Source organism: Streptomyces sp. NPDC042002 (assembly GCF_055588305.1).
Genome location: NZ_JBVJCT010000001.1, coordinates 188369 through 303711, shown reverse-complemented (window position 1 = coordinate 303711; position 115343 = coordinate 188369). Strand labels below are relative to the sequence as shown.

Below are 115343 nucleotides of genomic sequence, written 5' to 3'. Positions count from 1 at the left end.
CTTGATGGTCACGGCGGGCTGGTTGATGCCGAGCACACACGCCGACTCGCACGGGGCGGGGCACAGCCGGCCCGTGAACTCCGGGAAGTTGTTCGTGGCGTGCAGCCGCTCGGAGGCGGCCTGCCAGTCCTCGCGGTACGCGTAGTCGTTCCACTCGGGGATCAGGTTGCCCAGCGGACAGCCGTTGTGGCAGAACGGGATGCCGCAGTCCATGCAGCGCGAGGCCTGCTTGGAGATGATCGGGAGCAGCGAGCCCGGAACGTAGACCTCGTTCCAGTCCTTGAGACGCACGTCCACGGGACGGGACTTGGCGACCTCACGGCCGTGGTTCAGAAAGCCCTTGGGATCAGCCATTGGTCGCCGCCTCCATCATCTTCTCGGTGATCTCGGACTCGGGGAGTCCGGCTCGCTCGGCGGCGTCCTTGGCGGCGAGCACTGCCTTGTAGGCACTGGGAATGATCTTGCTGAAGCGGTCCACGGCGGCGGGCCACTCGGCGAGCAGCTTCTCGGCGACCGTCGAGGCGGTCTCCTCCGCGTGCCGGCGCACGACGTCGTGCAGCCACTGCTTGTCGGTGTCGTCGAGTTCCTCGACGGCTCCCGCGTTGCCGACGTTCACGTTGTCGGGGTCGAGGTCGATCACGTACGCGACACCGCCGGACATGCCGGCCGCGAAGTTGCGGCCCGTCTCGCCGAGGACGACCGCGCGGCCGCCGGTCATGTACTCGCAGCCGTGGTCGCCCACGCCCTCGGAGACCACCGTCGCGCCGGAGTTGCGGACGCAGAAGCGCTCGCCGGTGCGGCCGCGCAGGAAGAGCTCGCCGCCCGTCGCGCCGTACGCGATGGTGTTGCCCGCGATGGTCGAGTACTCGGCGAGGTGGTCGGCGCCCCGGTCGGGACGGACGATCACCCGGCCGCCGGAGAGGCCCTTGCCGACGTAGTCGTTGGCGTCGCCCTCCAGGCGCAGCGTGATGCCGCGGGGCAGGAAGGCGCCGAAGGACTGGCCGGCGGAGCCCGTGAAGGTGATGTCGATGGTGTCGTCGGGCAGGCCCGCGCCGCCGAACTTCTTCGTCACCTCGTGGCCGAGCATGGTGCCGACCGTGCGGTTGATGTTGCGGATCGCGACCTGGGCGCGGACCGGCTGGGCGTCGGTCGCGGAGTCCGCGGCGAGCGCGTCGGCGGCGAGCTTGATCAGCTCGTTGTCGAGCGCCTTCTCCAGGCCGTGGTCCTGCTCGATGACCTGGTGCAGGGAGGCGCCCTCGGGCAGTTCGGGCACGTAGAAGAGCGGGGACAGGTCCAGTCCCTGCGCCTTCCAGTGGGTGATGGCGCGCTCCACGTCGAGGTTCTCGGCGTGGCCGACGGCCTCTTCGATGGTGCGGAAGCCGAGCTCGGCGAGGATCTCGCGGACCTCTTCGGCGATGAACTTGAAGAAGTTCACGATGTACTCGGCCTTGCCGGCGAACCGCTCGCGCAGCACCGGGTTCTGGGTGGCGATGCCGACCGGGCAGGTGTCGAGGTGGCAGACGCGCATCATGACGCAGCCGGAGACGACGAGCGGCGCGGTCGCGAAACCGAACTCCTCGGCGCCGAGCAGCGCGGCGATGACGACGTCGCGGCCGGTCTTGAGCTGGCCGTCGGTCTGGACGACGATGCGGTCGCGCAGGCCGTTGAGCAGCAGGGTCTGCTGGGTCTCGGCGAGGCCGAGCTCCCAGGGGCCGCCCGCGTGCTTGAGGGAGGTCAGCGGGGAGGCGCCCGTTCCGCCGTCGTGGCCGGAGATGAGGACGACGTCCGCGTGGGCCTTGGAGACACCGGCGGCGACCGTGCCGACACCGACCTCGGAGACCAGCTTCACGTGGATGCGGGCCTTCGGGTTGGCGTTCTTGAGGTCGTGGATCAGCTGAGCCAGGTCCTCGATGGAGTAGATGTCGTGGTGCGGCGGCGGGGAGATGAGACCGACGCCGGGGGTGGAGTGGCGGGTCTTGGCGACCCACGGGTAGACCTTGTGGCCGGGCAGCTGGCCGCCCTCGCCGGGCTTGGCGCCCTGCGCCATCTTGATCTGGATGTCGTCGGCGTTGACGAGGTACTCGGACGTGACGCCGAAGCGGCCGGAGGCGACCTGCTTGATCGACGAGCGGCGGGCCGGGTCGTACAGCCGGTCCGCGTCCTCGCCGCCCTCACCGGTGTTGGACTTGCCGCCCAGCTGGTTCATGGCGATGGCGAGGGTCTCGTGCGCCTCCTTGGAGATGGAGCCGTACGACATGGCGCCGGTCGAGAAGCGCTTGACGATCTCGGAGACGGGCTCGACCTCGTCGAGGGAGATCGGGGTGCGGTCCGAGGTGAAGCCGAACAGGCCGCGCAGCGTCATCAGTCGCTCGGACTGCTCGTTCACGCGGCCCGTGTACTTCTTGAAGATCTCGTAGCTGCCGGAGCGCGTCGAGTGCTGGAGGCGGAAGACCGTCTCCGGGTCGAACAGGTGGGGCTCGCCCTCGCGGCGCCACTGGTACTCGCCGCCTATGTCCAGGGCGCGGTGCGCGGGCGCGATGCCGGAGGCCGGGTAGGCCTTGGCGTGCCGGGCGGCGACCTCCTTGGCGACGACGTCGAGGCCGGCGCCGCCGATCTTGCTGGCCGTGCCGTTGAAGTACTTCTCGACGAAGGCCTTCTCCAGGCCGACGGCCTCGAAGACCTGGGCGCCGCGGTAGGAGGCGACGGTCGAGATGCCCATCTTGGACATGACCTTCAGGACGCCCTTGCCGAGGGCGTAGATCAGGTTGCGGATGGCCTGCTCGGGCTCGATGCCCTGGAGGAAGGTGCCGGCGCGGACCAGGTCCTCGACGGACTCCATGGCCAGGTAGGGGTTGACCGCCGCGGCGCCGAAGCCGATGAGCAGGGCGACGTGGTGGACCTCGCGGACGTCTCCGGCCTCGACCAGCAGGCCCACCTGGGTGCGCTGCTTGGTGCGGATGAGGTGGTGGTGGACGGCCGCGGTGAGCAGCAGCGAGGGGATCGGCGCGTGCTCGGCGTCGGAGTGGCGGTCCGACAGGACGATCAGGCGGGCGCCGTTCTCGATGGCGGCGTCGGCCTCGGCGCAGATCTCCTCGATGCGGGCGGCGAGGCGCTCGCCGCCGCCGGAGACCCGGTACAGGCCGGACAGCGTCGCGGCCTTCATGCCGGGCATGTCGCCGTCGGCGTTGATGTGGATGAGCTTGGCCAGCTCGTCGTTGTCGATCACCGGGAAGGGCAGGGTGACGCTGCGACAGGAGGCGGCCGTCGGCTCCAGCAGGTTGCCCTGCGGGCCCAGCGAGGAGCGCAGGGAGGTGACCAGCTCTTCGCGGATCGCGTCCAGCGGCGGGTTGGTGACCTGCGCGAACAGCTGGGTGAAGTAGTCGAAGAGCAGACGCGGGCGCTGCGAGAGCGCGGCGATCGGCGAGTCGGTGCCCATCGAACCGATCGGTTCGGCGGCGGCCTTGGCCATCGGCGCGACGATGATCCGCAGCTCCTCCTCCGTGTAGCCGAAGGTCTGCTGGCGGCGGGTGACCGAGGCGTGGGTGTGCACGATGTGCTCGCGCTCGGGGAGGTCGGAGAGTTCGATCTCGCCGGCTTCCAGCCACTCGGCGTAGGGCTTCTCGGCGGCGAGACCGGCCTTGATCTCGTCGTCCTCGATGATGCGGTGCTCGACGGTGTCGACGAGGAACATCTTGCCGGGCTGGAGGCGGCCCTTGCGGACGACCTTGGCGGGGTCGATGTCGAGGACGCCGACCTCGGAGCCGAGGACGACGAGGCCCTCGTCGGTGACCCAGTAGCGGCCGGGGCGCAGACCGTTGCGGTCGAGGACCGCGCCGACCTGGCTGCCGTCGGTGAAGGTGACGCAGGCCGGGCCGTCCCAGGGCTCCATCATCGTGGAGTGGAACTGGTAGAAGGCGCGCCGGGCCGGGTCCATGGAGTCGTGGTTCTCCCACGCCTCCGGGATCATCATCAGCACGGAGTGCGGGAGCGAGCGGCCGCCGAGGTGCAGGAGTTCGAGCACCTCGTCGAAGGAGGCCGAGTCGGAGGCGTCCGGCGTGCAGACGGGGAAGATCCGCTGCAGCTTGTCGTTGTCCCCGAACAGGTCCGAGACGAGCTGGGACTCGCGGGCGACCATCCAGTTGCGGTTGCCCTTGACCGTGTTGATCTCGCCGTTGTGCGCGACGAAGCGGTACGGGTGGGCGAGCGGCCAGCTCGGGAACGTGTTGGTGGAGAACCGGGAGTGCACGAGCGCGATCGCGGAGGCGAAGCGGCGGTCGGACAGGTCCGGGAAGAAGGGTTCGAGCTGGCCGGTGGTCAGCATGCCCTTGTAGACGATGGTCCGCGCGGACAGCGAGGGGAAGTAGACGCCGGCCTCGCGCTCGGCGCGCTTGCGCAGCACGAACGCGGTGCGGTCGAGGTCGATGCCCTGGCTTTCGCCGTCGCTGACGAAGATCTGGTGGAAGGCCGGCATCGTCGAGCGGGCGGTGGCGCCGAGGAGTTCGGGGGCGACCGGGACCTCGCGCCAGCCGAGGACGGTGAGGCCCTCTTCGGCGGCGATCGTCTCGATGCGTGAGACGGCGTCGGCCGTGCCGTCCTCGGGGAGGAAGGCGATGCCCACCGCGTACGCGCCGGCTGCGGGGAGTTCGAATCCGGTCACCTCGCGGAAGAAGGCGTCCGGGACCTGGGAGAGGATGCCCGCGCCGTCACCCGAGTCGGGCTCGGAGCCGGTGGCACCGCGGTGTTCCAGGTTGCGCAGAACGGTGAGCGCCTGCTCGACCAGCGCGTGGCTCGCCTCGCCGGTGAGGGTGGCCACGAAGCCGACGCCACAGGCGTCGTGCTCGTTGCGGGGGTCGTACATACCCTGCGCAGCAGGGCGAGCATCCATGAAGGACCACTTCTGGTCGTTCGTGGAGTGCTGGGACGGCTGGCGCGGCGTACGCATCGGCTCTCCCGTCGTCGTCGGGGCGGGGGGTCCCTCCCATGCCTTGAGGCTCAGGGGGGAGACAGCTGCCGAGGGACGACGTTGGCCCTCTGTTGGTGCAAAATTTCGTGCAGGTTACATGATGGAGCGATTCTCGGGAACCGGATACCGCGTTCCAACATGCGGACACCACGGGGTCGCGGCGGGGTACCGCGCTCGGCGGTGGAAGGTACGGGAACCCAAGAGAGACCTGAGCAGGACCTGAGCGGGACCTAAGCGGACAGATCAATGACCGTCGGCCCGGTTCGCGGCAGAGATCGTGATCCGCCGCGAGAAGTGCGGAGCAGGCGTCATTGCCTGCGGCGCTTACGGCTCATGCCCAGTGGTTAAGGAATCGAAACCGCCGGGTAACGACTACTTATGCAGTCCCTTGCATAGGTGATCGAGGCATCATCCTACGGCCGCACCGAACAGACTGCCCAGGGCGTACGTCACACCCGCCGCGGCAGCGCCGAGAGCGAGCTGCCGGAGCCCGCTGAACCACCAGGACCGCGCGGTGACCTTGGCCACGACGGCACCGCACGCGAAGAGTCCGAGGGTCGCGAGAACCAGCGCCGGCCACAGCGCGGTCGCGCCCAGCAGAAACGGCAGTACGGGGAGCAGCGCGCCGAGTGCGAACGAGCCGAAGCTGGACACGGCGGCGACGGCCGGGGAGGGCAGGTCACCGGGGTCTATGCCGAGCTCCTCGCGCGCGTGGATCTCCAAGGCCTGCTCGGGATCGCGGGAGAGCTGCCGGGCGACCTCCCGGGCCAGCTCGGGCTCGACGCCACGGGCCTCGTACAGCGCGGCCAGCTCGCGCTCCTCGTCCATGGGGTGCTTGCGCAGCTCGCGGCGCTCGACATCGAGTTCCGCCTCGACGAGCTCACGCTGCGAGGCGACGGAGGTGTACTCGCCGGCGGCCATCGAGAAGGCGCCGGCCGCGAGGCCCGCGAGTCCGGTGATGACGATCGTCTGCTGGGAGACGGCCCCGCCGGCGACGCCGGTCATCAGGGCGAGGTTGGAGACCAGGCCGTCCATCGCGCCGAACACGGCGGGGCGCAGCCATCCGCCGTTCACGTCGCGGTGGGTGTGGTTGTCGCGGTGCGCCGCGTGCAGCGTCGCCTCGGTCTCGATGATCGCCATGCGGGTCCCCCGGAGTGCGTGATTGGACTGTTTCCACTTTTTGACAACTCCGAAAGTACGCCTCCACATTCCCCGCCGCCAGCAAGGAAAGGCTGCGCTAACCTGCGCTTTTGCCGTTCGATGCTCATCCGTGGCATGTCATGCACATATGTCGACCGGGTGACAGTGGGGCCCGTAAGGCTCCTGTCAACCGCCAAGGTGGGACAGATCCGCAAAGGGTTCCGCGTGCCGCATTCCGCGCACCTGCGGGGGCCCTGAGAGGAGAGGCACGTATGGCTTCCATCGCCTGCATTCCCTCGGCCCCGGCATCCGGGAACGCCGCCGGTCTCCGTGACCGGGCCCGCGGCGCACTGCTCGGACTCGCCGTCGGGGACGCGCTGGGCGCACCCGCCGAGAACATGAAGCCGTCGGAGATCCGCGCCAGATGGGGCCGGATCACCGGATACGTCGCCGAGCATCCGGCAGGGACGGACGACACCGAGTACGCGATCTTCTCGGGGCTGCTGCTGGCCAGGCACGGCTCGGCGCTGACGGTGGCCCACGTCGAATCGGCCTGGCACGAGTGGATCGCGGACCGCGACGAGGGGCCGTTCCGCGGGGCCGGATTCAGTGAGCGCGGAACACTGGAGAACCTCCGCAGGGGGCTCGCGGCGCCCATCACCGCCCAGCACCGGCACGCCTGGAGCGACGGTCTCGCCATGCGCGCGGCGCCCTTCGGCGTCTTCGCGGCCGGCCGGCCCGCCGAGGCGGCCCGGCTCGTGGCGATCGACGGCTCGGTGAGCCACGAGGGTGAGGGCATCTACGGCGGCCAGGCGGTCGCGGCGGGGGTCGCCGCCGCGATGGCGGGCGCTCCCACCATCGCGGTCGTGGCCTCCGCGCTGGCCGTCGTCCCGGACGACTCGTGGACGGCCCGCTCGCTGCGCCGCGCGGTCGCGGTGGCCCACCGCGGCGAACGGGCGGTGCGGTCCGCGGTGGTGATCGGCGGCTACCCGTGGACCGACCTGGCACCCGAGGCCGTGGCCCTCGCCTTCGGGGCGTACGCGGCGGCGGACGGCGAGTTCACGGAGTCGGTGCTCACCGCGGTGAACATGGGCCGCGACGCCGACACGACGGCCGCGGTGGCCGGAGCGCTGGCGGGCGCGACCCGGGGCATGTCCTCGATCCCCGCCGAGTGGGCGGCGGCCATCGGACCGGCCCTCGGCAGCTGCCTCCCCTCGATGGAGGGCCACCACATCCTGGACGTGGCGGAACTCCTGACCCCGGAGAACGGGGAGAAGTGGGGCGCCGGGGGGCGCGTACCACCCACCCCGGAGTCGTACGCGGTTCCGGCCCCGGACGCGTACGTCCTCTCCGCCCCGGACGCCTGCCCGGCACCCTCCGCCGACACCGAGGCCCACCGATGAGCCCCGGCCTGGCCGGCGACGAGCCCGGCGAACGCACCGGCGAGGGCGCCGCCTCGGCGACACCCCCGGAACCCCCCGCACCCGGCCCGGAAAGCGGGCCGAGCGCCCCCGGCCCGGCGGCCGAGCCGCTTTCCGCCGGGCCGGTGGCGCCGCCGGAAGCCCTCGCCAAGGCGGCACAGCCCGGAACGCCACCCGAGGCGGCACAACCGGAGCAGCCGGGTGCACCCGGCCCGGCGGCCGAGCCGCGGTCGCTGCCCGACCCGGTGGAGGCCGGCAGACCGACCCGAAGCACCCTCGCGACGCGCCCCCCGACACCGGTCGGCCCGGCGGCACCTGCCGAGGGCGCCCGGAAACCGGGGACTGCGACACCCTCGACAGCGGCGGAACCAGCGGCACTCGCCGAAGGCACGTGGCCGACGGCACTCGCCGAAGGCGCACGGCCTGCGCCCGCCGGGCACCCGGACCTGGTGGCGCTCGCCGAAGGCACACGACCGGTGGTGCTCGCCGGGCACCCGGATCTGGTGGTGGTCGACCGGGCCGCGGAGCCCCTGCTGCTCGCGGAGGGGGCCCAGGAGCTGGGGATCTCCCCGGTGGAGGGGCTCGCGGCGGCGGGCCCGCGCCGTATCGAGGGGCTGCTTCTCGGGCTGGCCGCGGGGGATGCCGCGGGATGGCCCGCCGCACGGCACCGGGCCGCGCGGATGCCCGAGTGGACCCGGCGGCTGACCCGCGAGCTCGACACCTTCGCGGAGCGGAACGCCACGACCACGCTGCCCGTACCGATCGCGCTGAACCAGCCACCGGAACCGTTGCGGCTCGGCCCCTCGGACGACGCCGAGTGGGCGGCGTTCGCGGCGGAGGCCGTACTGCGGGCCGGGGAGACCACGGCGCTCGGCGACCTGAGCCTGGACCGCAGGATGCGCGCGTCCATCGACCTGTCCTGGAACGCCGTCGCCAGCGAGGTCGCCGCCGCGGCGGACCGCGCCCCCGAGGTCGAGTCCGCCCTGCTCCCGCTGCGCGCCCGGATCTCGGTGCGCGCCGGACTCGGCAACCTCGCCACCGGCCTGCGCCCGCCCGCCACCGGCCACGACAACCCCCACTACTTCGACGACGCGGCCTGCGTACGGGCCTGCGTCCTCGCCGTGGCGCACCCGGGCGACCCCCGGCTCGCCGCGGAACTCGCCGAGTTCGACGCCCGCTACACCCAGGACGGCGACGGGGTGCACGGCGCCCGCGCGATGGCCGCGGCGGTGGCGCTCGCCCTCGCCGGGCACGGCGTCGACACCTGCGTGGAGGCGGCCCTCGCCGAACTGCCCGCCGCGACGGAGATCGGCCGCAACGCCCGGCACGCCATCGCGCTGGCCCGGGGCAGCGAGAGCGCCTTCGCCCTGGTCCCCCTCCTGGAACACCAGATCGTCGACCACGTGTACAGCTACGGCATCGCGGCCGCCGAGACCGTCCCCGTCGCCCTCGCCCTGGCGCTGGCCGCGCGCGGCCGGATCGCCGAGGCCGTGCCCGCCGCCGCCTGTCTGTCCCGGGTCGCCGACTCTGCCCCCGCCCTGGCCGGCGCGCTCACCGGGGCGCTCGGCGGCGACGCCGCGATCCCCGCCTCGTGGCGCGACGCCTGCCGCACCCTGTCCGGCTGCGCGCTGCCCCGGCTGACCGGGACGGATCTCATCGGGCTCGCCGAACTCCTGGAGGCGACAGGACTCGCCGACCCGCTCGATTCCCCGGAACTGGCCGCCCCAGAGGGATGATTCGGGCATGACGCCCAAAAGAGAAGGAACGGGAACCCTCGACGAACGGATCACCGGAACCCTCGTCGGAGCCGCCGTCGGCGACGCCCTCGGCGGCCCCGTCGAGGGGTATTCCCCCGAGCAGATCACCGAACGCCACGGCGGTCGCGTGCACGGCGTCGTCGGCCCCTGGAACGGCGACGACTGGCCCACCGCCCGCCCCATCGCCCCGTACCACAAGGGCGACGGACACGTCACCGACGACACCCTGATGACCCATGCGCTGGTACGGGTGTACGCCACCGTCCGCGACCACCTCGACGCCTACGCCGTCGCCGAGCACCTGGTCCCCGACCTGATGACCACCCCCCGCTGGATTCCGGAACTGGAGGCCGAGGCCCTCCCCCTCCAGCGGATCTTCCTCGCCGAGAAGTGGCTGGTCGCCCGCCTCCACTACGGCCATGTGGACCCCCGGGAGGCCGGCGCCGGCAACATCGTCAACTGCGGTGCCGCGATGTACATGGCCCCGGTCGGCCTGGTCAACGCGGCGAACCCGGCGGGCGCGTACGCCGAGGCGCTCGACATCGCGGGCGCCCACCAGTCCTCGTACGGCCGCGAGGCAGCGGGCGTCTTCGCGGCGGCGGTGGCGGCGGCCTGCTCACCCGGCGCGACCCCCGACTCGGTCGTCGCCGCGTGTCTGTCGCTGGCCAAGGACGGCACCCGCGCCGCCGTCGAGGCGGTCTGCGAAGTCGCCGCGCGGCACACGGACTTCGAGTCGGCGCTCGACCCGCTGCGCCGGGCGGTGGCCCCGTACGACACGGTCGGACCCGACTACCGCTCCCCCTCTCTCTGCGCCCGCCGTCCCTCCCGGCTCCACTCCATCGAGGAACTCCCCGTCGCGCTCGGCATGTTGCTGGTGTCGGGCGGCGACTTCCGGCACGCGGTCCTCGGTTCGGTCAACTACGGCCGCGACTGCGACTCCATCGCCACCATGGCGGGCGCTCTCGCGGGCGCGCTGGGCGGCGAGGTCCCGCACGACTGGGCCAAGACGGTGGCCGAGTCCAGCCGCCTCGACCTGGACGCCCCGGCGCGTACGCTCGCCGAGGTGACCCGGGAGATCTTCGGCCGTGACGTCCAGCGCCGCCGGGCCCACGAGGCGGCGTACGCCGCGCTGGCGGGAACACCGTGCTCCGACTGACCTGGGTCCAGCCCGAGGACCTCCTCGGCCACGAACTCCACCAGGCCGTCCAGGACGGCCGCGAGCCGGCCCGCGTCGCCGCCCGCTGGCACGCGGCGGGCGGCCGGCCCGCCCCGCTGCGCGCGGGCGCCTCGGCGACCCCGGCCTCGCCGTCCCTGCGCCGCCTCGCGGCCGAACTCCTCGACGAACTCGCCGCCCTGCCAGGCAGGTTGGCGGACGACGAACCGACGGATCTGGCACTGATCAAGGCCCAGTGCCCCGCCTGGCCGCCCCCGCGGTACGCACCCGTACCCGCTCCCGACCGGACCCGCCTGGAAGCGGCGTGGCTCGGCCGGGCCGTGGGCTGCCTGCTGGGCAAACCCGTGGAGAAGCTCCCCCTCGACGCGATCCGGGCGCTGGCCAGAGCCTCCGGCAACTGGCCCCTGCGCACCTGGTTCACCGCGCGGGGCGTACCCCCGGAGCTCCTGGAAGCCCACCCGTGGAACCGGCGCTCCGCCGCCACCTCCCTGGCCGAGAACATCGACGGCATGCCGGAGGACGACGACCTCAACTACCCGCTTCTGAACCTGCTGTTGCTCCAAAGGTACGGCCGGGACTTCACGACCGCGGACGTGGCCAGGCTCTGGCTGGACGAACTCCCCGCCGGCCGCACCTTCACCGCGGAGCGCGTCGCGTACCGCAACCTCCTCAGCGGCATCGAACCGCCGGACACCGCCCGCCGTCACAACCCGTTCCGCGAGTGGATCGGCGCCCTGATCCGCGCGGACGTGCACGGCTGGACCAACCCGGGCGACCCGGCGCGGGCCGCGGAACAGGCGTACCGCGACGCCGCCCTCACCCACACGGCCAACGGCGTCTACGCGGCCATGTTCACGGCCGCCGCCATCGCCGAGGCGGCCACCGCGAGACGTGACGTCCACGATTGTCTGCGCGCCGGACTGAGAGTCGTCCCGCCCGGTTCCCGGCTGGCCCGAGCGGTCCGCCACGCCGTCCGGCTCGCCCGTACGACACCGGACTTCGACACGGTCGTCGACGAACTGCACGCCACCCACCGCGACTGTCACTGGGTGCACGCCGTGCCCAACACCGCGCTGATCGCCGCCGCCCTCACCCACGCCGACGGCGACTTCGGCGGCTCCATCTGCCGGGCGGTGTCCGGCGGTCTGGACACCGACTCGAACGGGGCGACGGCCGGAAGCATCGCCGGCCTGCTCACGGGCGACCCCGCCAAGCTGCCCGACCGCTGGACGGCCCCCCTCAAGAACCGGCTCGCCACCTCCGTCGCCGACTTCAACGGCATCGGCTTCGACGCCCTCGCCCACCTCACACAACGGGAGACCGTTCGCCCATGACGCATATCGCCGTGCTCGGCAGCACGAACATGGACCTCGTCGCGTATGTCGCCAAAGCCCCGCAGCGCGGAGAGACCGTGACGGGACGGGAGTTCCGTACGGTCCCCGGCGGCAAGGGCGCGAACCAGGCGGTGGCCGCCGCGCACGCGGGCGCCGACGTCTCCCTGGTCGGCGCGGTGGGCGCCGACTCCTTCGGCAGCCAACTCCGTTCCACGCTGGAGCACTTCGGCGTGAACACCGACCATCTGCGCACCACCGAGGGCCCGTCGGGCACCGCGCACATCGTGGTGGACGACGAGGGCGGCAACGCGATCGTCGTCATCCCCGGCGCCAACGGCACCGTCACCTCGCTCGCCCCCGGCGACGAGGGCCTCATCGCCAGCGCCGACGCGCTTCTCCTCCAGCTCGAAATCCCCTTGGAGGCCGTGCTCGCCGGAGCTGAGGCCGCGCGCCGGCACGGCGTCCGGACGATCCTGACCCCGGCCCCCGCACAGTTCCTTTCGCCCCAACTGCTCGCCACCATCGACCTGTTGGTGCCCAACCAGCACGAGGCCGCCGCGCTCACCGGCTTCACCGACCCGCGCGGAGCCGCCGCCGCGCTGCTCGAACAGGTCCCCGAGGTCGTCGTCACGCTCGGCGCCGAGGGCAGTCTGTACGCGGCCCGGGGCGCCGACCCCATCACGGTGCCCGCGCCGAAGGTGACCGCCGTCGACTCCACCGGCGCGGGCGACACCTTCGTCGGCACCCTCGCGGTGGCGCTCGCCGAGGGCCGGGAGATGTCGGAGGCCATGGTGTGGGCGTCGGCGGCGGCCGCGATGTCGGTACAGAAGCCCGGAGCGTCGTCCTCGATGCCGTACCGCTCCGAGATCGACGCCCAGGCCGGCGCATGAGCGGCCACACCGGGAGCGGCTCCCTCAGCGGCGTGCGCGTCCTCGACCTCGCGACCCTGTTCGCGGGGCCGCTCGCCGCCACCCTGCTCGGCGACTTCGGCGCGGAGGTCGTCAAGGTCGAGCACCCGGCCCAGCCCGACCCGTCCCGGGGACACGGCCCCTCGAAGGACGGTATCGGCCTGTGGTGGAAGCTCCTCGGCCGCAACAAGCGCACGATCACCCTCGACCTGTCGAAGCGGGGCGGCCGAGAGACCCTGCTCCGGCTCGCCGCCGACGCCGACGTGATCATCGAGAACTTCCGCCCGGGCACCCTGGAGAAGTGGGACCTCGGCTGGGAGGAACTGTCCGCGGCCAACCCCCGCCTGGTCCTCGCCCGGGTCACCGCCTTCGGCCAGTTCGGCCCGTACGCGCACCGCCCCGGCTTCGGCACGCTCGCGGAGGCGATGAGCGGCTTCGCGGCGATCACCGGCGAGGCGGGCGCGCCGCCGACCCTCCCGCCGTTCGGCCTGGCCGACTCGATCGCGGGACTGGCGACGGCGTACGCCGTGCTGACCGCGCTGGCCGCGCGCGATCGCACCGGCGAGGGCCAGGTGATCGACATGGCGATCATCGAGCCGATCCTGACCGTCCTCGGCCCGCAGCCGATCTGGTACGACCAACTGGGCCATGTCCAGCCCCGCACCGGCAACCGCTCGGCGAACAACGCCCCCCGCAACACCTATCGCACGGCGGACGGTTCCTGGGTCGCGGTCTCGACGTCGGCGCAGTCGATCGCCGAGCGGGTGATGCGGCTGGTGGGCCGCCCGGACGTGATCGACGAGCCGTGGTTCGCGACCGGCGCGGACCGGGCACTGCACGCCGACGTCCTGGACGGGGCGGTCGGCGCGTGGATCGCCGAACGCACCCGGGACGAGGTCCTCGCCGCCTTCGAGAAGGCGGAGGCGGCGATCGCCCCCGTCCAGGACGTCCGGGACGTCATGACCGACCCGCAGTACCAGGCCCTGGACACGGTCACCACCGTCGACGACCCCGAACTGGGCCCGCTGCGCATGCAGAACGTCCTCTTCCGGCTCTCCGCCACACCCGGCGCGATCCACTGGGCGGGCCGCCCGCACGGCGCGGACACCGACGCCGTCCTCACCGAACTCGGCCTGACGGGACCCGAGATCGAGGCGCTGAGAGCGGAGGGCGCGCTGTGAACGCGGACCTCCTTCCCCTCACCTGGCTGTACGCGCCGGGTGACCGTCCCGAGGTGGTGGCCAAGGCCCTGCGCTCCGGCGCGGACGTCGTCCTCGTCGACCTGGAGGACGCGGTCGCCCCGCACCGCAAGGAGTACGCGCGCTCCGCAACCGCCGACCTGCTCGCCGAAGCGCCGCCCGTCCCGGTGCACGTCCGGGTCAACGCCCTCGACGGCCCGTTCGCCGACACCGATCTGAAGACGCTCTCGTCGCTCCCGGGCCTGTCCGGTCTGCGGCTGCCGAAGGTGACCTCGCGCTCCGACGTCGTACGGGCGGCGGAGAGCGCGACCCCCGCGGAGGGCGACGCGATCCCGCTCTACGCCCTGCTGGAGACGGCTCTGGGCGTGGAGCAGGCCTTCTCCATCGCCTCGTCCCATCGCGCGCTGCGCGGTATCGCGCTCGGTGAGAGTGATCTACGGGCCGATCTCGGCGTCCGCGACGAAGCGGGCCTCGACTGGTCCCGGGCCCGTCTGATCGTGGCCGCCCGGGCGGCCGGGCTGCCGCCGCCGGTCCAGTCGGTCTACCCCGACATCCGCGACGTGGAGGGCCTGGCCTCGTCCTGCGCGCACGGCCGCGCCCTCGGCTTCCTCGGGCGCGCGGCGATCCACCCCCGCCAGCTCCCCATCATCGAGCGGGCCTACCTCCCCACCCCGGCCGAGGTCGACTCCGCCGAGGCCGTCATCCGGGCGGCCGCCTCCGATGCGGGCGCCCAGGCCCTGCCGGACGGCCGTTTCGTCGACGCGGCGGTGGTCACGGGCGCCCGCCGCACCCTCGCCCTCGCCCAGCGCCTGGCCTGAGACGACACGACCCAGGACGGCACGACCCGGGACAACACGGCCTGAGACGGGCACGGCCTGAGACGACACGAAGGGGGCGCCGCGTCCTGGACGCGGCGCCCCCTTCTGCGTACGAAGGAACTCAGCTCTTCTTGGCCGACCCGGCCTCGTCCCGCGACACGGACTCCGCGTCGGGCTCCGTCCCGGATTCCGTCTCGGACGCGGGCCCGGCTGACTTGTCGGACCCGGCAGGCTCGGCGGACTCGGTTACGGCCGGCTTGTCGAGGCCGACGGAGTCGTCGCCGGTCCCGGCATCGGTCCCGACCTCACCCTCGCCGTCGCTCTCGTCCCCGCCCTTGTCGTCGGCCTTGTCCTCGGCGGTGTCCTCGTCCTTGCCGGAAGCGGTCGCGTCGTCCTCGGCCGGCGTGTCCTCGTCGGCGTGGGGCTCCACGATCTCCTCACGCCCCGGACGCAGCCGGGCCGAGAGCACGAAATAGAGCACCGCGAGGAGGAAGACCACCAGCGCGGTCCAGTCGTTGAGACGCAGGCCCAGGATGTGGTGGGCGTCGTCGACACGCATGTACTCGATCCAGCCCCGGCCGACGCAGTAGGCGGCGACGTACAGGGCGAAGGCGCGTCCGTGACCGAGCTTGAAACGGCGGTCGGCCCAGATGACCAGGAATCCGACGCCGACGCACCACAGGGACTCGTACAGGAACGTCGGGTGGTAGTAACCGGGGACCCGCCCGTCCGTGGAGGACGTGATGTGCAGCGCCCACGGAACCTTCGTGGCCCTGCCGTACAGCTCCTGGTTGAACCAGTTGCCCCAGCGCCCGATCGCCTGCGCGAAGGCGATGCCCGGCGCGAGGGCGTCGGCCCAGGCGGGCAGCGGGATACCCCGGCGGCGGCACCCGATCCAGGCGCCCAGCCCACCGAGGGCGATGGCGCCCCAGATGCCGAGCCCGCCCTGCCAGACCTTGAAGGCGTCCACCCAGTCACGGCCCTCGCTGAAATACAGCTCGTAGTCCGTGATCACGTGGTAGAGCCGACCGCCGACGAGGCCGAAGGGCACGGCCCAGACCGCGATGTCGGCCACTGTGCCGGCCCGCCCTCCCCGGGCGATCCAGCGCTTGTTGCCGAGCCAGACGGCTACGAAGACGCCGATGATGATGCAGAACGCGTAGCCGCGCAGCGGAATGGGGCCGAGGTGCAGCACACCGTGCGACGGGCTGGGAATGTAGGCAAGTTCCATGGCAAGGTCGACGCTACCGTGCCGGACGCCACCGGCGGCGGGCAGCCCCGCAACGGGTCCATAACGTGCGGCGCCCCCGGCCTCTGGAGAGGCGGGGGCGCCGGAGCGTGCGGGCGCGGCGGGCCGCAGCGCGCGGGCGGCTCAGCCCTTGTTCGCCGCCTCCACCATCTGCTTGAGCTTGGCGGGCGTCATCGACTGGTCCGCGGAGATGATCTTGCCGCCGAGGAGCACGGTCGGGGTGCCCGAGAAGCCGTTGCTCTGGAACGCGGCGTGCGATTTGTGGACCCAGCTGTCGTGCGTGCCCTTGTTGACGCAGGCGCGGAAGGCCGGGGTGTCCAGGCCGCCGACCTTTCCGGCGAGCTCGATGAGCTTGTTGTTGTCGGCGAAGGCGTCGTCCGTCTCCTCGGGCTGGTTCTCGTACAGGACGTCGTGGTAGTCGCGGAACTTTCCGGCGTCCTGGGCGCACGCGGCGGCGTTGGCGGCCCGGAGGGAGCCGCTGCCTCGCGTGTTCCCGTCGATCAGCGTGACGAGGTGGTACTCGACCTTCATCTGTCCGGAGTCGGTCAGCTCGTGGATCGTCGGGCGGTAGGCCGCCTCGAAGGCCTGGCAGGCCGGGCAGCGGAAGTCCTCCCACACCGTGAGGGTCGACTTGGCGCTGTCCTTGCCGACGGGGATCGCGAGACTGTCCTTGCCGGTGGCGCCCGAGGGCGACACGACCGGGCCCGAGGCGCCGCTCTTCTTGTCCTTGCCTGCGTTGGCGGCCACCACACCGATCACGGCGGCCAGACCGAGGACGCAGACCACCGACGCCCCCACGATCAGCGCGCGCCGGCGCTTCTCCCCGGCCTTCTGCTTCTCTCGCTCGACCGCCAGCCGCTCGCGGGCGTTGCGCTTTCCGTCACGGTTCTTCTCGCTCACATCCGGCAGAACGAACCGGGGAGGCACAGCGCGCCTCCCCGGTCCAAGGTCCACTCGTTCGAGTGAGCGGATTGTCCGTTACGCACGGATCCGCACAGTGGCGTCCACGCACGGATCCGTGTGGCGGCGTGCGTGCACATATGTGCGGATCCGCGCGCCACCGTCCGGGCGGATCCGCACGGTGACGTCACGCCTTTCCGCGCACGCCCTTCGCGAGGTCGGCCGCGAGCGCCCGTACGGCGTCGAGCCCGGCCGCCTCGTCCGGCGCGTCCAGCATCCGCTTGACGAACGCCGAGCCGACGATCACGCCGTCGGCGAAGCCGGCCACCTCGGCGGCCTGCGCGGCACTGGAGACCCCGAGGCCGACGCAGACGGGCAGCTCGGTGGTGGCCTTGGTGCGCGCCACCAGGTCCTGGGCCTGGTTCCCGACCGACTCCCGGGTTCCGGTGACCCCCATCAGCGAGGCCGCGTACACGAAGCCGCTGCCGGCCGCCGTGATCTCGGCGAGCCGGGCGTCCTTGCTGCTGGGCGCGACGACGAAGACGGTCGCGAGACCGTGCTTCTCCGCGTGCTCCCTCCACAGCGCCGACTCCTGCACGGGCAGGTCGGGCAGGATGCAGCCCGCGCCGCCCGCCTCGGCGAGCTCGGCGGTGAAGCGCTCCACGCCGTAACGGTCGATGGGGTTCCAGTACGTCATCACGAGGACCGGCCTGCCGGTGGCCGCGAAGGCCTCCCGGACGGTCCGCATGACATCCGCGATCTTGACGCCGCCGCGCAGGGCGATGTCGTCGGCGGTCTGGATGACGGGGCCGTCGAGGACCGGGTCGCTGTGCGGCAGCCCGACCTCGACGATGTCGGCGCCGCCCTCGAAGACGGCCTTGACGGCGGCGATGCCGCCGTCGACGGTCGGGAACCCGGCCGGCAGGTAGGCGATGAGGGCGGACCTGCCCTCGGCCTTCGCGGCGCCGAGGGTGTCGCTCAACAGCTGGATGTTGCCGCTCACTTGGCGTCCCCCTCGATCTCGGCGTTCTCGCTGTCGGCGTCCGCGGCGACGACGGCGTCGACGCCGTTGTCGTAGAGGCCGAAGTAGCGGGCGGCCGTGTCCATGTCCTTGTCGCCGCGCCCGGACAGGTTGACGACGATCAGCCCGTCCTTGCCCAGCTCCTTGCCGACCTCCAGGGCCCCGGCCAGCGCGTGGGCGCTCTCGATCGCCGGGATGATGCCCTCGGTGCGGGAGAGCAGCCGCAGGGCCTGCATCGCCGCGTCGTCGGTGACCGCGCGGTACTCGGCGCGGCCGCTGTCCTTGAGGTAGGAGTGCTCGGGGCCGATGCCGGGGTAGTCGAGTCCGGCCGAGATCGAGTAGGGCTCGGTGATCTGGCCCTCCTCGTCCTGGAGGACGTACGACCGTGATCCGTGCAGGATGCCGGGCTCGCCCGCGGTCAGGGTCGCCGCGTGCTCGCCGGTCTCCAGGCCGTGCCCGCCGGGCTCGCAGCCGATCAGGCGTACGCCGGTGTCGGGGATGAAGGCGTGGAAGAGGCCGATGGCGTTCGAGCCGCCGCCGACGCAGGCGACGGCGGCGTCGGGCAGCCGGCCGGCGCGCTCCAGGATCTGCCGCCGGGCCTCCACACCGATGACCCGGTGGAAGTCGCGGACCATGGCGGGGAAGGGGTGCGGGCCCGCGACGGTCCCGAAGAGGTAGTGGGTGTGGTCGACGTTGGCGACCCAGTCGCGGAACGCCTCGTTGATGGCGTCCTTGAGGGTGCGGGAGCCGGACTTCACGGCGATGACCTCGGCGCCGAGCATGCGCATCCGGGCCACGTTCAGGGCCTGGCGCTGGGTGTCGACCTCGCCCATGTAGATGGTGCATTCGAGGCCGAAGAGCGCGCACGCGGTGGCGGTGGCGACGCCGTGCTGGCCGGCGCCGGTCTCCGCGATGACCCGGGTCTTGCCCATGCGCCGGGTGAGCAGGGCCTGGCCGAGCACGTTGTTGATCTTGTGCGAGCCGGTGTGGTTGAGGTCCTCGCGCTTGAGGAAGATCCGTGCGCCACCGGCGTGTTCGGCGAAGCGCGGCACCTCGGTGAGGGAGCTCGGGCGTCCGGTGTAGTGGACGAGCAGGTCGTCGAGCTCGCGGGCGAACTCGGGGTCCGCCTTCGCCTTGTCGTACTCGACGGCGACCTCGTCCACGGCGGCGACCAGCGCCTCGGGGATGAACTTGCCGCCGAACGCGCCGAAGTAGCCTTCGGCGCTGGGGACTTGACCTTCGGGGTCGGGAATGAAGAACTCGCTGGGCATGCGGATACCTCGCAGGGGCGACAGCCCCGGTTACGGGATCGGACAGGGGTCACGGAAGCCGGACGCACCCGCGCTCCGCCGTCACCGACAGGTCTGTCGGTGACACCGCCCACCCTGCCGCCGGTCCACCCGCGCCGACGCGACGGACGCGCCGTCGCGAGGGACCGGGGTGTGCCGGACTCGGCTGGGTCCGTCTACGGGGTGGATCCAGCTCGTTCCCCGCACGGGTGGAACCGGCTCGGTCCCCACTTGGGTGGAACCGCTCGGTCCACGCGTGCGGTGGACTCGGACCGATCCACACGTGGTGGACTCAGCTCCACGCGTGCGGTGGACTCGGCTCGGTCCACACGTGGTGGACTCAGCTCCACGCGTGCGGTGGACTCGGCTCGGTCCACCGGCGAGGGGACCAGGCCTGGGAGGGCGTGAGCGCGCGTACGCGCTCGGGCCATCGCATGCCGTTGACCTGACCCGGCTCGTCGCCGATGACGTAACGGACCCGGCGCCCGTGCACACGGCGTGCGGGCGCCCGGCAGCCGCGCGGCCGGCAGCCGCGGGCGAGCCAGGCGTAGGGGTCACGGGCCGCCGAGGGGACCGGGAGCGCGGCGGCGGACGGCACACAGGGGCGTCCGGCGTGCGGGTCCCCGGGAAGGGAGGGGTGCGCGACCGGCGGCAGCGGGGTCCCGCCGTCCGCCCCCGGCACGGGCGATCCGGCCCGCGACCGCGAGACCGCGCCACCCGGAGCCGGTACGACCGGACCCCGTACGGCCGGATGCGGTACGACCGGAGGCTGTACGGCCGACCCCGCGCGCGCCGGTACGCCGTCGGGGCGGTGGCCCGGACGGGGTACGGCGGGGGCGAGGGTCGGGGCGGACACCGGCAGGTCAGTCCCGTCCGTGCCGCAGGGCCGGGTGGGCACCCGCGGCGACCAGGTCGGAGACGGCGGTCTTCGGGTCACGGCCGGTGACCAGGGACTCGCCGACCAGGACAGCGTCGGCGCCCGCGTTGGCGTACGCGATGAGGTCGTGCGGGCCGCGGACACCGGACTCGGCGATCTTGACGAGGTTGTCCGGGATCTCGGGGGCGACCCGCTCGAAGGTCGTACGGTCGACCTTCAGCGTCTTCAGGTCGCGCGCGTTGACACCGATGATCTTCGCGCCGGCGTCCACCGCGCGCTCGACCTCGTCCTCGTCGTGCACCTCGACCAGCGGCGTGAGCCCGATGGACTCGGCACGCTCGATGAGGGACTCCAGGGCGGGCTGGTCGAGCGCCGCGACGATGAGCAGCGCCAGGTCGGCGCCGTACGCGCGGGCCTCCCAGAGCTGGTACGACGTGACGATGAAGTCCTTGCGCAGCACCGGGATGTCCACGCGGGCGCGGACGGCCTCCAGGTCGGCGAGCGAACCGCCGAAGCGGCGCTGTTCGGTGAGGACGGAGATGACGGCCGCGCCGCCCGCCTCGTAGTCGGCGGCCAGGGCCGCCGGGTCGGCGATCGCGGCGAGCGCGCCCTTGGACGGGCTGGACCGCTTGACCTCGCAGATGACCTTGACGCCGTCACCGCGCAGGGCGGCGACACCGTCCTTGGCCGCCGGAGCCTTCGCCGCGCGCTCCTTGAGCTCGTCGAGGCTGACGCGCGCCTGCCGCTCCGCGAGGTCGGCACGGACTCCGTCGATGATCTCGTCGAGCACACTCACGCGAGCGGCCCCCTTCCCTGCGGTGAACGGTTGAAGCGGTCTGGCAGCCGACCCGGGTTCACCGTCCCTGACGGAAAAGTCGGGTCACTGCGATGGTATCCGGAGGAAGGCGTAGCCCTCGCATCCGGTTGACGCCGGTCCCATTACCTGGACATTTGTCATTTGATCAAGGGTGCAGCCAGCTGCCGGACGGCAGGTTCCGGACAACGGTGAAGACCAGCGCCAACGCGCCCAGGCTCCACAGGTGGACCGGTCCGAGATCGAGCCGCACGGGTCGTCCGCGCGCCGCACGGATCACCCAGACGGCCCACAGCACCACGAAGGCCAGGTAGCCGCCGACGGCGAGCGCGTTGTCCGTGAGGGCGGCGGCGAGGTCCCCGTGCACGAAGGCGTGCGCGCTGCGCAGACCGCCGCAGCCGGGGCAGTACACGCCCGTGAGGCGGAACAGCGGGCAGACGGGGTAGTGGCCGGGCTGATTGGGGTCGACGGCCCCGACGTACGCGAAGGCCCCGACGACGGCCGCGAGCGTTCCGGCGGGAACGGCGAGCCGCCGCACCAGGTCGCCGGCGCCCGGCCCGGTCCGCGTCACCCTCTGGATTTCGGCGTTCACGTGACGCATTCTGCCTCGCGCGCGGGGCGGGCGCTCGCCCGCGTACGCGGAAGGCGGCCCGGGCGGGTGTGCCGGGGCCGCCTTCCGTGTACGCCTCGGTGGGTCAGGCGTCGAAGCCTCGGTGGGTCAGGCGTCGGCGCCCACGGTCGAACGCGCCGTGGTCGCGGGGTGCGCCTCGGAGGTCTTCGGCTGGCCGAGACCCATGCTCCGCATGACCATGCCCACGACACCGCCGAGGACGACGACGACCATGCCGGCCCAGAAGCCCAGCGGTTCGGCCATCACCATGAAGGCACCCGCGATGCAGAAACCGATGAAGACGATGATGACACCGGTCCAGGCGGCCGGGGTGTGACCGTGGCTGCTGCCCGCCATGACTTGCTCCTCGTTGCTGTATGCGTGTGTGAGTCGGACGCTCACCGTCCATTGTCCCGTACGCGCGGGCCCGCCGTGAGCGGGGGGTGGCCCCTCGCGCGTCGGTTCGCCCGGGTCAGGACGCAGGACCCGGGCCTCAGGACCTCGTGGGCGCCGGGGCCTAGGTCCCGGCCGGGTCGGGACCGGTGGGGTCCTCGCCGCGGTCGAGAGCCTTCCAGAGGTCCTCGGGGCGGTCCGGGTCGACCGGCTTGGCCTTGCGGGGCCGGGGCCTGCCGTCCCGCTCGTAGCGGCCGGACATGCCGGGCCACAGCCGTCCGTAGCGCAGGGCGAGCAGACCGGCGAGCAGGATGAGCGCGCCGCCCGCCGCGGCCACGTACGGCCAGAGGGTGTGGCCGATCCCGGCCGCGGTGGCGGCGGTGTTGCCGGAGGCGGCGGCGGCCCGCTCGTCGAGGGCGGAGCTGTCGCTCGCGCCGAGGACGGCGGCGACGATCGTGCCCGCGCCGGAGAGCGCGAGCAGCGCGGAGACCAGGAGTCGGCCGGAGCGGCGGACGGCGAAGACGGCGACGAGCGCGGCGAGGCCGACTATCGCGAGCGCCGCGGGCACACCCGTGACGTCGCTGCCCTTGACGGTCAGCGGGAAGGCGCCGCCGGCCACGGTCGCGGTCCCCTGCGCCCAGCTCTGCCGGGTGGACAGCAGGGCCACGGCCGCGCCGAGCGCGCCGCTCAGCAGGGTCACAGCGAGGCTGCGGCGGCCGGACCGGGCGGGTCCCGCGGCTTCGGATCGGGGGTGAGGTACAGCAGTCACAGACCCCACTATCGCCTGAACCCCGGGCGAACCCGCATCCGGGGTTACGTGAGCCTCGTCCTATTGGCTGCGTTTCGCCCTCGGCCGTACGGCCCCGGGCGCGCTCGGAGCACGGTCGGGCGGTACGACAACTGCCCACCCAACTGCCCACCGCCCGACGGCCCGAGCCGGTTCGCTGCCGGGCCGCGCCAGCCGGGCCGCGCCAGGCGATTCGCCGCTCGGCCGCCCGCGCCGACCCGGCGCGGGCGCACCCGGGCCGGGCCCGCTCCTCGCGTTACCGCCCGAGCCTGTTCGCCGTGTGCACGGCGCGCAGGACCGCCGCCGCCTTGTTCCGGCACTCGTCGTCCTCCAAAGCCGGGACCGAGTCGGCGACGATGCCGGCGCCGGCCTGGACGTACGCCGTGCCGTCGCGCAGCAGGGCCGTACGGATGGCGATGGCGGTGTCGGAGTCGCCGGCGAAGTCGAGGTAGCCGACGCAGCCGCCGTACAACCCGCGCCGGGACGGCTCCAGTTCGTCGATGATCTGCATCGCGCGCGGCTTGGGCGCGCCGGAGAGGGTGCCGGCGGGGAAGCAGGCGGTGAGCACGTCGAAGGCCGTACGGCCCGCGGCGACCCGGCCGGTCACCGTGGAGACGATGTGCATCACGTGCGAGTACCGCTCGATGGACATGAAGTCGACGACCTCGACGGAGCCGGGCTCGCAGACCCGTCCGAGGTCGTTGCGCCCGAGGTCGACGAGCATCAGGTGCTCGGCGCGCTCCTTGGGGTCGGCGATCAGCTCGTCGGCGAGGGCCTGGTCGTCCTGGACGGTCGCGCCGCGCGGCCGGGTGCCCGCGATGGGGTGCACCATCGCCTGCCCGCCCTCGACCTTGACCAGGGCCTCCGGGGAGGAGCCGACCACGTCGAAGCCGTCGAAGCGGAACAGGTACATGTACGGCGACGGGTTGGTCGCCCGCAGGACCCGGTAGACGTCCAACGCGCTGGCCGTGCACGGCGTTTCGAAGCGCTGCGAGGGGACGACCTGGAAGGCCTCGCCGGCCCGGATGCGCTCCTTGATGTCCTCGACGGCGTCCTGGAAGTCGGGGCCGCCCCAGAGCGCGGTGTACTCGGGGAGTTCGGAGGGCGGGAGCGCGGCGGGCGGCTGGGACACCGCGCGCGAGAGGTCGGCCTCCATGGCGTCCAGGCGGGCGACGGCGTCCGCGTACGCCTCGTCGACGCCGGTGTCGAGGTCGTTGTGGTTGATCGCGTTGGCGATCAGCTGGACCGAGCCGTCCCAGTGGTCCAGGACGGCCAGGTCGCTGGTGAGCAGCATGGTCAGCTCGGGCAGCTTCAGGTCGTCCCGCTCGCCGGGTCCGATCTTCTCCAGGCGGCGCACGATGTCGTAGCCCAGATAGCCGACCATGCCGCCGGTGAACGGGGGCAGTCCCTCGCCCTGCGGGGTGTGCAGCGCCTCGATGGTGGCGCGCAGGGCGGCGAGCGGATCACCGTCCACGGGGACGCCGACGGGCGGGGTGCCCAGCCAGTACGCCTGCCCGTCGCGCTCGGTGAGGGTGGCGGCGGAGCGGACGCCCACGAACGAGTAGCGGGACCAGGAAAGGGAGGTGCGGCCGTTCTCCGCGGATTCGAGCAGGAACGTGCCGGGGCGCTCGGCGGCCAGCTTGCGGTAGAGCGCGACCGGCGTGTCGCCGTCCGCGAGCAGTTTGCGGCTGACGGGGATGACACGGCGGTCGCCGGCCAGCTTGCGGAACGTCTCGAGGTCCATGGCGGCTGACCTTACTGATTCCCGGCCGGTGCACCGGAATCGGCGCCCTCGGGCCGGCCGTCCGCGTCCTTGAGCAGCACGTCGTCGTCGAAGCAGGTGCGGTCCCCGGTGTGGCAGGCGGCGCCCACCTGGTCGACCCGCACCAGGACGGTGTCGGCGTCGCAGTCCAGGGCAACGGACTTGACGTGCTGGAAGTGGCCGGAGGTGTCGCCCTTGACCCAGTACTCCTGGCGGCTGCGCGACCAGTAGGTGCAGCGGCCCGTGGTGAGGGTGCGGTGCAGTGCCTCGTCGTCCATCCAGCCGAGCATCAGCACCTCACCGGTGTCGTACTGCTGGGCGATGGCGGGGACGAGTCCGTCGGCACCGCGCTTGAGGCGGGCGGCGATCCCGGGGTCCAGGCTGCTGGGGGGAGGCGTGCTGGTCATGGGCGCCATTGTGCCGCGCCGGACCGTCGTACCCGGCCGTTGTCCACAGGCCGGACCGCGTAGTTGTCCACAGGCTGGACGGGACGGGATCCGGCGCGCTCTCCACTGGGCGGAGCGGCTGCCCGGTCGTAGGCTGGCTGGCATGTCGACCCATGCGAAGCGCGAACGGCTCCTCCTCGCAGATCTGTTGGAAGCCGCGGGCCCGGACGCCCCGACCCTGTGCGAGGGCTGGAGCAGCCGGGACCTCGCCGCGCACGTGGTGGTGCGTGAGCGCCGCCCCGACGCCGCCGGCGGTCTCGTGGTCAAGCAGCTCGCGCCCCGCCTGGAGCGGGTGATGGCGGAGTTCGCCGAGAAGCCGTACGAGGAGCTGATCCAGCTGGTCCGTACGGGGCCGCCGCGCTTCTCGCCGTTCTCCCTGAAGCAGCTCGACGAGGCGTCGAACGTGGTCGAGTTCTATGTCCACGCCGAGGACGTGCGGCGCGCTCAGCCGGACTGGACGCCGCGCGAGCTGGACGCGGTGTTCCAGGAGGCCCTGTGGTCGCGGCTGGAGCGCACGGCGCGGCTGATGGGGCGCGGCGCCCCGACGGGGGTTGTCCTGCGCCGGCCGAACGGCCAGACGGCGGTGCTGAAGAAGGGCACGCCGGTGGTGACGGTGACCGGCGAGCCCTCGGAGCTGCTGCTGTTCGCGATCGGCCGGCAGAGCGTGGCGGACGTCGAGCTGGACGGCGACAAGGACGCGATCACCAAGCTCCACGAGGCGAAGCAACTGGGCATCTAGGCCGCTGGCCACCGGCCACCGGCCTCCCCATCCGGCACCGGTCACGAGCCCCTTCGGCCCCACCCCCGGGCCGGTTCCGCCGCCACCGGTCGCCGACGCCTTCGCCAACGCCAGGCTCCGAGGTCCTTTCGGCTACGGCCGGGTCGCCAGGTCCGATCCGACGGCCACCGGCCGCGAGGCCCCTTCAGCTACCAGCGCGCCGCCAGGACCGCTCCACCGCCGCCAGGCCGCAAGGGCCATTGCCGCCACCGGTCGACAGGACCGTTGGGCCGCGACCGGGCCCCCAGGGCCGTTCGGTCGCGGCTGGGCCGCAAGATCTGGTCTGCGGCCACCGGGTCGCAAGGTGCGATCCGCGGCCTCCGGTCAGCGGGGCAGTTCGGCGCGCCGCAGGTCTCGTACGCACAGGGTGAGGACCCCGCCGAGGCCGCACACCGCGGCGCTGGTGACGAAGACCGGCCCGGTGCCCCACCAGCCGATCGCGGCGGCGGTCAGCGGCATGCTGAGCGGTGCGAGACCCAGGCTGACGATGCCGGCGACGGCGGTGACCCGGCCCAGGTAGGCGGGGTCGGACTGGGTCTGGAGCAGCGCGCCGCACAGGGCGCCGCTGAGCCCGGCGAGCAGTCCGACGACGAGGGCGACGCCGACGGCCCCGGCGATGCTCGGCACGAAGGCGAGCGAGCCGATGGCCACGGAGCCGCCGAGGATGGCCAGTGCGGCGACGTTCCCCGCGCGCGGGAGCCGTCCGCGCAGGGTCAGCAGCAGTGCGGCGGCTCCCGCGCCGACGCCGAACGCGGCGATCACAGAGCCCATCCCGGACGCGCCCCAGCCGCGCCGGTCGGCGAGCAGGGCCAGTCCCACGTTCAGCGGTCCCACGAAGCCGAGGTCGCCGAGGGCGATGGCGACGATGAGCGGCGCGAGGACGCGGTGGCCGCGGATGTAGCGCAGACCGTCACCGAGGTCGCGCCAGGCGGTGCGTTCCGCCGGGTCCGCCGTGTCGTCCGAGGGCAGTTCCCGCATGCGTACGGAGATCAGCAGCGGTACCGACAGGGCGATGAGCGCGCCCGCCAGCGCGAACGCGGACGCCGAGCCGCCGAGGGCCACGGCGAGGCCGCCGAGCGGGGCGCCCAGCACATTGGCGAAGCGGATCGCGAGACCCCGCATGCCCTGTACCCGGGCGAGCTGGTCCCGGCCGGTGACCCGGGCGGGAAGGGCGCCCACGGCGGGCATGAACACGGCGTCGACGATGCCGAAGACGACGGCGAGCAGGGCCAGCAGCCACAGCCCGGGACTGGTCGCGAAGAGCAGCGCGGCGACCGTCAGCACGGCCGCGCAGCGCACCGCGTCGCTGCCGATGACGACCTTCCTCGGCCCGAACCGGTCGGCGACCACTCCCCCGCCGAGCATCAGCAGCGCCCGCGGCACGGCGCTGACGGCCATCACGAGCCCGGCCTCGGAGGGCGTACCGGCCTGGACGGCGGCCCAGGACAGCGCGACGTAGAAGACGTTGTCGCCGATCATCGACGAGGTGTAGGCGCCGAGCCAGCGCAGGACGTTGCCGTCGCGGTGGGCGGGCCTGCCGGGGGCTTGCGTGGAAGCCTCGGCGGGGGCCTGTCCGGGGGTCGGTATGACGGTCGCGGTCACGGGATCGAGTCCTCTCGGGTCGGGCGCGCTCTGGAGATCAGACACGGAACGGGAATCCGTGGAGGTGCAGGGCGACGTTCTCGCGCCCTTCGGTGTCACCGGCCGCTTCGTCCGCGCGGCCCTTCTCGTCGTACTTCCGGATGACGGTGAGCAACTCGGCCTGCAATTCGCCCAGTTGGGTCGCGGTCAGCCGCAAGGTCGCCTCCATGTCGGCGGACGCGTCGTTCCACTCCGTCGACCAGGTGGCCCGTTCGTCGAGGTAGCGCCGGTAGAGGTCACTGCGCTGGTCGTGGTAGAGCCTGGTGAAGGCGAGATGGGCGGCCTCCTTCTCCGGCGCGTCCCGGAAGTCGACGCCCCGGACGCTGACGCCGTCCGAGGCCGGCTGCCACCAGCGCTCGCGGCCGTCTCCGCTGCGCGGCTCGGCCTCCTCGATCAGCCCGTGCTCGGCGAGCTTGCGCAGGTGGTAGCTGACGAGCGAGGGCGCCTCGTCGACCTGCTCGCCCAGCTGGGAAGCGGTGGCCGCACCGGCGACGTTCAGAGCGCGGTACAGCCGCATCCGCAGCGGATGCCCAAGGGCCTTGAGCGTGCCCACATCCGCGATCCGGCGGTTCTCCTTGCTTGCCATGACCCGACCCTAGATGCGAAAGAAAAGTTGCGCAACTAAAATTGCGCAACTTTTCTTTCGCATCTTTCGCGTCCGCGCCGTCCGCCGGGTCAGGGGTCGAGCAGCGTGTGGGCGGCCAGGGCCAGGGACAGTTCCACGACGTCCGCGGGGCGGGTCAGGGAGCGGCCGGTGAGCTGCTCGCAGCGGCGCAGCCGGTTCAGGACCGTGTTGCGGTGGCAGTAGAGGCGGCCCGCGGCCCGCTGGGCGGAACCGTCACAGGCGAGCCAGGCCGTCAGCGTGTCCAGCATGACGTCCCGGTCGGACAGGTCCAGCCGCAGCAGCGGCCCGAGAACCCGCTCGGAGAGTGCCGCGCCGAGGACCGGCGCGGAGACGACGAGCGCGGCGGGCAGATGCTCCTCCAGTACGACGGTTCCGCCGGAGCGCGGGCAGGCCCGCAGCGCCGTGTCGGCCAGACGACGGGCGTCACCGATCGCCGCGAGACCGTCCACCACCGGGCTTACCCCGACCCTGGCCACCGGCGGGGCGGTCAGCCGGCGGGCGATCTCCCCGGCGTCCACGTCGAGCCCGTGCGCCCTGGGGCGCTCCCCGCCGCGGCCACCCGCGCTGCCCGGACCGTCCTCGGCCGCCGAGGCGGGCGCCGGCTCGGGGCATCCGTCGTGGAGGCCGCTCCCGTGGCCGTGACCGGGCTCGTCCCCGTCGCAGGGGTGGTCGCCGAGCAGGACGATGCCGTAACTGCCCTCGCCGTCCCGGTCACGGTCGCGGTACCAGAGGACCCGCAGGCCGGAGAGGCTCACCTGGCCCCGTACGTCCGCGAACGCCCGGCCGACGGGCGGACGGGCCAGAACCACCGCGTACCGGCCCTGTTCGGGGAGCCCGAGGGCGGCGGCGGTGGCCGGCAGATCGGTGATCCGGGCGGTGCCGTCGAGCAGCGCGGCCGTCATCAGCCGCAGCCGGTTCTCCCGGCGCCACATCAGCTCGCGCTCGGTCTGGCGGTAGGCGTCGGCGACGACGGCGCAGTGGTCGTCGACGAAGTTCCAGACGTCGGCGGCCACATGCACGAGCAGCCGGGCGTCGGCGGGGTGGCGGCGGGTCGTCTCGTCGACGAGCTCCTGCCAGATCATGCCGCCGCCCAGCCGGAAGGCGCGCAGCAGGGCGTCCAGCGGGAGACCCCGTTCGGCGCGGGCCCGCCCGATGGCCCAGGAGCAGCGGTGGGCGGCCTCGCGCAGTTCTCCGGGCCGGATCAGGGATCCGACGTTCAGCCGCAACGAGCGCCGCACCTCGTCGCGCACGCTCTCCGCGTCGGCCTCCATGGCCGTGCGGTACGCGGGTTCACGCTCCTTCAGGAGGTCCATCAGGCGTTCGGTGAGTTCGGGCAGCCCCGCCATCAGCGCCCGGGCGGCCCGGTGCAGTACCGCGAGTGCCTCCGCGTCGACGGCCGGGCGGGCGGCCGGTACCGGGGGCCGCGGTCCGGGCTGGGACCGGACGTGGGCGGGTACGAGGTGCTGCATCGCTGTCCTCCACCGGAGTCGGCTCGGTCCGGGCCGCCCGGTGGGCCGACGCGCGGCACACGGGTGCTCGGACCTCCTGATCCCGCAGGATGACATACCGCCCGGTCGGTACCTAGGGGTGTGCGGCGGTCTTCTCGGCCCGGCCCACCAAACGGGAGAGCTCGACGCGGGAGCGGACCCCGAGGGTGGCGAAGACATTGCGCAGGTGGTGGTCCACGGTGCGGGGGCTCACGGACAGGCGCAGCGCCACTTCGCGGTTGGTGGCTCCTTCCGCGACGCAGCGGGCGATCCGCAGCTGCTGGGGCGTCAGAAGCGTGAGCGGACCGGCCGGTTCACCCGTTCCGGCGTCGCCGGTCGCGCGCAGTTCGGCCCTCGCCTGTGCGGCCCAGCCGAGCGCCCCGCCCCGCTCGAAGGACACCAGCGCGTCCCGCAGGCGGCCACGGGCCTCACCCGGTCTGCGCCGGCGTCGCAGCCAGGCCCCGTAGAGGAGTTGGGTGCGCCCGCGTTCGAAGTCCCCGGCCGCCTCCTCGTGTCGGGCGAGCGCGGTGGTGAACAGCGCCTCGCATTCCTCGGGGCCGCTCAACAGCGCACGGCAGCGGGCCAGTTGGGCGGGAGCCTGGGGATCGGCGCCCTGTGCGGCCCAGTGGGCGAACTCGGCCAGCGCGGACCGGGCGGCCTCCGTCTGTCCGGTGCGGGCCGCCGCTTCGACGAAGCAGGGGACGGCGAGCATCCGTACCGCGAAGTGACCGCGGCGGGGGCCGGCGCCGACCAGGGGGCCGAGCCGGGCGGCGGCCTCGGGGAGCCGGCCCCTGGCCAGGTCGGCACGGGCCCGCGCCCACTGGGACAGCGTGGCCGCCTGCGCCAGACCGTGGGACGCGGCGACGCGCTCGGCGGCGGCCGCGTGTTCCGCGACCTCCTCCGAAGAGCCCTCGACCGACGCCACGAGCGCGAGGATCGCGTGGTGGTGTGCCGCCAGGTTGTCCTGCCCTGTGCCGAGGGCCGTGCGCAGGCCGTCCTCGGCGTGGGCACGGGCGCGGGCGTGGCGGCCGGCCCGCAGTTCACCGTAGGCCAGCCGCTCCAGCGCCTGGGCGACCAGGATGTACGGGCCCCGGGCTCTGGCGACGGCGAGCGCACGGGAGTTGGCGCGACAGGCGGCGGTGAGGTCACCGACGACGAGGGCGGCGCCCCCCGCCCTCAGCAGGGCCTCCGGGCCGTCGAGGACCCCGGCCGCCCCCGCCGCGGCCACCACCTCCCGCAACGGCTGCCGTCCGGTGTCCACGCGGCCGTGCATCACGGCGGCCATCCCCGCCCGGTACGCAGCGAGCCGCCGGTCGGATTCCCGCTGGGCCGGGGTGTGTTCGGGCCGCGCCGGGATGTCGTCAGGCCTCGTCGAAACGTGCTCCGGCCGCGCCGGAGTGTCGTCCAGGGCTTCCACGCACGCCGCCGCGTCGCCCATCGCCCAGGACGCCTCGACGGCGGCGAGCCGGGCGGCCAGGGCGCGGTGCGCGTCGGTGGGGGCCAGCAACTCGGCGGCCAGCAGCAGGGCTTCGCGGGCGTCGGCGACCGGGCCGTCCTGGAGCGCGAGCTGCCCGCCCACGAGTTGGGCCGCACCCCGCACGGCGCCGTGCGGCCCCTCGCACTCGGCCTGCGCGAGCAACTCCCGTGCGCGGTGCGGCAGTCCCGCCAGCCGGGCCTGATCGGCGGCGTTGACCAGGCGGACGGCGCGCAGCCCCGTGCCGGCGGCGAGTCCGGCCGACCGCGCCCAGGCCGCCGAGCGCTCCGCGTGCGTCGGTCCGCCGTCCGGCAGCGCCGCCGCGGCGGCGAGCGCGTCGCCGAGGCCGGGTGCGGGAGCGGTTGCCGCCGCGGCCCGGTGGAAGAGAACGGGCAGCGCGTCCGGGCCTCCGGTGTGGGCATCGGCCAGCAGACGGTGGGCCGCGCGCCGACGGGCGGGCGGCACGGTCGCGTAGACGGCGCGGGCCACGCTCGGATCGGACGGGCGGATGCGGCCTCCGGCGAGTTGCAGGAGTCCGGCGGCCTCGGCGGCGTCGAGGGCGACCGCGTCGAGTCCGCCCGCCCCGGCCGCCCTGAGAATCAGCGCGGCATCCGCCCCGGCGGCCCTCGCGTCCCGCTCCCGCTCGGCCGCCACCAGCAGCAGCAGTCCCGCCGGAGCCCCGCACAAGGCAGCCGAACCCGAGCACACGACGCCATCCACGCCGGGCGGCGCACCAGGCTCAGCCCCTTCCCCGGCCGCGAACACCGGGACGCCGGTCGGGCCGGTCGGGCCGGTCGGGCGGGTGGGGTCGGGCGCGCCGATCGCGCCGGTCATGCCGGCCACGTTGGCCAGGTCGGTCACGCCGGTCTCATCGGTAACGCCGGTCTCATCGGTCGTGCGGATCGCGCCGGTTGCACCGGTAGCGCCGGGCCGGTCGGTCACGCCGGTCACGCCGGTCACGCCGGTCACGCCGGTCACGCCGGGGTCGTATACCGCGGGTGGGTCGGCCCGTACGGCGGTCGTACGGACGCGGCCGGACCGGGGCTCCGAACAGTCCGGCCGCTCAGGCCGCCGGCGCCGGTTCCCGTCGCTGCGAACAGCGGCGCGAACGGCGGCGCGGAGGACTGTCGCCGGGCCCGGCGCGGTGGGCGGCGGTGCGGTGGAACCCGGCACGGGGAGCGGTTCCGGCTCGTGTCCGGGGGCGAGCGGCCGACCGGGGCCGCGGCTCTGGCCCGGGTCGTTCGACGCACCTCGGGCGAGCGGCGGTAACGAGTTCCGGGCCGCCGTCCGGAGGGGACTTCGCGCAGTCGCGTTTCCAGTCACGACCGTCACGTTACTTCCGCGTAAACGAAGGCGGAAGTCCCTCGTTCACTTGTCCCCGCGAGCCCGGAAACCCCATCTGACCTGGGCGGACAAGGCCCTCCCTGGGATGACGACTGGGCGCGCTCCCAGGCCCGGCGGGCAAGGCTTGTGCGCCCGCACAAGGACCGCCGGGCGGAGCGCAGGACACACGCGCGGGTGACGGCCACCGGAAACGGCGGCCGTCGCCTGCGCACGGGTCGGACCGCACGGGTCGGACCGTGCGGGGTGGGTCAGGAGGTGTGCGGGCAGTTGCCCTGGTAGGCGACGATGGTCGAAGAGGGCTGCGGCAGCGGGCAGAGGAACTGCTCGTAGCGGGTGTCGTTGTCGATGAACCGCTTCAGCCACGAGATGCTGTACTTGGCGATCGTCGTGTTCGGGCTGTTGGGCGTGAAGTGGGTGGCGCCCCTGAGCTCCAGGTACGCCTTGTCGAGCGTGCTCGGCAGACTCGCGTAGAAGGGCTCGGAGTGCGTGGCCACCGGCGCGATGGTGTCACCGTCGGCGCCCACGATCAGGGTCGGCGTCTTGATCTCCGGCCAGGTGGTGTCCAGGTTCCAGCCGGTGAGCGGGATCGCCGCCTGGAGCGAGGGGCGGCTCTTCGCGGCCTCCAGCGTGCCGCCACCGCCCATCGAGTGGCCCATGACACCGAGCCGGCTGCTGTCGATCCTGGTCCGCACGGAACTGCTCTGGGTCAGGTAGTCGAGCGCGGCCAGCAACTGCTTTCCCCGGCTGGCGGGTTGGTCGAGAGTGGTGAGGGTGTCGATGGTGAACACCACGAAGCCCTGGGAGGCGAGCCGGGGACCGAGCCAGGCGATGGACGACTGGTAGGCGGTGTACCCGGGTGCGATGGCGACCGCGCCGAAGGTGCCGTCGCTGGTCGAGGTCGGGTAGTAGACGGTGCCGCCGCCGAAGCCGCTCACGGACAGCGCGGAGACGGTGGTCTGGGAGACGGCGTAGGAACCGGTGACCGCCTCGATGCTCGCGTTCGTGGGCGCGGGGCCGCGCTCGTACGGGTTCGTGGCGGCCCGCGCCGAGACGGCCGGTGCTCCGATGGCCTGTGCCCCGGTGGCCTGCGCGGCGACGAGGCCGCCCGCGGCCAGGAGCACGGCGAGTCCGGCCCGCACCAGACGGCTCGTGAGCCGGTGCGGGCGGCGGCGGGACGGGTCGGGGCCGACGGGTGCGGCGGGGAGTGCGCGGTTCGGGTGCTGCACGGTGGGTGCATCCTCTCGGTGAGGGAGGACGGACCCGCGCCGCGGTCGAAGCGCCGCCCTGGCATGGGGTGTTGAAGGCGCGCGCCGCGAAACGGCGGGGGTCCGTCTCGGTGGTTGCGGTGGCAACTGTCCGCCCCGGACCCGGCCCGTACATCGGCGGAATCACCGGTCTTGGCCCACCGCGCCCCTGTCGCCCCCGCACGAACCGCGCGTCAGCGACCCAACGGCGGACGCCTCTTCCCGCAGACACCGCTCCCCGCGGAACACGCCTTCCCACGAAACACAGAACACGGCCCGCACGCGACAGCGGGGGCTGCCGGGGTGCGGGCCGTGACGGTGATACGGGTGTTGCGGAATCGTCAGCGGACGGGGTGCCCCGCCCCTCGCAGGGTCTCCTTGACCTCGCCGATCCGCAGGTCACCGAAGTGGAAGACGGACGCGGCCAGCACCGCGTCGGCGCCCGCCTCGATGGCCGGCGGAAAGTGGTCGAGCCGGCCGGCACCGCCGCTGGCGATCAGCGGAACGCTGACGTGCTTGCGTACGGCCTCGATCATCTCGAGGTCGTAGCCGTCCTTCGTGCCGTCCGCGTCCATCGAGTTGAGCAGGATCTCGCCCGCGCCCAGCGCGGCGGCCCGGTGGGCCCACTCGACGGCGTCGATGCCGGTGCCCTTGCGGCCGCCGTGGGTGGTCACCTCGAAGGACCCGTTCCCGGTCCTGCGCGCGTCCACCGACAGCACGAGCACCTGCCGCCCGAACCGCTCCGCGATCTCCCGGATGAGGTCGGGCCGGGCGATGGCGGCCGTGTTGACGCCGACCTTGTCGGCGCCCGCCCGCAGCAGCCTGTCGACGTCCTCGGCGGTGCGGACACCGCCGCCGACCGTCAGCGGGATGAAGACCTGCTCGGCCGTGCGACGCACCACGTCGTACGTGGTCTCACGGTTGCCCGAGGAGGCGGTGATGTCGAGGAACGTGAGCTCGTCGGCGCCCTCGGCGTCGTACACCTTGGCCATCTCGACGGGGTCGCCCGCGTCGCGCAGGTTCTGGAAGTTGACGCCCTTGACCACCCGGCCGTTGTCCACGTCCAGGCAGGGAATCACTCGGACCGCCAGGGTCATGACCGCGCTTCTCCCTGCTCTGTGAGGTCCTCGCCGGACTGTTCCGTGCGGTCCTCGCCCGACAACTCTGTACGGTCCTCGCCCGACGGCTCTGTACGGTCCTCGCCCGCGCGGAACGCCTCCACCTCGACCTCGACCACCAGACGCGAGTCCACCAGACCCGCGACGATGATCATGGATGCGGCGGGGCGGACCGCGTCGAACAGCAGCTTGTGGGCGCGGCCGACGGCCTCCACGTCCCGGGCGTGGGTGATGTACATGCGCGTACGGACGACGTCGTCGCGGCCGAGGCCGAGCTGCCCCAGCGCCGCGAACGCGGCGTTGAAGGAGTTGAGCGCCTGCTCGTACGGGTCACCTTCGGCGATCTGGCCGTCGATCACGGAGGTGCAGCCGGACACCAGGACCAGACCGTTGGGCAGCTCCACCGCGCGGGAGTACCCGAAGGTGTCCTCCCAGGGCGCGCCGGTCGCAACGCGGCGGACGGCGCTCACCGGGCTACCGCCTCCAGGGCCTCTTCGAGGGTGAACGCCTTCGCGTACAGGGCCTTGCCGACGATGGAGCCCTCGACGCCGAGCGGCACGAGTTCGGCGATGGCGCGCAGGTCGTCCAGCGACGACACCCCGCCGGAGGCGACCACCGGACGGTCGGTCGCCGCGCACACCGTGCGCAGCAGCTCCAGGTTCGGGCCCTGGAGCGTGCCGTCCTTGGCGATGTCCGTCACCACATAGCGGGCGCAGCCCTCGGAGTTGAGGCGCTCCAGCGTCTCGTAGAGGTCGCCGCCGTCGCGGGTCCAGCCGCGGCCGCGCAGGGTCGTGCCGCGGACGTCGAGGCCGACCGCGATCTTGTCGCCGTGCTCGGCGATGACCTTGGCGACCCACTCGGGGGTCTCCAGGGCGGCGGTGCCGAGGTTGACGCGGGTGCAGCCGGTCGCGAGGGCGGCCGCCAGGGAGGCGTCGTCGCGGATGCCGCCGGACAGCTCGACCTTGATGTCCATCGCCTTGGTGACCTCGGAGATCAGGTCCCGGTTGTCGCCGGTGCCGAACGCGGCGTCCAGGTCGACGAGGTGCAGCCACTCGGCGCCCGCGCTCTGCCAGGCCAGGGCGGCCTCCAGGGGGGAGCCGTAGGAGGTCTCGGTCCCGGACTCGCCGTGCACGAGACGGACGGCCTGGCCGTCGCGGACGTCGACGGCGGGGAGGAGTTCGAGCTTGCTCACAGTGTTCCGATCCAGTTGGTGAGGAGCTGGGCTCCGGCGTCGCCGGACTTCTCGGGGTGGAACTGGGTGGCCCACAGAGCGCCGTTCTCGACGGCCGCCACGAAGGGCTTGCCGTGCGTGGACCAGGTCACCACGGGGGCGCGCAGCAAGGGGTTGCCGACTTCGAGGGACCAGTCGTGGACGGCGTAGGAGTGGACGAAGTAGAAGCGCGCGTCGGTGTCGAGGCCCGCGAAGGCCTGCGAGCCGGCCGGGGTCTCTACCGTGTTCCAGCCCATGTGCGGCACGATGTCGGCCCGCAGCGGCCCCACCGTGCCCGGCCACTCGTCGAGGCCCTCGGTCTCCACGCCGTGCTCGATGCCGCGCGAGAAGAGGATCTGCATGCCGACGCAGATGCCCATGACGGGACGGCCACCGGACAGCCGGCGGCCGATGATCCAGTCGCCGCGGGCTTCCCTGAGGCCCTGCATGCAGGCGGCGAAGGCGCCGACCCCGGGCACCAGCAGCCCGTCCGCGTTCATCGCGGTGTCGAAGTCGCGCGTTATCTCGACCTCGGCGCCCGCGCGGGCGAGGGCGCGCTCGGCCGACCGTACGTTTCCGAAGCCGTAGTCGAAGACGACGACCTTTTTGGGTGCGCTCAACTCCACACCTCCAGCCTCATGACGCCCGCGACAAGACACATCGCGGCGCCTATCGAGAGCAGCACGACCAGGCTCTTCGGCATGTCCTGCTTGACGAAGGAGTAGATCCCTCCGAGGAGGAAGAGTCCGACGACGATGAGAATGCTGGAAAGGCCTGTCACAGTGCGCCCTTAGTGGAGGGGAGGATTCCGGCGGCGCGCGGGTCGCGCTCGGAGGCGTACCGCAGAGCACGGGCCAGCGCCTTGAACTGGCACTCCACGATGTGGTGCGCGTTGCGTCCGTAGGGCACGTGCACGTGCAGTGCGATCTGGGCTTGGGCGACGAAGGACTCCAGGATGTGCCGGGTCATCGTCGTGTCGTACTCGCCGATCATCGGCGCCATCTTCTCGGGCTCGGTGTGCACGAGGTAGGGGCGGCCGGACAGGTCGACGGTCACCTGGGCGAGCGACTCGTCCAGCGGGACGGTGCAGTTGCCGAAGCGGTAGATCCCCACCTTGTCGCCGAGTGCCTGCTTGAAGGCGGCGCCCAGCGCGAGGGCGGTGTCCTCGATGGTGTGGTGCGAGTCGATGTGCAGATCGCCCTCGGTCTTCACGGTCAGGTCGAACAGACCGTGCCGGCCGAGCTGGTCGAGCATGTGGTCGTAGAAGCCGACGCCGGTGGCCACGTCGACCTTGCCGGAGCCGTCGAGATCGATCTCGACGAGGACCGACGTCTCCTTCGTCACCCGCTCCACGCGTCCTACGCGGTTCATGCGCTCTGCTCCTTCGGGGGTGCGGGGGTGTCCCCCGCAGAGCCCAGTAGTTCACGTACCGCGTCGAGGAACGCGTCGTTTTCCTTCGGGGTTCCGGCGGAGACCCGCAGCCACCCCGGTACGCCGTTGTCCCGGACCAGGACGCCCTGGTCGAGGATCTTCCGCCAGGCGGTGTGGGCGTCGGCGAACCGCCCGAACTGCACGAAGTTCGCGTCCGACTCGGTCACCTCGCAGCCCATCGCGCGCAGTTCGGTGACGAGCCGGTCCCGCTCGGCCTTGAGCTGCTCCACGTATCCGAGCAGGGTGTCGGTGTGTTCCAGGGCGGCCAGCGCGGTCGCCTGGGTGATGGCCGACAGGTGGTAGGGCAGTCGTACGAGCTGGACGGCGTCGACCACCGCCGGGTGGGCGGCGAGATAGCCGAGGCGCAGTCCCGCCGCGCCGAAGGCCTTCGACATCGTCCGGGAGACGACGAGATTCGGCCGTCCTTCGAGCAGCGGCAGCAGCGAGTCGCCGTGGCTGAACTCGATGTACGCCTCGTCGATCACGACCATCGACGGCTTCGCCGCCTGCGCGGCCTCGTAGAGCGCGAGGACCGTCTCGGGCGGGACCGCGTTGCCCGTGGGGTTGTTGGGGGTGGTGATGAAAACGACGTCCGGCCGGTTCTCGGCGATGGCCCGCTCGGCAGCGGCGGGGTCGATGGTGAAGTCCTCGCCCCGGGGGCCCGAGATCCAGGCCGTGCCCGTGCCGCGCGCGATGAGCGCGTGCATCGAGTACGACGGCTCGAAGCCGATCGCCGTGCGGCCGGGTCCGCCGAAGGTCTGGAGCAGTTGCTGGATGACCTCGTTGGAGCCGTTGGCGGCCCAGACGTTCTCGACGGTGACCGGGTGCTTGCCGGTCTTCGTCAGATAGGCGGCCAGCTCGGTGCGCAGCTCCACCGCGTCCCGGTCGGGGTAGCGGTTGAGTCCGCGGGCGGCCTCGCGGACCCGCTCGGCGATCCGCTCGACGAGCGGTTCGGGCAGCGGGTAGGGGTTCTCGTTGGTGTTCAGGCGTACGGGGACGTCGAGTTGGGGTGCGCCGTAGGGGGTCTTGCCGCGCAGTTCGTCCCGTACGGGGAGATCGTCGATGCCGGTCACTTGCCCTCGGGTACCTTCCAGCCGAACCTCGCCTTGACCGCCGCGCCGTGCGCGGGCAGGTCCTCCGCCTCCGCGAGCGTCACCACGTGGTGCGCCACGTCCGCGAGCGCGTCCTTCGTGTAGTCGACGATGTGGATGCCGCGCAGGAAGGACTGGACGGACAGGCCCGATGAGTGGCAGGCGCAGCCGCCGGTGGGCAGCACGTGGTTGGAGCCCGCCGCGTAGTCGCCGAGCGAGACCGGGGCCCAGGGGCCGACGAAGACCGCTCCGGCGTTCCTGACCCGGTCGGCGACCGCGGCCGCGTCGGCGGTCTGGATCTCCAGGTGCTCGGCGCCGTACGCGTCGACGACCCGCAGGCCCTCGTCGATGCCGTCGACGAGGACGATCGCGGACTGTCTGCCGTTCAGGGCCGGGACGATCCGGTCGTCGATGTGCTTGGTGGCCGCGACCTGCGGCTCCAGCTCCTTCTCCACGGCGTCCGCGAGGGCCGGCGAGTCGGTGACCAGGACGGCGGCGGCGAGGGGGTCGTGCTCGGCCTGGCTGATCAGGTCGGCGGCGACGTGCGCCGGGTCGGCGGTGTCGTCGGCGAGGACCGCGATCTCGGTCGGGCCGGCCTCGGCGTCGATACCGATCCGGCCGGTGAAGTAGCGCTTGGCGGCGGCGACCCAGATGTTGCCCGGACCCGTGACCATGGGGGCCGAGGCGCAGGACTCGGTGCCGTACGCGAACATCGCGACGGCCTGGGCGCCTCCGGCCGCGTACACCTCGTCGATGCCGAGCAGCGCGCAGGCGGCGAGGATCGTGGGGTGCGGAAGGCCGCCGAACTCCTTCTGCGGCGGGGACGCCAGCGCCATGGAGGGGACGCCGGCCTCCTGCGCCGGGACGGCGTTCATGATCACCGACGACGGGTACACCGACCGGCCGCCGGGCGCGTACAGCCCCACCCGCTCGACCGGCACCCACTTCTCGGTGACCGAACCGCCGGGCACGACCTGGGTGGTGTGCGTCGTCCGGCGCTGTTCACGGTGGACGAGCCGGGCGCGGCGGATGGACTCCTCCAGGGCCGCGCGCACGGCGGGGTCGAGCTGCTCCAGGGCGTCGGCGATGGCCTGGGCCGGAACGCGGACGGACTCCAGCCGTACTCCGTCGAACTTCTCCGCGTAGTCGATCAGCGCCGCGTCGCCCCGATGATGCACGGCCTCGCAGATCGGTCGCACCTTCTCCAGGGCGGCCGAGACGTCGAAGTCGGCTCGGGGCAGCAGGTCGCGCAGGGCGGGGCCTTCAGGGAGGGCATCGCCGCGCAGATCGATTCGGGCCATCCGGAAATGTTGCAGCACGGGCTCAATTCTCTCAGACGGCGACAAGGCGTCGGACGCCCGTATCAATGGCTGATACAAGCCACCTTCGGTTCACGGGAAGATCCTCGTCACCAGTAGCGTTCGGGCGGTCACTGAGCGGGCATTGCACGAAGGTACGAAACCCGTGAGTAGCTGGGGAGGAAGGGACGTGCCGTGACTGAGGGTGCCGGCCTGCGCACCGGGGACCTGCCGGACGAACTGACCGCCACCGAGGCCGGGATGTGGCAGGCCTTCCGCAACGGCAGCGTGTACGACCTGCGCAGCGGGGACACGACCGTCGACGATCCGCACGGCGGCCATCCCTGGGGACCCGAGCGCAGTGTCCGGGCCCGGATAGTGGCCTGGCTGCTGCTCGACGGGCCGCCCGCCCTCCAGGGCCGGGTCGCCTCGCTGAAGCTGACCGGCGTACGGATCACCGATGTGCTCGACCTCGCGGGCGGCACGGTGGTGCCGTACGTGGAGCTGAAGGGCTGCCGGTTCGAGAAGGAGGTCCTGCTGCCGGAGTCGCGGTTCACGACCGTGCGGCTGGTGAACTGCGCGGTGCCGCGTCTGGAGGCGGCCCGGCTGCACACCGAGGGCGATCTGCATCTGCCGCGCTGCCACTTCCACAACGGGGTACGGCTGACCGACGCGCACATCGGCACGGATCTGCTGCTCAACCAGGCCGTGGTCTACCGGGACCGGCGCGGGCGTTCGATCACCGGCGACGGCATGACCGTCGGGCAGGATCTCCAGGCCGAGATGCTGGAGTCGCACGGCGAGCTGAGTCTGCGCGGCGCCACCGTCGGCGTGTCGCTGAGCCTGCGCGGCAGCAGGCTGAACAACCCGTACACCCGGCTCGCCCTCAACGCCCCCCAGCTGACCGTCAACCGCACGCTGTACATGACCCCCGCCGGCCTCGGTAATCCGCTGATGACCAGCGGCACCACTCCGGCGCGCGGCACGCTGGTGCAGCGGTTCGAGTGCCAGGGCGGCATCCGCCTGGACGACGGGCGGTTCGGTGACGCGATCGACTTCGACCGGGCCCGCTTCACCTTCGACGACGACCAGGAGCTGTCGCTGCTCCGGGTCCAGACGCCCGAGCTGCGCTTCCTCGGCGAGCGGCCCGAGCGCGGCAAGGTCGTGCTGTCCGGCGCGCGGATCGTCAACCTGGTCGACCGGGCGTCCAGTTGGCCGGGACCCGGCAGCCTGCACATGGGCGGCTTCACGTACGAGAACCTGGTTCCGCAGGGCGCCTTCCCGCTGACCCGGCGGCTGGAGTGGGTGGCGGCGGCGACCGCCGAGTACGCCCCGGAGCCGTACGAGCGTCTCGCCGCCGTGCTGCGCGACTCCGGTGAGGACGAGGACGCCCGCGAGGTACTGCTCGAAAAGCAGCGCCGCCGCCGCGAGACCCTGCCGCTGGCCGCCAAGCTGTGGGGCTACGCGCAGGACTGGACGGTCGCCTACGGGTACCGGCCGGGCCGGGCGGCCCTGTGGATGGCGGTGCTGTGGGCGACGACATCGGTCGCCTTCGCGCACGCCGGCCATCAGTCGGTCAACGGCGACGGGCACCCCCCGTGGAACGCCTCGCTCTACGCCCTGGACCTGCTGCTGCCGGTCATCGACCTGGGCCAGGTCAGCTTCTGGCAGCTGCGCGGCGGCTGGCAGTGGCTGGCGGCGGCGGTGGTCCTCCTCGGCTGGATCCTGGCGACGACGGTGGCCGCGGGGGCCACCCGGCTGCTGCGCCGCGGCTGACGCGGGGACCCGGCGGACGCCGGTACGAGAGCGCCTTCACGGGGACACGGAGGCGCCGGACGCCAGGGCAAGGGCGTCGTTGCGGGCGACTCCCCGGCTGCGGCGTCGGCGCCGCAGCCGGGGAGTCGCCAGGACCGTCGAGTCGTCCCGCGTCCGGCCCCTCGCACAGTCGCCGTCGTCGCACACCGGATGCACACGACCCTTTTACTCGTCCTTGACCGCATACCGCACAACCAATCGGCATTTACGAAAGCGTCACCGCAAACCTCTGGCACAGCTCCGACCTGCGGTTTTCAATGGTCGACACCATGGCACTGCTGCGCGCACTCCTCCGTACGGCCCGGATGGCACGGAACACCTCACGCCTCGCCGCCGGACTGCCGGCCGACGAGGAGGTGCTGCTCGACGCCCCCGACCACCGGCTGGGCCCCGCGCTCATAGCGGCGGCCAGGGGCGAGTACCTGCCCGCGGCCGAGCTGCTGGCCACCACCCGCGAGTCCGCCGAGTGGGAGAACCGCGACCGGTACGCCACGCGTCTCGCCGCCTTCGCGCGCTCCCGCGACGAATGGCTGAGGGAGTGGCAGGCCGCCGATCCGCACGACCCGGACGCCCTCCTCGTCAGGGCCGAACTGGCGGTCCGGCGCGGCTGGGAGTCGCCCGCACGGGTGGAACTGCTGCGCGAGGTCGGCCCGCTGATCATGTCCGCCGCCGAGGGCGATCCGCGCGACCCGGTGCCGTGGCGGATCGCGCTCGACCACGCCCGCGGCACCAACGTCGGGCACACCGAGTTCGAGCAGCTGTGGACGGAGGCCGTCCGGCGCTCCCCGCACCACTACGGCTGCCATGTGGCCGCTCTCCAGTACCTCTCGGCCGCCTGGTACGGCTCGCACAGCGAGTGCTTCGACTTCGCCGAGCCGGCCGCTCAGGACGCGCTGCCTGGCTCCCTGGTCCAGGCGCTGCCGGTGCGCGCGGCCTTCGCCTATCTGACCGAGGGCGGCGGTCCCGAGGTGCCGCGCGAGCGCCTGGACGCCGCCGCCGACTTCGCGATCTCGGTCTCCGCGACCTACGCGGCCGCCGATCCGTGGCCCGCCGAGGTGCGCAACCTGCTGACGTACGTCCTGGTCCGGCTGGAGCGCTGGCAGGACGCCCTGGAGCAGCTGCGTCTCATCGGCCCGTACGTGACCTCGTTCCCCTGGGACCGGGTCTCCGAGGACCCGCTCGCCCGGTTCCTGGAGCTGCGCGACGGTGTCCGTCTGGAGGTCGCCTCGGGGCTTCCGCTGCGCGATCCCGTGCCCGTTCGGCATCCATGGAGTGGGCACGGCGGACGCGTCCCCTCCGTCGACCATTAGGCTTTCGCGTCGTGACCACCGTCCGGCTCCCGCTCTTCCCCCTGAACTCGGTGTTGTTCCCCGGGCTCGTGCTTCCTCTCAACGTGTTCGAGGAGCGTTATCGCGCCATGATGCGCGATCTGCTCAAGACGCCCGAGGACGAACCCCGCCGATTCGCCGTCGTCGCCATCCGCGACGGCCATGAGGTCTCGCCCAGCGCGCCCGGTATGCCGGACGGGACCGCCGTGCCCGAGCGCGGGGCCGCCGCCGGCTTCGGCGACGATCCGCTCAAGGCCTTCCACGAGGTGGGCTGCATCGCGGACGCGGCGACCGTCCACGAGCGGGCCGACGGCAGCTTCGAGGTGCTGGCGACCGGCACCACTCGCGTGCGGCTGCTGTCCGTGGACGCCTCCGGGGCGTTCCTGACGGCCGAGCTGGAGGAACTCCCCGAGGACGCGGGGGACGAGGCCGGGGCGCTCGCCGAGGGCGTTCTGCGCGCCTTCCGCCAGTACCAGAAGCGGCTGGCCGGAGCGCGGGAGCGCTCGCTGTCGACCGGCGCGGACCTGCCGGACGAACCGGCGGTCGTCTCCTACCTCGTCGCGGCCGCCGTGATGCTGGACGTCCCGGCCAGACAGCGGCTGTTGCAGGCCTCCGACACGGCGTCCCGACTGCGCGAGGAGCTGAAGGTGCTGCGCGCGGAGACGGCCATCATCCGTAATCTGCCCTCGTTGCCCGCGTCGGACCTGACGCGCGGCCCGACGAGCCTGAACTGACGCTTGCGAGAAGGTCGATGGCCAAGAAGGCGAAGAAGCAGCAGTCCGGCGGCACCCCGGCGACGGTGGCGCTGACGGAGGCGGGCGTCCCGTACACCGTCCACGCCTATGAGCACGACCCGTCCCACCCCTCCTACGGCGACGAGGCGGCCGAGGCGATGGGCGTCTCGCCGGAGAGGGTCTTCAAGACCCTGGTGGCGGACGTGGACGGCGCGCTCGTGGTCGCGGTCGTCCCGGTGGCGGGTTCCCTGGACCTGAAGGCCCTCGCCACGGCGGTGGGCGGCAAACGGGCGGCGATGGCCGACCCGGCGGCCGCCGAGCGCACGACGGGGTACGTCCGCGGGGGCATCTCGCCGCTCGGCCAGCGCAGGAAGCTGCGCACCGTGCTGGACGCCTCGGCCTCCGGCCACGCCACGATCTGCGTCTCGGCGGGCCGCCGCGGCCTGGAGGTCGAACTCTCCCCCACCGACCTCGCGAAGCTCACAGAAGCGGTGTCCGCGCCCGTGGGGCGCGCGTAACCCCTCGCCGCCGGCACTCGCCGAACGTGCGTGACCCGATGCCGGTTCGCCGCCCTTGCGGGTGGCGGACGGGCTCCCCGCCCGGCGTCGACGTGGGCGGCGTCGGTCGGGCGTGCGTACCCCCTCTACGCCGGCACCCGTTCCGGCGCACGGGACCCCTCGACGCCCGCCCCCGTCGGGCGGGCGCAACCGGCCGGCGCCCGCGCGGTCCCGGCGGACGGGGCTCGGGGACTCCTCGACGCCCGCGTCCGCCGTGGCGCGTATGGGCCCTCGACGGATGTCCCGCCCTCGGTTAAGCACGAGTGGCATGTCGAAGAAAACGCGGAAACGCAAGTGGCGCGTCAAGAAGGGCCGCTCGAACCACGGCCGCCGTCCGGCCTGACCCTCGTTCCACACCGAAGGGCCGGCCCGGCAGCCTCTCGTGAGGTGCCCGGCCGGCCCTGTCCCGCCTCGTCCGATCAAGCGGCCCCGGCTAAGCGGCGGGAGGTCCCGGCGGCGTGGCCGGGTAGGGGTTCTGGTCGTACGGGTCGGGATCCCGGGGGCCGAACAGGGCCATGAGGCCGAGGTGGACCACCATCGCGCTCAGGGGCCACGCCAGCAGCGCGCCCTTGGCGCCGAGCTTCAGCGGAGCGGAGAACGTGACGCCCTTGCCCACGGCCTTGGCGTGCGCGACCACGTTCTGCGGGGGTCCGAGCCAGACCCCGATCCGCCAGGCGAGGAGCGATCCGAGCAGGCCTCCGACGGCGAGCGCGATCACCAGGGGCACACCGCCGCGCCGTCGTACGAGGAACACGACCAGAGCGCTCAGGGCTCCGAAGCCCAGCGCGAGGAGAGTGAAGGTTCCGTCGACACCGATGGCCTGCTCCCCCTCGGTGTCCTTGAGGTACACCGCGGTGGCGTCCGCGATCAGTGGCACATGAGGCGTCAGCCAGGACCAGAGCACCCCGAGCAGAGCTCCCGCGAGCGCGACCGCGATCGTGATCACGGCGGCCTCCCGCAGTTCGGTCTTCATCCCGGGCCCGTCCTGTCCGTAGGAGGCCTCGTACGCGGCCGGATACACGGGGTAACCCGCGGGGCCGGGAGCGTGCGGAGCCTGCCAGGCAGGGTGCGGTTGCTGCCGGTCCTGCGGGGACTGTTCGTGCGGCGGCGGAGGCGGAGTCAGCGGAGCGGTCACCCTGCCATCGTGCCAGGCCCCGCTGTCGGCCGCGTCACCGGACGGCCGCCCGGCGGTAGGCCCAGGCCGCGAGGGCCAGCGAGGCCACCCCGACGCCCGCGCAGACGGCCAGATCGCCGAGGACGACGGCCCAGTCGGGATGCGCCCCGAACGTGCGCGCGAACGCCTCGACACCATAGGTCGAGGGCAGCAGATCGCGGGCGTACTGCACCGGGGCCGGCATCCGGTCGGCCGGGAGCACGCCCAGCAGCAGGGCCGCGGACATGCCCAGCTGGCCGAGCAGGGTGGCGAGCTCGGGCCGCGGGGCGAGCAGCCCGAACGCGGCCCCGAGCCCGGCCAGCGCGGCGCCCGCGAGCGGGACGACCGCGGCGAGCACCCACAGGTGGGCCAGCGGCAGCCCGAAGAGCAGGCACCCGAAGACGGCGGTGACGGCGGTGCCGGGCACCGTGAAGGACGCGTACGCGCCCGCGGCGCCGAGCACCACGGCCGCCGGCGGCACCGGCAGCGTCGCGTAGTGGTCGAGCCCGCCGCTCGCCCGCAGCTGCCCGAAGTACTGCGCGAGCAGGTTGAGGGCGACGAAGGCGACGACCAGGACGGTCGACCCGGCCACCACGGCGCGCGCCTCGGCGCCATCGTCCACCACCCCGCGCATCATGATCATGATGCCGACGGACTGGAAGGTGGCCACGAACAGCAGCGGGATCCGCGCGACGCGGGCCCGGGAGAGCTGCGCCCGGTACACGGCGGCCAGCGACGGCCACAGCCGCGCACGCGGCCCCAGCTCCGCGGCGGCACCGGCGTCCTCGGCCAGCGGCAGCGCGCTGCCCGGCAGGACTCCAGCGGGTACGGCACTCACGTCGAACTGCTCCCCTTCACTCCGGCAGCCGTCCTGTTCCCCACACGTACGACGCCCCTCTCCCGTACGGATTCCACATCCCGGACGCTCACGCCTTCACCAGTCCCTGGGTCGCGTGGCCCCCGAGCGCCAGGTACACATCCTCCAGGCTCGGCGTGGCCAGCGTGAAGTCGTCGAGGGCGGCGAAGGCGGCCCCGCCGGTGACCGTGGCCACGGCCGCGCGGGCCTCCTCGGGCGCGAGCCGCAGTGTCCAGCGGCGGCCCGACTCGACGGCGCGGTCCCGCAGCGCGGCGACCTCGGGGACGTGCAGCGGGGCGCTCTCGCGCCAGACGAGTTCGACCCGCACCTCGCCCGCGACCCGTTCCTTGAGCCCGGCCGGGGTGTCGCAGGCGATGACCCGGCCCTCGTCGAGGACGGCGACCCGGTCGAGGACCGTCTCGGCCTCGATGACGTTGTGGGTGACGAGCAGGACCGTGGCGCCGTGCTCCGCGCGGCGCCGGTCGACGGCGGCCCAGACGGCGCGCCGGGCGACGGGGTCCATGCCGGTGGTGGGTTCGTCGAGGACGAGCAGCGGGCGCCGCCCGACGAGCGCGGCGGCGAAGCAGGCGAGCCTGCGCTGCCCGCCGGAGAGTTTCTTCAGGGGGCGGGAGGCGAGCGGGGCGAGGCCCAGTTCGTCGAGGACGGCGTCCCGCTCGGCCCGGGCCGCGCGCAGGTCGAGCCCGCGCAGCCGCCCGGTCGTCTCGGCGGCGAGGGACACGGTCAGCTCGTCCAGGGCGGTGGACTCCTGCCCGAGGTAGGCGAGGATCCGGGCCGCCCGCTCGGGATGGCGCACGATGTCGTGCCCGAGGATCTCGACGCTGCCGCTGTCGGGGCGCATCAGCCCGGTGAGCTGGCGTACGAGGGTGGACTTGCCGGCGCCGTTCGGTCCGAGCAGCCCGAAGATCTCGCCCCGGCGGATGTCCAGACGTACCCCGTCGGTGGCCCTGACCTCGGGTGCCGCCGGGGTGCCACGACGGCCGCGGACCGCCGGATAGGTCTTGGTGAGACCTCGCACGGCGCACACGACATCGCCCCTGTGTCCCATTCGGACTGCCTGTGCCGTGCGCGTACTCACGAAGGACGAGAGTACGTGGTCCGCTGCCCTGTTACGCGATCGGGGCGGCGGCGGACTCCGGGCGAAGGCCTCCGCGGGCCTTCGCCGACGGCTTCGGATCACTCTCCGACGGGCGCGTGCTCCGTCGCGGTGCGCACATCGATCTCCCGCCAGAATCCGGCCCGGATCGCATAGCGGTCGTGCTCGTCGATCTGGTCGTCCTTGTGCGCGAGCAGGCCGAAGCGGGCCGCGTAGCGCAGCAGCTCGCCGTCCACCCGGTGCGGAACCCTCGGGTACATCGCCGACAGCTTCTGCAGATGGCTCGGGTCGGTGAGGCGCCCCATCCAGCGGCGCGCGAAGACCTGGCCGACCTCGTAGGGGTCACCGCCGACGGTGGTGATGTCCTCCTCGCGGTCCGCCCAGCGTTGCTCCGCGGAGGTGAGCTGGGCGAGCGTGGGCAGCGCGGCGGCCTCGGGGGGCTCCGTGGCGCCGCCGGGCCGGTCGACCCAGCCCTTGTCCGAGGACCAGCGCAGTGTCGCGTTCACGGGGTGCTGGGCCGCCTGCGTGCCCGGTCCGCGGAGTGCGGCCAGGTCCTTGGGGGTGGGGACCCCCTTGGGGGCGGGCACCCGCTCCTGGCCGCCGTTCTGCGATTCGGCCGCCTGGTGGTGTTCGGCCTCCTGGACGGAGCGCTCGGCCGCCGCCGCGAGCGCCGACTCGGGCAGCGGCGCGGAGAGGATGGCGGCGATCTCGGGACGCGGCACCGGCGGCGGGGCGCAGATCCCGCCGAAGTCCTTGGCACGGACCGCCTTGGTGATCCAGGCGCGGTCGAGCACCCGGCGCTCGTCGGCCTCGGCCACCAGGTCCTCGGACTGGTTGTAGTCACCGTCCGCGGCCTGCACGGCCCACAGGTGTACGGCGACGCCGTGCTCCTTGGCGGCCATCATGCCCGGCAGCAGATCCCCGTCGCCGGTCACGAGGACCACGTCGGAGCAGGCACGGTTGCGCGCCAGCTCGGTCAGCTCGGCGTGCATGGCGGCGTCCACGCCCTTCTGCGCCCACCGCCCGTCGCTGCGGGTCAGCGCGCCCAGGCGCACCGTCACGCGGGGCATCACGCGCAGCCTGCGGTGCTCGGGCTGCGGTACGCGGTCGGGGGCGCCGTCGAACCAGTAGATGCGCAGCAGGGGCCGCTCCGTGTCGGACTCGGCGCGCTCGCGCAGGCCCTGGATGAGGGCGGTGTGGTCGACGGTGATCCGGGACCGCGAGGGCTCCCCGGCGAGGAGACTGGCGGCGGCCCCCAGCAGATACCCGGCGTCCACCAGGACGATGCAGCGGTCCACGCGATCCACCCTCTTTCCGGGAGGTTTGCTTCGGGCTTCCTTGGAGTCTGCCCGACCGCGCGGAGGTTAACGGCCGGAACTCGATCTTCGGCGTGGCGGATCGGAGGAACACCTACCGACAGGTCTTGTTACGCACGGTAATTCTACGAAATGCGCCACTTGCCAGCCTATGTGAATCTGGTCGCGGCCCTGGCCCCTAGATCCCCCTCAGGAGGCAGATCACCATGGCCAAGAACAAGAATCGCAAGCAGGGCGGCCAGCAGGACCGCTCCTCGCAGGCCGAGCGTGCGCAGGAGCAGGCACAGCGGTCTTCGGCGCAGGCACAGCAGTCGCCGATGTCGCAGGCCCAGGGCAGCCCCGCTGATGTTGCCCGTAAGCATCAGAAGCGCTTCGGCCACAACTGAGGCCGCCGCGCGGGCTGTTGAGGCCCAGGCACGCACCGAGGGGCGCATCCGGTACCGGATGCGCCCCTCGGTGCGTGTACATCTCGCCGTACGGCCTCCGCCCGGCCGTGCGGTCGTCAGCCGGCCAGGCAGGACGGGCCGAGCAGCACCTTCAGGTCGCCGAAGAGCGCCGGGTCCGGCTTCACCCGGTGCCGGTCGAGCCGCAGCACCGTGGTCTTGCTCGGGCCCTGGAGCCTGATGCGGACCTCGCTCTCGCCCTTGTGGTGGCTGAGGATCTCGCCGAGGCGGCTGACCATGGGCGGAGTCACCTTCAGCGCCGGGATGGTGAGGATCACGGGCGCGTTGGTGCCCGCGTTCGACAGGTCGGGGACCTGGAGTTCCATCGCGACCAGCCGCGGCACGTCCTCGCGCTTGTCGAGGCGCCCCTTGACGAAGACGACCGCGTCCTCGACGAGCTGGGTCGACACCAGCTGGTACGTCGCCGGGAAGAACATGCACTCGATGGAGCCCGCGAGGTCCTCCACGGTGGCGATCGCCCAGGCGTTGCCCTGCTTGGTCATCTTGCGCTGAAGGCCCGAGATGATGCCGCCGATGGTCACGACCGCGCCGTCCGCGTGCTCGCCTCCGGTCAGCTGGGAGATGCCCGCGTCCGCCTTGTCGGACAGGACGTGCTCCAGGCCGAAGAGCGGGTGGTCGGAGACGTACAGGCCGAGCATCTCCCGCTCCTGGGCGAGCAGATAGACCTTGTCCCACTCGTCGGTGGTGAACTCCACGTCGAGTCCGAAGCCGGGCTCGCTGGTGTCCTCGTCGCCCATGCCGCCGAAGAGGTCGAACTGGCCCTCGGCCTCCTTGCGCTTGACCGCCACCACGTTGTCGATCATCGGCTCGAACTGCGCGGTGAGGCCCTTGCGGGTGTGCCCCATCGTGTCGAACGCGCCCGCCTTGATCAGTGATTCCGTGGTGCGCTTGTTGCAGGCGACCGCCTCGACCTTGTCGAGGTAGTCGGGGAAGGAGGCGTACTTCCCCTTGGCCTTGCGGCTGCGGATGATCGACTCCACCACGTTCGTGCCGACGTTGCGGACGGCCGACAGGCCGAAGAGGATCACGTCGTCGCCCTGGGCGGCGAAGTTCTGCTCGGACTCGTTCACGTTGGGCGGCAGCACCTTGATGCCCATGCGCCGGCACTCGTTGAGGTAGACGGCCGACTTGTCCTTGTCGTCCTTGACCGAGGTGAGCAGCGCGGCCATGTACTCGGCCGGGTAGTTCGCCTTCAGGTAGCCGGTCCAGTACGAGACCAGTCCGTACGCGGCGGAGTGGGCCTTGTTGAAGGCGTAGCCGGCGAAGGGGACCAGCACGTCCCACAGGCCCTGGATCGCCTCGTCGCTGTAGTTGTTCTTGCGGGCGCCCTCCTGGAAGAGGACGAAGTTCTTCGCCAGCTCGTCGGGCTTCTTCTTGCCCATCACGCGGCGCAGGATGTCGGCCTCGCCGAGCGAGTACCCGGCGATGATCTGGGCGGCCTTCTGGACCTGCTCCTGGTAGACGATCAGGCCGTAGGTGACGGCCAGGACCTCTTCGAGCGGCTTCTCCAGCTCCGGGTGGATCGGGGTGATCTCCTGGCGCTTGTTCTTGCGCTCCGCGTAGTTGATGTGCGAGTTCATGCCCATCGGGCCCGGCCGGTACAGGGCCGAGACGGCGGAGATGTCCTCGAAGTTGTCGGGCTGCATCTGGCGGAGCAGCGAGCGCATCGGGCCGCCGTCGAACTGGAAGACGCCGAGGGTGTCACCGCGGCAGAGCAGTTCGAAGGTCTTGGGGTCGTCCAGCGGGAGGGCGAGCATCTCCAGGTCGACGCCCTTGTTGGCCTTCACCATCTTGATGGCGTCGTCCATGATCGTGAGGTTGCGCAGGCCGAGGAAGTCCATCTTCAGCAGACCCAGCGACTCGCACTGGGGGTAGTCCCACTGGGTGATGGTCACGCCGTCGGTGTGCCGCACCCAGACGGGGGCGTGGTCGACGATGGGCTCGCTGGACATGATCACGCCGGCGGCGTGCACGCCCATCTGCCGGACCAGGCCCTCGACGCCCTTGGCGGTGTCGATGACCTTCTTCACGTCCGGCTCGTTCTCGTACATCCCGCGGATCTCGCCGGCCTCGCTGTAGCGGGGGTGCGAGGGGTCGGTGATGCCGTTCAGGTCGATGCCCTTGCCGAGGACGTCGGCGGGCATCGCCTTGGTGAGCCGGTCTCCCATCGCGTACGGGTAGCCCAGCACGCGCGCGGAGTCCTTGATGGCGTTCTTCGCCTTGATCTTGCCGTACGTGCCGATCATGGCGACCTTGTCGGCGCCGTACTTCTCGGTCACGTACCTGATCACCTCGACGCGCCGACGCTCGTCGAAGTCGATGTCGACGTCGGGCATGGAGACACGCTCGGGGTTCAGGAACCGCTCGAAGATCAGGCCGTGCGGGATCGGGTCGAGGTCGGTGATGCCCATGGCGTACGCGACGATCGAGCCGGCCGCGGAACCACGGCCGGGGCCCACCGCGATGCCCTGCTTCTTGGCCCACATGATGAAGTCGGCGACGACGAGGAAGTACCCCGGGAACCCCATCTGGATGATGACGTCCATCTCGTACTCGGCCTGCTTCTGCCGGTCGTCGGGGACGCCGCCGGGGAAGCGGCGCTCCATGCCGAGGCGCACCTCCTCCTGGAACCAGGTGACCTCGGTGAAGCCGTCCGGGATGTCGAACTTCGGCATGAGGTTCTTCGCCTCGAACATGCCGGTGGTGTCGATCTGCTCGGCCACCAGGAGGGTGTTGGCGCAGCCCTCCTGCCAGGCGTCCGAGGAGTCGACGGCGTACATCTCGTCGGTCGACTTCAGGTAGTAGCCGGTGCCGTCGAAGCGGAAGCGGTCCGGGTCGGAGAGGTTCTTGCCGGTCTGGATGCACAGCAGGGCGTCGTGGGCGGTCGCCTCGTGCGCGTACGTGTAGTGCGAGTCGTTCGTCACCAGGGGCGGGATGCCGAGCTTCTTGCCGATCTCCAGGAGCCCGTCGCGGACCCGTCGCTCGATCTCGATGCCGTGGTCCATCAGCTCCAGGAAGTAGCGGTCCTTGCCGAAGATGTCCTGGTACTCGGCGGCCGACTTCAGGGCCTCGTCGAACTGGCCGAGGCGCAGCCTGGTCTGGAGCTCGCCCGAGGGGCAGCCGGTGGAGGCGATGAGCCCCTCCGACCACTGGGAGATCGTCTCCTTGTCCATCCGGGGCCACTTCTGGAGCCAGCCCTCGGCGTAGGCGTCCGAGGAGAGCTTGAAGAGGTTGTGCAGGCCCGTCCGGTTCGACGCCCAGATCGTCTTGTGCGTGTAACCACCCGAACCGGACACGTCGTCGCGCTTCTGGTGCGGCTGACCCCACTTGATCTTGCGCTTGTTGCGCCGGGACTCCGGGGCGACGTACGCCTCGATGCCGATGATCGGGGTGACACCCGCCTTCTTCGCCGTGTGGAAGAAGTCATAGGCCCCGTGGAGGTTGCCGTGGTCGCTCATCGCGATATGGGTCATGCCCATCTCGTTGCACGCGTCGAACATGTCCTTGAGCCGCGCGGCACCGTCCAGCAGCGAGTACTGGGTGTGGACGTGCAGGTGCGTGAACGGCGGCTTCGACACGGTTTCGGCCTCCAGGAGGAACCATTGGTGACAGGCTGCGGACAGTCTGGGGGGTCAGCGTCGAAGTCTATGACGCGGGACTGACACTCGGCGGAGGATCATCCGTACCTTCATGCGGGGGCGCGGGATCCGGGTGGTCGTTCGCCGCCGGAACCCGGGCACTCCCGCGTATCTTCGTCCGTTGGAAGTGGACGGATGCTTTGCCCCAGGGGCGGCGTGTCCGTCCCGTCATGTCACGCACCACCTGCACCAGGAGGCACCCAGCGATGTCGGTCCCGCAGCTCAGCGCCGAGCAACGCGGCGAGCAGATCCTCGCCGTCTTCGACACCGCCTTCGGCGAGCTCCTGGCCGCCGACCCGGCCGCGTTCCGTGTGAAGTTCCGCAAGATGGCGGCCTCCGCGTTCGCGTTCTACCGCGGGACCGCGGCGCTCTTCTACCACGACCTCGAACAGGACCGGCGGGGCGGCCCGTACCTGGACGAGCGCACCTCGCGCGTGTGGATCCACGGCGACCTGCACGCCGAGAACTTCGGCACGTACATGGACGCCCAGGGCCGTCTGATCTTCAACGTGAACGACTTCGACGAAGCCTATGTGGGCCCCTTCACCTGGGACCTCAAGCGCTTCGCCGCCTCCGTGGCCCTGATCGGCTACGCGAAGGCGCTCAGCGACGAGCAGATCACCGAGCTGGTGCGGGTGTACGCGGCCGCCTACCGCGAGCGCATCCACGCGCTGGCCACCGGCGCCAAGAGCGACGAGGTGCCGCCCTTCACGCTGGACACCGCCGACGGTCCGCTCCTGGACGCGCTGCGCGACGCCCGCTCGCTGACCCGCTTCGGGCTGCTCGACTCGATGACCGAGATCCGCGACTTCGAGCGCCGCTTCGCGCCGGGCGGCGGTTCCATCGAGCTGGACGCCGCCACCCGCTACAAGGTCCTCGCGGCCTTCGACGGCTATCTGGAGACGCTCCCGGAGTCCTCGCTGACCCGTCCGGACTCGTACCGGGTGAAGGACGTCGTGGGCCGCCGGGGCATCGGCATCGGCTCGGCCGGGCTGCCGTCGTACAACATCCTCCTGGAGGGCAACAGCGACGCCCTGGAGAACGATGTGGTGATCTACATCAAGCAGGCCCAGACCCCGGCCGTCTCCCGGCACATCACGGACTCCGCGATCCGCGGCTACTTCCAGCACGAGGGCCACCGCACGGTGATCTCGCAGCGCGCCCTGCAGGCGCACGCCGACCCGTGGCTCGGCTGGACCGAGCTGGACGGCTCGGGCCAGCTGGTCGCCGAGGTCTCGCCGTACGCGGTGGACCTGGACTGGGGCGACATCGACGACCCCGAGGAGATCGCCTCGGTCGTCGCGGACCTCGGCCGGTCCACCGCCACGATGCACGCGGCGGCGGACGACGAGAGCGGCCACTCGGAGCTGGTGCCGTTCTCCACGGAGCGGGCCATCGACGCGGCCATCGCGGCCGACGAGGACGGCTTCGCCGACCTCCTGGTGGACTTCGCGCACAGCTACGGCACCCGCGCGCGCGGCGACCACCAGATCTTCGTGGACCTGTTCCGCAACGGACGGATCCCGGGACTGTAGGGCGCACGGCCGGCCGCGGGGCCGCACGCCGACGCGAGGCGACCGGCCGCCTCGCAACGCTCCCGTAACGCACAGGGACCCTTTAGGGGGTGCTTACGGGAGCGCGTGGGAGACTCACCTCCGCTATGGACATATCCGGGACCCAGCTCAGAGCCGTACGCGCGGCCGTGTTCACGGCCGTCGTCGTGACGCTCTCCGTCGCGTCGCACGTGCTGCTGTCCCAGGTGCCCCTGCCGCTCACCACCGTGGCCGCGATCACCGCCGCCGTCTTCACCCTGTCCTTCGCGCTGGCGGGCCGCGAGCGCGGCTTCGGCCGGATCGCCGCCCTGCTCGTCCCGCTGGAACTGGCCGCCGACACCGTGTTCACCACGGGCCAGCACGTCTGTTACGGCAGAGTGGGCGGCCCGGTCGCGGGCCCGCTGCGCTCGGTCGGCTTCGACGTGCTGTGCGGCGGCGGCAGCGTGGGCACCCCGTTGTCCCGGGTGACCGGGGGCGCCCCCGACCGCGCCGCCGCCCTGCTCGCGCACGCCGACCCGGCGGCCGCCTGGCTGCTGCTCGGCGCCCATGTCACCGTCGGCCTGCTCACGGCCGCCTCGCTGCGCCGCGGCGAGCGCGCCCTGGACCAGCTGCTGCGCGCGGTGGCCGCCTCGACCTTCCGGCCGCTGCTGCTCGCGGTCGCCGCGGTGACCGTGCGGCTCGCCCCGGTCCGTCCGCTGCCGCGCACCGCGCGCCGGTCGACCGCGGCCCGTACCCGCCTGTTCGTGCACTCCCTGGGACGACGCGGACCGCCCCGCCCGGCCGTTCTCGTCTGAGCGACGGCTCCTGAGCCACGCCCTCCGAGCGACCACCCCGGGCCACGGTTCACCCGCCACCGCTTCCGTGCGACGGCGTCTGAACGAACGTTCCCGAGTACAGCCCTGAGCACCAGCAGCCCCCCTTACGTATTCCGCGTACCACGTGTGCGCGTCCCCGATGGAGATCACCACTATGAGCAAGCGGAACAGCCAGGCGTCGAAGACGGCGGCGCGCGAGAAGCTGCGCGTCGAGCGCGAGCGCCAGGCCAAGCGCGACAAGATCAAGCGCCAGGCGATCGTGGCCGGTTCCCTGGTCGCGGTCCTCGCGATAGCGGGCGGCATCGGCTACGCGGTCGTGCAGAACAACAAGCCGTCCCAGTGGGAGGCCGTCGCGAGCGACAAGGTGGTCGCCCCGGCCAACACCACCGGCAAGGACGGCACGACCGTCGTCTTCGGCAAGAGCACCGCGAAGAAGACCCTCAAGCTGTACGAGGACCCGCGCTGCCCGGTCTGCGCCCAGTTCGAGCAGACCGTCGGCACGACCGTCAAGAAGGACCTCGACGACGGCAAGTTCAAGATCCAGTACATCGGTGGCACGTTCCTCGACGGTGACTCCGACAAGAGCGGGAAGATCCAGATCGGTTCCCGCGGCGAGGGCTCGAAGAACGCGATGAGCGCCATGGGTGCCGCGCTGAACGTGAGCCAGGAAGCCTTCCTGGAGTACAAGAGCGCGCTCTACTCGGCGAAGTACCACCCCGACGAGACGACCGACAAGTTCAAGAGCGACGACTACCTGATCAAGGTGGCGAACACGGTCGACGCGCTCAAGAACAACACCGCGTTCCAGACCGCCGTCAAGAACGGCACGTACGACGCCTGGGCGCTGGCCATGTCCGAGACGTGGAACACCAACAAGGACGGCGTCACCGGCACCCCGAGCCTCGTGATGAACGGCAAGCAGCTCACCGCCGCGAACGGCAGCGTGCCCATGACGGTCGCCGACTTCACCACGGCGATCGACGCTGCCCTCAAGGCCTGACCGGCGCGGCCGTCGAGGCCGGCCGGGCGCCGCGGCGCGCCCCGAACCGTCCGGCGCGACGGGCCGGCCGGCCCGAGCGGCCTGTGTGGGCGGAGTGACCTGAGAGGCGAAAAGCCGAAGAGCGGGCGAACTTTTCCAGTTCGCCCGCTCTTGGCCTGTACCGCTCGGTAACCTCGTCGCCCGTGACCAGTCGACAGAGATCATCCGACTTCGCGGAAGCCCTCAACTCCCGCGCCCCGCGCCGCCGTACGGTCGTCAAGGCCGCGGCCGCCACCGCCGTGCTCGCCGCCCCGCTCGCGGCCGCTCTGCCCGCCCGCGCCGCCGAGGCGCCCGCCTTCCTGCACGGCGTCGCCTCCGGCGACCCGCTGCCCGACGGCATCCTGCTGTGGACCCGGGTGACGCCCGGCTCCCAGGCGATACCGGGCTCCGGACTCGGCCCGGACACCGAGGTGAGCTGGACCGTCGCCAGGGACAAGGCCTTCACCACGATCGTCTCCAAGGGTTCCACCATCGCGACGGCCGCCTCCGACCACACCGTCAAGGCGGACATCCGCGGTCTGCAGCCGGCCACCGACTACTGGTTCCGCTTCTCCGCCGGCGGCACCGACTCGCCCGTCGCCCGCACCCGTACCACCCCGGCCGCCGACGCCTCCGTGGCCGGCCTGCGCTTCGGCGTGGTCTCCTGCGCCAACTGGGAGGCCGGCTACTTCTCGGCGTACCGTCACCTCGCGGCCCGGGGCGACCTGGACGCCTGGCTGCACCTCGGCGACTACATCTACGAGTACAAGTCCGGCGAGTACGGGACCCGCGGCACGGTCGTACGGCCGCACTCCCCCGCGGGCGAGATCCTCACCCTCGCCGACTACCGCACCCGGCACGGCCGTTACAAGACCGACCCGGACCTTCAGGCCCTGCACCACAAGGCGCCGGTCGTCGCGATCTGGGACGACCACGAGTTCGCGGACAACTCCTGGTCGGGCGGCGCGGTCAACCACACCGAGGGCGCCGAGGGCGCCTGGACGGACCGTCAGGCCGCCGCGAAGCAGGCCTACTTCGAGTGGATGCCGGTCCGCCCGGCCATCGCCGGCACCACCTACCGCAGGCTGCGCTTCGGCAAGCTCGCCGACCTCGCGCTGCTCGACCTTCGCTCCTTCAGGTCGCAGCAGGCGTCCACGGCCAGCGGCTCGGTCGACGACCCGGACCGTACGATCACCGGCCGCGCCCAGCTCGACTGGCTGAAGTCCGGACTGAAGTCCTCGGACACCACCTGGCGTCTGGTCGGCAACTCGGTGATGATCTCGCCGTTCGCGGTGGGCGCCCTCTCCGCCGACCTGCTCAAACCGCTCGCCAAGCTGCTCGGTCTCCCGCAGGAGGGCATCGCCCTCAACACCGACCAGTGGGACGGCTACACCGACGACCGCCGCGAACTGCTGGCGCACCTGCGCTCCAACGCGATCCGCAACACGGTCTTCCTGACCGGTGACATCCACATGGCCTGGGCCAACGACGTGCCGGTGGACGCCGGTACGTACCCGCTGTCCCCCTCCGCCGCCACGGAGTTCGTGGTCACCTCGATCACCTCCGACAACCTCGACGACCTCGCCAAGGTCCCCGAGGGCGTCGTCTCGGCCATCGCCTCCCCGGTCATCCGCGCGGCCAACCGTCATGTCCACTGGGTCGACACCGACCGTCACGGCTACGGCGTCCTGGACATCACCGCCGACCGCGCGCAGATGGACTACTACGTGCTCTCGGACCGCACGGACCCCGGCGCGACCTCGTCCTGGGCCCGTTCGTACCGCACGCGCAGCGGCACACAGACGGTGGAGCGCGCGTACGACCCGGTCTGATCCGCCAGAGGTCCGGAGCCCGGTCTGTCCGTCGGCTGACCGAACGGCCGCCGAGGACTGCGTCTACAGACTGTCGAGGAAGCCGAGCGCCGCCTTCCAGGTGGCCTCGGCCGCCTCGGCGTCGTAGTCGGGCAGATCGGGGTCGGTGTACAGGTGCCCGGCGCCCGCGTAGCGGTAGATCTCCACGTCGGCTCCGGTTCTCCGCATCTGGAGATACCAGGCGCTCAGCCAGTCGTCCGTCTCGAACTGGTCGGGCTCGGCGACATGCAGCTGCACCGGCAGGTCGTCCACCGACGCGCTCTCGGCGATGTCCGACGTACCGTGCAGCAGGAGCAGCCCGCGGGCCTTCTCGTCGCCGAGCGCCAGGGTCTGGCCGATGGAGGCGCCGAGGGAGAAGCCCGCGTACACCAGGCCGCGCTCGGAGTAGGGGGCGGCGGCCAGGACCGCCCGCTTGAGCAGCTCGTCCTTGCCGATCTCGTCACTGAAGGCCATGCCCTCCTCGACGGTCTCGAACGTGCGCCCCTCGAAGAGGTCGGGCGTCCACACCTCGTGTCCCGCGGCGCGCAGCCGGTCCGCCGCCGCGCGCACCGCCGGCCGGGGACCGTAGGTCGAGTGAAAGAGCATGATGTTCATGGACCCCATGGTGCCAGCCGGCACTGACAGCACCCGGCGGCCGTGCCCCGGTGCCGAGTGGTGGAGGTCACTCGTGCCGGGTGGTGGGGGTACCCGTGCCGGGCTCGCTGGGATACCCCGTTCCGCCCGGAGAACACATGTTCATGATGCCCGTGGCCGGTTACGTTCCCAGGCATGGAGAACGTACTGCGCCCGGTGATCGTCGTCGGCGGCTCGGTCGTGCTCACGCTGCTCATCGGGTGGTCCGTGGACCGCCTGTTGCGTCGGGCGGACGACCGGTACAGCGAGACCTCCCTGTGGGGTCTGCTCCGCCGTGGTCGTGTCCCCTTCCAACTGGTCCTGTTCGCGGCCCTGCTCAGAGGCTCCTACGACCAGGCGAAGCTATTGGTGGAGCATCGGATCGGCATCGGCCGGACACTGACCCTGATCCTCATCGGCGCCGCCGCCTGGCTGGTGGTGAGTGTCGCCACGGCGGTCGTCGAGACCTCGTACACCCGCTACGCGCACGCGCACCGCGATCCGGCGCGGGTCCGCCGGGTCCGCACCCAGGTCGCGCTGATCCAGCGGGTCGTCACCGCGGTCGTCGGCGTGGTCGCGATCGCCGCGATGCTGCTCACCTTCCCGGCGATGCGCGCGGCCGGGGCCTCGCTGCTGGCCTCGGCCGGGATCCTCGGCATCGTCGCCGGTGTCGCCGCCCAGTCCACGCTCTCGAACCTCTTCGCCGGACTGCAGATCGCCTTCGGGGACATGGTGCGGCTCGGCGACACCGTGGTGGTCGACGGCGAGTGGGGCACGGTCGAGGAGATCACGCTGACGTTCCTGACGGTACGGACGTGGGACGAGCGCCGGATCACCATGCCGGTCTCGTACTTCACGTCCAAGCCGTTCGAGAACTGGTCGCGCGGCACCCCGCAGATGACCGGCATCGTCTTCCTGCACCTCGACCACTCCGCTCCGGTGGAGGCGATACGCGGGAAGCTGCGCGACATCCTGCGCGAGTGCCCGGCCTGGGACGGCCGCGACTACGGCCTCGCCGTCACCGATTCGACGCCCAACACCATGCAGGTGCGGGCGCTGGTCACCGCGAAGGACGCGGACGACATCTGGACGGTACGGGTCACGGTCCGCGAGCAGCTGATCCGCTGGCTGACCGAACAGCACCCGTACGCGCTCCCCCGCGTCAACACGGCCGAGGGCGTGCTGCCACCGGGGCAGATCCGCCGCCAAGGGCGCGCGGAGGCGGACGGCGGGGACGGTGCGGCGGCCCGCGCGAACCACGGCCGCCACACCCACGAACCACCCCGCACAGGCCCCGGCCGCAACTGGCCCACGGGCCCCTGACCGCGGCGCCGACCACCCCCGACATACGGCCTGCCTGACCCTCGGCGCCCGGTGGACCTGCATGCTCCACAGGGCGCGTGGAACGCGGTCTGGACCCCATGCCCGCGCTCCACGGCCCCGTCGGTCCGGATCACCCGCACGATGACGCGGCGGACGGGGCCGGGACGCGGACGGCGCGGGGCGAGGCGAGCGGCCGGCAGACGCTGGACGGCCGAACTGGGCCGGGACGGCAGACGACAGTCGGTGGACCGTCAGCGGAGGCTGCGGACGTCGAGGTGTCTCAGGACGCGGTCCACGATCTCCGGGTCGGCTCCGGGCTCGCTGCGCGCGGACAGCACCTCGTGCCGGGCCGCGCTCATCATCTCCCCCTGGATCCGCCGCATCCGCTTCATCCGCCGGACCCGCTGCTCATGCGCCTCGCGCCGCTCCTCGTCCCCCATGTCGGGACTGATCCGCACCCCGATCTCGAAGGCCCGGCGCAGCAGCTGCTCGGAGACCTCCTCCGGCAGCTCCTCCACGTCCTCGATCTCCCGCAGCCGGCGCTTCGCGGCCTTGGCGGCCCGTACCGCCAGCTCCTTCTCGAAGGCCTTCTCGACGTCCTCGTCGGCCCGCACCCCGAGCTTTCTGACCAGCCACGGCAGGGTGAGCCCCTGGAGCACCAGGGTCGCCATGATCACCCCGAAGGCGATGAAGACGATCTCGTCCCGGTCGGGGAACGGCGACCCGTCGTCCATCTTCAGCGGAATCGCGAGCGCCAGGGCCACGGAGGCGACCCCGCGCATCCCGGCCCACCACATGACCACGGTCTCCCGCCACGACGTGGGGATCTCCTCGTCGTAGTCCCGCTTGGCGTGCAGCCGCTTGGTGAGCCAGGTCGCGGGCAGCAGCCACGCCAGGCGTACGAGCACGACCACGACCACGATGGTGGCGGCCCAGCCGAGCATCTCGCCCCACCGTCCCGCCGCCGTACGGATCGCGTTGTGGAGTTCGAGCCCGATGAGCCCGAAGGCGACGCCGGTGACGAGCGTGTCCACCACGCCCCAGACGGTCGCCCCGGCGAGCCGGGTCATGACGTCGTCGGCGTCGGTGGCGTACTCCGCGAGGAACAGGGCGGTGGTGAGCACGGCGAGCACCCCGGACCCGTGCAGTTCCTCGGCCAGCACGTACGCGGCGTACGGCACCAGCAGGGTCAGCCCGATCTGGAGGGTGGCGTCGCCGACGATCGTCATCAGCTTGTTCGCCGCCCACCCGAGGACGACTCCCATGACGAGCGCGACGACGGCGGAGAGCACGAGGTCGAGTCCGGCCCGCCACGGCGAGAAGCTCCCGCTGACCGCGGCGGCGATCGCGACGTGGTACAGCACGATGGCCGTCACGTCGTTGAAGAGCCCCTCCCCCTCCAGGATCGACACCAGCCGGCGCGGCAGCCCGAGCTGTCCGGCGACGGCGGTCGCCGCGACCGGGTCGGGGGGCGCCACCAGCGCGCCGAGCGCGAAGGCGGCGGCTAGCGGCAGGCCCGGCACGATCGAGCTCGCGACGGCGGCCACGGCCAGCGTGGTGACGAACACCAGCGCCACGGCGAGCAGGAAGATCGGGCGCTTGTTCGCGGTGAACTGTCTCCACGAGGTGCGCCGCACCGCGGCGTACAGCAGCGGCGGCAGCAGCGCGGGCAGGATGAACTCCGGCGGGATGTCCACGTTCGGGACGAAGTCCAGCACGGCCAGCACTATGCCGAGCAAGGTCATCAGGACCGGCGCGGGAAGCCCGAACCGCTCTCCCAGCGGGACACTGATCACGGCCCCGAGCAGCAGCACGAACAGCAGGGCCAACTGATCCACGGTCAGCGCTCCGGCGGGGTCTAGACGATCACAGGCGAACCAGACCCCAAGCGTGCCACGCGCCTACGGCAATCCCCGCTCACAGGGCCTTGCGCATCGCGCGGTGCGGCATTCCGGCGTCCGCGAACTCCGGGCCGTACGCCACGTACCCGAGCCGCTCGTAGAACCCGAGCGCGTGGGTCTGCGCGTGCAGGTCCACGGCGGTCAGGCCACGCGCGCGTCCCGCGTCCTCGATGGCGCGGACGAGCGCGGCGCCGACGCCGAGCCCGCGCGCCTCGCGCGTCACGGCGAGCCGTCCGAGCGAGCCGACGGTCAGGTCCCCGCCGGCCTTCGCCGCGGCCGCCCCGCCCTCCAGGAGACGCCCGGTGCCGAGCGGTACGCCGTCCTCGCGGACCGCCAGCACGTGCAGCGCGCCGGGGTCGTACGCGTCGTACTCGATGTCCTCGGGGACGCCCTGTTCACCGACGAAGACGTCCTTGCGCACCGCGAAGCAGGCCTCACGGTCGGTGGTGTCCTCGGCGACCCGCACCTCGTAGGCGCAGCCTCGCACCGCCGGGGCGGCGCCCGCCGCCCCGTCCGGACCGCCGCTCACGCGTTGCTCTCCTCACGGACCTTGTCGAGCGCCCGCTGAAGGTCCTCGGGGTAGCCGCTCTCGAACTCCACCCAGCGCCCGTCCGCGGGGTGCTCGAAGCCGAGCCGCACCGCGTGCAGCCACTGGCGGGTGATGCCGAGGCGCTTGGCGAGCGTGGGGTCCGCGCCGTAGGTGAGGTCGCCGACGCAGGGGTGGCGGTGGGCGGCCATGTGGACGCGGATCTGGTGGGTGCGGCCGGTCTCCAGCTTGATGTCGAGCAGGGAGGCGGCACGGAACGCCTCGACCAGGTCGTAGTGGGTGACCGAGGGCTTGCCCTCGGCCGTGACCGCCCACTTGTAGTCGTGGTTCGGGTGGCGTCCGATGGGCGCGTCGATGGTGCCGCTGGTCGGGTCCGGGTGGCCCTGCACGAGCGCGTGGTAGCGCTTGTCGACCGTGCGCTCCTTGAACTGGCGCTTGAGCGACGTGTACGCGTACTCCGACTTGGCGACCGTCATCAGGCCCGAGGTGCCCACGTCGAGGCGGTGCACGATGCCCTGGCGCTCCGCCGCTCCGGAGGTCGAGATCCGGTAGCCGGCGGCCGCGAGACCGCCGATGACGGTCGGTCCCGACCAGCCCGGGCTGGGGTGCGCGGCCACGCCGACGGGCTTCACGATCACGAGCACGTCGTCGTCGTCGTGGATGATCTCCATGCCCTCGACGGGCTCGGCGATGATCCGTACGGGCGCGGGGACCCCGGGCATCTCGACTTCGAGCCAGGCACCGCCGTGCACCCGCTCGGATTTGCCGACCACCGAGCCGTCGACCGTGACCTTCCCCGCCGCGGCGAGCTCTGCGGCCTTGGTACGGGAGAAGCCCAGCATGCGGGAGATGGCGGCGTCGACACGCTCGCCCTCCAGGCCGTCGGGCACGGGCAGGGTGCGGATCTCGGGAACGGTGCTCACCCGTCGAGTATGCCGGACGGCTCGGACACCGCCGGACCACAGCCCGAACGCCAGTGCCCGGGGAGATCCGCCCGGAGGCCCGTACGCGGGCCGCGAGCGGCCCGCGAGACGGCGTGCGTCAGTCCTTGTGGACCGTGTCTCAGTCCTTGTGGACCGTGCCGTCCGGGTCGAGGCCCCGGAAGGACAGCAGCACGATCAGGATGCCGCCGCAGACGATCGCCGAGTCGGCGAGGTTGAAGACGGCGAAGTGCTTGGGCGCGATGAAGTCCACGACCGCGCCCTCGAAGACGCCGGGAGAGCGGAAGACCCGGTCGGTCAGGTTGCCGAGCGCGCCGCCCAGCAGCAGGCCCAGGGCGATGGCCCACGGCACGCTGTAGAGCTTGCGGGCGAGCCGGGCGATGACGACGATCACCGCCGCCGCGATCACCGTGAAGATGATCGTGAACGCCTGGCCGAAGCCGAAGGCGGCGCCCGCGTTGCGGATCGCCTCGAACTTCAGCCAGTCCCCGATGATCTCGATCGAGTCGTGGTGCTCCAGCTTCGCCACCACGATCATCTTGCTGACCAGATCCAGGGCGTACGCCAGCACGGCGACCGTGAAGAGCACGGCGATCCGCCGCTTGCCCCTGGGCCGCTCGGCCGGGGCCGGCGCGGCGGCGCCGGGCCGGTCGCCGGACGCCGCGTTCCCGTCGGACTGCTCCGGCTCGGCCCCCGCCGCCCCTGGAATGTCCGGCGTACCGATGATGCGCTCCGCCTCTGCCACGTGAGTGAGTCCCTCGACCTAGGTTCCTGACTGAGGACGAGGGTACGGCACCCGCTCGCGGGCCCAGGTGCTCAGGAGCGGTCACGGACCGCGAGGCGGTGGCGCTCCCGCGCGGCGCCCCGGGTTCAGTGCCGGCGTTCCTGCTTCTGCTTGCACTCGACGCACAGGGTGGCGCGCGGGAAGGCCTGCATACGGGCCTTTCCGATGGCGTCGCCGCAGTTCTCGCAGAGCCCGTAGGTGCCCGCGTCGAGGCGGTCCAGGGCGCGCTCGGTCTGCTCCAGCATTTCGCGCGCGTTCGAGTTGAGCGCCATCTCGTGCTCGCGTGTGATGTTTTTCGTACCGGTGTCCGCCTGGTCGTCGCCCGCGCCGTCACCGGAGTCCCGCATCAGGCCCGCGAGAGCCTCCTCGGACGACGAGATCTCGGTACGCAGCCGCAGCGCCTCCGACTGGAGCTCGGCGCGGGCCGCCCCGGCCTCCTCCGGTGTCCAGGGGGCCTCCCCCGGCCGCACCGCGAGCTCGCCGGGCTCCATCGCGGCGATCCTCGCCTTGGGAACCGCAGTGGCCTTCTTCGCGGCCGTGGCCGTGCCACGGGTCTTCTTCGCAACCACCGTCGTGGCTCCCGTCGTCTTCGCGGCCTCGGCCGCACCCTGGGCCGCGGAAGCGGCCGCCTTCTTGGCCGTACTGGTGCTCTTCCTCGCCGTGCCGGTGCTCTTCTTGGCCGCGGATTTCCTGGACGCGGGTTTCCCCGCCGCTGTCGCCGCCCTCTTCGCGGTGGCCTTCTTGGCGGCCGTCTTCCCGACCGCCGCCTTCTTGGACGCGGTCTTCTTGGACGCGGCCTCCGGGGACGCCGTCTTGTCGGCCGCCTCGTCGGCCGGCTTGTCCGCCGTCTTCGTGGGAGCTGCCTTTCCGGCCGCTGTCGCCGTCCTGGAGGTCGTCTTCACCGGCTTCGCCTCGGCTGTGGCGGGGGCCGCCTGCGCGTTCTTCTTCCCACCCACATTCTTGGCCGCCGCACTCGTGGATCTGCCGGACGCCGACTGCTGTACGGCGGTCTTCTTCGCCACCATGGCCGCGGCCCCTTCACATATTGTGATCTCGCTCGCGAATCGTGCTGGGACGATAAATCGACTTCCGGCCCGCGGCAACGGGGCCCGCCCACGATTCGCCCGCCTCGCGAGCCCCGCGCGGCGGGTCTGCATGCGTTGTGCCCAGCTCCCCGCCGGGTAATCCGCCAGGCCCGGTGTCCCGGGATCCGGACGCGCGCGCCTCGCCATTCGGGTCACCGCGCAGGCCACGGCGGTGCCCGGGAAAACCGGTCGGCCGCTGTCCCCGGGGCGCCGTACACTGGGCGGAGCGAGAAGCGTGGATGGGGACGAGTAGCGGCGTACGCGGCCAGGAGCGACCCGGGGACGGTGGAAGCCCGGGGGCGAGCGCGACGCGAAGATCACCCCGGAGCCGCCGGCAGAACACCCCTCTGGGGCCAGTAGACCCGGCATCGCGACCCCAATGAGGGGGCTCACTGACGCGAAAGGCGCATCGGGGAGCCAAGGAGGGTGGTACCGCGGGAGCGCGCCGCACACGGCGTCCGTAGCAAGACGGCTCTCGTCCCTCCGACGGAAGGCAGAAAGTCCGTTGGAGGAAGCTCGCCGATGACAGCGCCGACGTACCGCCAGGTGCCCGCCCAGGTCGACCTGCCCGCCCTCGAGCACGCCGTGCTCGATTTCTGGCGCGAGCAGAAGATCTTCGCCAAGAGCCTTGAGCAGTCCGAGGGCCGGCCGGAGTGGGTGTTCTACGAAGGTCCGCCCACCGCCAATGGCATGCCGGGCGCCCACCACATCGAAGCGCGCGTCTTCAAGGACGTCTTCCCGCGCTTCCGCACCATGCGCGGCTACCACGTGGGCCGCAAGGCCGGCTGGGACTGCCACGGCCTCCCGGTGGAGCTCGCGGTCGAGAAGGAGCTCGGCTTCACCGGCAAGCAGGACATCGAGGCGTACGGCATCGCCGAGTTCAACGACCGGTGCCGCCAGTCCGTGACCCGCCACACCGACGCGTTCACCGAGCTGACGAACCGCATGGGCTACTGGGTCGACCTCGACGACGCCTACCGGACCATGGACCCCGAGTACATCGAGTCCGTGTGGTGGTCGCTCAAGGAGATCTTCAACAAGGGCCTGCTGGTCCAGGACTACCGCGTGGCGCCCTGGTGCCCGCGCGACGAGACGGGCCTCTCGGACCACGAGCTGGCCCAGGGCTACGAGACCATCGTCGACCCCTCCGTGTACGTCCGTTTCCCGCTCACCTCCGGTCCGCTGGCCGGCCGGGCCGCGCTCCTGGTGTGGACGACCACGCCGTGGACGCTGGTCTCCAACACCGCGGTCGCCGCCCACCCCGGCGTCACCTACGTCGTCGTGACGAACGGCGAGGAGCAGCTCGTCGTCGCGCAGCCGCTCGTGGAGAAGGCGCTCGGCGAGGGCTGGGAGGCCACCGGCGAGTCCTTCACGGGTGCCGAGATGGAGCGCTGGACGTATCAACGTCCGTTCGAGCTCGTCGAGTTCCCCGAGCCCGCCCACTTCGTGGTCAACGCCGAGTACGTCACGACCGAGGACGGTACGGGTCTGGTCCACCAGTCCCCCGCCTTCGGCGAGGACGACCTCAAGGTCTGCCGCGCGTACGGCCTCCCGGTCGTGAACCCGGTCCGCACCGACGGCACCTTCCAGGAGGACGTCCCGCTCGTGGGCGGCGTCTTCTTCAAGAAGGCGGACGAAAAGCTCACCGAGGACCTCCAGAACCGCGGCCTGCTCTTCAAGCACGTGCCGTACGAGCACAGTTACCCGCACTGCTGGCGCTGCCACACCGCGCTCCTGTACTACGCGCAGCCGTCCTGGTACATCCGCACGACGGCCGTCAAGGACCGCCTCCTCCAGGAGAACGAGGAGACCAACTGGTTCCCGGAGTCGGTCAAGCACGGCCGCTTCGGTGACTGGCTCAACAACAACATCGACTGGGCGCTCTCGCGCAGCCGTTACTGGGGCACCCCGCTCCCGCTGTGGACCTGCGAGGAGGGCCACATCACCTGTGTCGGCTCGCGCGCGGAGCTGTCCGAGCTGACCGGCACCGACCAGTCGGAGCTGGACCCGCACCGCCCGTACATCGACGCGGTGACCTTCCCGTGCCCGCAGGGCGGCTGCGGCCTGACGGCGACCCGCGTCCCGGAGGTCATCGACGCCTGGTACGACTCGGGTTCGATGCCGTTCGCGCAGTGGGGCTACCCGTACAAGAACAAGGAGATCTTCGAGAGCCGCTACCCGGCGCAGTTCATCTCCGAGGCGATCGACCAGACCCGCGGCTGGTTCTACACGCTGATGGCCGTCGGCACCCTGGTCTTCGACAAGTCCTCGTACGAGAACGTCGTGTGCCTCGGCCACATCCTCGCCGAGGACGGCCGCAAGATGTCCAAGCACCTGGGCAACATCCTCCAGCCGATCCCGCTGATGGACCAGCACGGCGCCGACGCGGTGCGCTGGTTCATGGCGGCCGGCGGCTCCCCGTGGGCGGCCCGGCGCGTGGGCCACGGCACCATCCAGGAGGTCGTCCGCAAGACGCTCCTCACCTACTGGAACACCGTCGCCTTCCAGGCGTTGTACGCCCGCACCTCCAACTGGGCGCCCAGCGCGGCCGATCCGGCCCCGGCCGACCGCCCGGTCCTGGACCGCTGGCTGCTCTCCGAACTCCACGCGCTCACCGACCAGATGACGCAGGCTCTGGAGGCGTACGACACCCAGCGCGCCGGAAAGCTCCTGTCGGCGTTCGTCGACGACCTCTCCAACTGGTACGTCCGCCGTTCCCGCCGGCGCTTCTGGCAGGGCGACAAGGCCGCGCTGCGCACGCTGCACGAGGTCGTGGAGACGGTCACGCGGCTGATGGCCCCGCTGACCCCGTTCATCACCGAGCGGGTCTGGCAGGACCTGGTCGTCCCGGTCTCCCCGGACGCCCCCGAGTCCGTGCACCTGTCGACCTGGCCGGAGGCGGACCTGTCCGTCATCGACCCGGAGCTGTCGCGCCAGATGGTGCTGGTACGCCGTCTCGTCGAGCTCGGCCGGGCCACGCGCGCGGAGTCGGGCGTCAAGACCCGCCAGCCGCTGTCCCGCGCGCTGATCGCCGCGACCGGCTTCGCGACGCTCGACCCGGAGCTGCACGCGCAGATCACCGAGGAACTGAATGTGAGTTCCCTCGCATCACTCTCCGAGGTCGGCGGCTCACTGGTCGACACCACGGCGAAGGCGAACTTCCGCGCGCTGGGCAAGCGCTTCGGCAAGGGCGTCCAGGATGTGGCGAAGGCCATCGCCCAGGCCGATGCCGCCGCCCTGTCGCTCGCCCTGCGCGAGGGCACCGCGTCGGTCGAGGTCGGCGGCGAGAGCGTGACCCTGGCCCCGGACGAGGTCATCATCACGGAGACCCCGCGCGAGGGCTGGTCGGTGGCGTCCGACTCCGGCGCGACCGTCGCCCTCGACCTGGAGATCACCGAGGAGCTGCGGCAGGCGGGCCTCGCCCGTGACGCGATCCGGCTGATCCAGGAGGCCCGCAAGAACAGCGGCCTCGACGTCGCCGACCGCATCGCGCTCCGCTGGACCTCCACGGACCCGGCGGTCGTCGCGGCACTCGGCGAGCACGCCGGTCTCATCGCCGACGAGGTCCTCGCCACGGACTTCGCCCAGGGAGAGGCCGACGGCGCCTACGGGGAGCCGTTCACCGACGAGGGCCTGTCCCTGGTGTTCCGCCTCCGCAAGGCGTAACGAGGACCGGCGCACCCGCACCGAAGGCCCGGGGCCACCAGGAGATCCTGGTGGCCCCGGGCCTTCGGCGTCGCTGCCCGGCGTGACCCCGGGCCCTCGTCGTCGTGCCCGGGACCCCGGCCGTGCGTCTCTGTGACAAGCGTCGCGCGCACCCCGTACGAGTGACAACCAGGAACCCCGTACGAGCGCGGCCCCGCGCCCCGGGTGAAACCCCCACGCACCCCGTACCGCGCCCCCTGGACCCCGTACAAGCCCCTGGCGGACCGCAGCGGCAGAAAAGGGCGAGGCCCCCGGAATCCGGGGGCCTCGCCCTGAACGCTGCCGACGCCTAAGGCGTGCTGATGGCCGTCAGTTGTCGTCCTCGTCGATGAGGAACCCGCGCATCGGCGAGGGCGCCTGCTGCATCGGCGACGGACCCTGGGGCCGCACCGGAGCCATCGGCTGGGTCATCGCGGGTGACATCTGCTGCTGCCCGCCGTACGACGGTCCTGCCTGCGACGGTCCGCCCATGCCACCCGGGTTGCCGCCGTAGGACGGCGCACCGGCGCCCGCGGGGGCCATGGAGGGCGCGGAGGACGACGGCAGGGATGCCGTGGCCGGGGTGCGCGGCGGGGCCAGCGAGTCGTCCGCCTGCGTCTCCAGCTGGCGCAGCTGCGACTCCAGGTAGGACTTCAGACGCGTGCGGTACTCGCGCTCGAAGCCGCGCAGGTCCTCGACCTTGCGCTCCAGCGTGGCGCGGGCGGACTCCAGGGAGCCCATCGCGACGCGGTGCTTCTCCTGCGCGTCCCGCTCCAGGGCGTCGGCCTTGGCACGGGCGTCGCGCTCCAGACCCTCGGCGCGGCTACGGGCCTCACCGACGATCTTGTTGGCCTCGGAGCGTGCCTCGGCGATCGCCTGGTCGGCGGTCTGCTGAGCCAGCGAGAGGACACGGGCGGCGCTGTCGCCACCGGGACCCTGCTGCGGCATCTGCTGGCCGTGGCCGCCCATGGGGCCACCCATGGGTCCGCCCATCGGGCCGCCCATCTGCTGCATCTGCTGCATCTGACCGGGACCCTGTCCCATCGGACCCTGACCCATGGGGCCCTGGCCCATCGGACCCTGACCCATCTGGCCCTGGCCCATCGGACCCTGACCCATCTGGCCCTGGCCCATCGGACCCTGACCCATAGGACCTTGGCCCATAGGACCCTGACCCATCTGGCCCTGGCCCATCGGACCCTGACCCATGGGGCCCTGGCCCATCGGGCCCTGACCCATCTGGCCCTGGCCCTGCTGACCGCCCTGGCCGCTGGGACCCGGGGGCAGCTGCGGCGCACCGCTCGGAAGCTGGGGAGGGCCGCCCATGGGGCCGCCCATGCCCTGCGGCGGTCCCGATATGCCGGCGGGCACAGGAGCGCCGGGCCCACGCATACCCTGCGGCGGGCCCTGCTGGTCCTGCTGCTCGGGCGGTTTGCGCATACCCTGCTGCTGCTGGTTCTGCGCGGCCGCGCGCGTGGCGGCGGCCAGCTTGGCGCGCAGGTCCTCGTTCTCGCGGAGCAGGCGAGTCAGTTCGGCTTCGACCTCGTCGAGGAAGGCATCGACCTCGTCCTCGTCATAGCCTTCTCGGAGGCGGACGGTCGTGAACTGCTTGTTCCGCACGTCCTCGGGGGTCAACGGCATCTCTTCACCTCAACGTAGTCGTCGGCATTCGGCAAGACCGTATCGTTCACAGCCGGCTCACGACGGAGATCAGGATGTAGACGATGATCATCAGTACGAAGAAGGACAGGTCAAGCGCCACGCCCCCGAGACGCAGCGGCGGAATGAACCGCCGCAGAAGCTTGAGCGGTGGATCGGTGACAGTGTAGGTGGCCTCCAGAACGACCACCATCGCCTTGCCGGGTTGCCATGAGCGGGCGAACTGGAAGACGTAGTCCATGACCAACCGGAAAATCAGCACGATGAGGAAGCACATCAGCGCGATGTAGAAAACCTGCCCGACCACGCTCATGATCCGCGCTTCCCTCTCCCCTGTTTCCCATGCGGTGTTTCCGGTCCTGCGTCTCAGCTCTGGTTGAAGAACCCGCCCTCTGCGATGCGGGCCTTGTCCTCCGCCGTGACATCGACGTTAGCAGGCGACAACAGGAACACCTTCTGCGTCACCCGCTCGATGCTGCCGTGGAGACCGAACACCAAACCGGCCGCGAAGTCGACAAGTCGCTTCGCGTCGGTGTCATCCATCTCCGTCAGGTTCATGATCACCGGAGTGCCCTCACGGAAGTGTTCCCCGATGGTACGGGCCTCGTTGTAGGTCCGGGGGTGCAGCGTGGTGATCCGGTACGGCTCTCGTTCCGACACGACCTTGGGCATGATCACCGGGGCGTTCTTCTCCAGGCTCTGACGTTCTTGTGTGATGGACGCCACGGGGGCGATGCGTGCCGGACGCCCGGACTCCGCGGCGAGCGAGGCGGAATGCGGCACCGGGTCGCGCGGCGCCGGGGGCTGTACCACTCGTACCGATTCGTCCCGTTGGGACGAGTGCGCCTGATGTGACTGGTGCGGCGGTTCATGCCGTCGCCGGTCCCGCTCGGGTTCCGGGTCGAGCTCGGGCTCGAAGTCGTCGTCGGGGTCGAAGCCCCTGCCGTCGTACCCATCGTCCTCCACGAGGCCGAGGTAGACCGCCATCTTGCGCATCGCGCCGGCCATGCTCTGAGTCCTCCGCTCTGTGGTGGATCGGCTGACGAATTGCCAAGTGCCCGCGATCCACGAGGTCGTTATGCCCGCCTTTGGCGGAAATGACCATATTTTCTGCTGTGGTCCGACTTCTTGGCGACGTTACCCGAGGCCGGGTCGGACTCCGAGTACCGCAGTACCGACGCGTACATGTGTCGCTCCGGCTGCCACAGCCTGTTCGAGGTCCGAGCTCATCCCTGCCGAGACCATGTTCGCAGCCGGATGAGTCCGGCGCACGGCAGTCGACAAATCCATCAGCCGCTCGAACGCCTCTTGTTGGCGCCCCGCGTACTCGCCGGTGAGCGGAGCGACGGTCATCAGCCCGTCGAGCCGGAGACCCGGGGCCCCCGCGACGAGGTCGGCCAACTCCTCGATCCCGCCGACCCCCACGCCTCCCCGCTCACCCCGGCCGCTCTCCTGCGCGTCCAGCGCGACCTGGATGAGGCACCCCACTTCGCGCTCCGCCCGCACCGCTTCCTTCGACAGGGTCGCGACGAGTCGGGAACGGTCGACGGACTGCACGAAACCCGCGTAACCGACCACAGAACGCACCTTGTTGGTCTGCAATTGACCGACGAAATGCCACAACAGGGGCAGATCCGAGCACTCCGCGGCCTTGGGGGCCGCGTCCTGGTCCCGGTTCTCGGCCACATGACGCACACCGAGTTCCGACAGGATCCGCACATCACTCGCGGGATAGGTCTTGGTGACCACGATCAGGGTCACCTCTTCACGCTTGCGTCCGGCGGTCCTGCACGCCGCCGCGATACGTTCTTCCACTTTCGCCAGGTTCGCGGCGAGTTGAGCCTTACGTTCCGTCATGCCCCATCAGTCCAGCCAGACATAGCCCGCGAGCCGCCCGGTGGTGCGGTCCCGTCGGTACGAGAAGTGGTCCCCCGACTCGAGCGTGCACACCGGCGACCGCTCCCGGTCGCGCACTCCGAGCCGTTCCAGCTGCGCGTGCACTCCGGCGGTCACATCGACCGCCGGCGTCCCCCACCGGGTCACCGCGTGTGCCGCGGGCTCGACGGCGGCGACCTCGGCGCGCATCGCGTCCGGCACCTCGTAGCACCGTCCGCAGACGGCGGGTCCGGTGCGGGCGACGATCCTGGCCGGATCGGCGCCGAGTTCCACCATGGCCCGTACGGCCGCGGGAACCACGCCGGCGGCCATGCCGGGCCGTCCCGCGTGGGCGGCGGCCGCCACACCGGCGACGGGGTCGGCCAGCAGGACGGGCGTGCAGTCGGCGGTGAGGACGGCGAGCGCGAGCCCCCGTCGTGCCGTGACGATCGCGTCGACGGCAGGGATCTCCGAGGCACCCCAGGGCGCCTCGACGACCGCCACGTCCGGCCCGTGCACCTGGTTCATCCAGACGACCCGGGCCGGGTCGAGCCCGAGCGCCTTCGCGGCCAGTGCCCGGTTGGCGCGTACGGCGTCGGGGTCGTCGCCGACCGCTCCGCCGAGGTTGAGCTCCTCGTACGGAACGGCGCTCACCCCGCCCCACCTGTCGGTGAAGGCGAAGTGGGCGCCGCCCACGGTGCTCGTTCCGGAGCGCTGTCCTATCACTTCAGGAAGTCCGGCACGTCCAGTTCCTCGGCCGCGCTGTCCGAGTAGGAGCGGGACGGCGGGACCGGCGGGGACACCGGCAGCTCGCTGACCGGCTCCGGAGCGGGCTCCGGGGTGACCTCCTTGGGCGTGACGCTGCCGAGCGACCCGAAGGACGGGCGGCTCTCGGCGGGGCGCGACTGAACGGGCTCCTCGCGTCGGGTGGAGGTCGAGCCGAGGACGTTGTCCCGCTTGGCCGGCGGCTGGCCGCCGTCGAAGCCGGCGGCGATGACGGTGACCCGCACCTCGTCGCCGAGGGCGTCGTCGATGACCGCGCCGAAGATGATGTTGGCCTCGGGGTGCGCGGCCTCGCTGACCAGCTGGGCGGCTTCGTTGATCTCGAACAGGCCGAGGTCGGAGCCGCCGGAGATGGAGAGCAGGACGCCGCGGGCGCCGTCGATGGAGGCCTCGAGGAGCGGCGAGGAGATCGCCATCTCGGCCGCCGCCACCGCGCGGTCGTCGCCGCGGGCCGAGCCGATGCCCATGAGCGCCGAACCGGCCTCGGACATCACGGACTTGACGTCGGCGAAGTCGAGGTTGATCAGACCGGGCGTGGTGATGAGGTCGGTGATGCCCTGAACACCGGAGAGCAGGACCTGGTCCGCCGACTTGAAGGCGTCGAGGACCGAGACCTGGCGGTCCGAGATGGACAGCAGCCGGTCGTTGGGGATGACGATGAGGGTGTCGACCTCTTCGCGGAGTTCCGCGATGCCGTCCTCCGCCTGGTTGGCGCGGCGCCGGCCCTCGAAGGTGAACGGGCGGGTGACCACGCCGATGGTGAGGGCGCCGAGCGAGCGGGCGATGTTGGCCACGACGGGCGCGCCGCCGGTTCCGGTGCCGCCGCCCTCTCCGGCCGTCACGAAGACCATGTCGGCCCCCTTGAGGACCTCCTCGATCTCCTCACGGTGGTCCTCGGCGGCCTTGCGGCCGACTGCCGGGTTGGCTCCGGCCCCGAGGCCGCGCGTGAGTTCCCGGCCGACGTCGAGCTTGACGTCGGCGTCGCTCATCAACAGCGCCTGAGCGTCGGTGTTGATGGCGATGAACTCGACGCCCTTGAGACCGACCTCGATCATCCGGTTGATGGCATTGACACCACCGCCGCCGACACCGATGACTTTGATGACTGCGAGGTAGTTCTGCGGTGCTGCCACGTCGAAGGCCTCTCGCCTCGAGTTACGTGTCGTCGCCTCGCACGCTCGCGATCCGACGACTGATGCCGAATGGGACGGTCCGAACGCCGACCCGAACCCTAACGCTGAAGTTTAGGGTTACCAGTGTGTCTGTTCCTTGGACTCTCCGAACAGGACACTAAGTCGACAAGTGGCGCACGTTCAACGAACACGCCGAACCTCCCGTTTTTCTTTTCACCCTATGTGATCAGGCGCAGCGCTGCCCAACCAGGGTGCTGGCCTGCATCGATGCGAGTCAACTGCCCGACGATGCGGGGGCGGTGGGGGCACTTACGTCGAAGTGGCGGGCCCCGGGATCGGCTTTCATGAGAGCAAGGAGCGTCCTGGCCTTCGCGCGACCCTTCTCGGAGCTGCCCCACTCGACGGTCCGGCCGCCCGCCAGTTCCAGCGAGACGGCGTCGTAGGAACGGACCTTGACAGTACGGGTGTCACGGGCGATGGCATCCGGAACGTCCCCGGCGATCCGCACCGCTTCCCGCACCAGCCGGTCGGCGGGGAAGCGGCGCAGCACGGCGCGCTTCGACACCGCCAGTTCCAGTACGGGCACGCCCTTCGGGGCGTCGGGAACGGTCGCGAACCGCACCCCCTTGGCGTCCACTTCGATGAAGTTTGCGCCCTTTTCGACGATCAGGACCGGAGTACGCTCGATCACTTTCAGATCGATTCCGTGCGGCCACGATCGGACGACGTCAACCGAGTCAATTCGGGGCAATTCCCTGAGCAGTCGGGCCTCGATCGCGTCCGTGTCGACGGAGATCAACGGGGACCCGACCGGAACGTCGGCCGCTTCCCGCACCTGCCCGGCCGTCAGCACCCGCGCCCCGGAAACCGATACGCGCTCCGTGCGCAGATAGGGGGAACCGTAGACAATCCACACCGCGGCGGCCCCGGCCAACACCGCGGCGATCGAAAGGATGATGAGCCTACGAAGGCGACGCAGCCGCCCGATGAGGGGCGGCCGGGGCGGGCCGGACTCCAGCTTCTGCCGTTCACCGCGCTCGGCGGTCGTCGGTCCGGCCACGCTCCCTGCCTTCCCTCATGCGGTCCTAGCGGTGCCGCGAGGCGATCGCCTCGTACACCATGGCGACGAGCAGGTCGTCGGCGTCCCGGCGGCCGAACTCGCTGGCGGCACGCGACATCTCGTACAGCCGGTGCGGGTCGGCGAGCACGGGCAGCACGTTCTGCTGCACCCACTGCGGGGTCAGCTCCGCGTCGTCGACCAGCAGTCCGCCGCCGGCCTTGACCAGCGGCTGGGCGTTCAGCCGCTGTTCGCCGTTGCCGATGGGCAGCGGGACGTAGGCGGCGGGCAGTCCGACGGCGGAGAGTTCGGCGACGGTCATCGCGCCCGCGCGGCAGAGCATCATGTCGGCCGCGGCGTACGCGAGATCCATCCGGTCCACGTACGGTACCGGGATGTACGGGGGCATCCCCGGCATCTGGTGCACCTGCGGCATTTCGTTCTTCGGACCGACCGCGTGCAGGATCTGGATTCCGGCCTGCTGGAGGTACGGAGCCGCCTGCTGGACCACCTCGTTGAGGCGGCGGGCGCCCTGCGAGCCGCCCGACACGAGCAGCGTCGGCAGGTTCGGGTCGAGCCCGAACGCGGCGCGCGCCTCGGGCCGTACGGCGGCCCGGTCGAGGGTGGCGATGGAGCGGCGCAGCGGGATGCCGATGTAACGGGCCCCGCGGAGCTTGCTGTCGGGCGTGGAGACGGCGACCTGGGCCGCGTACCGCGATCCGATCTTGTTGGCGAGGCCGGGACGGGCGTTGGCCTCGTGGACGATGATCGGCACGCCGAGGCGCTTGGCCGCCAGGTAGCCGGGCAGCGCGACATAGCCGCCGAAGCCGACGACCGCGTCGGCCTTGGTGCGCTCCATGATCTGCTCGGCGGCCTTGATCGTGCCGCGCAGCCGCCCGGGGACGGTGATCAGCTCGGGGGTGGGCTTGCGCGGCAGCGGTACGGCGGGGATCAGCGCGAGTTCGTAGCCGCGCTCGGGTACGAGCCGGGTCTCAAGTCCGCGTTCCGTGCCCAGGGCCGTGATTCCCACGGTCGGGTCCTGCCTGCGCAGGGCATCCGCGAGGGCGAGCGCGGGCTCGATGTGGCCGGCGGTCCCCCCGCCGGCGAGTACGACATGCACCGAAATTCACCGCTCTCCGGACGAACGCGCCGCAGAGGCACGCCGTCGCATCGTGTTCCATCTCCGGGGCCCCGCGGCCCTTGCGGACTCTCTCACCGCACCCCGCTTTCTGCCAAAGCGGGGTTGCCGCATCGCGAGAGCCGCCCGCGCAGCGGGGTCGTCACGCGCGAAGGCGATCAGCAACCCGATGGCGAACATGGCCGGCAGCAGGGCGGAACCCCCGTAGGAGAACAGCGGGAGCGGGACACCGGCGATCGGCAGCAGACCGAGCACCGCACCGATGTTGATCACGGCCTGGGCCGTGATCCAGGTGGTCACGCCTCCCGCGGCATACCTCACGAAGGGGTCCTCCGTGCGTCCGGCCACGCGGATACCCGCATAGCCTAGAGCCGCGAAGAGGGCGAGCACCGACAGCGTCCCCGCGAGGCCCAGTTCCTCCCCAGTGATGGCGAAGATGAAGTCGGTGTGCGCTTCGGGCAGTTGGCCCCATTTCTCCACACTGGCGCCGAGGCCGGAGCCGAACAGCCCGCCGGAGGCGAGGGCGTAGATGCCGTGCACCGCCTGCCAGCAGGTGTCGTGCGGGCCCGGTTCGGTGGCGCCGATGCACGCCAGCCGGGACATGCGGTTGGGGCTCGTCTTGATGAGGACGAAGCCGATGGCGAGCGCGACGGAGAGCACGCCGACGAACAGCCGCGTGGGCGCTCCGGCCAGCCACAGCAGGCCGAACAGGATGGCCGTGAGGATGATCGCCGTGCCCATGTCGCCGCCGAGCATGATCAGTCCGAGCAGCATGAAGGCGGCGGGCACGAGCGGCACCAGCATGTGCTTCCACTGGGTCAGCAGCCGCTTGTCCTGTTTGCGGGCGAGCAGATCGGCGCCCCAGAGCACGAGCGCGAGCTTGCCGAACTCACTGGGCTGGATCTGGAACGAGCCGCCCAGCGAGATCCAGTTCTGGTTGCCGTTGACCGAGATCCCTATCCCGGGCACCTGCACCAGGGCCATCATGAAGACGGCGCCCGCCAGGATCGGATAGGCCAGCGCCCGGTGCAGTTTCACCGGCATCCGGGAGGCGGCGAACATCAGGACACCGCCGATCAGGGCGGCCAGGAACTGCTTACGGAAGAAGAACGACCCGGGCAACGACAACTGGAGCGCCGTGATCTGCGAGGCCGAGTAGACCATCACGAGCCCCAGCACGGTGATCAGCAGGCTGCCGCCGAGGATCAGGTAGTACGCGGTCAGCGGCCGGTCCCAGGCCTTGCGGGCGCGCGTGAGGAGTCGGCGTACGGGGTTGTCGCGCGGCGGCACCCCGGCGACGGCGGGCCGCCGGCCGGCCCGCTGCACGGGAGGCCGGCCGGTACGGCTAGTGGGCATCGGCGTCTCCGGGCCACAACGATGTCACGCGTCCGTCCCTCCCAGGTTCGCCCGGCTAGGCGGCCGGGTCAGGCGCCGAGCTCGCGGACCGCCTCCGCGAACGCGTCACCGCGCTTGTTGTAGTTGGCGAACATGTCCATGGACGCGCAGGCCGGGGCCAGCAGTACCGTGTCCCCGGGCTCGGCGAGCCTCCTGGCCTCCTGAACAGCCGCGAGCATCGCCCCAGTGTCGGTCCGGCCGAGGTCGACGACGGGTACCTCCGGCGCGTGTCGCGCCAGGGCTTCGCGGATCAGCGCGCGGTCCGCGCCGATCAGGACGACGCCCCTCAGCCGCTTCGCCGACCGGGCGACCAGTTCGTCGAAGGCCGCGCCCTTGGCGAGTCCGCCGGCGATCCACACGATCGACTCGTAGGCCGCCAAGGAGGCTTCCGCGGCATGCGTGTTGGTGGCCTTGGAGTCGTCGACGTAGGCGACCTGGTCCACATCGGCGACGTGCGCGATGCGGTGGGCGTCCGGGGTGAAGTCCCGCAGTCCGTCCCGTACGGCCCGGGGAGGCACCCCGAAGGCGCGCGCGAGGGCAGCCGCGGCAAGGGCGTTGGCGATGTTGTGCGGGGCGGGCGGACGGACGTCGGAGACCTCCGCCAGCTCCTGGGCGTTCTTCTGCCGGTTCTCGACGAAGGCGCGGTCGACCAGGATGCCGTCCACGACGCCGAGTTGGGACGGCCCGGGAGCGCCGAGGGTGAAGCCGACAGCCCGGCAGCCCTCCTCCACGTCCGCCGCGCGCACCAGGTCCTCGGTGGCCTTGTCGGCCACGTTGTAGACGCAGGCGACCCGATTGCCCTCGTAGACACGGCCCTTGTCGGCGGCGTACGCCTCCATGGAGCCGTGCCAGTCGAGATGGTCGGGCGCGAGGTTCAGTACGGCCGCGGAGTGGGCGCGCAGCGAGGGCGCCCAGTGGAGCTGGTAGCTGGAGAGTTCGACCGCGAGGACGTCGTACTCCTCGTCGCCGAGGACGGCGTCGAGGAGGGAGACGCCGATGTTGCCGACAGCCGCGGTGCGCAGACCCGCCGCCTTCAGGATGGAGGCGAGCATCTGGACGGTCGTGGTCTTGCCGTTGGTGCCGGTGACCGCGAGCCAGGGAGCGGCCTTCCTGCCGTCCAGTTCCCGCAGCCGCCAGGCGAGTTCGACGTCGCCCCAGACCGGGACGCCCGCCGCGGCGGCCGCGGCGAACAGCGGTTTGTCCGGCTGCCAGCCGGGCGCGGTCACGATGAGCTCGGTGCCCTCGGGCAGGGTAGCGCCGTCACCGAGGCGCACGGTGACGCCGAGCGCCTCCAGTTCCGCGGCCTGCGCCCGGGCCCTTTCGTCGTCGCCGTCGTTGACGACGGTGACGAGCGCGCCGAGGCCGTGCAGGACCTTGGCGGCCGGGATGCCCGAGACGCCGAGGCCGGCGACGGTGACGTTCTTGCCCTGCCAGTTGGTCACTTCTTGGCTGCCCATCCTGCGTAGAAGAGGCCGAGTCCGACGATGACGCACATGCCCTGGATGATCCAGAAGCGCACGACGACAAGGACTTCGGACCACCCCTTTAGTTCGAAGTGGTGCTGGAGTGGGGCCATTCGGAAGACACGCTTCCCGGTCAGCTTGAAGGAGCCGACCTGGATGACCACCGACATGGTGATGAGGACGAAGAGGCCGCCGAGCAGGGCGACCAGGATCTCCGTGCGGGAGCAGATCGCGAGACCGGCGAGCGCGCCGCCGAGGGCCAGCGAACCGGTGTCACCCATGAAGATCTTGGCGGGCGAGGTGTTCCACCACAGGAAGCCGAAGCAGGCGCCCATGAGGGCGGAGGCCACGACCGCGAGGTCGAGTGGATCTCGTACTTCGTAGCAGGCGGCCGGGTTGGTCAGGGTCTGCGCGTTGGCGCAGGACTCCTGGAACTGCCAGACGCCGATGAAGGTGTAGGCACCGAAGACCATCGTGGCGGCGCCGGTGGCGAGGCCGTCCAGACCGTCCGTCAGGTTCACGCCGTTCGACATGGCGAGGATCATGAACAGCGCCCAGACCACGAAGAGCACCGGGCCGATGGACCAGCCGAAGTCCTGGACGAAGGAGAGCTTCGTGGAGGCCGGGGTGTTGCCGCGGTTGTCGGCGAACATCAGCGCCAGCACCGCGAAGCTGATGCCCACGATCAGCTGTCCGGCCATCTTCGCCTTGGCCCGCAGACCCAGCGAACGCCGCTTGATGATCTTGATGTAGTCGTCCAGGAAGCCGACCAGCCCCATGCCCGCCATCAGGCCGAGCACCAGCAGGCCCGAGAAGGTCGGCGCGTAGCCCGTGATCAGCTTCGACATGAAGTACGCGATGATCGTCGCGAGGATGAAGGCGATGCCACCCATGGTCGGCGTACCGCGCTTGCTTGCGTGCTCACGCGGGCCGTCGTCGCGGATGTACTGGCCGTAGCCCTTGCGGGCCAGCAGCTTGATCAGCAGCGGAGTGCCGACCAGGGTCAGGAACAGGCCAATGACTCCCGCGAACAGGATCTGCTTCATCATCGGGCGGAAACCTCACCCTCGGTACCGTCGGCGAGCAGCGCGAGCGCCACCCGTTCCAGCCCGACGGACCTGGACGCCTTCACGAGCACGACGTCCCCTGGGCGCAGCTCACTGCGCAACAGGTCGACAGCCGCCTGTGCGTCGGACACGTGCACCGACTCCTCACCCCACGAACCCTCGTTATATGCGCCCAGTTGCAGCCAGGACGCTTCCCTGCCCCCGACCGCGACGAGCTTGCCGACATTGAGCCGGACGGCAAGCCGTCCGACCGCGTCGTGCTCGGCGAGCGCCTCGTCCCCGAGCTCGGCCATCTGACCGAGCACCGCCCACGTACGACCCCCTTGTGCCCGACGGGCTGTGCCCATCGCCGCGAGCGCGCGCAGGGCGGCTCGCATGGACTCGGGGTTCGCGTTGTAGGCGTCGTTGACGACCGTCACGCCGTCCGGACGCTCGGTGACCTCCATCCGCCAGCGGGAGAGGGAGCCCGCCTCGGAGAGCGCGCGGGCGATCTCGTTTGCGGACATGCCCAGCTCATGGGCGACGGCGGCCGCGGCGAGCGCGTTCGACACGTGGTGCTCACCGTACAGGCGCATGGTCACATCACTGCACCCGGAGGGTGTGCGAAGGCTGAAGGAAGGCTGTCCACTCTCCGTGAGCCGGACGTTCTCGGCCCGTACGTCCGCTTCGTCGGACTCTCCGAAGAGGATCACGCGCGCCTTCGTGCGCGACGCCATGGCGCGTACGAGGGGGTCGTCGGCGTTGAGGACCGCGGCGCCGTCCTCGGGGAGGCTCTCGACGAGCTCGCCCTTTGCTTGCGCGATCTGCTCGCGGCCACCGAACTCGCCGATGTGGGCGGTGCCGACGTTGAGGACGAGACCGATCTTCGGCGGGGTGAGACCGGTGAGATAGCGGATGTGGCCGACGCCGCGGGCGCCCATCTCCAGCACGAGGAACTTCGTCTCCTCGGTGGCGCTGAGCGCGGTGAGCGGCAGTCCGATCTCGTTGTTGAGGGAACCGGGCGTGAAGACGGTCGGCGCCTTGCTCCGCAGTACCTGGGCGATCAGGTCCTTGGTGCTGGTCTTGCCCGCGGAGCCGGTGAGGGCCACGAGGGTCGCGCCGAGCCGTTCGACGACATGGCGGGCGAGGGCGCCGAGAGCCGTCTGCACGTCGTCGACGACGATGGCGGGCACGCCGACGGGGCGGGACGCCAGGACGGCGGCCGCGCCGGCTCGGATCACCGCCTCGGCGTAGTCGTGGCCGTCGACCCGTTCGCCGACGAAGGCGACGAAGAGACTGCCGGACTCCACTTCACGGGAGTCCCTGACGACCGGTCCGGTGACCTGTACCGCCGGATCCGGTATGTCGTACGTCTGCCCGCCGACGACTGCTGCGATCTCGGCGAGAGAGAGGGCGATCACAAGTTCATCCCTGGGTCTGCTGGATAGCTTCGCGAAGCACTTGGCGGTCGTCGAAGGGACGCACCACCCCGGCGATGTCCTGGCCCTGCTCGTGGCCCTTGCCCGCGACCAGTACGGTGTCGCCCGGCTTTGCGCGCGCGACGGCCGCGGCGATGGCGGCGGCCCGGTCCTCGAAGACCTGGACCTCGCCGCGCTCGTGCGCCGGCACCTCGGCGGCTCCCGCGAGCATGGTGGCGAGGATCGCCAGCGGGTCCTCGGAGCGGGGGTTGTCGGACGTCAGGACGGCGGTGTCGGCGAGCCGGGCCACGGCCGCGCCCATCGGCTTCCGCTTGGTCTTGTCACGGTCGCCGCCGCAGCCGAGCACCACGTGCAGGCTGCCCTCGGTCACCTTGCGCAGGGCGCGCAGGACGGATTCGACGGCGTCCGTCTTGTGGGCGTAGTCGACGACGGCGAGGTACGGCTGGCCCGCGTCCACGCGCTCCAGCCGGCCCGGGACCCCCGGGACGGCGGCGACGCCGTCCGCGGCGGTCTGCGGGTCGAGTCCGGCGGCCGCGAGGGCGACGATCGCGGCGAGTGCGTTCGCCACGTTGAAGGGGCCCGCGAGCGGCGAGCGGGCGGTGATCCGCTCACCCTTGGGGCCGACCGCGGTGAACGTCGAGTCCATCGGACCGACTTCGACGTTCTCGGCGCGCCAGTCGGCGTCCGGGTAGCCCTCGGCGGAGAAGGTGACGACCGGGACGGTGGCCTCCCCGGCGAGCCGGCGGCCGTACTCGTCGTCGAGGTTCACGACGCCGAGCCGGCTGCGTCTGGCCGTGAAGAGCTGCGCCTTGGCCTGGAAGTAGTCCTCCATGCCGGTGTGGAACTCCATGTGTTCCGGGCTGAGGTTGTTGAAGACGGCGACGTCGAAGACGCAGCCGTCGACCCGGCCGAGGACCAGCGCGTGGCTGGAGACCTCCATCGCGACCGAGTCGACCCCGCGCTCGCGCATGACGGCGAACAGGGCCTGGAGGTCGGTGGCCTCGGGCGTGGTGCGTTCCGACTTGATGCGCTCGTCGCCGATGCGCATCTCGACCGTGCCGATCAGGCCGGTGGAGCGGACCGTCTTCAGACCGCCCTCGACGAGGTAGGCCGTCGTGGTCTTGCCGGAGGTGCCCGTGATGCCGATCTGGAGCAGATCGCGCCCCGGGTGGCCGTAGATGGTGGCCGCCAGCTCGCCCATCGATCCGCGCGGGTCGTCGACGACGAGGACCGGCAGACCGGTGGCCGCGGCGCGCCCGGCGCCGGTCGGGTCGGTGAGGACGGCGACGGCGCCGAGGCCGGCCGCCTGGGTCACGAAGTCGGCGCCGTGCAGACGCGCGCCGGGCAGCGCGGCGTACACGTCACCGGGTCGCACCGCGCGGGAGTCATGGGTGATGCCCGTGACCCCGACGTCGCTTCCCGGCTTCTCGGCGCCCAGCTGATCTGCCAGCTCCACGAGGTGGGTGGCGGAGACGTGAACCGGACGCGGCGGCCCCGGATATGTCACAGGAACGCCCTTCTGGGTGGTTTGGGACTGATCAGCTTGTGGCACGGCGGTGAGCGTACCGGGCTCACCCCCGCCGGGGCGAAGCGAGGGCGCGGACGGGGTGTGCCGGGAGGAGTCGTTCCCGGGGTCCGGGGTGATCGTTGTCACGAGTGGTTCCTGGTCCGTTGTGCGTGGGTGCTGATCTTGGCGTGCGGTCACGGGCGGTCACGGCGTGAACGAGACGGGCAGCCGGGCCGCGTGGGCGCCGGTGGGCGGGACCTGAAGGGTCTTCAGCGCGAACTCCATCACCTGCTTGAACACGGGTCCGCAGATCTGGCCGCCGTAGTAGCTGCCCTTCGTGGCGTTCTGGATCGCGCAGTAGACGGTGATCCGCGGCTTGTCCGCGGGGGCGAATCCGGCGAACGACGAGGTGTAGCCGTGGTACTTGCCGGTGGCCGGATCCACGCGGTTGGCCGTACCCGTCTTGCCCGCGACCCGGTACCCGGGGATGCGCGCCTTGGTACCCGTGCCCTGTTCGTCGTCCACCACGGACTCCAGCATCTGGGCGAGGGCCTTCGCCGTCTTCTCGCTCACGACCCGGGTCTTCCTGGGCGCGGCGGCGGGTGTGAAACGGCCGTCGGGTCCCTTCGCGCCGCGCACCAGGGTCGGCTCGACACGGACGCCGCCGTTGGCGATCGTCGAGTAGACGGAGGCCGCCTGCATCGCGTTGATCGACACGCCCTGGCCGAAAGGGATCGTGTACTGCTGCGAGGTCGACCACTTGTCGGCGGGCGCGAGGATGCCCGCCGTCTCGCCGGGGAAGCCGAGCCCGGTGTGGCTGCCGATGCCGAACTTGCGCAGATACGAGTAGAGGACCTGATCGGCCTGTTTCTGGGTCCTGCCGAGCTGGCCGGTCGCCAGGATGGTGCCGATGTTGCTGGACTTGGCCAGCACCCCGTTGAGCGTGAGGTTCCAGGTGGCGTGGTCGACGTCGTCCTGGAAGAGCCGGTCGCCGCGGTGCAGCCGGTTGGGCACGACGACATGGGTCCCGGGGGTGGCCACGTTCTCCTGGAGGACGGCGGCCATCGACATCAGCTTGGCGGTGGAACCGGGCTCGTAGGCGTCCTGGAGGGCCGCGTTGCCCATGGCGGCCGCGTTGGCCTGGGTGAGGTCGTTGGGGTCGAAGCCCGGCGAGTTGGCCATGGCGAGGATCTGGCCGGTCCTGGTGTCCTGCACTATCACGTAGCCGCGGTCCGCCCTGGACTGCTTCACCTGCTCGGTGATGGCGTCCTGCGCGGCCCACTGGATGTCCCGGTCGATGGTCAGCTCGACGTCGGAGCCGGCCACGGCCGGTGTCTCGGTGGAGCCCACGGTCGGCACCTGGCGGCCCCCGGACTGGGCGTAGCGGATCTTGCCGTCCTTGCCGGTGAGCTCCTTGTTCAGCTGCTGCTCGATGCCGCCGCCGCCCTTGCCGTCGGCGTTGACCCAGCCCAGTATCCCGGCGGCGAGATCGCCGTTCGGGTACACGCGCCTGCTGGCCGGCACGGCGAGGACGCCCGCGAGGACGTTGACCGTGTTCTTGTCGGTCTCCGCCTTGGTGCCGAGCGTGCTCTTCAGGTCCTTGATCTGCTGCCAGACCTGGGGGGTGCGGCGGTGCGCGAGGAGCGTGTAGCGGGTGTTCCTCGTCCGCAGCTTCCTGGCGACGGTGTCCACGTCCTGGCCGATGATCGGGCCGAGGAGCGCCGCGGCCTGTTCGGGAGCGTCCCCGAGCTTGGTGGCCGCGCGCGTGAACATCGTCGGGTCCGCGGTGATGTCGTACGCGTCCACGCTCGTGGCCAGCTCGACGCCGTCGCGGTCGGTGATCCCGCCGCGCTCGGCGGCCAGTGTGCGCCCGACGTACCGGTTCTGCTCGGCCTTCGCGGCGTAGGTGCTCGCGTCCACTGCCTGTACCTGGAGCAGCCGTACGACGAACGCGATCATCACCAGCGTCAGCGCGAGGCTGACCATGCGCAGGCGGGGGCGGGGGCTGCCGAGCCGGATGACGCGCGGGCCGTCGGAGCGGTTCGCGGCCGGGCGGCGTAGGGGGCGGGCGGCGGGCCGCGGACGGCTCCGGCCGCCGGGCCGTACGGGCCTGGCGGGGCCGGGTACGCGGCGGCGCGGCGGTTCCCTGTCGGACACTTCCGTCACCTGCCGAGGGTTGTGGAGGGCTGTGTGGACGGGGCGGGGGCCCGGCTGGTGAGCGCGCCCGGGGACGGCTGCCGCGGGGCGGACGCCGAGGAGGGAGTCGGTGCCGCGCTCCGCGCCTGGCCCGCGGCCGGACCCGGGGTGCGGGCCGGGACGGGTGCGAGGACCTCGGGCGGGGGGATCACCGGGGCCCGCGCGGCGGACTCCTGGCCGGCGGCTCCGGGGACGCCCTTGACCGTGCCGTTCGGGTTGAGGAAGGCCGGGTCGCCGCCGGGGACCATGCCGAGTTCGCGGGCGCGGCGCTGGAGGGCGTCGGGGGCGGAGTAGGCGTCCACGTCCCGCTGGAGGGCCTGTTCCTCGTCGGTCAGGCTCTTGGTCTCCTTCTGGAGGTCGTCGAGGCGGAACGCCCCTTCGCTGAGCGCCGAGTTGAGCACGAGGAGCCCGATGAGACCGCCGCCGAGCAGGAGGACGACCAGGAGCACGAAGGGGGTGCGGGCGGCCTGCCCGGCCCCGGCCGGAAGGAGCCGCGCGAGCCGGGCGGCCCGCCCCCTGAGTTCGGGTTTGCCGCTCACGCGCCCTCCCTGTGGGTCTGGTGTGCCGGCTTCACGACGGCTCCATGGGTTCGGTTCCCGTACTCACGAAGCCGTCGCGGGTCCTGATTCCCGTACTCACGAAGCGGTCGCGGGTTCGGTTCCCGGACTCACGAAGGCGGCGGGAGTCCGGATTCCCGGCCCCCGCCGTCCGGCGGGTCCGGAAAGCGGGCCCGCGGCCTTCCGCGAGTTCGGGTTTCCGGCTCACGACCCCTCCTTCTCCCCGCGCCTCACTCGGCGGCTTCCTCGCGGATGCGCTGTGCCCCCCGCAGCCGGGCGGGAGCCGCTCGCCGGTTCTCGGCGACCTCTTCCTCGGTGGGAAGTTCGGCACCACGGGTGAGGAGCTTGAGCCGGGGCTGGTAGCGCTCGGGGACGACCGGCAGTCCGGGCGGCGCGGTGTTGGCGGCGCCCGCCGCGAACACCTGCTTGACCAGCCGGTCCTCCAGCGAGTGGTACGACAGCACGGCGATGCGGCCGCCGACGGCGAGCGCCTTCACGGCCGCGGGAATCGCCCTCTCCAGGACACTCAGTTCGCCGTTGACCTCGATGCGCAGCGCCTGGAAGGTGCGCTTCGCGGGATTGCCCCCGGTGCGCTTGGCCGCCTGGGGCAGTGCGTCACGGATCAGCTCGACGAGCCGCGCGCTGTTGGTGAAGGGCTCCTTGTCGCGCTCGCGCACGACCGCGGAGACGATCCGCTTGGCCTGCTTCTCCTCGCCGTACGCCCGCAGGATCCGCACCAGTTCGCCCGGCGGGTAGGTGTTGAGCACCTCGGCCGCGCTCATGCCGGTCGTCTGGTCCATACGCATGTCGAGCGGGGCGTCCTGCGCGTACGCGAACCCCCGGTCCGCCTCGTCGAGTTGCATGGAGGAGACACCCAGGTCGAACAGGACGCCCTGCACGCGCGGGATGTCCAGGCGGTCGAGCACCTCGGGGAGTTCGTCGTAGACGGCGTGCACCAGGGAGGCGCGGTCACCGTAGGAGGCGAGCCGCTCTCCGGAGAGGCGCAGCGCCTCCTTGTCACGGTCCAGGGCCACGAGCCGCACTTCGGGGAACCGGGTGAGGAGTGCCTCGCTGTGACCGCCGAGCCCGAGCGTGCAGTCGACGACCACGGCTCCCGGCTCGGCGAGGGCCGGGGCCAGCATGTCCAGGCACCGCTGGAGCATGACCGGGACGTGTCGGCTCTGTCCCTCCGGTCGCCCGCTGTCGCCCTCGTCGGTAAGCGCTTCGCGCCCTTTCATTCCGGGCCCTCTCAGGTCCGGCGCGGGCCATACGCACCGCCGGGTCCCCACCCGCTCGGGAAGGGGAGGTCTGCTGGCGCCGGATGAGTGGCGTCAGCCGACCGGGAGCGGGAGGAGGCCGAGCCGTACGTACGCGCCGCGCACGCGGGGAAACTCCGGAAAGTCGCCGGGTCTCCAGGGAAAACAGTCCATCGGGGAGAGCCTCGCCTCCCGCTTCGCGTCACTTTAGTCCACGGTGTCTCGCGGTCAATCAACCGGCATGCGCGTCGCGGACGGCGCTCGGACCGAAGCCGCGGATCCGGAAGAATCACCCGAACGGGCACGTCGTCACCGCCCGTGTGGATTACCTCACAACAAGCCGCGATGACATTCTTTGTCCCCTCTCACAGCAGGACCGCTCCATACCTGACCAGTACCGTCATGGGTATGACGACTTCCGCATCTGTTCCCACCGAGCCCGAAGGCGCCATAGCCGCAGAGCGCACCGTCACGGACCGTCTTGTGGACGCGAACGAGAAATACGCCGCCGCGTTCACCGACCCGGGTATGGACGCCCGCCCCGTGCTGCATGTCGCGGTGGTCGCGTGCATGGACGCCCGGCTCGACCTGCACTCCGCGCTCGGCCTGGAACTGGGTGACTGCCACACCATCCGCAACGCCGGCGGTGTGGTCACCGACGACGTGATCCGCTCCCTCACCATCAGCCAGCGGGCGCTCGGCACCCGCAGCGTGGTCCTCATCCACCACACCGGCTGCGGCCTGGAGTCCCTCACCGAGGACTTCCGGCACGACCTGGAGATGGAGGTCGGCCAGCGCCCCGCGTGGGCGGTCGAGGCCTTCCGGGACGTAGAGCAGGACGTACGGCAGTCGATGCAGCGCGTGCGCACCTCCCCGTTCCTGGTGCACACCGACGACGTGCGCGGCTTCGTCTTCGACGTCACGACCGGCCTGCTGCGGGAGATAGACCCCTCCTGACCGGCGCCGTCCGACCCCCCGGTCGCCGGCCCTCCGCAGCTCGTGGGACCCTCTCCTCACAAAAAACCCCGGCCGTCCGGTGCCCAAAGAGCCGTAAGAACTGACATATCGCGGCCACTTGTCCACAGGCGAGTGACACGAACCGGTAACGGCAACAAGAATGCGGGTGTGGCGTCACGCGGAACCTTTCGCGCGTGGTGTCCGTGTTTCGGGGTGGGCCGGTCCGCACAGGGCGTCGGCCCGAACGGGCCGAGGAGGGCCGGGTGACGACCTATGACGATCGAGCGAGCCTTACAGATCTGACCGCCACTGCGGAGCGTGTCCGCAGTTCGGTGGAAGGAGTGATCGAAGGCAAGCCTGAGGTCGTACGGCTTTCGCTGACCGTGCTGCTCGCCGAGGGGCATCTTCTGATCGAGGATGTCCCGGGCGTCGGCAAGACCATGCTCGCCAAGGCGCTGGCACGGTCCATCGACTGTTCGGTGCGGCGCATTCAGTTCACGCCCGACCTGCTGCCCTCGGACATCACGGGTGTGTCCATCTGGGACCAGCAGCGCCGGGACTTCGAGTTCAAGCCGGGCGCGATCTTCGCGCAGATCGTGATCGGCGACGAGATCAACCGCGCCTCGCCCAAGACGCAGTCCGCGCTCCTGGAGTCGATGGAGGAGCGGCAGGTCACCATCGACGGGCAGACCTACGAACTGCCCAGCCCGTTCATGGTGGTGGCCACCCAGAACCCCGTCGAGATGGAGGGCACCTACCCGCTGCCCGAGGCCCAGCGCGACCGTTTCATGGCGCGTGTCTCCATCGGCTACCCCAGCGCGGAAGCCGAACTGCAGATGCTGGACATCCACGGCGGGGTGAGCCCGCTCGACGACCTCCAGCCGGTCGCCCACGCGCACGACATCGTGAAACTGATCGACGCGGTCCGCACGGTCCACGTCGCCGACCCGGTGCGCCGCTACGCGGTGGACCTGGTGGCGGCCACGCGCACCCACCCCGACCTCAGACTCGGCGCCTCGCCGCGTGCCACGCTGCACCTGCTGCGCGCGGCGAAGGCGTCCGCCGCTCTCAGCGGCCGGGAATTCGCGCTGCCGGACGATGTGCAGGCGCTCGCCGTCGCGGTCCTGGCCCACCGCCTGCTGCCCACGGCCCAGGCACAGTTGAACCGCCGCACGGCCGAGCAGGTCGTCCAGGAGATCCTCCAGCGCACGCCGGTGCCCGCCGCTCCCCAGCAGTCCGGCCTCTCGATGGGCCGGGGCGCGCCCACGTTCGGTCAGCAGCCGCCCCGGAGGCTGTGATGACGCAGGCGAGCACGGGGCACACCGCCGAGGACAAGGGCGGGCTGCGCACCGCGCTCGCCGGGCTCACCACACGCGGTCGCTCGTTCCTGGCCGCCGGTGTGGCCGCCGCGATCTGCTCGTACGTCCTGGGGCAGGGCGACCTGCTCCGGGTCGGCCTGCTCCTCGCGGCCCTGCCGCTGCTCTGCGCGACCGTGCTGTACCGCACCCGCTACCGGGTCGCGGGCAGCCGCAGGCTCTCCCCCGGGCGCGTGCCCGCCGGCTCCGAGGCCCGTGTCCATCTGCGCATGGACAACATCTCGCGGCTGCCCACCGGCCTGCTGATGCTCCAGGACAAGGTGCCGTACGTCCTCGGTCCGCGCCCCCGCTTCGTGCTGGACCGGGTGGAGGCGGGCGGCCGCCGCGAGGTGTCCTACCGGGTCCGCTCGGACCTGCGCGGCCGCTACCCGCTGGGCCCGCTCCAGCTGCGGCTGACCGACCCGTTCGGCATGTGCGAGCTGACCCGCGCCTTCTCCACGTACGACACTTTGACGGTCATCCCGCGCGTGGAGGCGCTGCCGCCGGTGCGGCTGACCGGCGAGGCGAAGGGGTACGGCGACGGGCGGCAGCGCTCACTGGCCCTGGCCGGCGAGGACGACATCATTCCGCGCGGGTACCGCTACGGCGACGATCTGCGCCGCGTGCACTGGCGGCTGACCGCCCGTTACGGCGAGCTGATGGTCCGCCGCGAGGAGCAGCCCCAGCGCTCCCGCTGCACCGTGCTGCTCGACACCCGGGGCATCGCCTTCCAGGGCGCGGGCCCCGACTCGGCCTTCGAGTGGGCCGTCTCGGGCACGGCGTCGACGCTGGTGCACATGCTCGAACGGGGCTTCTCCGTCCGCCTTCTGACGGACACCGGCACATCGGTGCCCGGCGAGGGCGCCGACGGGTTCGCGGGCGCCAGCCAGGAGTCGGCGGACGCCGCCGGGATGATGATGGACACGCTCGCCGTCATCGACCACTCGGACGGCGCGGGCCTGTCCCGGGCGTACGACGTGCTGCGCGGTGGCAACGAAGGACTGCTGATCGCCTTCCTCGGCGATCTCGACGAGGAGCAGGCGACAGTGCTCGGCAAGATGCGCCAGCGCAGCGGCGGGGCCGTCGCGTTTCTGCTGGACAGTGAGTCCTGGGTGCGGGAACCGACCGAGGTTCCCGGCCCGTTGGACAGGAGCGTGGACCGGCTGCGCATGCTGCGCGAGGCCGGCTGGACCGCCGTGATGGTGCCGCGGGGGACGTCGCTCGCCGAGCTGTGGCGCGAGGCGGACCGTCAGCGCACGCACATGGCGTCGACGGGGACTACCGCGGGGGGTGGTGGCGTATGAGCGGGCGAGCCCGACTGGCGCTGTGCGCGGCGGCGGCCACGATGATGACGTCCTGCGCGCTGTTGCCGCTGGTGAGCCCGGCGACATGGATCTTCCAGGCGTGGTTCCTGCTGGCCGTGCAGACCGGAGTTGGCGCGCTGACCCGGCGGGTTCCGCTGGCCCGGCCGCTGACCGTGGCGGCGCAGGCGCTGGTGACGCTGATGCTGCTGACGCTGGTCTTCGCCCGGCAACAGGCCGTCGCCGGGATCGTCCCCGGCCCCGAAGCCTTCCAGCACTTCTCGGAGCTGCTCCAGGCGGGCGCCGACGACGTGGGCAGATACTCGATTCCGGCCCCGCTGTCGGACGGGATCCGGCTGATGGTGGTCGGCGGTGTCCTGGTGATCGGGCTCGCGGTGGACGCGCTCTCGGTGACCTACCGCAGCGCCGCGCCCGCCGGCCTTCCGCTGCTCGCCCTGTACTCGGTCGCCGCGGGCCTCTCCGGCGGCGGCGCGGCCTGGCTGTGGTTCCTGCTCGCGGCCGCCGGCTATCTGATGCTGCTGCTGGCCGAGGGCCGGGACCGGCTCTCGCAGTGGGGCCGCGTCTTCGGCGGCTCCGGCGGAGCGGCCCGCGCGGCCGGCCCGGAGCTCGCGGGCGGCGTCGTGGCGCCCGTCCGCACCGGGTGGCGGATCGGCGCGGTCACGCTGGTCATCGCCCTGTTCGTGCCGCTCGTCCTGCCCTCGCTCGGCGGCGGCCTGCTGGACGGCGCGGGACGGGGTATCGGCAACGGCACCGGGGACGGCGGCACGATCTCCGCGGTGAACCCGCTGGTCTCGCTCCGCGACAGTCTGAACGTGGACGAGGACCGCACGGTCATGACGTACCGCACCAACACGTCGCAGACGCAGGACCTGTATCTGCGGATCGTCTCGCTGGACGATTTCGACGGTACGGCGTGGAGGCCGGCCCAGCGCCACATCGTGGACGTGCCGAAGACGTTCCCCGCGCCGGTCGGTCTCTCCGGCCAGGTCAAGCGGGCGACGATCCAGACCAGTATCGCGGCGGCCGACTGGTACGCGCAGGACTGGCTGCCGATGCCGTATCCGGCCAGCAAGGTGAGAATCAACGGCAGCTGGCGCTACGAACCCGTGGGGCGCACCCTCGTCGGGGACCACGGCCAGAACACGCGCGGTGTGCAGTACCAGGTCACGAGCCTGATGGTGGAGCCGACGGCGCAGCAGCTGGCGAGCGCCCCGGAGCCCTCGCCCGCGATGAAGCGCGAGTACACCAAGGTTCCGGAGTCGTTGCCCGCGGTGGTGGCGGCCACGGCCCGCAAGGTCACCGCCGGCTCCGCCAACCACTACGAGCAGGCGGTCAAGCTCCAGGACTACTTCGCCGTCAGCGGCAACTTCCGGTACAACACCCAGGTGCAGGCCGGCAGCGGCTCGACGGCGATCGCGAACTTCCTGAGGGACAAGGAAGGCTTCTGCGTCCACTTCTCCTTCGCGATGGCCTCGATGGCGCGGACGCTCGGCATTCCGGCCCGCGTGGCGGTGGGCTTCACGCCCGGGACTCCGCAGGCCGACGGTTCGATGTCGGTGGGTCTGCGGGACGCGCACGCGTGGCCCGAGCTGTACTTCGAGGGCGTGGGCTGGACCCGCTTCGAGCCGACCCCGAGCCGGGGCACGGTGCCGTCGTACACGCAGACGAACACGCCGGGCAACGACGTGCCGGCCGCGCCGAAGCCGACGTTCTCGACGTCCGCGGCGCCCTCCACCGCGCCGTCGGCCAGCGAGAGCTGCTCGGCTCAGCTGCGGAGGCTGGCGGCCTGCCCGGGCCAGTCCTCGGCGGTGGCGGTCGGTGCCCAGGACGACGACTGGCCCTGGTTCAACATCCTCGGGCTGACGCTGGCCGGGCTCCTGGTCCTGGGCGTGCTGCTGCTGCCCATGCTGTGGCGGCTGCGCGTACGGGCCGTGCGGCTCGGCGGTCACGGCCGTACCGAGGCGGACGTGGCGGCGTACACGCTGGGGGCCTGGCTGGAGGTGACCGATTCGGCGTGGGACTACGGGATCGCGCCGGAGGAGTCACAGACGCCGAGGAAGACCGCCGAGCGGATCGTCGCGCTCGGGCAGTTGGATCCGGAGGCCACGGTCTCGGTGCACCGGCTGGCAGCGGCCGTGGAGCAGGTTCTCTACGCTCCGCGTCCCCGGCCGGAGGCGGGCCTCGCGAACGACGCGCGCCGTGTCGAGCAGGCCTTCCGGATCTCCGCGAGCCGTCCCGCCCGGCTGCGTGCTCTCCTCGCTCCCCGTTCGGCCATCCGGGTGATCTGGGCGGCCTCGACCTTCCTGACAGCCCTGAGAACCCGCCTGTCGGCCCGCCGGCAGTCCCTGTTCCACCGCCCGTCGGGCCAGAACAGCTGACGGACACCGGGCCCAAGCCCTCGCCAGGCCTGAGCGGCCTACGGCCCGCGGCCTGGCGAGAGCCGAGCTGCCGCGGGCCGGGTGAGGTGCTGGGGGCCCCGGCCGCCGCGCGCCGAGGGGCGCCAGCGCTGCCTCACTCCGGCCCGCAGCGGGGCCCGCGGCGGCTGTCCGACCGCACATACGCGTGAGGGGGCGTCCACCCGAATCCGGGTGGACGCCCCCTCACGCGTATGTCTGCGGCTGCGACGCCGGAGGCTCAGTTACCGCCCTGTTCGTCGCGACGACGCTGCCAGCGCTGTTCGATTCGGTCCATCACGGAACGACGTTGTCGGGCCTGACGGCGAGCGGCGGGCGAGCCCGACGCGGCCGGCTGTTCACCCGGCTTGGGAGCTTTGCGCCAACCGGTGACGGCGAGCACCGCACAGCCCAGCATGACGAGGAAGCCCACAACGCTCAGCCAGATCTGAACTGCGACCATTCCAGCCATGAGGAGCGCGATACCCACCAGGAAGCCCGCGACCGCCTGGTAAACCCGTCGCCGGGTGTACGTACGCAGCCCGCTTCCCTCAAGCGCTGTCGCGAACTTGGGATCTTCGGCGTACAGCGCTCGCTCCATCTGCTCGAGCATTCGCTGCTCGTGCTCCGAGAGCGGCACGGAGTCCTCCTCATCGTGCAGTCGCCGGGGCGACCGGGGGTCCCCTTCAGGATAGGCAGGGAATCGCCCCCGTGAAACCCGCCCCTCTACGCCAATTCGCCAACCGGAACCCGTCATGGCGACCCCGATGCGCTGAAGCGTGCATTCCCCAGCGAACGGTCCGTCATGCCGGACGGTCTCCCCCGATCATACGGCGCCGCGCACTCGATCGGGTGGTCTGTGGCGTACTCCATGTGCCGCCAAGCCCCTGATCAGCGCCGCACCACGGGGAGCGGCTCAGTCCTCGGCAGCCTCGCGGGCCTCACCGAGCACGTGGAGCTGTGTGGCCACGGAGTGGAACGCGGCGAGTTCGGCCGCCGCCGCCTCCAGCTTCAGCAGGGCCTCCAGGGCACCCGGCTCGGTGTCCACCAGGACCCCCGGCACCAGGTCCGCGAAGACCCGTACGCCGTGCACGGCGGCGACGTGCAGGCCCGCGCCCGCGACCAGGGAGGTGAGCTGTTCGGCGGTGAACCGGTGCGGAACGGGATCACCCTCGCCCCAGCGACCGTCCGGGTCGTCGAGTGCGTGCCGGGCCTCCTTGAAGTGCCCGGCCAGGGCGCGGGCCAGCACGGCTCCGCCCAGGCCCGCGGCCAGCAGGCTGAGCACGCCCTCGGGCCGCAGCGCGTCCACCACGTTGCGGACGCCCTCGGCGGGGTCGTCGACGTACTCCAGGACGCCATGGCAGAGCACGGCGTCGTAGTGGCCGCGCTCGACCACGTCGAACAGGCCGTGCGCGTCGCCCTGGACACCTTGCACGCGGTCGGCGACGCCGGCCTCGGCGGCGCGGCGCTCCAGCGCGAAGAGCGCGTTCGGGCTCGGGTCGACGACGGTGACACGGTGACCGAGGCGGGCGACGGGCACGGCGAAGTTGCCGCTGCCGCCGCCCGTGTCCAGTACGTCGAGCGACTCCCGCCCGGCGGTCTTGACCCGGCGGTCCAGGGCGTCCTTGAGGACCTCCCAGACCACGGCGGTACGGAGAGAAGCGCGGGGGCGCATCGGGTCCGACACGGCAGTTGACTCCTCGGTGCGGCACCGCCTGTCGAACGGCGGAGCGATCTTCGGGCCTCCCGGAGGGAAGGCAGCAGGCGCGTCCACCTTATTGCCTCCGCCGCCGTCACCGAGCCTCCGTCTCACGTGCGCCGGGTCATGTGACGAGCGGGTGCCCGGCGGACGCCGGGCCGCTGTCGGCCCCAGGCTCCCTCGCCGGTCAGCCCGCGTCCGGAACCCCCCTGTCCGCCCGGTCCTGGCCCCCGTCCTGCCGGGGCTGGGGCAGCACGGGTTGCAGCACCAGCATCCGCTCGACGAGGCGCAGGAACATGGCGACGTCGCGTATCAGGTCGTCGGCGTCGCGGGTGGTGGCCGCGCCCTGGATGCCCGCCTCCGCGCGGGCACGGCGGGTGGCCCCGGAGGCGAACAGCGCGCTCCACTCGGTCAGTTCGGGCGCGATCTCGGGGAGCACTTCCCAGGCGCTGCGGATACGGGCCCTGCGCCGGGACGTGGGCTCCGGGCGGGCGCGTGCCGCGAGGACGGCGGCGGCGGTGCGCAGCGCGGCCAAGTGGGCCGTCGCGTACCGCTCGTTGGATGTTTCCAGAACCGTCGCCTCGTCGAGTCCGGCGCGGGCCTGGGAGAGCAGGTCGAGGGCGGCGGGCGGGGCCGTGGCCCGGCGGAGCACGGGGTGCACGTCGCCCGCCGGTCCGGTCGGTGAGGGGGCAGGGCCGGTGGCGCGGCGCCGACGGGCGGCGGCTGCGGAAGAGTTGGCCATGACGAACCTCCTGTCGTCGTGTGACGGCACTGTGGCCGTATGTGCCCATCGTGCGGTATGCCACTGACAATCCGTTCTGACCTGCGCTTTTGCTTCGATCGAAGGTTCGGGATAGTTTTTGCACTGACCAGTCAGTTCAAAAATAGTCCGATGGTGTTTCAGGAGATGGGGGAGCTGTGGACGGTCCGCACGGACTGGGCGTCACGGCCGAGGACTTCGGACTCAAAGGGCCCCGCGGGTGGGCGTTCCGCGGGGTCCGTCTCGACGCGGAGCCCGGATCGCTCATCGCGATCGAGGGGCCGTCCGGTTCCGGCCGCACGTGCCTCCTGCTCGCCCTCACCGGCCGGATGAAGGCCACCGAGGGGACGGCGGCCGTGGGTTCGTCGAGACTGCCGAAGCAGATGGCCGCGGTGCGCCGGGCCGGCGCGCTCGCCCACGTGCCCGGGGTCACGGACCTCGACCCCGCCCTGACCGTCGGCGAGCACCTGAGGGAACGGGCGCTGCTGGAGCGGCGGTTCGGGGGTTCGCTGCGCGCCCTGCTGCGGCCTCGCGGTGAGCGGGTGAGCGGGACCGGCCTGCGGATCGGCGCCGCGCTGTCCGCCGCCGGGCTCGACCCGGAGGCACTGCCCAAGGGGCCGCGAACCGCCGTACGGGATCTGGAACGGCTCGAAGCGCTGCGGCTGTCCGTGGCGCTGGCCCTGATCGGCCGGCCGCGGTTGCTCGGGGTCGACGACACCGACCTCAAGCTGTCGGACGCCGAACGGTCCGAGGTCTGGGCCCTGTTGACGTCTCTCACCGAGTCCGGCACCACGGTCGTGGCGGTGTGCAGCGAGGCTCCCGAGGGCGCCGTCATCGTGTCCACGGCACCGAGCAAGACGTCGAGGACCGCCGACGGACAGGACTCCGGCGGCGCCCGCGCAACCGCGTCCGTGTCCGGGACCGACAGCACGGCCGAGACCCCCGACACCAGCGACAGCGACAGCGACAGCGACAGCGACAGCGGGAACGGGAACCCCAGTAAGGAGACGGCCGATGCGCTCGCCTGAATTGGCCTTTCTCGAACTCCGTCGCTTCGGCCGGGGCAAGCTCCCGCGTGCCGCGCTGGTCGCGCTCCTGCTGCTGCCCCTGCTGTACGGCGCCCTGTATCTGTGGTCGTTCTGGGACCCGTACGGCCGTCTCGACCGCATCCCCGTGGCGCTGGTGAACGACGACAGGGGAGCGACGGCCGACGGCCGGAAGGTCACCCTCGGGGACACCATCACCGAGGGACTGCGCGACAGCGACACCTTCGAGTGGCACGAGGTGAGCTCCGCCGAGGCCCACCGGGGCGTGGAGGACGGCACGTACTACCTGTCGCTGACCATGCCGGGTGACTTCAGCAAGAGGATCGCGTCCAGCTCCGGGGCGTCACCCGAGACGAGCGCGCTCCAGGTGCGGACCAACGACGCGAACAACTACATCGTCGGACAGATCTCCCGAACGGTGTTCGGCGAGGTGCGGACGGCCGCGTCCACGAAGGCCTCGCGTTCGTTCCTCGACAAGATCTTCATCTCGTTCTCGGACATCCACGGGAAGACCGTGCGGGCGGCCGAGGGCGCCGACCGGCTCAGCAGCGGCCTCGGCAAGGCGAAGAAGGGCTCCAAGGACCTGGCCGACGGGCTGAAGGTGGCCAAGAAGGGCAGTGGAAAGCTCTCCGGGGGTCTGCGGAGGCTCACCACGGGCGCGGGTGACCTGGAGGACGGTTCGCGGGAGGTCGCCGACGGCACACAGTCGCTGGCGGACAAGGTCGACGGGGTCGCGGACAAGGCGGGCCCCTTCCTGAAGGACAACGAGAAGTCGATCGGTGACACGGCCCGGCTGGTCGCGGACTCGGCCGCGGGGATCCGCCACAACCTCGGCACCCTGGTGAAGACGGCCCCTGCCGCGGCCAGGGGCGCGCACGCGGCGTCCGACGCGCTGGACAGCGTCTACCGCGCGCGGTGCGAGAGCCTGCCGGTCCCCGACCCGGCGTGTCCCGAGCTGAGGAAGGCCAAGGAGGCGGCCTCCGACGTCGTCGAGGTCGCCGACGACGTGAACGCGCTGATCCGCGACCAGGACGGCGATCTCGGCAGGCTGGACAAGAGCCTGGCGACACTGGAGAAGCAGGCGCGCGCCCTCGCCGACCGCTCACCGCATCTCTCCGAGGACCTCGACGACGCCGTCTCCAGGATCGACAAGTTGAACGACGGGGCCTCCGAGGTCGCCAGGGGCGCGAAGCGGCTGCACTCCGGTCTCGGCACGGCCAGGACCGCCGCGGCGGACCTCGACAAGGGCGTCGGCCGGCTGAAGACCGGCGCGAGCGGCCTCGACGGTGGTCTGTACAAGCTCGTCGGCGGCTCCGGGAAGCTGGCGGGCAGCCTGCACGACGGCGCCGAGCGGATCCCCGACTACGACAAGCCCGACCGCGACCTGCGCACCCAGGTCATGGCCGACCCGGTGAAGATGGCCTCCAGGGACCTGCACAAGGCGCCCAACTACGGCACCGGATTCGCCCCGTACTTCATCCCGTTGTCCCTGTGGGTCGGCGCGATGGTGGCGTACATGCTGATCCAGCCGCTGAACCGGCGCGCGCTCGCGGCGGGCGCCTCGGCGTGGCGCATCGCGCTGGCGGGCTGGCTGCCGGTCGCCGTCGTCGGTGTGCTCCAGACGGCCGCCCTGATGGCGGTGCTGCACTGGGCGATCGGCCTCCAGATGGTGCGGGCGGCCGGAACGGTGGGCTTCCTGTTCCTGGTGGCGGCCTGCTTCGCGGCGATCGTGCAATGGCTGAACGCGCGCTTCGGAGCGGCGGGCCGGATCCTCGTCCTGGCCTTCCTGATGCTCCAGCTGACGTCGGCGGGCGGCACCTACCCCGTCCAGACCAGTCCGGGCTTCTTCAACGCGATCCACCCCTTCCTGCCGATGAGTTACGTCGTCGAGGCCCTCCGGAGACTCATCACCGGCGGCGGCCTGGAGCCGGTACGGACGGCGTGCGCCGTACTGACGGCCTTCACCGTGGGCGCCCTCGCGCTCACCGCCCTGACGGCCCGCCGCAGACAGGTGTGGACCCTCGACCGGCTGCATCCGGACCTGAGCCTGTGACCCCGCGCGCGGGTGCTCCTGTGACAATCGGAGCCATGGAAAGCAGCAGCACCACGGCGGGCGGCGGCGGCCGCCGCGAGGCGACCCGGCAGAAACTCTACGAAGCGGCCGTCACCCTGATCGCCGAGCAGGGCTTCTCCGCCACCACGGTGGACGAGATCGCCGAGCGGGCCGGGGTCGCGAAGGGCACGGTCTACTACAACTTCGCGAGCAAATCGGTCCTCTTCGAAGAGCTGCTGCGACACGGCGTGGGACTCCTCACCGCCTCGCTGCGGGAGGCGGCGGAACAGACCGCCAGGGACGGCGGCAGCAACGTCGACGCGCTGGACGCGATGATCCGGGCCGGGCTCGTCTTCATCAACCGCTATCCGGCGTTCACCCAGCTCTACGTGGCGGAGCTCTGGCGCACCAACCGGGCCTGGCAGTCCACCCTGATGGTGGTGCGGCAGCAGGCGGTGGCGGTCGTCGAGGGCGTTCTGCGCGACGCGGTGGCGGGCGGGGAGCTCAGCGACGAGATCGACATCCCGCTGACGGCGGCGGCGCTGGTCGGGATGGTCCTGGTGGCCGCCCTGGACTGGCAGGCCTTCCAGCCGGAACGCTCCCTGGACGACGTCCACGCGGCACTGTCCCGGCTCCTCCAGGGCCGGGTGAGCGGCAACGGCTGAGCCGGGGCGACGACTCCGCCTCCCGGACCACGCACCGCACCCGGCGTGAGCGTTCCGCGCACGAAAGCGCCGGTCCGGCCGGCCGCGTCCCCCGCGGGCCGTCCGTACCGGCGCTTCGTCGTGCTCCCCCGTACCCCGTTGGGCCCCCGTTCGGTCGTCCCCCGGGTTCCCCCGTGTCTCACTCCCGCCGAGCGGGTCGGCGGAAGGAGCGGCCAAGGGCGCGAGTTCCGTTCCGCCGCCCCGTGTCGGCGGTGCCGGAGCCGCGCCCCTTTCCGTGTCTCCACTCTCTCGTTCCCGCAGGTCGGACCCATCCGTGCGGCTACTCATCTCACCCTGTAGGTACGGATACTCAGGCATACGCACTCAGACCCAGGACACCTCGTCGCCGACTGGCTACGATCGCCTCCGTGTCCGTACTACCTCTGGTCTTCACCAGCGGCTGGGCCAGCGGCGTCAACGCCTACGCGGTGGTGCTGCTCCTCGGCGTCTTCGGCGCGACCGGACTGAGCGACGACGTCCCGGAGTCCCTGCAACGCCCTGAGATCCTGGTCACAGTCGGCGTTCTCTTCCTCTGCGAGGCGGTCGCCGACAAGATCCCGTACGTCGACTCGGTGTGGGACTCCGTGCACACCGTGATCCGGCCGGCGGCGGGCGCCTGGGTCGGCGCGCTGCTCGCCGGACAGAGCGGCTCGGTCTCGGATCTGACAGCCGGCCTGATCGGCGGTTCGACGGCGCTGGCGAGCCACGCGGTCAAGGCCGGGACACGGATGGCGATCAACACCTCTCCGGAGCCGTTCAGCAATCTCGTGATGAGCACCGCCGAGGATCTCGGCGTCGCGGGCCTCCTCACGCTGGCGATGTTCCATCCCGAGGCCGCGGCGGTCATCGCCGGTGTCCTGCTGTTCACCGGGCTCGGGGTGCTCTACTTCCTCGTCTCGCGGATCAGACGGTTTCTGCGCCGCCGGGCGCGGCGACGGGAGGAGCGCCGGACGGCCGCGACGCCGGTGCGGCCGTCCGGCCACGCGCCGCGGCCGGACCTCGACTGACCGCGGCTCCGGGACGGGACTGTCGGTGGGGGCCGATAAAGTCGCCGGCATGGGACGGATTGCGGTGATCGGCGCCGGGATGGGCGCGATGGCGACCGCCGCCCGGCTGGCCGTCGCGGGCCACCGGGTGGTGGTGTACGAGCGGACGGAGACGTACGGCGGTGCGGTGCGCCGCTTCGAGCGGGACGGCTTCGCCTTCGACACGGGCCCGGGCCTGCTGCCGGTGCCCGCGGTCTACCGCGACCTGTTCGTCAAGACGGGAAAGCGGCCGCTGGAGGAGTGCGTCGAGCTGGTGCAGGTCGACCCGTCGACCGACCATGTCTTCGCCGACGGCACCCGGGTGTCCCTGCCGAACGCCTCGCGCGCGGGTGTGCTCACCGCGCTGGACGAGGCGCTCGGCGGGTACGCGGGAACGCGGTGGGGCGACTTCCTGGTGCGGGCCCGCGAGGCGTGGGACCGCTCGCGCAGACCGCTCCTGGAGGAGCCGCTGTGGCCCAACTGGGCGGTGCTGGCCGAGCGTGAGCCGTATCCCTCGGTGCCGCACAAGAAGCTGCTGCGCACCCGCCGGGCCGCCACCCTCACCGAGGTCGCCGCCTGGGAGCTGCGCGACGCGCGTCTGACGGCTCTCCTGGAGAGCCACGCCCTGGTGTACGGGCTGGACCCGCGCGTCACCCCGGCGAGCGCCGCCGTGCTGCCGTACATGGAGCACGCCTTCGGTACGTGGTACGTGCGCGGCGGCATCCGGGAGCTGGCGCGCGCCGTGTACGAGCGGTGCCTGGAGCGCAGGGTCGAGTTCCGCTTCTCCACCGCCGTCGAGCGGATCGTCGAGCAGGACGGCCGGGTCGTCGGTGTTGAGCTCTCCGGGGGCGGCTCCGAGCCCGCCGGATCCGGGGGAGGCACGTTCGCGGAGGCGGACTTCGTGGTCGCGGGCGTGGCGCCCGGCGTCCTGGGCGGCCTCCTCCCCGGGGAGGTGCTCCGGGGCGGTGACGAGGTCCCGCCGCAGCCCGGGACGTCCAGCAGGCTGACCGTGCTGCTCGCGCTGCGCGGCGGACGGCCTTCCGGGGTGGCGCACAGGACGGTGGTCCACACGCTCGACCGCGACGGCGAGCTGGACCGGCTCTTCGGCGAGCGTCCCTCGGTGCCCTCGGTGCCCACCGTCGTGGTGTCACGCCCCGCCGACCCCGCGCTCGTACCGGACGCGGAGCACGAGGCGGTCACGCTGACCGTCACGGTGCCGTCGGGCGCCCAGGTGGCCGAGGCGGACGTCGAGCGGGTTCTGGACGCCGCCGAGCGTGCCCTGCCGGGTCTGCGCGACCGGCTGCTGTGGCACGAGGCGCGTACTCCGGCCGACATCGCGGAGGCGACCGGTGCGGCGGGCGGCGCGGTTCCCGCCCCCGCGCTGGCCGCGGCGGACGGACGGCTGCTGCACCCGTCGAACAGCACACGGATACCCGGGCTCTTCGCGGCCGGGGGCTGGGCGCACCCGGGCGGCGGTCTGCCGCACGCGGGCATGTCGGGCGCGCTGGTGGCCGGGCTGATCGTGGAAGGACCGGAGTTCCAGGGCTCGCGGTGAACGGCCCGGCGGGCAGGAGCGGCGGCCGGGGCACGAACAGGCGGCAGGGCGCGACGCGCCGGTGGTCCGGGGGTGGCGGGCGCTGAGATCCAGGTACGGCGGGCAGCGGTGCCGGGAGGCCGTCGGCCGCTGTCCGGCCGGTCAGTAGCGGTACTGCTCGTCGAACCCGGCGCTGCCGTTGCCCTGGCCGTTGCCCTGGTACGGGTACTGCTGCTGCTCGGGCGGGAGTTCGGCGCCGTACTCGTCGGTGCGCTGCTGCGGCACCCAGACGCCGCCGGCCGGGGTCTCGCCGCCGTACGTGCCGGTGGCGTACTGGTCCTGGCCGTAGTTCTGCTGTTGCTGCGCGTACTGCTGGTCGCCGCCGTTGTAGGCGGTGTTGTCGTACGAGGCGCCCGTGTACGTCTGCTGGCCGATGTACGGGTCCGAGTAGGCGGCGTACTGCTGCTGGCTGTTGTCGTAGCCGTACTGCTGCTGTTGCTGTTGCTGCTGGTCGTAACCCGTGTAGCCGTCGTACGCGTACGCCTGCTGGCCCTGGCCGCCGGCCGCGTAGGCCTGCTGGTCCTGGGCCGTCGCGTAGGCCTGCTGGTCCTGGGACTGGGACGCGTCGGCGTAGGACTGGTCGGTGGCGGCGTAGGCGGCGCCGTTGTAGACGCCGTAGGAGCCGGTGTCCTCGGGCAGGGGCTGCGGTTCGTACACCGAGGTGGACTCGGCGGCCGTGGGCTCGGCCGGCTCCGGGGGCATGAAACGGTCGGACGCGGCGGGCGTGAAGACGTCGTCCTCGGCGGCGGCGTACTGGTCGTCGCGCCGGTAGGCAGCCTCCTCGACCGCGTCGAGGTCGGAGTCCTCCGCCGACGGGTCGACGTTCTCCGGGTCCTCCGGCTCGCCGCGGCGGCGCTTGCTGGGCTTGGCCGGCGCGGAGCGGCCGTTGATGGCCCAGCCCTGGGCGAAGCCCTGGCGGAACGACAGCGTCACATACGTCTGGCCGACCGTGAAGGCGGCCGCGCCCAGGCCGATGACCACGACCGAGTGCATCAGGACGCCGAGAACGACACCGAGGAAGCCGACGAACGCGAGCAGCCGGAACCGCAGCCGCGCCTTGTACTGCAGCAGCACCTCGCCGAGCAGCCACAGTGCGACGATGCCGAATGCCAGATAGAGGACCGTCAAGCCCATGTACGCCCCTCTCCCAGTGGCCGCTACGCAGTGTGTCGTACGTGGGTGCGACCGGTCTAGGCCTGCTGCGGGTGGTGCAGGCCCAGATTCTCGTAGATTTCCAGCGTCGCCGTGGAGTTGTTCAGCGTGATGAAGTGCAGTCCGGGGACTCCCTCGGCCAGCAGCCTCGCACAGAACTCCGTCGCGAACTCGATCCCAATGGAGCGTACAGCCGCCGGATCGTCTTTGACTGTGAGGATCCGCTCTTTCAGGACGTCCGGGAACGAAGCGTTCGAGAGTTTGGGCAGCCGTTCCAACATCTTCACACTCGTCACCGGCATGACCTCGGGGATGACCGGCGTCGCGCAGCCCGCCGCGTCGACGCGGTCCCGCAGGCGGAGGTAGGACTCCGGCTGGAAGAACATCTGCGTGATCGCGTAGTCGGCGCCGGCGCGGCACTTGTCGACGAAGTGGGAGACGTCCAGGTCCCAGGTGGCGGACCGGGGGTGCATCTCGGGGAAGGCCGCGACCCCGACGCAGAAATCGCCGGACTCCTTGATGAGGTGCACGAGTTCGGCCGCGTAGGTCAGACCCTTGGGGTGGGGGACCCACTCGCCCATGGGGTCGCCGGGCGGGTCGCCGCGCACGGCGAGCATGTTGCGGATGCCCGCGTCCGCGTACTGCCCGATGATGTTGCGGAGCTCCGCGATGGAGTGGTTGACCGCGGTGAGGTGCGCGACGGGGGTGAGGGTCGTGTCGAGGACGATCTGCTCGGTCTCCCTGACCGTGCCGGCCCGCGTGGAGCCGCCGGCTCCGTAGGTCACGGAGACGAAGTCGGGCGCCACGGCCTCGACCCGCCGCAGGGCGTTCCACAGGTTCCGCTCGCCCTTGGGGGTCTTCGGCGCCGAGAACTCGAAGGAAAAGGTCTGTTTGCCGGTCGCGAGCATGTCGCGCACGGTGCGTGCGCGATCAGTCCTGGTGGAAGCAGATCCGAGGGCCATACTCGCAGGTTAGTCAGAGGGCGCCGGTCCCCCAACCGAACCGCTGCCATTTGTCCGATCTGTCGACTTCTTGTCCACCCCTCGGACACGCGCGGACACCCGCGGGCGCCCCCGGACACCTGCGGACAGCGGCCCCGCCGGGACGCTCCGCGCGGGCGACTCGCGCGCCTAGGCCGCGCGCAGTCGCTTCGCGAACTCCGCCGCCGCCGCGCCCGGGTCGTCCGCCTCGGTGATCGCCCGTACGACGACGACCCGGCGGGCGCCCGCTTCGAGCACCTCGTCGAGCCGGCCGAGGTCGATGCCGCCGATCGCGAACCAGGGACGGTCGGTGCCGAGGGCGGCCGTGCCGCGGACCAGGCCGAGGCCGGGTGCGTGGCGGCCGGGTTTGGTGGGGGTGGGCCAGCAGGGGCCGGTGCAGAAGTAGTCCACGCCCTCCTGGACCGCGGCGGCCGCGGCCTCGGACTCGGCGTGTGTGGAACGGCCGATGAGCACGTCGTCACCGAGGATCGCGCGGGCCGCGGGAACCGGGAGGTCGCCCTGGCCCAGGTGCAGTACGTCGGCGCGGACGGCGTGGGCCACGTCCGCCCGGTCGTTGACCGCGAGGAGTTTGCCGTGCCGGGCGCAGGCGTCCGCGAAGACCTGGAGGTGTTCCAGCTCCTCCCCGGCCTCCATGCCCTTGTCGCGCAGCTGCACGATGTCGACGCCGCCCGCCAGGACCGCGTCGAGGAACCCGGCGAGGTCGCCCTGACGCCTGCGGGCGTCGGTGCACAGGTAGACACGGGCGTCGGCGAGCCGGCTCCGCGCGGTCGTGGCGTCGTTCTCGGGCATGCGTGGATCCCCCGTTTGTCGGTGCGCGGGGAGCGCGGCGGCCGGGATGGTCCCGCCGCCGCGCCCGCCGTGCCGGACGGTCGCGTTCAGGTCAGACGGCGAGCGCCTGGGCGCGGCGCTTCACCTCCGTGCCGCGATTCTCGCTCAGAGCCTGCGCGGGGGTGCCGGGCAGGCTCGGGTCGGGGGTGAAGAGCCACTCGAGGGCCTCTTCGTCGGAGTAGCCGTCGTCCCTCAGGAGCGTCAGGGTGCCGGCCAGGCCCTTGACGACCTTCTGTTCGTCCGCGTCGATGAACTCGGCGGGGACGTGCAGCGCGCGGTTCTCACCACGGCGTACGGCGATCAGCTGGCCGTCCTTGACCAGCTGCCGGACGCGCGTCACCTCGACGCCGAACTGTTCGGCGATGTCGGGGAGGGTGAGCCAGGCGGGGACGAGAGCATCGATCTTTGCGTCAATCTCGGTCACGGGACAAGCCTGCCATCCCGGACCGACAGTCGGAAGCCAAGGGCGTCCGGCCTGGGGTGACGGATCAGGCCGTGGCGCCCTTCAGGGGCCTCGACGGGTCCGCGAGCAGTTCCGGATCCATGGGGGCGCCCGCCTCGATGAGCCGGCGGCCCTGGGCGAGATCCCTCGGGCGGCCCACCGCCAGGAGGGCGACGAGACGCGTGTCGCGGAGCCAGCACACCGACCAGGAGACGCCCGACGGGTCGCCGCGCCACACCAGGGTGTCGGCCGGCGAGTGGTGGCCGACGTACTGCACGAAGCGGCCGAACTGCTCGGACCAGAAGTACGGCACCGGGTCGTAGGCGGCGGGCGCCTCCCCGACGATGTTCAGGGCGACCGTGCGCGGACCCTGGAGGGCGTTGTCCCAGTGATGGACGAGGAGGCGGTCCTCGTAGCGTCCCGAGGGGAAGGAGGCGCAGTCGCCGACCGCGTAGACGTCGGGCAGGGAGGTGCGCAGGTGGTCGTCGGCGACGATCTCGCGGTGCGCGCCGAGTTCGATGCCGGAGCCGGCGGTCCAGGCGGTCGCGGGCCGCGCCCCGATCCCGACCACGACGGCGCCCGCGGGCACCCGGGAGCCGTCGTCGAGGATCACCGCGCCGGCCTCGACGCGCTCCACGCGCGCGTGGGTGCGCAGCGTGGCCCCGCTGTCCGCGTACCAGGCGGCCATCGGCGCGGCCACCTCGGCGGGCAGCGCGCCGGCGAGCGGACGGTCGGCGGCCTCGACGACCGTGACCGCGCAGCCCGCCTCGCGCGCCGCCGTGGCGAACTCGGCGCCGATCCAGCCCGCGCCGACGACCACGATGTCGTGCTGCTGGGTGAGGACGGGGCGCAGCCGGTCGGCGTCGTCGAGAGTACGCAGCAGATGCACCCCGGGCACGCCTTCGGCGCCGGGGAGCTGGATCGGCTCGGCGCCGGTGGCGACGACCAGGACGTCGTACGGGACGGGTCCCGCGGCCGTGTCCAGTTCGTGGTCGCCGGGGCGCACGCCGAGCGCCTCGCGGCCCAGCCTGAGGTCGATGTCCAGTGCCTCGAAGTCGATGTCGAAGGCGGAGCCCTCGGCCTTGCCCAGCAGGACGGCCTTGGACAGCGGTGGCCGGTCGTACGGCTGATGCGGCTCCGCGCCGATCAGCGTGACGGTGCCCGTGAAGCCCTGCTCGCGCAGGGCGACCGCGGTCTGCACTCCGGCCATGCCCGCGCCCACCACGACGACCCGCCGTGCCGTGGGCCCCTGCGACTGAGACTGTGCCTGCGTCTGCTCGCTCACCCGGTCACCATAGTCAGCTGACAATTCGTCAGTCAGCGGACGTGCTCAGTGACCTGTTCCACACGGCTCGTCCCGCGCGTCTCTTCCACCACGCTCGTTCCCGTGCCCTCCCGCGACTCCCACGTCCAGGTCTCCTCCAGCCGCACGCGGCCGTCGGGCAGTTCCACGACGAGGGACACGCAGTGGCCCGACGCGGTGGTCCCGTCGCGCTTCAACTGCACGTACCGGAAGTCGAGGCGGTCGCCCTCACGGGTGCCCACGAGGTGTCCGCGGACGATGTCGCCGCCCGCGTAGTCGGCCCAGACCGTGCCGTCCTCCTCGTGATAGGTGAACCGGGTGCGGGTGCCCACCTGGCCCGGTGCCTGGTCGGCGACGGGGGCGAGGACGAGGCCGTCGAGCGGTCGCGCCATGGTCGGAGGCTCCCTTACTGAGACGGACGGGGGCGGGCTAGGGTGGCCAACGTAAAGCACTCGCGGGAGCCCGGACGCACCGGGCTGAGAGGGAGGCTGGGGCGGCCTCCGACCGTACGAACCTGATCCGGGTCATGCCGGCGAAGGGAGGGGCTGGACGCCCATGTCGCCCGCACGTTCGTCAGACGTCCTCGTCATCGGGGGCGGGATCATCGGCCTGGCGACGGCCTGGCGGGCCGCGCAACGCGGCTTCACCACCGCCCTCGTGGACCCCGCGCCGGGTGGTGGGGCCGCCCAGGTCGCGGCCGGAATGCTCGCCGCCGTCACCGAACTGCACTTCGGCGAGGAGACCCTGCTCGGTCTCAACCTCGCCTCCGCGCGCCGCTATCCGGACTTCGCCGCCGAGCTCACCGAGGCGACCGGCCAGGATCTCGGCTACCGCCGGTGCGGCACGCTGGCCGTCGCGCTGGACGCCGACGACCGCGCCCATCTGCGGGAACTGCACGCTCTACAGGTCCGGTCGGGGCTGGAGTCGGAGTGGCTGAGCGGCCGTGAGTGCCGCCGTCTGGAGCCGATGCTCGCACCCGGCGTGCGCGGGGGTCTGCGGGTCGACGGCGACCACCAGATCGACCCGCGGCGCCTGGCGGGAGCCCTGGTCACGGCGTGCGAGCGGGCCGGAGTGGCGCTGCACCGGACGTGGGCGGAGCGCCTGACGGTCGTACGGGACCGGGCCGCCGGAGTCGTCACCACGGACGGCGCCGAACTCACCGCGGGCCAGGTGGTGCTCGCCGGGGGCAGCCTCAGCGGGCGTCTGGCGGGCGTCCCCGACGACGCCCGGCCGCCGGTGCGCCCGGTGAAGGGGCAGGTACTGCGGCTGACCGTGCCGCGGCGGTACGCGCCCTTCCTCAACCGCACCGTGCGGGCCGTGGTGCGCGGCAGCCACGTCTACCTGGTGCCGCGCGAGAACGGTGAGCTCGTGGTGGGCGCGACCAGCGAGGAACTGGGCTGGGACACCACCGTGACGGCGGGCGGCGTGTACGAGCTGCTGCGGGACGCCCACGAACTGGTCCCCGGGATCACCGAGTTGCCGCTCGTCGAGACGCGGGCCGGGCTGCGCCCCGGCTCGCCCGACAACGCGCCGCTGCTCGGCCCGACCGCGCTGGACGGACTGTTGCTGGCCACCGGGCACTTCCGCAACGGGGTGCTCCTGACGCCCGTCACGGGCGACGCGATGGCCCACGTCCTGACCACCGGCGCGCTCCCCGCCGAAGCCCTCCCCTTCACCCCCCTGCGCTTCGGCGCCACCGCCCTCACGGAGCTGCCCGTATGAACATCGTCGTCAACGGGGAGCGGCAGCGGATCGCCGCGGGGACCGCTCTCGACGCGCTCGTCGCGACCCTCACCCCGGCACCGGCCGGAGTGGCCGCGGCCCTGAACGAGACCGTCGTCCCGCGCGGGCAGTGGTCGTCCACCTCCCTCACCGAGGGCGACCGCGTCGAAGTCCTCACCGCCGTCCAAGGAGGCTGACCCATGGCCGACGATCCCTTCGTCCTCGGTGGTACGGCCTACGGGTCCCGGCTGATCATGGGGACGGGCGGCGCGCCCAGCCTCGACGTGCTGGAGCGTTCCCTGGTGGCGTCCGGTACGGAACTGACGACGGTCGCGATGCGGCGTGTGGACGCGTCCGTGCACGGCTCGGTCCTGTCGGTGCTCGACCGGCTCGGTATCCGCGTCCTGCCGAACACGGCCGGCTGCTACACCGCCGGTGAGGCCGTGCTGACCGCCCGGCTGGCACGCGAGGCGCTGGGCACCGACCTGGTCAAGCTGGAGGTCATCGCCGACGAGCGCACCCTGCTGCCCGATCCGATCGAACTGCTCGACGCGGCGGAGACGCTGGTCGACGACGGCTTCACCGTGCTGCCGTACACGAACGACGACCCGGTGCTGGCGCGCAAGCTGGAGGACGTCGGCTGCGCGGCGATCATGCCGCTCGGTTCACCCATCGGGTCCGGGCTCGGGATCCGGAACCCGCACAACTTCCAGCTGATCGTCGAGCACGCGCGCGTGCCGGTGATCCTGGACGCGGGGGCGGGCACGGCGTCGGACGCCGCGCTCGCGATGGAGCTGGGGTGCGCGGGGGTCATGCTCGCCTCGGCGGTGACGCGGGCGCAGGAACCCGTGCTGATGGCGGAGGCCATGCGGCACGCGGTGGAGGCGGGGCGCCTGGCGCGGCGGGCGGGGCGCATCCCCCGGCGGCACTTCGCCCATGCGTCCTCTCCCGTGGAGGGCATGGCGGCGCTGGACCCGGAGCGCCCGGCGTTCTGATCATCTGCCCGCGTACCGCCGGACCGTTGGATCGTCGGTTTCCGGCCGGACGGGCACGTCGGGCCTCCCGCGGGAGCGCCCGCCGTCGGCGGGTGCGGAGGGCACAAGGTGTCCGCCGCACCCGAGTGCGACCCGTGTGACGTGCTCCTCATGTCACGGGGCGGACCACGCGTGGTGCGTGCCGCCGCCGGTCGTGGGCCGCTCCGGCGACCGTGCGGGTTGTCGCGTTGCGGCCTTGCGACTTCGAACCAGGTCTGATCGGACATCTGTGCGACGAACGGAACTTCGTGCGCGCGGTGTGCGTCACAGCTCGGCTGCAGTCGGGCCCAGGTATCCGCCTAACGGGGCGTCGTGACAGTGGCGGCTCGTAGACTCACCTGCGTGGATACGACCCTTCAGGACCCCCTTGTCGGACACGTGCTCGACGGCCGCTACCGCGTCGACGCACGGATCGCGGTCGGCGGGATGGCCACGGTCTACAGGGCCCTGGACACCCGCCTCGACCGCGTGCTCGCGCTCAAGGTGATGCACCCGACGCTGGCCGCCGACGGTTCGTTCGTCGAGCGGTTCATCCGGGAGGCCAAGTCGGTGGCCCGGCTGGCGCACCCCAATGTGGTGCAGGTCTTCGACCAGGGGGCGGACGGGTCGTACGTCTATCTGGCCATGGAGTACATCGCCGGATGCACCCTGCGGGACGTGCTGCGCGAGCGCGGCGCCCTGCAGCCCCGGGCCGCGCTCGACATCCTGGAGCCGGTGCTCGCCGCGCTCGGCGCCGCGCACCGCGCCGGGTTCGTGCACCGCGACATGAAGCCGGAGAACGTCCTGATCGGGGACGACGGCCGGGTCAAGGTGGCGGACTTCGGCCTCGTCCGCGCCGTGGACACGGTGACCAGCACGACGGGCGCCGTCCTCGGCACCGTGTCGTACCTCGCCCCCGAGCAGATCGAGCACGGCACCTCCGACACCCGGGTCGACGTCTACGCCTGCGGAGTCGTCCTCTACGAAATGCTCACCGGCGCCAAGCCGTACACCGCGGACTCCCCCGCGCAGGTGCTCTACCAGCACCTCCACGCGGACGTGCCGCCTCCCTCCGCCGTCGTGCCGGGCATGGCGTACCCGCTGGACGAGCTGGTCACCGCGGCCACCGCCCGCAATCCCGACGCCCGCCCGGCCGACGCGGTGGCGCTGCTCGGCCAGGTCCTGGAGACACGGGCCGGCCTCACCGCCGAGCAGCTCGACGCGGTGCCGCCCGGTGCCCTGTCCGTGGGCCACGACAACGCCGGCGACCGTACGAGCGTGATCCCGCGCTCGCTGTCCGTCCCCCGCCCGCTTCCCGTGAACGACGACGCTCTCGACCGGACCAGCCGGTTCGAGCAGAGCAGCCCCTTCGGCGCCGCGCCGGCCATGCCGGCGCGGCCTCCGGGCACGCGTCCGCGGCGCGGGATGCTGATGGTCGTCGCCGCGATCGTGCTCGTGCTCGGCCTCGGCGCCGGTGTCTGGTACATCAACTCGGGCCAGTTCACCAAGGTCCCGCCGGTCCTCGCGAAGACGGAGCAGCAGGCCAGGTCCCGGCTCCAGGACGCCGGGCTCGACGTCAAGCGGGTCAAGCACGCCTACAGCGACACCGTGAAGCGCGGCACGGTCATCAGCACCGACCCCGGTGTCGGCGAGCGGATCCGCGACAACGACTCCGTGACGCTGACCGTCTCCAACGGCCCCCAGACGGTGAAGGTGCCCGACCTGAAGGGCTTCGCGCTGTTCAAGGCGAAGGACGTCCTGAAGGGCGACGGGCTCGCCCCGGGCATGGTCACCCGCGAGTTCAGCGAGGACGTGACCAAGGGCTTCGTGATCGGTACGGATCCGGGCGCGGGCACCACGCGGCACTCGGGCTCGGCCATCGCGATCGTCGTCAGCAAGGGCGCCCCGGTGGAGCTGCCCGACGTGACCGGCTCGTCGGTCGAGGACGCCACCGCGCAGCTGGAGGGCGCGGGCCTGAAGGTGAAGATCGCCGCGGAGCAGGTCACCTCGGACTTCGACAAGGGCCAGGTCGCCCAGCAGTCACCGGGCGCGGGCCACGAGGCCGCCACGGGCGACACGGTGACGCTGACGGTCTCCAAGGGCCCCGAGATGGTCGGGGTCCCGGACGTCGTGGGCGACAGCGTGGACGACGCGAAGAAGGCGCTGGAGGATGCCGGGTTCCAGGTCGACGAGGACCGCGGACTGCTCGGGCTCTTCGGCGACACGGTCAAGAAGCAGTCGGTGCACGGCGGCGACACGGCGCCCAAGGGCTCGACGATAACGATTCAGATCCGCTGAGCCCGGCGGACGTACGGCCTCCGGCCGGGCAGCCGCTCGGAGGCCGCTCCCCCAGGAGGCCCGCGAGGTCCGTGAGGTCCGCACGCGGGGCGCTCGGCGGCGCGTGACACCCTGACGGGTGTGACCAGCAAGCAGCTCCGCAACCCCGTCGGCGGCCATGTCCCCGTGGCCGGCGGCCTCAACTCCGTCGGCCTGTCCTACGCCCGCGACCTCGCGGCCGAGGCCGTCCAGGTCTTCGTCGCCAACCCGCGCGGCTGGGCGACGCCCCCCGGGAACCCGAAGCAGGACGAGGACTTCCGCGCGGCCTGCGCCGCCGGGTCGATCCCCGCGTACGTCCACGCCCCGTATCTGATCAACTTCGGTTCGCACACCGAGGCGACGGTCGAGAAGTCGGTGGAGTCGCTGCGGCACTCGCTGCGGCGCGGGCGGGAGATCGGTGCCCTGGGTGTGGTCGTGCACACCGGGAGCGCCACCGGCGGCCGGGAGCGGTCCGTCGCCCTCAAGCAGGTGCGCGACCGGCTGCTGCCGCTGCTGGACGAGCTGACCCATGACGACGACCCGTTCCTGCTCCTGGAGTCGACGGCCGGCCAGGGCGCCTCCCTCTGCTCCCGCACCTGGGACTTCGGACCGTACTTCGAGGCCCTGGACGCCCACCCCAAGCTGGGCGTCTGCCTCGACACCTGCCACATCTTCGCGGCCGGGCACGATCTGACCGGGCCGAGCGGGATGCACCAGACCCTCGATCTGCTGGTCGACACCGTCGGCGAGGGGCGCCTGAAGCTGATCCACGCCAACGACTCCAAGGATGTCGTCGGCGCGCACAAGGACCGTCACGAGAACATCGGCTCCGGCCACATAGGCGAGGACCCGTTCCGCGCCCTGATGACGCATCCCGCCACGGAGGGCGTCCCCCTGGTCATCGAGACGCCCGGCGGAAAAGAGGGGCACGCGGCCGACGTGGAGCGGCTGAAGAAACTCCGCGACGGCTGAGGACAGGGCCCGCCCGGCAGTTCGCGGACACATGAGGGAATACCCCAGGGGGGTATACGGTTCCTATCGAGTGCGGGAACCGCCACCTGGCATTGGGGGCCACTCATGCGGCAGCACGAGACGCAGGCGCGGCAAGCGGGGCACACGCCTCACGCGGGACCCGCCGGTGATGCGCACGGGCACCACGAGGCGCACGGACACGCACACGCGCCCGCCGGGGCGACGTGGCCGACGGCCGCGCGGGCGACCCTGCACTGCCTCACCGGCTGCGCCATCGGCGAAGTGCTCGGCATGGTGATCGGCACGGCGTTCGGCTGGGGAAACACGCCAACGACGGTCCTCGCGATCGTGCTGGCCTTCTTCTTCGGCTACTCGCTCACCCTGCGCGGCATCCTGACGGCGGGAGTCGACTTCCGGACGGCGTTCCGGGTGGCCCTGGCAGCGGACACCCTGTCGATCGCCGTGATGGAACTGATCGACAACGGGGTGATCGTGCTGTGGCCGGCCGCGATGGACGCGAAACCGGCCGACGCGGTCTTCTGGTTCTCGCTGGCCGTCTCCCTGGTGATCGCCTTCGCGGTCACGACGCCCGTCAACAAGTGGATGATCGGCCGGGGCAAGGGACACGCGGTGGTCCACCGGTACCACCACTGACACACCCGGAGAGGAACGCCCGGACAGAAACGCCGGGACTCAGAGTTCGGGGCCCTCCCCGGGCTCCTCCTGGTAGGAGTAGCGCTGCTCGCGCCAGGGGTCGCCGACGTTGTGGTAGCCGCGCTCCTCCCAGAAGCCGCGGCGGTCGGCGGTCATGTACTCGACGCCGCGCACCCACTTGGGCCCCTTCCACGCGTACAGATGCGGGACGACCAGGCGCAGCGGGAAACCGTGTTCCGCCGTCAGCAGTTCGCCGTCCTTGTGCGTGGCGAAGATGGTGCGCTCGGAGGCGAAGTCCGCGAGGCGCAGGTTCGAGCTGAAGCCGTACTCGGCCCAGACCATCACATGGGTGACGGCCGGCGCCGGCGGGGCTATCTCCAGGATCGTACGGGCGGGGACGCCACCCCATTCGGCCCCGAGCATGCTGAACTTCGTGACGCAGTGCAGATCGGCGACGACGGAGGCGTACGGGAGGGCGGTGAACTCTTCGTGGGTCCAGCACTGCTTCCCGCCGTCGGCGGTGGCGCCGAAGACCCTGAATTCCCAGCGTTCGGGGCGGAACTTGGGGACGGGCCCGTAGTGGGTGACCGGCCAGCCGCGCTGAAGTCGCTGTCCCGGCGGAAGCTCCGACTGTGCCGTTTCTCCAGATTCGCGCTCCACCGGCTGACCCATGACTCCATCCTGACAGACCCGGAACAGTGCCCATGACCAGCACGGGGCGAATTCGGGCAACTCATAGTAAGCATGCACTTACTGGACGCTTTTCGGTGCCGGTGCGAAGATGCGGCGCAATCTGCCCAGTCCCCCGCCTGGAAGGAGCCTCTGCGATGCAGGGCGACCCCGAGGTCATCGAATTCCTCAACGAGCAGCTGACCGGTGAGCTGACCGCGATCAACCAGTACTTCCTGCACGCGAAGATGCAGGAGAACTTCGGCTGGACGAAGCTCGCGAAGTACACCCGGCACGAGTCGTTCGACGAGATGAAGCACGCGGAGGTGCTGACCGACCGGATCCTCTTCCTGGACGGACTGCCGAACTACCAGCGGCTCTTCCACGTCCGGGTGGGGCAGACCGTCACCGAGATGTTCCAGGCCGACCGGCAGGTGGAGGTCGAGGCGATCGACCGCCTCAAGCGCGGGATCGAGGTGATGCGCGCGAAGGGCGACATCACGTCCGCGAACATCTTCGAGTCGATCCTCGAGGACGAGGAACACCACATCGACTACCTGGACACCCAGCTGGAACTGGTCGAGAAGCTCGGCGAGGCGCTCTACATCGCGCAGCTCGTCGAGCAGCCGGAGAGCTAGGCGGGAACTAGGCCGCCTCGCGCCCGGCGGTCCCGTACTCGACGGCCTCGCGGCGGGCGGCCCCGGTCTGTCCGAGGACGTCGGAGAGCACCGGCATACCCTGGTCGGCCAGCTCACGGCGCGGACACGAGCCCCTGCCCAGCAGTGCCTGGATCCGGCGTACGCACGAACCGCAGTCCGTGCCCGCCTTGGAGGCCGAGGCTATCTGCCGAGGAGTACAGGCACCGTTCTCCGCGTGCTTCTTCACCTGCTGTTCGGTGATCCCGAAGCAACTGCAGACGTACACGCGGTTCACCTCCCGCCGGAATCGTGGGGTCGTGCCGTCCCGATGATCGGTGAGGCAAACCTAACCTTACCCGTGACACAGGAACCACAAAAGTGGTGCGGGGGGGGGGGGGGGGGGGGGGGGGGGGGGGCCTCCCCCGGGGGGGGGGGGGGGGGGGGGGGGGGGGTTTTTGTCGGTTGGTGGGGAGTTCTGCGGCGGGGGAAAACAAAGGAAAAGGAGGGGT

General features: G+C 71.8%; 100 protein-coding genes and 1 riboswitch (1 of these 101 cut by a window edge). Of the genes, 35 read left to right on the top strand and 65 right to left on the bottom strand.

Features of this window, described 5'->3' with window-relative positions:
• The 3 genes from ACZ6KY_RS01290 to ACZ6KY_RS01280 form a co-directional block, all read right to left on the bottom strand.
• Positions 1–354, bottom strand: the beginning of a protein-coding gene (locus ACZ6KY_RS01290) for a glutamate synthase subunit beta (protein ID WP_469308226.1). 1107 nt of this gene lie to the left of the window's left edge; only the first 354 of its 1461 coding nucleotides appear in the window; it begins with the start codon at positions 352–354; its stop codon lies beyond the left edge, outside the window.
• A complete protein-coding gene (gene gltB / locus ACZ6KY_RS01285; RefSeq protein ID WP_469308225.1) occupies positions 347–4942 on the bottom strand; it encodes a glutamate synthase large subunit in 4596 nt (1531 codons plus the stop codon). Before gltB ends, ACZ6KY_RS01290 begins: the two co-directional genes overlap by 8 nt.
• A gap of 429 nt (positions 4943–5371) precedes the next feature.
• Complete coding sequence (locus ACZ6KY_RS01280) at positions 5372–6103, bottom strand: VIT1/CCC1 transporter family protein (RefSeq protein ID WP_469308224.1); 732 nt, start codon at positions 6101–6103, stop codon at positions 5372–5374.
• Between the two features lie 272 nt (positions 6104–6375).
• Between ACZ6KY_RS01280 and ACZ6KY_RS01275 the strand changes: the two genes are divergently transcribed.
• The 7 genes from ACZ6KY_RS01275 to ACZ6KY_RS01245 all read left to right on the top strand — a co-directional run bounded on the left by ACZ6KY_RS01275 (position 6376) and on the right by ACZ6KY_RS01245 (position 14714).
• Positions 6376–7506: an ADP-ribosylglycohydrolase family protein gene (locus tag ACZ6KY_RS01275; protein ID WP_469308223.1), complete on the top strand. Its 1131-nt coding sequence runs from the start codon at positions 6376–6378 to the stop codon at positions 7504–7506.
• A gap of 575 nt (positions 7507–8081) precedes the next feature.
• Positions 8082–9260: an ADP-ribosylglycohydrolase family protein gene (locus ACZ6KY_RS01270; RefSeq protein ID WP_469308491.1), complete on the top strand. Its 1179-nt coding sequence runs from the start codon at positions 8082–8084 to the stop codon at positions 9258–9260.
• A 7-nt stretch (positions 9261–9267) separates the two neighbouring features.
• Complete coding sequence (locus ACZ6KY_RS01265; protein ID WP_469308222.1) at positions 9268–10437, top strand: ADP-ribosylglycohydrolase family protein; 1170 nt, start codon at positions 9268–9270, stop codon at positions 10435–10437.
• Positions 10425–11789 (top strand): ADP-ribosylglycohydrolase family protein, encoded by a 1365-nt coding sequence (locus ACZ6KY_RS01260; RefSeq protein ID WP_469308221.1) that lies wholly within the window; start codon positions 10425–10427, stop codon positions 11787–11789. The genes ACZ6KY_RS01265 and ACZ6KY_RS01260 overlap by 13 nt, the downstream gene beginning before the upstream one ends.
• Entirely contained in the window at positions 11786–12679 is an 894-nt protein-coding gene (rbsK, locus tag ACZ6KY_RS01255; RefSeq protein WP_469308220.1) for a ribokinase, read from the top strand. The genes ACZ6KY_RS01260 and rbsK overlap by 4 nt, the downstream gene beginning before the upstream one ends.
• On the top strand, positions 12676–13878 hold the full coding sequence (locus tag ACZ6KY_RS01250; RefSeq protein ID WP_469308219.1) for a CaiB/BaiF CoA transferase family protein: 1203 nt from the start codon (positions 12676–12678) through the stop codon (positions 13876–13878). Before rbsK ends, ACZ6KY_RS01250 begins: the two co-directional genes overlap by 4 nt.
• A complete protein-coding gene (locus tag ACZ6KY_RS01245; RefSeq protein WP_469308218.1) occupies positions 13875–14714 on the top strand; it encodes an HpcH/HpaI aldolase/citrate lyase family protein in 840 nt (279 codons plus the stop codon). Before ACZ6KY_RS01250 ends, ACZ6KY_RS01245 begins: the two co-directional genes overlap by 4 nt.
• Positions 14715–14835: 121 nt before the next feature.
• Here ACZ6KY_RS01245 and lgt read toward each other — a convergent pair whose 3' ends face one another.
• From lgt to hisI, 11 genes are all read right to left on the bottom strand, one after another.
• Positions 14836–15945: a prolipoprotein diacylglyceryl transferase gene (gene lgt, locus ACZ6KY_RS01240; protein WP_469308217.1), complete on the bottom strand. Its 1110-nt coding sequence runs from the start codon at positions 15943–15945 to the stop codon at positions 14836–14838.
• 141 nt (positions 15946–16086) lie between these two features.
• Positions 16087–16863, bottom strand: coding sequence for a DsbA family protein (locus tag ACZ6KY_RS01235; RefSeq protein ID WP_469308216.1), 777 nt, complete (start codon positions 16861–16863; stop codon positions 16087–16089).
• A gap of 187 nt (positions 16864–17050) precedes the next feature.
• Positions 17051–17866, bottom strand: a complete 816-nt coding sequence (gene trpA / locus ACZ6KY_RS01230) for a tryptophan synthase subunit alpha (RefSeq protein WP_469308215.1) — start codon at positions 17864–17866, stop codon at positions 17051–17053.
• Entirely contained in the window at positions 17863–19155 is a 1293-nt protein-coding gene (trpB, locus tag ACZ6KY_RS01225) for a tryptophan synthase subunit beta (protein WP_469308214.1), read from the bottom strand. The genes trpA and trpB overlap by 4 nt, the downstream gene beginning before the upstream one ends.
• A gap of 358 nt (positions 19156–19513) precedes the next feature.
• The gene (gene trpM, locus ACZ6KY_RS01220) at positions 19514–20029 is read right to left on the bottom strand and encodes a tryptophan biosynthesis modulator TrpM (protein ID WP_469308213.1); all 516 of its coding nucleotides are present in this window, start codon (positions 20027–20029) and stop codon (positions 19514–19516) included.
• A gap of 7 nt (positions 20030–20036) precedes the next feature.
• A complete protein-coding gene (trpC, locus tag ACZ6KY_RS01215; RefSeq protein ID WP_469308212.1) occupies positions 20037–20846 on the bottom strand; it encodes an indole-3-glycerol phosphate synthase TrpC in 810 nt (269 codons plus the stop codon).
• A gap of 166 nt (positions 20847–21012) precedes the next feature.
• Positions 21013–21465 carry a DUF2752 domain-containing protein gene (locus ACZ6KY_RS01210; RefSeq protein WP_469308211.1) on the bottom strand — a complete coding sequence of 151 codons (453 nt, stop codon included), beginning with the start codon at positions 21463–21465 and terminating at the stop codon, positions 21013–21015.
• Positions 21466–21582: 117 nt separating this feature from the next.
• The gene (locus tag ACZ6KY_RS01205) at positions 21583–21831 is read right to left on the bottom strand and encodes an HGxxPAAW family protein (RefSeq protein ID WP_469308210.1); all 249 of its coding nucleotides are present in this window, start codon (positions 21829–21831) and stop codon (positions 21583–21585) included.
• Positions 21832–21991: 160 nt separating this feature from the next.
• On the bottom strand, positions 21992–22645 hold the full coding sequence (locus ACZ6KY_RS01200; protein ID WP_469308209.1) for a TIGR02234 family membrane protein: 654 nt from the start codon (positions 22643–22645) through the stop codon (positions 21992–21994).
• A 265-nt stretch (positions 22646–22910) separates the two neighbouring features.
• Positions 22911–24398, bottom strand: coding sequence for an anthranilate synthase component I (locus ACZ6KY_RS01195; RefSeq protein ID WP_469308208.1), 1488 nt, complete (start codon positions 24396–24398; stop codon positions 22911–22913).
• An 11-nt stretch (positions 24399–24409) separates the two neighbouring features.
• Entirely contained in the window at positions 24410–24823 is a 414-nt protein-coding gene (gene hisI, locus ACZ6KY_RS01190) for a phosphoribosyl-AMP cyclohydrolase (RefSeq protein ID WP_469308207.1), read from the bottom strand.
• Between the two features lie 142 nt (positions 24824–24965).
• On the opposite strand from hisI, the gene ACZ6KY_RS01185 reads away from it, so the two are divergent.
• Positions 24966–25601: a TIGR03085 family metal-binding protein gene (locus ACZ6KY_RS01185; RefSeq protein ID WP_469308206.1), complete on the top strand. Its 636-nt coding sequence runs from the start codon at positions 24966–24968 to the stop codon at positions 25599–25601.
• 363 nt (positions 25602–25964) lie between these two features.
• Here the strand turns inward: ACZ6KY_RS01185 and ACZ6KY_RS01180 are convergent, their stop codons facing one another.
• From ACZ6KY_RS01180 to hisD, 13 genes are all read right to left on the bottom strand, one after another.
• Positions 25965–27242, bottom strand: coding sequence for an MFS transporter (locus ACZ6KY_RS01180; protein WP_469308205.1), 1278 nt, complete (start codon positions 27240–27242; stop codon positions 25965–25967).
• Positions 27243–27279: 37 nt separating this feature from the next.
• Complete coding sequence (locus ACZ6KY_RS01175) at positions 27280–27867, bottom strand: ArsR/SmtB family transcription factor (protein ID WP_469308204.1); 588 nt, start codon at positions 27865–27867, stop codon at positions 27280–27282.
• Positions 27868–27956: 89 nt separating this feature from the next.
• Entirely contained in the window at positions 27957–29375 is a 1419-nt protein-coding gene (locus tag ACZ6KY_RS01170) for a PucR family transcriptional regulator (RefSeq protein WP_469308203.1), read from the bottom strand.
• A gap of 112 nt (positions 29376–29487) precedes the next feature.
• Positions 29488–31845, bottom strand: coding sequence for a helix-turn-helix transcriptional regulator (locus tag ACZ6KY_RS01165; protein WP_469308202.1), 2358 nt, complete (start codon positions 31843–31845; stop codon positions 29488–29490).
• A gap of 614 nt (positions 31846–32459) precedes the next feature.
• A complete protein-coding gene (bdeA, locus tag ACZ6KY_RS01160) occupies positions 32460–33437 on the bottom strand; it encodes a bis(hydroxyethyl) terephthalate hydrolase (RefSeq protein ID WP_469308201.1) in 978 nt (325 codons plus the stop codon).
• A gap of 359 nt (positions 33438–33796) precedes the next feature.
• Positions 33797–34552 carry an imidazole glycerol phosphate synthase subunit HisF gene (gene hisF, locus ACZ6KY_RS01155; RefSeq protein WP_469308200.1) on the bottom strand — a complete coding sequence of 252 codons (756 nt, stop codon included), beginning with the start codon at positions 34550–34552 and terminating at the stop codon, positions 33797–33799.
• Positions 34549–35043 (bottom strand): RidA family protein, encoded by a 495-nt coding sequence (locus ACZ6KY_RS01150; RefSeq protein ID WP_469308199.1) that lies wholly within the window; start codon positions 35041–35043, stop codon positions 34549–34551. Before ACZ6KY_RS01150 ends, hisF begins: the two co-directional genes overlap by 4 nt.
• Positions 35040–35765 carry a bifunctional 1-(5-phosphoribosyl)-5-((5-phosphoribosylamino)methylideneamino)imidazole-4-carboxamide isomerase/phosphoribosylanthranilate isomerase PriA gene (gene priA, locus ACZ6KY_RS01145; RefSeq protein WP_469308198.1) on the bottom strand — a complete coding sequence of 242 codons (726 nt, stop codon included), beginning with the start codon at positions 35763–35765 and terminating at the stop codon, positions 35040–35042. Before priA ends, ACZ6KY_RS01150 begins: the two co-directional genes overlap by 4 nt.
• A complete protein-coding gene (hisH, locus tag ACZ6KY_RS01140) occupies positions 35762–36409 on the bottom strand; it encodes an imidazole glycerol phosphate synthase subunit HisH (RefSeq protein WP_469308197.1) in 648 nt (215 codons plus the stop codon). The genes priA and hisH overlap by 4 nt, the downstream gene beginning before the upstream one ends.
• Positions 36400–36564, bottom strand: coding sequence for a hypothetical protein (locus tag ACZ6KY_RS01135; RefSeq protein WP_261708150.1), 165 nt, complete (start codon positions 36562–36564; stop codon positions 36400–36402). The genes hisH and ACZ6KY_RS01135 overlap by 10 nt, the downstream gene beginning before the upstream one ends.
• Positions 36561–37154 (bottom strand): imidazoleglycerol-phosphate dehydratase HisB, encoded by a 594-nt coding sequence (gene hisB, locus ACZ6KY_RS01130; protein ID WP_266757720.1) that lies wholly within the window; start codon positions 37152–37154, stop codon positions 36561–36563. Before hisB ends, ACZ6KY_RS01135 begins: the two co-directional genes overlap by 4 nt.
• Positions 37151–38287, bottom strand: a complete 1137-nt coding sequence (locus ACZ6KY_RS01125; RefSeq protein WP_469308196.1) for a histidinol-phosphate transaminase — start codon at positions 38285–38287, stop codon at positions 37151–37153. Before ACZ6KY_RS01125 ends, hisB begins: the two co-directional genes overlap by 4 nt.
• Entirely contained in the window at positions 38284–39606 is a 1323-nt protein-coding gene (hisD, locus tag ACZ6KY_RS01120) for a histidinol dehydrogenase (RefSeq protein ID WP_469308195.1), read from the bottom strand. The genes ACZ6KY_RS01125 and hisD overlap by 4 nt, the downstream gene beginning before the upstream one ends.
• 192 nt (positions 39607–39798) lie before the next feature.
• Between hisD and ACZ6KY_RS01115 the strand changes: the two genes are divergently transcribed.
• The 4 genes from ACZ6KY_RS01115 to ybaK all read left to right on the top strand — a co-directional run bounded on the left by ACZ6KY_RS01115 (position 39799) and on the right by ybaK (position 43998).
• Positions 39799–41379, top strand: a complete 1581-nt coding sequence (locus ACZ6KY_RS01115) for an oxidoreductase (RefSeq protein ID WP_469308194.1) — start codon at positions 39799–39801, stop codon at positions 41377–41379.
• Between the two features lie 308 nt (positions 41380–41687).
• Positions 41688–42728 carry a hypothetical protein gene (locus tag ACZ6KY_RS01110; protein WP_469308193.1) on the top strand — a complete coding sequence of 347 codons (1041 nt, stop codon included), beginning with the start codon at positions 41688–41690 and terminating at the stop codon, positions 42726–42728.
• A gap of 11 nt (positions 42729–42739) precedes the next feature.
• Positions 42740–43480: an LON peptidase substrate-binding domain-containing protein gene (locus ACZ6KY_RS01105; RefSeq protein ID WP_469308192.1), complete on the top strand. Its 741-nt coding sequence runs from the start codon at positions 42740–42742 to the stop codon at positions 43478–43480.
• A gap of 17 nt (positions 43481–43497) precedes the next feature.
• The gene (gene ybaK, locus ACZ6KY_RS01100; protein ID WP_469308191.1) at positions 43498–43998 is read left to right on the top strand and encodes a Cys-tRNA(Pro) deacylase; all 501 of its coding nucleotides are present in this window, start codon (positions 43498–43500) and stop codon (positions 43996–43998) included.
• A 472-nt stretch (positions 43999–44470) separates the two neighbouring features.
• Here ybaK and ACZ6KY_RS01095 read toward each other — a convergent pair whose 3' ends face one another.
• From ACZ6KY_RS01095 to ACZ6KY_RS01080, 4 genes are all read right to left on the bottom strand, one after another.
• Entirely contained in the window at positions 44471–45172 is a 702-nt protein-coding gene (locus tag ACZ6KY_RS01095; protein ID WP_469308190.1) for an AAA family ATPase, read from the bottom strand.
• 34 nt (positions 45173–45206) lie between these two features.
• Positions 45207–46028, bottom strand: coding sequence for an ABC transporter permease (locus tag ACZ6KY_RS01090; RefSeq protein WP_469308189.1), 822 nt, complete (start codon positions 46026–46028; stop codon positions 45207–45209).
• 88 nt (positions 46029–46116) lie between these two features.
• Positions 46117–47091 carry an ABC transporter ATP-binding protein gene (locus ACZ6KY_RS01085; protein ID WP_469308188.1) on the bottom strand — a complete coding sequence of 325 codons (975 nt, stop codon included), beginning with the start codon at positions 47089–47091 and terminating at the stop codon, positions 46117–46119.
• A 149-nt stretch (positions 47092–47240) separates the two neighbouring features.
• Positions 47241–48458, bottom strand: a complete 1218-nt coding sequence (locus ACZ6KY_RS01080; protein ID WP_469308187.1) for an NYN domain-containing protein — start codon at positions 48456–48458, stop codon at positions 47241–47243.
• A 224-nt stretch (positions 48459–48682) separates the two neighbouring features.
• Between ACZ6KY_RS01080 and ACZ6KY_RS01075 the strand changes: the two genes are divergently transcribed.
• Positions 48683–48862, top strand: a complete 180-nt coding sequence (locus tag ACZ6KY_RS01075) for a hypothetical protein (RefSeq protein ID WP_261709820.1) — start codon at positions 48683–48685, stop codon at positions 48860–48862.
• Between the two features lie 116 nt (positions 48863–48978).
• Here ACZ6KY_RS01075 and dnaE read toward each other — a convergent pair whose 3' ends face one another.
• On the bottom strand, positions 48979–52518 hold the full coding sequence (gene dnaE / locus ACZ6KY_RS01070) for a DNA polymerase III subunit alpha (RefSeq protein ID WP_469308186.1): 3540 nt from the start codon (positions 52516–52518) through the stop codon (positions 48979–48981).
• A 266-nt stretch (positions 52519–52784) separates the two neighbouring features.
• Between dnaE and ACZ6KY_RS01065 the strand changes: the two genes are divergently transcribed.
• From ACZ6KY_RS01065 to ACZ6KY_RS01050, 4 genes are all read left to right on the top strand, one after another.
• Complete coding sequence (locus tag ACZ6KY_RS01065; protein ID WP_469308185.1) at positions 52785–54113, top strand: DUF2252 domain-containing protein; 1329 nt, start codon at positions 52785–52787, stop codon at positions 54111–54113.
• Positions 54114–54238: 125 nt separating this feature from the next.
• Positions 54239–54925 (top strand): hypothetical protein, encoded by a 687-nt coding sequence (locus ACZ6KY_RS01060; protein ID WP_469308184.1) that lies wholly within the window; start codon positions 54239–54241, stop codon positions 54923–54925.
• A 175-nt stretch (positions 54926–55100) separates the two neighbouring features.
• Positions 55101–55946, top strand: a complete 846-nt coding sequence (locus ACZ6KY_RS01055) for a thioredoxin domain-containing protein (RefSeq protein ID WP_469308183.1) — start codon at positions 55101–55103, stop codon at positions 55944–55946.
• A gap of 182 nt (positions 55947–56128) precedes the next feature.
• The gene (locus ACZ6KY_RS01050; protein ID WP_469308182.1) at positions 56129–57796 is read left to right on the top strand and encodes an alkaline phosphatase D family protein; all 1668 of its coding nucleotides are present in this window, start codon (positions 56129–56131) and stop codon (positions 57794–57796) included.
• Positions 57797–57859: 63 nt separating this feature from the next.
• On the opposite strand, the gene ACZ6KY_RS01045 is transcribed toward ACZ6KY_RS01050, so the two are convergent.
• Complete coding sequence (locus ACZ6KY_RS01045; protein WP_469308181.1) at positions 57860–58429, bottom strand: dienelactone hydrolase family protein; 570 nt, start codon at positions 58427–58429, stop codon at positions 57860–57862.
• A 174-nt stretch (positions 58430–58603) separates the two neighbouring features.
• On the opposite strand from ACZ6KY_RS01045, the gene ACZ6KY_RS01040 reads away from it, so the two are divergent.
• Positions 58604–59770, top strand: coding sequence for a mechanosensitive ion channel family protein (locus ACZ6KY_RS01040; RefSeq protein ID WP_469308180.1), 1167 nt, complete (start codon positions 58604–58606; stop codon positions 59768–59770).
• A 251-nt stretch (positions 59771–60021) separates the two neighbouring features.
• Here the strand turns inward: ACZ6KY_RS01040 and ACZ6KY_RS01035 are convergent, their stop codons facing one another.
• The 5 genes from ACZ6KY_RS01035 to ACZ6KY_RS01015 all read right to left on the bottom strand — a co-directional run bounded on the left by ACZ6KY_RS01035 (position 60022) and on the right by ACZ6KY_RS01015 (position 64968).
• On the bottom strand, positions 60022–61608 hold the full coding sequence (locus tag ACZ6KY_RS01035) for a Na+/H+ antiporter (protein WP_469308179.1): 1587 nt from the start codon (positions 61606–61608) through the stop codon (positions 60022–60024).
• Positions 61609–61687: 79 nt separating this feature from the next.
• Positions 61688–62158 carry a GNAT family N-acetyltransferase gene (locus tag ACZ6KY_RS01030; protein WP_469308490.1) on the bottom strand — a complete coding sequence of 157 codons (471 nt, stop codon included), beginning with the start codon at positions 62156–62158 and terminating at the stop codon, positions 61688–61690.
• Between the two features lie 38 nt (positions 62159–62196).
• A complete protein-coding gene (locus ACZ6KY_RS01025; RefSeq protein WP_469308178.1) occupies positions 62197–63141 on the bottom strand; it encodes an RluA family pseudouridine synthase in 945 nt (314 codons plus the stop codon).
• A gap of 139 nt (positions 63142–63280) precedes the next feature.
• On the bottom strand, positions 63281–63904 hold the full coding sequence (lspA, locus tag ACZ6KY_RS01020; protein WP_469308177.1) for a signal peptidase II: 624 nt from the start codon (positions 63902–63904) through the stop codon (positions 63281–63283).
• 125 nt (positions 63905–64029) lie between these two features.
• A complete protein-coding gene (locus ACZ6KY_RS01015; protein ID WP_469308176.1) occupies positions 64030–64968 on the bottom strand; it encodes a TraR/DksA family transcriptional regulator in 939 nt (312 codons plus the stop codon).
• Positions 64969–65550: 582 nt separating this feature from the next.
• On the opposite strand from ACZ6KY_RS01015, the gene ileS reads away from it, so the two are divergent.
• Positions 65551–68694 (top strand): isoleucine--tRNA ligase, encoded by a 3144-nt coding sequence (gene ileS, locus ACZ6KY_RS01010; protein ID WP_469308175.1) that lies wholly within the window; start codon positions 65551–65553, stop codon positions 68692–68694.
• 348 nt (positions 68695–69042) lie between these two features.
• On the opposite strand, the gene ACZ6KY_RS01005 is transcribed toward ileS, so the two are convergent.
• The 16 genes from ACZ6KY_RS01005 to rsmH form a co-directional block, all read right to left on the bottom strand.
• Positions 69043–70353 (bottom strand): DivIVA domain-containing protein, encoded by a 1311-nt coding sequence (locus ACZ6KY_RS01005; RefSeq protein WP_469308174.1) that lies wholly within the window; start codon positions 70351–70353, stop codon positions 69043–69045.
• Positions 70354–70399: 46 nt separating this feature from the next.
• On the bottom strand, positions 70400–70684 hold the full coding sequence (locus tag ACZ6KY_RS01000) for a YggT family protein (protein WP_261706878.1): 285 nt from the start codon (positions 70682–70684) through the stop codon (positions 70400–70402).
• 53 nt (positions 70685–70737) lie between these two features.
• Positions 70738–71379, bottom strand: a complete 642-nt coding sequence (locus ACZ6KY_RS00995; protein WP_401325643.1) for a cell division protein SepF — start codon at positions 71377–71379, stop codon at positions 70738–70740.
• A 129-nt stretch (positions 71380–71508) separates the two neighbouring features.
• Entirely contained in the window at positions 71509–72228 is a 720-nt protein-coding gene (locus ACZ6KY_RS00990; RefSeq protein ID WP_469308173.1) for a YggS family pyridoxal phosphate-dependent enzyme, read from the bottom strand.
• 6 nt (positions 72229–72234) lie between these two features.
• Positions 72235–72972 (bottom strand): peptidoglycan editing factor PgeF, encoded by a 738-nt coding sequence (gene pgeF, locus ACZ6KY_RS00985; RefSeq protein WP_469308172.1) that lies wholly within the window; start codon positions 72970–72972, stop codon positions 72235–72237.
• Positions 72969–74162: a cell division protein FtsZ gene (gene ftsZ / locus ACZ6KY_RS00980; RefSeq protein ID WP_261706882.1), complete on the bottom strand. Its 1194-nt coding sequence runs from the start codon at positions 74160–74162 to the stop codon at positions 72969–72971. Before ftsZ ends, pgeF begins: the two co-directional genes overlap by 4 nt.
• 274 nt (positions 74163–74436) lie before the next feature.
• A complete protein-coding gene (locus ACZ6KY_RS00975; protein ID WP_469308171.1) occupies positions 74437–75222 on the bottom strand; it encodes a cell division protein FtsQ/DivIB in 786 nt (261 codons plus the stop codon).
• A 25-nt stretch (positions 75223–75247) separates the two neighbouring features.
• On the bottom strand, positions 75248–76339 hold the full coding sequence (murG, locus tag ACZ6KY_RS00970) for an undecaprenyldiphospho-muramoylpentapeptide beta-N-acetylglucosaminyltransferase (protein WP_469308170.1): 1092 nt from the start codon (positions 76337–76339) through the stop codon (positions 75248–75250).
• A gap of 6 nt (positions 76340–76345) precedes the next feature.
• Complete coding sequence (gene ftsW / locus ACZ6KY_RS00965) at positions 76346–77713, bottom strand: putative lipid II flippase FtsW (RefSeq protein WP_469308169.1); 1368 nt, start codon at positions 77711–77713, stop codon at positions 76346–76348.
• A gap of 68 nt (positions 77714–77781) precedes the next feature.
• Complete coding sequence (murD, locus tag ACZ6KY_RS00960; RefSeq protein ID WP_469308168.1) at positions 77782–79209, bottom strand: UDP-N-acetylmuramoyl-L-alanine--D-glutamate ligase; 1428 nt, start codon at positions 79207–79209, stop codon at positions 77782–77784.
• Entirely contained in the window at positions 79191–80264 is a 1074-nt protein-coding gene (mraY, locus tag ACZ6KY_RS00955) for a phospho-N-acetylmuramoyl-pentapeptide-transferase (RefSeq protein WP_469308167.1), read from the bottom strand. Before mraY ends, murD begins: the two co-directional genes overlap by 19 nt.
• Positions 80261–81682, bottom strand: coding sequence for a UDP-N-acetylmuramoyl-tripeptide--D-alanyl-D-alanine ligase (locus tag ACZ6KY_RS00950; RefSeq protein ID WP_469308166.1), 1422 nt, complete (start codon positions 81680–81682; stop codon positions 80261–80263). The genes mraY and ACZ6KY_RS00950 overlap by 4 nt, the downstream gene beginning before the upstream one ends.
• A gap of 4 nt (positions 81683–81686) precedes the next feature.
• A complete protein-coding gene (locus ACZ6KY_RS00945) occupies positions 81687–83207 on the bottom strand; it encodes a UDP-N-acetylmuramoyl-L-alanyl-D-glutamate--2,6-diaminopimelate ligase (RefSeq protein WP_469308489.1) in 1521 nt (506 codons plus the stop codon).
• 204 nt (positions 83208–83411) lie between these two features.
• Entirely contained in the window at positions 83412–85364 is a 1953-nt protein-coding gene (locus ACZ6KY_RS00940) for a peptidoglycan D,D-transpeptidase FtsI family protein (protein WP_469308488.1), read from the bottom strand.
• 5 nt (positions 85365–85369) lie between these two features.
• A complete protein-coding gene (ftsL, locus tag ACZ6KY_RS00935; RefSeq protein WP_469308165.1) occupies positions 85370–85942 on the bottom strand; it encodes a cell division protein FtsL in 573 nt (190 codons plus the stop codon).
• 248 nt (positions 85943–86190) lie between these two features.
• Complete coding sequence (gene rsmH / locus ACZ6KY_RS00930) at positions 86191–87198, bottom strand: 16S rRNA (cytosine(1402)-N(4))-methyltransferase RsmH (RefSeq protein ID WP_469308164.1); 1008 nt, start codon at positions 87196–87198, stop codon at positions 86191–86193.
• Positions 87199–87624: 426 nt separating this feature from the next.
• Here rsmH and ACZ6KY_RS00925 point away from each other — a divergent pair, with 426 nt between their 5' ends.
• The 4 genes from ACZ6KY_RS00925 to ACZ6KY_RS00910 all read left to right on the top strand — a co-directional run bounded on the left by ACZ6KY_RS00925 (position 87625) and on the right by ACZ6KY_RS00910 (position 93228).
• A complete protein-coding gene (locus ACZ6KY_RS00925) occupies positions 87625–88173 on the top strand; it encodes a beta-class carbonic anhydrase (protein WP_469308163.1) in 549 nt (182 codons plus the stop codon).
• Positions 88174–88436: 263 nt separating this feature from the next.
• A complete protein-coding gene (locus tag ACZ6KY_RS00920; RefSeq protein WP_355850420.1) occupies positions 88437–89471 on the top strand; it encodes an AAA family ATPase in 1035 nt (344 codons plus the stop codon).
• Positions 89471–90832 carry a DUF58 domain-containing protein gene (locus ACZ6KY_RS00915; protein WP_469308162.1) on the top strand — a complete coding sequence of 454 codons (1362 nt, stop codon included), beginning with the start codon at positions 89471–89473 and terminating at the stop codon, positions 90830–90832. Before ACZ6KY_RS00920 ends, ACZ6KY_RS00915 begins: the two co-directional genes overlap by 1 nt.
• Entirely contained in the window at positions 90829–93228 is a 2400-nt protein-coding gene (locus ACZ6KY_RS00910) for a transglutaminase TgpA family protein (RefSeq protein WP_469308161.1), read from the top strand. The genes ACZ6KY_RS00915 and ACZ6KY_RS00910 overlap by 4 nt, the downstream gene beginning before the upstream one ends.
• Before the next feature lie 256 nt (positions 93229–93484).
• On the opposite strand, the gene ACZ6KY_RS00905 is transcribed toward ACZ6KY_RS00910, so the two are convergent.
• From ACZ6KY_RS00905 to ACZ6KY_RS00895, 3 genes are all read right to left on the bottom strand, one after another.
• The gene (locus tag ACZ6KY_RS00905; protein WP_469308160.1) at positions 93485–93883 is read right to left on the bottom strand and encodes a DUF3040 domain-containing protein; all 399 of its coding nucleotides are present in this window, start codon (positions 93881–93883) and stop codon (positions 93485–93487) included.
• Between the two features lie 276 nt (positions 93884–94159).
• Positions 94160–94930 (bottom strand): methyltransferase, encoded by a 771-nt coding sequence (locus tag ACZ6KY_RS00900; protein ID WP_469308159.1) that lies wholly within the window; start codon positions 94928–94930, stop codon positions 94160–94162.
• A gap of 199 nt (positions 94931–95129) precedes the next feature.
• The gene (locus ACZ6KY_RS00895; protein WP_469308158.1) at positions 95130–95684 is read right to left on the bottom strand and encodes an SAV_6107 family HEPN domain-containing protein; all 555 of its coding nucleotides are present in this window, start codon (positions 95682–95684) and stop codon (positions 95130–95132) included.
• A 176-nt stretch (positions 95685–95860) separates the two neighbouring features.
• Between ACZ6KY_RS00895 and ACZ6KY_RS00890 the strand changes: the two genes are divergently transcribed.
• From ACZ6KY_RS00890 to ACZ6KY_RS00870, 5 genes are all read left to right on the top strand, one after another.
• The gene (locus tag ACZ6KY_RS00890) at positions 95861–96730 is read left to right on the top strand and encodes an ATP-binding cassette domain-containing protein (protein WP_469308157.1); all 870 of its coding nucleotides are present in this window, start codon (positions 95861–95863) and stop codon (positions 96728–96730) included.
• Positions 96717–98801, top strand: a complete 2085-nt coding sequence (locus ACZ6KY_RS00885; protein WP_469308156.1) for a YhgE/Pip family protein — start codon at positions 96717–96719, stop codon at positions 98799–98801. Before ACZ6KY_RS00890 ends, ACZ6KY_RS00885 begins: the two co-directional genes overlap by 14 nt.
• Positions 98802–98836: 35 nt before the next feature.
• On the top strand, positions 98837–99466 hold the full coding sequence (locus ACZ6KY_RS00880; protein ID WP_469308155.1) for a TetR/AcrR family transcriptional regulator: 630 nt from the start codon (positions 98837–98839) through the stop codon (positions 99464–99466).
• Between the two features lie 407 nt (positions 99467–99873).
• Positions 99874–100512, top strand: a complete 639-nt coding sequence (locus tag ACZ6KY_RS00875; protein WP_469308154.1) for a DUF4126 domain-containing protein — start codon at positions 99874–99876, stop codon at positions 100510–100512.
• A gap of 49 nt (positions 100513–100561) precedes the next feature.
• A complete protein-coding gene (locus tag ACZ6KY_RS00870; RefSeq protein ID WP_469308153.1) occupies positions 100562–102085 on the top strand; it encodes a phytoene desaturase family protein in 1524 nt (507 codons plus the stop codon).
• A 141-nt stretch (positions 102086–102226) separates the two neighbouring features.
• On the opposite strand, the gene ACZ6KY_RS00865 is transcribed toward ACZ6KY_RS00870, so the two are convergent.
• The 6 genes from ACZ6KY_RS00865 to ACZ6KY_RS00840 all read right to left on the bottom strand — a co-directional run bounded on the left by ACZ6KY_RS00865 (position 102227) and on the right by ACZ6KY_RS00840 (position 107242).
• Positions 102227–103258, bottom strand: a complete 1032-nt coding sequence (locus tag ACZ6KY_RS00865; protein WP_469308152.1) for an SCO2102 family sporulation regulator — start codon at positions 103256–103258, stop codon at positions 102227–102229.
• A 56-nt stretch (positions 103259–103314) separates the two neighbouring features.
• The gene (gene metF / locus ACZ6KY_RS00860) at positions 103315–104238 is read right to left on the bottom strand and encodes a methylenetetrahydrofolate reductase [NAD(P)H] (RefSeq protein WP_469308151.1); all 924 of its coding nucleotides are present in this window, start codon (positions 104236–104238) and stop codon (positions 103315–103317) included.
• A gap of 168 nt (positions 104239–104406) precedes the next feature.
• A complete protein-coding gene (gene thiE, locus ACZ6KY_RS00855; RefSeq protein WP_469308150.1) occupies positions 104407–105066 on the bottom strand; it encodes a thiamine phosphate synthase in 660 nt (219 codons plus the stop codon).
• Positions 105067–105157: 91 nt separating this feature from the next.
• The gene (locus ACZ6KY_RS00850) at positions 105158–105529 is read right to left on the bottom strand and encodes an Rv2175c family DNA-binding protein (protein ID WP_469308149.1); all 372 of its coding nucleotides are present in this window, start codon (positions 105527–105529) and stop codon (positions 105158–105160) included.
• A gap of 64 nt (positions 105530–105593) precedes the next feature.
• Positions 105594–106832: an NAD(P)/FAD-dependent oxidoreductase gene (locus tag ACZ6KY_RS00845; protein ID WP_469308148.1), complete on the bottom strand. Its 1239-nt coding sequence runs from the start codon at positions 106830–106832 to the stop codon at positions 105594–105596.
• Between the two features lie 32 nt (positions 106833–106864).
• Positions 106865–107242, bottom strand: a complete 378-nt coding sequence (locus tag ACZ6KY_RS00840; protein WP_469308147.1) for an avidin-fold protein — start codon at positions 107240–107242, stop codon at positions 106865–106867.
• Between the two features lie 52 nt (positions 107243–107294).
• A riboswitch (TPP riboswitch) is annotated at positions 107295–107408 on the top strand.
• Here ACZ6KY_RS00840 and thiO point away from each other — a divergent pair.
• The 6 genes from thiO to ACZ6KY_RS00810 all read left to right on the top strand — a co-directional run bounded on the left by thiO (position 107406) and on the right by ACZ6KY_RS00810 (position 113527).
• Positions 107406–108572: a glycine oxidase ThiO gene (thiO, locus tag ACZ6KY_RS00835; RefSeq protein WP_469308146.1), complete on the top strand. Its 1167-nt coding sequence runs from the start codon at positions 107406–107408 to the stop codon at positions 108570–108572. (Overlaps the previous riboswitch by 3 nt.)
• Entirely contained in the window at positions 108569–108769 is a 201-nt protein-coding gene (thiS, locus tag ACZ6KY_RS00830; RefSeq protein ID WP_469308145.1) for a sulfur carrier protein ThiS, read from the top strand. The genes thiO and thiS overlap by 4 nt, the downstream gene beginning before the upstream one ends.
• A gap of 3 nt (positions 108770–108772) precedes the next feature.
• The gene (locus tag ACZ6KY_RS00825; protein ID WP_469308144.1) at positions 108773–109567 is read left to right on the top strand and encodes a thiazole synthase; all 795 of its coding nucleotides are present in this window, start codon (positions 108773–108775) and stop codon (positions 109565–109567) included.
• A gap of 381 nt (positions 109568–109948) precedes the next feature.
• Positions 109949–111883 (top strand): Stk1 family PASTA domain-containing Ser/Thr kinase, encoded by a 1935-nt coding sequence (gene pknB, locus ACZ6KY_RS00820; RefSeq protein WP_469308143.1) that lies wholly within the window; start codon positions 109949–109951, stop codon positions 111881–111883.
• A 120-nt stretch (positions 111884–112003) separates the two neighbouring features.
• The gene (locus ACZ6KY_RS00815) at positions 112004–112873 is read left to right on the top strand and encodes a deoxyribonuclease IV (protein WP_469308142.1); all 870 of its coding nucleotides are present in this window, start codon (positions 112004–112006) and stop codon (positions 112871–112873) included.
• Between the two features lie 105 nt (positions 112874–112978).
• Complete coding sequence (locus ACZ6KY_RS00810) at positions 112979–113527, top strand: DUF4396 domain-containing protein (RefSeq protein ID WP_469308141.1); 549 nt, start codon at positions 112979–112981, stop codon at positions 113525–113527.
• A gap of 39 nt (positions 113528–113566) precedes the next feature.
• Here the strand turns inward: ACZ6KY_RS00810 and ACZ6KY_RS00805 are convergent, their stop codons facing one another.
• Positions 113567–114199, bottom strand: a complete 633-nt coding sequence (locus ACZ6KY_RS00805; RefSeq protein ID WP_469308140.1) for a sulfite oxidase-like oxidoreductase — start codon at positions 114197–114199, stop codon at positions 113567–113569.
• A 155-nt stretch (positions 114200–114354) separates the two neighbouring features.
• On the opposite strand from ACZ6KY_RS00805, the gene bfr reads away from it, so the two are divergent.
• Positions 114355–114834 carry a bacterioferritin gene (gene bfr, locus ACZ6KY_RS00800; RefSeq protein ID WP_266757830.1) on the top strand — a complete coding sequence of 160 codons (480 nt, stop codon included), beginning with the start codon at positions 114355–114357 and terminating at the stop codon, positions 114832–114834.
• A gap of 7 nt (positions 114835–114841) precedes the next feature.
• Here the strand turns inward: bfr and ACZ6KY_RS00795 are convergent, their stop codons facing one another.
• Entirely contained in the window at positions 114842–115129 is a 288-nt protein-coding gene (locus tag ACZ6KY_RS00795) for a (2Fe-2S)-binding protein (RefSeq protein ID WP_469308139.1), read from the bottom strand.
• Between the last annotated feature and the right edge of the window lie 214 nt (positions 115130–115343).

Bases quoted from the DNA above. Each gene is read 5' to 3' on its own strand.
- ACZ6KY_RS00925 (WP_469308163.1), top strand. From the start codon at position 87,625: ATGACGACTTCCGCATCTGTTCCCACCGAGCCCGAAGGCGCCATAGCC.
- murD (WP_469308168.1), bottom strand. From the start codon at position 79,209: ATGGGCAGCCAAGAAGTGACCAACTGGCAGGGCAAGAACGTCACCGTC.
- metF (WP_469308151.1), bottom strand. From the start codon at position 104,238: ATGGCCCTCGGATCTGCTTCCACCAGGACTGATCGCGCACGCACCGTG.
- hisB (WP_266757720.1), bottom strand. From the start codon at position 37,154: ATGAACCGCGTAGGACGCGTGGAGCGGGTGACGAAGGAGACGTCGGTC.
- ACZ6KY_RS01075 (WP_261709820.1), top strand. From the start codon at position 48,683: ATGGCCAAGAACAAGAATCGCAAGCAGGGCGGCCAGCAGGACCGCTCC.
- ACZ6KY_RS01205 (WP_469308210.1), bottom strand. From the start codon at position 21,831: ATGGCGGGCAGCAGCCACGGTCACACCCCGGCCGCCTGGACCGGTGTC.
- ftsW (WP_469308169.1), bottom strand. From the start codon at position 77,713: ATGCCCACTAGCCGTACCGGCCGGCCTCCCGTGCAGCGGGCCGGCCGG.
- trpB (WP_469308214.1), bottom strand. From the start codon at position 19,155: ATGCCCAGCGAGTTCTTCATTCCCGACCCCGAAGGTCAAGTCCCCAGC.
- thiO (WP_469308146.1), top strand. From the start codon at position 107,406: ATGTCGCCCGCACGTTCGTCAGACGTCCTCGTCATCGGGGGCGGGATC.
- ACZ6KY_RS01065 (WP_469308185.1), top strand. From the start codon at position 52,785: ATGTCGGTCCCGCAGCTCAGCGCCGAGCAACGCGGCGAGCAGATCCTC.
- hisI (WP_469308207.1), bottom strand. From the start codon at position 24,823: ATGACCAGCACGCCTCCCCCCAGCAGCCTGGACCCCGGGATCGCCGCC.
- ACZ6KY_RS01210 (WP_469308211.1), bottom strand. From the start codon at position 21,465: ATGCGTCACGTGAACGCCGAAATCCAGAGGGTGACGCGGACCGGGCCG.
- lgt (WP_469308217.1), bottom strand. From the start codon at position 15,945: ATGGAACTTGCCTACATTCCCAGCCCGTCGCACGGTGTGCTGCACCTC.
- ACZ6KY_RS01060 (WP_469308184.1), top strand. From the start codon at position 54,239: ATGGACATATCCGGGACCCAGCTCAGAGCCGTACGCGCGGCCGTGTTC.
- ileS (WP_469308175.1), top strand. From the start codon at position 65,551: ATGACAGCGCCGACGTACCGCCAGGTGCCCGCCCAGGTCGACCTGCCC.
- rbsK (WP_469308220.1), top strand. From the start codon at position 11,786: ATGACGCATATCGCCGTGCTCGGCAGCACGAACATGGACCTCGTCGCG.
- ybaK (WP_469308191.1), top strand. From the start codon at position 43,498: ATGGCCAAGAAGGCGAAGAAGCAGCAGTCCGGCGGCACCCCGGCGACG.
- ACZ6KY_RS00895 (WP_469308158.1), bottom strand. From the start codon at position 95,684: ATGGCCAACTCTTCCGCAGCCGCCGCCCGTCGGCGCCGCGCCACCGGC.
- ACZ6KY_RS00880 (WP_469308155.1), top strand. From the start codon at position 98,837: ATGGAAAGCAGCAGCACCACGGCGGGCGGCGGCGGCCGCCGCGAGGCG.
- thiE (WP_469308150.1), bottom strand. From the start codon at position 105,066: ATGCCCGAGAACGACGCCACGACCGCGCGGAGCCGGCTCGCCGACGCC.
- ACZ6KY_RS01265 (WP_469308222.1), top strand. From the start codon at position 9,268: ATGACGCCCAAAAGAGAAGGAACGGGAACCCTCGACGAACGGATCACC.
- ACZ6KY_RS00840 (WP_469308147.1), bottom strand. From the start codon at position 107,242: ATGGCGCGACCGCTCGACGGCCTCGTCCTCGCCCCCGTCGCCGACCAG.
- ACZ6KY_RS00810 (WP_469308141.1), top strand. From the start codon at position 112,979: ATGCGGCAGCACGAGACGCAGGCGCGGCAAGCGGGGCACACGCCTCAC.
- ACZ6KY_RS00915 (WP_469308162.1), top strand. From the start codon at position 89,471: ATGACGCAGGCGAGCACGGGGCACACCGCCGAGGACAAGGGCGGGCTG.
- rsmH (WP_469308164.1), bottom strand. From the start codon at position 87,198: ATGAAAGGGCGCGAAGCGCTTACCGACGAGGGCGACAGCGGGCGACCG.
- ACZ6KY_RS00805 (WP_469308140.1), bottom strand. From the start codon at position 114,199: ATGGGTCAGCCGGTGGAGCGCGAATCTGGAGAAACGGCACAGTCGGAG.
- ACZ6KY_RS01000 (WP_261706878.1), bottom strand. From the start codon at position 70,684: ATGAGCGTGGTCGGGCAGGTTTTCTACATCGCGCTGATGTGCTTCCTC.
- mraY (WP_469308167.1), bottom strand. From the start codon at position 80,264: ATGATGAAGCAGATCCTGTTCGCGGGAGTCATTGGCCTGTTCCTGACC.
- ACZ6KY_RS01195 (WP_469308208.1), bottom strand. From the start codon at position 24,398: ATGGACCTCGAGACGTTCCGCAAGCTGGCCGGCGACCGCCGTGTCATC.
- ACZ6KY_RS01250 (WP_469308219.1), top strand. From the start codon at position 12,676: ATGAGCGGCCACACCGGGAGCGGCTCCCTCAGCGGCGTGCGCGTCCTC.
- ACZ6KY_RS00995 (WP_401325643.1), bottom strand. From the start codon at position 71,379: ATGGCCGGCGCGATGCGCAAGATGGCGGTCTACCTCGGCCTCGTGGAG.
- ACZ6KY_RS01015 (WP_469308176.1), bottom strand. From the start codon at position 64,968: ATGGTGGCGAAGAAGACCGCCGTACAGCAGTCGGCGTCCGGCAGATCC.
- bfr (WP_266757830.1), top strand. From the start codon at position 114,355: ATGCAGGGCGACCCCGAGGTCATCGAATTCCTCAACGAGCAGCTGACC.
- ACZ6KY_RS01185 (WP_469308206.1), top strand. From the start codon at position 24,966: ATGTCGACCCATGCGAAGCGCGAACGGCTCCTCCTCGCAGATCTGTTG.
- ACZ6KY_RS00865 (WP_469308152.1), bottom strand. From the start codon at position 103,258: ATGGGCTTGACGGTCCTCTATCTGGCATTCGGCATCGTCGCACTGTGG.
- ACZ6KY_RS01280 (WP_469308224.1), bottom strand. From the start codon at position 6,103: ATGGCGATCATCGAGACCGAGGCGACGCTGCACGCGGCGCACCGCGAC.
- ACZ6KY_RS00990 (WP_469308173.1), bottom strand. From the start codon at position 72,228: ATGACGGAACGTAAGGCTCAACTCGCCGCGAACCTGGCGAAAGTGGAA.
- ACZ6KY_RS01040 (WP_469308180.1), top strand. From the start codon at position 58,604: ATGGAGAACGTACTGCGCCCGGTGATCGTCGTCGGCGGCTCGGTCGTG.
- hisF (WP_469308200.1), bottom strand. From the start codon at position 34,552: ATGACCCTGGCGGTCCGAGTGATTCCCTGCCTGGACGTGGACAACGGC.
- ACZ6KY_RS01005 (WP_469308174.1), bottom strand. From the start codon at position 70,353: ATGCCGTTGACCCCCGAGGACGTGCGGAACAAGCAGTTCACGACCGTC.
- ACZ6KY_RS00870 (WP_469308153.1), top strand. From the start codon at position 100,562: ATGGGACGGATTGCGGTGATCGGCGCCGGGATGGGCGCGATGGCGACC.
- ACZ6KY_RS01055 (WP_469308183.1), top strand. From the start codon at position 55,101: ATGAGCAAGCGGAACAGCCAGGCGTCGAAGACGGCGGCGCGCGAGAAG.
- ACZ6KY_RS00825 (WP_469308144.1), top strand. From the start codon at position 108,773: ATGGCCGACGATCCCTTCGTCCTCGGTGGTACGGCCTACGGGTCCCGG.
- ACZ6KY_RS01045 (WP_469308181.1), bottom strand. From the start codon at position 58,429: ATGAACATCATGCTCTTTCACTCGACCTACGGTCCCCGGCCGGCGGTG.
- hisD (WP_469308195.1), bottom strand. From the start codon at position 39,606: ATGGCCCGAATCGATCTGCGCGGCGATGCCCTCCCTGAAGGCCCCGCC.
- ACZ6KY_RS01175 (WP_469308204.1), bottom strand. From the start codon at position 27,867: ATGGCAAGCAAGGAGAACCGCCGGATCGCGGATGTGGGCACGCTCAAG.
- ACZ6KY_RS01275 (WP_469308223.1), top strand. From the start codon at position 6,376: ATGGCTTCCATCGCCTGCATTCCCTCGGCCCCGGCATCCGGGAACGCC.
- ACZ6KY_RS01110 (WP_469308193.1), top strand. From the start codon at position 41,688: ATGGCACTGCTGCGCGCACTCCTCCGTACGGCCCGGATGGCACGGAAC.
- thiS (WP_469308145.1), top strand. From the start codon at position 108,569: ATGAACATCGTCGTCAACGGGGAGCGGCAGCGGATCGCCGCGGGGACC.
- gltB (WP_469308225.1), bottom strand. From the start codon at position 4,942: ATGCGTACGCCGCGCCAGCCGTCCCAGCACTCCACGAACGACCAGAAG.
- ACZ6KY_RS00910 (WP_469308161.1), top strand. From the start codon at position 90,829: ATGAGCGGGCGAGCCCGACTGGCGCTGTGCGCGGCGGCGGCCACGATG.
- ACZ6KY_RS00885 (WP_469308156.1), top strand. From the start codon at position 96,717: ATGCGCTCGCCTGAATTGGCCTTTCTCGAACTCCGTCGCTTCGGCCGG.
- ACZ6KY_RS01170 (WP_469308203.1), bottom strand. From the start codon at position 29,375: ATGCAGCACCTCGTACCCGCCCACGTCCGGTCCCAGCCCGGACCGCGG.